The following is a 115,343-nucleotide window of genomic DNA, read 5'->3' as shown; positions in this document are numbered from 1 at the left end:
GTGGCAGATATGGGTCTTTCTGTGGCCCCGCCCGTTCCAATAACGATCAGCATCTTGACCAAGCGTTTGGCATGTGGAGAACATTCGCTCAGACTGCGGTGTCGTGGTCGTTCATCGTCGCTTGCGAGGGCCACATGGATGAGTCCGCCGACTATGTCATCGTTGGGGCCGGGAGTGCCGGATGTGTGCTGGCCAGACGGCTCGCCGACACCGGGGCCCGGGTCATTCTGCTGGAAGCAGGCGGATCCGACCGGTCGAGGCTGGTGCGCAAACCCGGGCTGATCGCCGTGTTCCACAACATCCCCGAGCTGAAGAAGCGGCTGGACTGGGGCTACTACAGCAGCCCGCAGGCCGCCGCGCTGGACCGCAGAATCCCGCAGACCCGTGGGCGGGTGCTCGGCGGCTCGGGGTCGATCAACGGGATGGTGTTCGTACGCGGCCACCGCCGGAACTACGACGACTGGGCGGCCGAGGGCTGCCAGGGCTGGAGTTACGCCGACGTCCTGCCGAGCTTCAAGCGGATGGAGAACTGGGAGGACGGCGGTACCGACCTACGCGGATCCGGCGGCCCGATCCAGGTGACCCGCGCCAAGGACATCACCCCGGCCGCGCAGGCCTTCATCGAGGCCCTCGCCGACACCGCGGGCGTCACGAAGAACGACGACTACAACGGCGAGTACCAGGAAGGCGCCTCGCTCTTCCAGCAAAGCGCCCACCGCGGGCTGCGTTACAGCTCGTCGGTCGGGTACCTGGACGGCCACGGCCTGCCGAACCTCAAGATCGAGACAGGCTGCCTGGTGACTCGCGTCGTGCTCAGGGACGGCCGGGCCACCGGGGTGGACGTGATCACCAAGGAGGGGCACCGGACGATCCGGGCCACCCGGGAGGTGATACTCGCGGCCGGCACGTTCGGCTCGGCGCAACTCCTCATGCTCTCAGGCGTCGGCCCCGCCGCGCACCTGCGCGAGCACGGCATCGAGGTCGTCGCCGACCTGCCGGTCGGGGACAACCTGCACGACCACATGTTCGTCCCGATGACGTATCTCATGAAGTCGGCCCGCAACAGCGGCACCGCGCGGTACTTCGCCGCAGGGCTGATCAAGGAGACGCTGCGCGGCGGCACCACCTGGGTAAGCCGCAGCGTCTTCGAGGCCGTCGGCTTCGTCCGCAGCTCCATGGCCTCCGGCGATGTCCCCGACATCCAGATCCACGCGCTTCCATGGGGATACCCCGGCCCCAACCAGGACGCGCCCATCCGGCACAAGGTCGACCCGCGCCCGTCCCTCACCCTCCTGGCCACACTGATCTACCCCAAGAGCCGGGGCACCCTCCGGCTCTCCTCCGCCGACCCCACGGCCGCGCCGGTCATCGACCCCGCCTACCTCGCCGAGCCGGACGACCGCAGACTGCTCCTGGACGGGATGGATCTCGTCCGCGACGTGATGGCCAATAAGATCATCTCTGCCGACGTGACCGGCGAGCTCGCCCCCGGCCCCGCCTACCCGGACCGGGCCGCCCTGGCCGCCGAGGTGCCGAACCGCGCCACGACGGTGTACCACCCGGTCGGCACGTGCCGGATGGGCGTCGACGAGCGGGCGGTGGTCGATCCGGAACTTCGGGTGCGCGGCATCGAGGGCCTGCGTGTCGCCGACGCCTCGATCATGCCGTCCATCACGGGAGGCAACACCAACGCCCCCGCGATGATGATCGCCGAACACTGCGCGTCCCTCATGCTCCAGCCCTGAGTTTCGTGGGCCGCCGCATCCCAGGACCTGAAGATGATCCGCGCGTTTCGTCGAACGGGCTCGTGAGTCTGGACCGCCTTCGACGCCGAGTTACACCTCGATGGCGCGCGGAGGCGTTCGACGACATCGAGCCTGCTCTGCGGTACCGCCCACGTATGAGCGGTCAGAGCTCGATGGGGAGGTGGCGGGGTCCGCGCAGCATTGCGCTGCGCCGGTAGGGGGGCGGATCCTGCACCAGGGTCGTGGTGCCAAGGCGGGGGATCAGCGCGGCGAGCGCGATCTGGGCTTCGATACGGGCGAGCGGTCCGCCGTAGCAGAGGTGGATTCCGCTGCCGAAGCCGAGGTGCTGGTTGTCTGGCCGGGTGGGGTCGAAGCGCTCGGGGTCGCGGAACCGGTTGGGGTCACGGTTGCCTGAAGCCAGCATGAGCACCAGGGGCACGCCCTTGGGGACTGTGGTGCCCGCGACGTCGATGTTGGCGAGAGGAGTGCGCTGTCGCATGTGGACCGGGGGCTCGTAGCGCAGTAGTTCCTCAACCGCGTTGGGTAGCAGTTCGGGTTCACGGCGCAGCCGGTCCAGTTGGTCGGGATGGCGCAGGAGCGTGAGCACCCCGTTGGTGATCAGGTTGACCGTGGTCTCGTGTCCGGCGACGAGCAGTAGTACGGCGGTGGCCGCCAGCTCCTCCCGGGTGAGCAGTCCGGCCGGGTCCGGCTCGTTGACGAACGCGGAGAGCATGTCGTCACGGGGGTGGCCGCGGCGTTGCTCGGCGAGGTCAACGAGGTACCGGCCCATCTCCACCCGTGCCCGGCCGCCGACTCGCTGGCGCTCGGTGGGATCCTCGCCGGGCTTGATGTCGGCGGAATCGATGATCGTGGCGGACCACTCGCGGAAGACGGGCTCGTCCTCGCGCGGTACGCCGAGCAGTCGACAGATGACGGAGACGGGCAGCGGATAGGCGAAGTCATCGACGATGTCGACCCGGGCGCGGCCGTCGAACGCCTCGATCAGTTCCTCGGCGAGCTGGGCGATCTCGCCACGCATCGCGTCCAGACGGCCTGGGCTGTGCGGCGGCCCGAACGGCCGCATGGCCAGGCCGCGCAGCCGGTGGTGCTCGGGGTCATCGAGAATGATGAGGGAGATTTGCTCCTCTTCCTGGGGCAGGCCGCGGTACGGGGCAGCGAGGTTGCGGCGGTCCGCGCTGATGCGCGGGTCGTGCAGCAGGGCCATGATGTCGTGGTACGTGCCGATCAGGTAGCTTCCGTCCGTCTGCCGCGCCACCCCCGCCTCGCGGAGTTCCGCGTACAGCGGGTAGGGGTCGGGCCGGTTGGCGTAGTCATTGACCCGTTCCAGCAGAGTGTCGATGGCCATGCAGGGCTCCTCGTAGCTGGGAAGAGACACAAGGGGTCAGTCGGCGGGCCGTACCACGGTCAGCCGGCGGTCGGGCAGGTGACCGGTGAGCGCGACGGTGGGACCGTGGAAGAGCCCCTTGGGGTCCGGCACGTTGGAGGGGACCGGGAACGCGGCGACCAGCGGGCGACCGTCGGCCGCGCCGGGCCCAGGCGGGAAAGGAGCGGCGGTCTCGATCAGGCCCTGGTAGTACTCGAGCCACTTGGCCATGTCCACGGTGACCGCGGCGGTGATGCGGCCCCGGTAGCCGTAGACCGCAACCAGCCGGCGTTCGTCGAGCGAGCCTTGGGCGATGACTACCTGGTCGGAGAATGTGGGGACGCCCACGGACTTGATGTTGAGCCCGAACTGGCTCGACCAGAAGACCGGGACCGCGAGGTGCGGGCGCCGCGCCGGCTCCGGACTGACCATGTTGTGCGCCGCGACCTCGGCCTGCGTGACCGCGTTGCCCCAGTGCTCCAAGGAGAGCATCTGGTACTCGAACAACGGGTGCGGGAAGCGGGCGGCATCGCCCGCCACGAAGACGTCGTCGGTGACGATCCCGTACATGTTGAAAGCCCGGCACCCTGCGTCGCAGGCGACCCCGCGCGGGCCCGCGGCCAGCCCTGCTTCCGCCAGCCACTCGGTATTGCGGACCGCCCCCATGGCGACGACGCACACGTCCGCGTCGATGCGGCTGCCGTCGGACAGGTCCGCACCGGTGAACCGGCCATTCCCACGCAGCGCGGTGACCGTCACTCCGCAGCGTAGGTCCACGCCGTGTGCCCGCTGCAGACCGGCCGCCAGCATCGAGAGCGTGCCGCCGAGCGCGCCCACCAGCGGTCCGGGGCCGCGTTCGGCGAGTGTGACCTCGATGCCCCGCTCCCGGCAGGCCGAAGCGATCTCGGAGCCGGTGAAGCCCCCACCGATCACCAGCACCCGGCGCGGCCCGGCAGCCAGCCGCTTGGTCAGGCGCCCGGCGTCGTCGCGGGTGCGCAGGGTGAACACTCCGTCGAGGGCGGCCTCGTCGGCGTTGGGCCAGGGTCGCGCCCGGGTCCCGGTGGCGATCAGCAGCCGGTCGTAGGTCACCGACTCGCCGTCGGCCAGCAGCACCTGCTTCCCAACCGGGTCCAGCCCGGTGGCGCGCACCCCGAGGCGCCACTCCGCGTCGGGGTCACGGCGCATCGGCAGTGCGGCCGAGTCCGCCGCCATCCTCCCGAGCAGCACCTGTTTGGACAGCGGCGGGCGGTCGTAGGGCGGATGGGGCTCATCTCCGATCACGGTCAGTGAACCGGTGAAGCCTTCCTCCCGCAGCGTCTCGGCGGCCCGCAGCCCGGCCAGCGACGCGCCGACGATGACGATGCGGCCCTCCCGAAGATCATCGGGCACCGGCGCTCACCTCCTTACCCAGGAGGATGGCTTGGACCGGGCACGCCGTCGCGGCCTGGCGGACGCGGTCGAGCTGGTCATCGGGGACGGCCGGGTTGTATAGCAACGCCTCCTCCCCGTGCAGCTCGAACACCTCCGGCGCGAGGAACACGCACTGCGCATAGCCTTGGCAGCGAGTGAGATCTACGACGATCTGCATCCCAAGCCACCCCTCCCTCGCCTCAGCTCCCGGTTTCTTTCCAGGTTCGGGAAGGATCAGGCGCTCGCACCGCTACTCCGCCAGGGGTTTGCCCATGTCCTCACCTTGCGGATACGCCCATTGGCGCAGCCCAGACGGTTCGTTGGGCTGAACGAGTGAATGCGTGCACGCCCGGAGTGACGGGCTAATGGAGTGTTGGGGTGCCCGGGATGGCGCGAATGACGGGCGTGATCAGCACCAAGCAGGCAGGTTCCGCAGCGGGGGCGCTACCGGTCACAACCGCTGTAGGAGGGCGGTGTTACGTCCGAGCGGACTACTGTTCTGCCAGTGTTGTCGCTCGGTGATCAACCAGCCCGCCGAATCGCGGAAGCATCTCCCTCCACCACCGTCACCCCGGTTTCATCGTCCGGGTTCTTCGAGCTCGCCGGGCTGTCCGCTCGGGCCGGTAGGAGCAGGGCGGTGACGACCACACCCAAGGACAGCACCGCGCCGATGATGAAGGCCAGTCGCATGCCGTCGAGGTTGGCGAGCACCTCTGCGGCTCCCGCGGATCTCAGGACATCGGCTCGCGCGCTCATCACGGTGATCACGAGCGCGGTGCCGAAGGCCGCGGCGACTTGCTGCAGCGTGCTCAGGATGGAGCTGCCGTGGGAGTAGAGCTGCGGGGGAACCGCTCCGAGCCCGAGAGTGAATACCGGGGTAAAGGTCGCGGCCAGACTCACCATCAGCAGCGCGTGCAGACCGAGGAGTAGCCAGAACGGCATGGTCATCGTGACCTGTGTGAAGCCGGCGAGCGCGAGCGTGATTCCGATCGCGCCGGGAATGACCAGAACCCGGCCGCCGAACCGGTCGAACAGGCGACCGACGGTCGGACCGAGCAGCCCCATCGCGAGGCCGCCCGGCATCACGAGTAGTCCAGTCTCCAGGGGGCTGAGCTCGCGGACGTTCTGCAGGTACAGCGGCAGCAAAATCATCGAACCGAGCATCGCCATGAAGGCCACCGACATCAGAATCAGCGCGACCGTGTAGGTGCGGTGACGCAGGGTACGCAGGTCCATCAGCGGCACGCCGCGCCTCTGCAGCGAAAGCTGGCGGACGACGAAGACAGCGATGGAGACCAGGCCGGCCGCCACGATCGCGGCGGCAACGCTGACGTCACCGCTCTGGAACCGGCTGAGCCCGTAGACCAGGCCGCCGAAGCCGGCGGCGGCGGTCGCCACGCTCAACCAGTCGATCGCACTGAACTGGGGCTCTCCGACGTTCTTCAGCTGCTTCAGGCCGCGCCATGTGATCACCGCGGCGATGGGGAGCACCACGGCGAACAGCAGCCGCCAGGACCCGAATTGGAGGATCATCCCCGAGACCGCCGGGCCCATTGCGGGCGCGACCGAGATGGCCAGGGTGACGTTACCCATCACGCGGCCCCGGTCTGCCTCCGGCACCACCTGCATCAATGTGGTCATCAGCAGCGGCATCATCACGGCCGTCCCGGATGCCTGGATGATGCGGGCGCCCAGCAGCACCGCGAACGACGGCGCGACGGCGGCCAACGCCGTGCCGAGCATGAACAAGCCCATCGCAGTGGCGTACGCGTGACGGGTGGACACCCGCTGCAGGAACCACCCGGTGATCGGGATGACAGCGGCCATGGTCAGCATGAAAGCGGTCGAGAGCCACTGCGCGGTCTGCTCGGTGATGTGCAGAGCGCCCATCAGCCGCGGGATCGCATTGATCATGATCGTCTCGTTCAGGATGACCACGAACGTGGCGAGCACCAGCAGCCTGATCACGTCCGGGGTGCGCCCTGAAACGGCCGTCGCGGATTTGGCAGGTGAGTCAAGCTGTGGCATGGACACGGCACCTCCATCGGGGTTGCCGGGCATGACGTGGTCATGGCCGGCGTCCCAGCCTTGGGTCTCACAAGTAGGTGTGGTCATGCAAAGACTGACCGGCGCCACCGACAAAACTCATCGCCCGTGCCCAGCATCCCGGCAAGTGATGCGAAATGTCATGACGGGCGCGCACCAGTGATAACCAGGCCCGCGCCGACCGCCGGTGACAGCGCTCTGATCGCCGCAGTACATGGGTGACGAAAGTGTGATCAGCGTGCTCCGGTCCGGTCAACGCCGCGCCGCTGTGATCAGATGAAACGCCGGCGTTGATTTCCGTGGGCGTTTTCTGTGTGGCCTCACTCGGGAACCATGGGATGGCAGCCTTCAGGAGGCTTCTCGGGGGAATGCTGGGGGATTAATGCGTCATCTCATCATGTGTTGCGACGGCACCTGGAACACGCCAGAGGACGAGTCGGTCACCAATGTGCGCCGGCTGTACAACGCCCTCGCGGAGAGAGGCGAAGACGGAATCCCCCAATTGGCTTACTACCAGCCTGGGGTAGGAACTCTGCGGAACAGGCTGCTGGGAGGTGGAGTAGGGCTTGGTCTGTCCCGCAATGTCATGGACGCCTACCTCTGGCTGACTGCTCGGTACCAGCCAGGGGACCGCATCGCGCTGTTCGGCTTCAGCCGTGGGGCCTACACCGCTCGCAGTCTCGCCGGAATGATCTCCGCGTGCGGGCTGATTGACATTACGAAAACGGACGAGGCCGCGCTCTGGCCTCAGATCAATGATCTGTACAACCGCGGATACCGGCAAAGAAAGCGCGATCCCCACTGGCGTGACGGGCTCACCTTCCGCTGGGACACGGAAGATCGTGAGCATATTCCGGTGCATTTCATCGGGGTGTGGGACACCGTCGGCGCGCTCGGCATACCCGACTACATGGGCTGGTTCAATCTCCTGGACCCGCTTCGCCAACACAACTTCCACGACCTACGGCTCAATCCGCACATCAAGTACGCCCGCCACGCCGTGGCCATGGATGAGCGCCGCAGCCCGTACACACCTGCCCTGTGGTCTGAGCCGTATGCGCCAGGACAGGACGTCAAGCAGGTGTGGTTCCCCGGCAGCCACAAAGACGTTGGCGGCGGCCACCTTCAGAAGGGGCTGAGCGACGGCGCACTGCGGTGGATGATCGACGAAGCGCGCGATGCGGTCAAGATCGGCTTCCACATGACGACCGTGGAGGACCAGATCGAGCCCAATCCGCTCGACGTCATGCATGACGACGAGCGCGGCGTGGTCGGCGTGCTTGAGCCGCTGGTCGACTCGGCGCTCAAGCCGATGTTGGAGCCCATCATTCAGCCGCGGCCGCGTGCTGTGCCCCGGATCGACCCCAACGCGCCGAGCCGCCTTCTCCACAATTCGGTGTACGTGCGCTACGAGAACCCGCCCATCACCAGCGGGCCGTACCGCCCCACCCGGGTGCTCGCTCCAGGGCAGAGCAAGACGATCGAGGTGTTCGCCCACCAGTCGTGGAACGAGACAGGGCTCTACCTTGAACCCGGCGACTACCGCTTCACCGCTGAGGGCCAATGGCGGGACGCCGACATCCTGTCAGGTCCCGCCGGTACGACAGGTCTGCGTCGTTTCAACCCCTTGGTCGAGAAGGTCCGCCTCGTGGGCACGCTGCTGGGTCAAGGCCAGGACCTGTTCCGGATGGTGACCGGGAACAAGGTTGCGGATTTCATCGGTGCCCGCCGCGAAGAGGACATGCCGTGGATGTCGCTTGTCGGCGTCGTGGCCAACGATGCGATATCCGTCGACGGTGAGTTCAGGGCTCACGAGCGCATCGCCATCGGTTCCGGCACGTGCTGCCGGGTGGCGAAGAGCGGGTATTTCTACGCGTTCGCCAACGACGCATGGGGTTTCTACGGAAACAACCGAGGCGGCGTGCAACTCACCGTGACAAGGATGTCCGGCGAGGAGCCGCGAACCGTTCCCGCACGTACGAGGCGGCGAGGCGGTCAGGCAGCTGTACCCTCCGCTGAGGAGGTCGCAGGTGAAGCTTCTCGGCCCGACGCTGCGCCTACTCCAGCTCGCCGGAGGCGTCAGCCGGTCTCCGCCGAGAACGTCGTCTAGCGCAGGTCGAGGATTCGCTCGCGCAACCACCTCGTCGGCTAGGCCACTGGCTCGAGGCTGACCGATCACCACGGCCGCCTCCCCGCTTATCCCGCCAGCTGTGCTTCAGCGAGGGAGCGTACCGATACGTCTAACGTTCCGCGCTGAACGGTGAGCAGCTCACCGTTCTCCAAGGAGCGCCAGCCGGCTCCCCACCCGCTCGAGGAGATGACGACACCCTCCCGGGTAACGCGATAGCGAAGCTGGTAATAGTCCGGTTCATCCTCCATCGCCTGGGCGACCGGATCGTAGCGGCAGACGGCGATGAGCTGCTCAGGCGTTGCGATCAACGCGTTCAGGCCGCTGAACTGGAGCGAGTACGCAATGCGGTCGACCGTGTCGGCGAGCGCCTCGGCGGGGTCGGCGTCCTCGGCGCCGGCGAGCGTCGCCAGGAAGTACCGCTCGCTGTCGGTGGTTCCCAGGCGCCTCGCCTGCAGGTCTGCGGGGATGAGCGCGTCGAGCGACGAAGGTGGCCGGATCGAGCCGTTGTGCGCGAAGGCGATTGTGCCGTCCGTGAAGGGGTGCGTGTTCTCCTGCACTACGCTGAGCCCGAGCGTCGCCCATCGAAGATGGACAAGACCGAGGTCTGTGGTGTGCTCGTGCGCGTGCCGTGCGAACGCCTGGCTCTCGCGAGCTGCGTCCGGCGACTTGCGCACTTCCACGCCGTCCGCAGTCGCCCATGCGAATCCCCAACCGTCGCCGTGCTTGCACGAGAGCTCCGTGAACTCGTGAAGCTCCGCCTCACCCAGCAGTTGGGCCAACGTAGTAGGCGTCCGTGTGACGTAGCCCAGTAGCCGACACATATTTTGTTTCGTTCCTCACAGGTTGGTGCATGAGATGCCGCCGTCGAGGACGGTGAGCGGCCAGTGATCCATGAGGCCGCGTCGGAGGGCGAGGAAACACGCAAGCGCCGCTGCTTCCGCGGGTTAGCTGACGGGTTCGGGCAGGAAATGCATGGGGCGCAACCGGCTGGGGGGCGAGCGCTCCGATTCACCCCGGAAGAGGTGGGGCCCCGGCTCCACGAAGTGCGGACTCGACGACCGAGCGCTCCAGACGGGACGAGCCCCGCCCGAGACGCACGGTCCGGGCAACGAACCGGCAACGAATACGAAACGGGAGGCCATCGCCACGTGTGCCATTAGTGCGAATGGTACACAGATCACCATAATAGTGCAAATAGGACAAATATTTAGCCAGGCCAGGTACATCCGCACGCGGGAGGCGTAGGTGCGGCGGCCAGCGGCACCTGCTGCAGCGCGGCGGTGTATTCGGTGAGCAGCTGCTCGTAGCGGCCGGGCAGCGGGGTTGGCTGGGCGCCGCGCCGCTTCGGCTTCAGGTGCGCCCCGCGGCGGGGGCTAGGCTGACGGCTTCTCATACGAGAAGACGGGATGGACGAAGACGGATGACGGCCGCCGCCCTCGATGGCATCGACGACATCGACTGGGCCTCCCTCGGTCACGCGTACGGCTCGGCCGCGGACGTGCCGCAGACGTTGCGGGACGCCGTCGGCCAGGACGAGGAGCTGGCAGGGGAGGCCACCGAGCATCTGTTCGGCAGCATCTACCACCAGGGCACGCTGTATTCGGCGACCCCGTGGGCCGTGCCCTTCGTCGCCCGGCTTGCCGCCGACCCCGGCACCCCGAGGCGCGCGGGTCTGGTGTTCCTACTCGGTTCGATCGCCGCGACCGGTGACGCCGATCCACACGTGCTCGCGGACGTGAGCACGGCCCTGGCCCGGGAGACCCGGGGGTTGCTGCCGCTGCTGGACGACCCGGATGTGGAGATCCGGCACGTCGCCACCTACCTGCTCGGGAACCTTCCGCCTGAGTCCGCGGCCGAGGTCGTGCCCGCACTGCGAGCACGGCGCGGACGCGAGAGGTCGTCGCGCGTGCTGGCAGGCCTGCTGGCAGCGGCCGGCCGCCTCGACCCGTCGAACACGGCCGCGTGGCTGGCCGCGGAGCTGGAACCGGGCCGGCGGGCCGCCGTCCGGGCCGGTGCGCTGTGGGCGATCGCCGACGCCGCGCTCCCGTGGTCGGACGCGGCCACCGAGGCGGTCGTCGACTGCTGGCTGAACGGCAAGCCGCTGACGAACTGGATCTGGTCGGACGACCCCTTCAGGGACGTCGTCTCGCGAATCGGCAACGCGCCGTTCTCCGAGTTGTGCCACGCGCTTTTCGAGCGGGGAACGGCCGAAGCCGCCCGGGCGGCGATCGACGCGACCTACGAGCGGTGTGTGCGGTCGCGCTCCGCCCGCGCGGAGTCGGCGCCCCTGCTGGCCGCGGGGATCGACCACCCCGACATTCCCGTACGTGTCGCCGCCGCCACAGCGATACAGGACGTGCCCGCGGCTGCTCCGGCGGCCGCCGACGCCCTCGCGGCCTATGTCGCCGACCCGCCACCTGCGGCCGTCGAGGACGTGAAATCGAACGAGGCACGGCTGTTCGGAGCGGGCCTGGAGATCCTCATTGCCCTCGGCGATCCGCGCTGGCGCGAGCCGTTCACGACCGCGCTCACCGCGGGCCGGATCGCCCCCGACGTCCTGGGGCTGCTCATCGACACCGGCGTCGCCTGCGATCCCGACCTGCTCACGGCGGTGCGACGACGTCTGGCGGCGCTGCCTCTGGAGCGGCCGGAGCACTCAGGGGGCTACGACGCGCTGCTCGCCAGGAACCGGTGGCACAACGAGGGGAACGCCCTGACCCGGATGCTGCGCCACTGGGGTCCGGATGCGGCCGACGCGGTGCCCGAACTCATCCCGCTCATCCCGTACGACCACTGGTGGACCGTCCAGGCACTCGCCGCGATCGGCTCCGCGTCCGCGGAGGCGGTGCCCGCGCTGACCCGGGTCCGCGACGACTCGGAGGCGTCCTGGTGGCGTCGCCTCCAATGCGCCGAGGCTGTCGCCGCGGTCACCGGGGACATCGGCCAGATGAGCGCCTGCGTCGCCGAGGCCGCCGCCGGCGGAGAACCCGTGGCGGCGGCACGCGCCGCGCTGCGTCACGGACTACCCCTGGACGCTTTTCTTCCTGCGTTGCGCGATATCGCCTCCGCCGGAGGGGACGACACGTCCGCCATCCAGATCCGGATCGAGGCGGGCCGGCTGCTGCTGGACGCCGGGGAGACGCACGCGCCGCTCCGTGCCGCCGCCGACGCTCTCGACAGCGGCAGACACGTGGCGGACGCGGCCGAACTCGCCGGCCTGATCGGACCTGCCGCCGCGGATCTCGTTCCGCGGCTGCGGGACCTCCTCGACGACCGTCACCACTTCGCCGCCGCCGCGCTGGCGATCCGCCGCGTGACCGGCGAGGCCGCACCGCTCGTCGACGCCGTACGGCGGCGCCTCGCGCGGATGGGAGCCGGGAAATGGCTTGTCGAGTCGCTACGGGAACTGGGGGCTGACGCCGCCCCACTGCTGCCCGAGCTACGTGAACTGGCGCACGGAGATGCCGCGATACAAGGCACCGGCGTCTACGGTCGGCAGGCCCGCCGGGACGATGAGGAGCGCCGTCAGCTCCTTGCCGTGTTGGCCGAACTCGGGAACTGACACGGGCGCCGGGGTCGGTGCCTACCAGGCGGGGTGACCAATCCCTGACGGATACCTCGCGATCGTCCGCCAAGGCGGCTGTTTCGAGGTGCGGGGCCGGCCGTCGGCAAGGCTCAGCGGGCATATCCCGGAACGGCCTGTTGGCCAGGCGTAAGGATGAAGTCCTGGTTCACGGGTGTGGCTGGGCTGAGCAGTAGGCGTGAGGCGGCCGGCTGCCGGCCGGGGGCGCCGGCGACGACGATGGCGAACCCGTCGTGGAAGCCGGTGGCTGCGTACTCGCCGTTCTGGTCCGTATGGGTGCGGACGAGTTGGCGGCCGTGCGGGTCGGTGACCGTGATCGTCGCCGGCAGTGGTTCTCCGGCAAGACCGCTCACTCTCCCGGTCAGTATCGGTAGTTGCTCGCCGAAATGGTGCCGGTGCGGGGGGAGAGCGACCGGCTCGGGGAGCTCCACGGTGGGATCCTCCGCGGGAGGCGCGGGGACATATCCCGTCATGCCTGCCTGTGCCTCGCGCACGAGCTGTCGTAGTTGCTTGAGGTACCCGAGCACGATGAGAGCTGCGCCTGTCGCGATCCAGGCGCAGAGCACTGCGGTAGGTCGGCCCAGTTGCCGGCCGTCGAAGTAGTCGACGAGGCGAAGGGCATCGGCGGCATTGCCCATAGGCAGGAGGGGGTGGAGGAAGCGGAAAAAGCCATTGAGTAGGTCGACGGGGACGGTGCCGCCACTGGAAGGCACGCCGAGCAGGACAAACAGCGTGACGGCGGCCCCTGGGAAGAACGGGCCGAGAAAGGGCACGAACCCGTACGAGGTCAGTGACACGGCCTGCGTCAGCAGGAACAGGTACAGCAGCGCGAGCGGATGTTGCGGGATCGCATCCATCCCGTAGGCGCCCGTGAGGTAACAGGCGAGGGCAGCGACGGCGCCGCCTCCGACCATCGTGGCCACATGCGCTCGACGGCTGAAGCCCACCGCGCGCTGCATGGCGACCACCAGGAAGTAGGCGGGCAGAGTGCAGCCCATCAGAAGGTACAGCGGGCTGATGCCCAGGCTGTCTCCCGGCCTTGTCGAGACCAGCTCGTGAAAGGCGAGGGTGGCGCCGGGCTTCTGAGCTGCGGAGGTGAAGACCTCGCGAATGATCGATTCCATGGCGGCGCCGTCTGCCTTGGCGCCGTACAGCTGGGGATGGTGCGTAGCCGGCACGAATGCCGCCACCGCGTCGTGGTTCAGGACGGCCGAGCGCGCCTCGGCCGCGGAATCGACCGGCTGGAGGGTGAAGCCGCCCGGGATGGCCGTGTCGAGTTGGGACTGCAGCTGCGCCGTCGTGGCCGGTGGGGCGGCGACTGCGACTTCGATGTGGTGCGGCGTCGGGTTGTGGAAGGCCAACAGGAAGGAGAAGAGCAGCCCGGCCAGGAAGATCGCGGGGAGCCAGAGCCCCATTGCGAGTGTCCGCATGATCTCACCAGGGCGTTTCTTCTTTGCGTGCGCAGATGCCATGCTGCTCAGGCTAGCGATTCTTGCACTCGTGCAACACTGCACCCGTGCAAACATCTATGGTGAGTACGCTGGCCCTCGCCGGTTGTGAGAGGACTTGATCGACATGCAGGGCGCAGTTCCAGGACTCCGTGAACGCAAGAAGGCCGAGACTCGTGAGGCCCTGCGCGCTGCCGCGATCCGGCTCTTCCTGGAGCAGGACCCCTCGACGGTCACGGTGAACGACATCTGCGAAGCCGCCCAAGTCTCCCGCCGGACCTTCTTCAACTACTTCGAGAGCAAGGAGGCAGCACTCTTCGCCTGGGACCAGCGCCTCACCGACGAACTCGCCTCCAAGCTCACCGCGCGGCCATCGCACGAACCACCGCTCACGGCCCTGCGTCGGGCGATGGACGACACCATGCCCAGCTTCGCCGCACAGACCGGTTGGCATGCACGCAAGGAGTTGTTCAGCGCGTCTCCCGAACTGAGGACGAAGACCTTGCACGCGGTCTTCCGTCTTGAGGACAGGCTCGTCGACGTCCTCACCGACCGCATCGGATGCCCTCCGGGCAGCCTCTATCCGCGGCTGCTTGCGGCAGCAATCGGGTCGGTCTTCCGCGGGGCCTTCATAACGTGGAATCCGGAAACGGGAATCAAGGGCCTGCAAGCGCTCATCGACCAAGCGTTCGACCACCTCGCCGCCGGCCTCGTCGTCCCCGCCTCCTGACCGCTGCGCTTGCTGGACACTGGGCGTCGCCTGGAAGGACCCTGTGGTTTCAAGGCCCGAAGAGCTCTAGGCGGACGGGCTGGAGCGTCAGTCCATGGCCAGTCCGCCATTGACCGGCGCGGTGGTGCCCGTGATGAATCCGCTGTCGTCACCCGCATAGAAGGCGACGGCCCGGGCCACGTCATCAGGGGTGGCGATGCGGCCCAGTGCCGTCTGGGCCGCGTGGCGCTGCTTGAATTCCTGACCGAAGACATCGGTGATGGTGGTCTCCACCGGCCCCGGGGCCACCACGTTGACGGTGATCCCGCGAGGACCCAACTCCTGCGCGACGAAGCGGGCGAACTGGCTCAGGGCAGCCTTCGAGGTTCCCAGCGCGATCATGCCTGCACGCGGCCGCCGGCTCAACACGGTGCCGAGGTAGACGATCCGTCCGTAACCGCGCGTTGTCATGCCCGGGACGACGGCCTTCGTCATCAGGAAAGCCGCTCGCATCTCCTGTTCCAGCTTGCCGCCCAGTTCGTCCCACGTGATTTCGTCGAACGACTTGATGGCGTACGGGATCAGGGCGTTGTGGACCAGGACCTCCACCTCGCCCATGGCGCCCCGGATCTGCTCGACCATGCCGAGTACGGCGGGCTCGTCGCGCACGTCGGCCTGCGCGGCCATCGCCCGGCCGCCGGCGGACCTGATCGACGCGACCACGTCGTCCGCCTCGTCGCGGCTGCTGCGGTAGTTGACGACGACCCGCATGCCCCGGGATGCCAGCAACCGGGCCACGGCCGCGCCGATCCCCCTGCTCGCGCCCGTGACGAGGGCGACCCTGCCGCCCTGTTGAACGTTCGTCATGCCGGCCTCCGGGGAGTTTTGGACATGCCCGGCGCAGACGACCGGTCACCCGGTCCGGACGTCGCGCCGTCGGGGACCAACGTCCCGCGCCGCACCACGTCGACGCGGCCCGCTTCGACAAGGGTAGGAAACCGCAGGTCAAACGGCGGCCAAGGGCCCAGAGTGGCGGTCGGGGCTGTAACTGGCCCTGGCGTGCACCCTCAAGGACATCGATCCTTTCCCGGGAGGATGTCCCCGTTCCGCGCGGAGACACAGAAGGAGCCCCCTGCCACGAGCGTCATAGTCGACTCGGATCTTTGGCCGTATTACTCACTCTATGAGCGATTTTGCTGGAAGCACCCCCGTACATGTGCGACGGAATCCAGGGAAAACCACATAAATTGACAAAACTCGCCAGCCGATCGCACTGAGCCCTCATGGAGCTTGAAGTTCTCGTGTCGCCGCCCGTCCTGGGGATCTTGATCACAGGACTTTTCCCAGCGTCGGCAGGGTGAGATGCTGGATGTATATGCAGCAGACCGGTGCGGGCCGGGGCCGTGGCTCCGGTTCACCGCAACGTATAAAGCCGGGAGTTCCTGGCAGTCTGTGGAGCCTGGCCGTCTGCGGGGGAGCGGACGATGGTTGGCACGAAGACCCGTTTCACAGGTGAGAAGGCGCCGTGCGGGAAGACCGTGGACGGCGAGCACTACCTGGACGACGACGAACAGGGCCTGGTCATCAGGGATGAGTACTTCTCCTGCGGCTGCCGCAGGAGCCGTCACGAATATCACGACGGCAGCATCGAGGTGACAACCGTCCGGCACGACGGGAAGGTCGCCCGCGACGAGGTCGGTGCGAACCACGGCTCCTGACGGGTGAACCCGCAGCCGGGGCACGGAGCTGAAGGCGACATCCCATGAGTTGATTGCGAGGCCATGACGCTTTCGCATGACGTCCTGATCGTGGGCGGCGGTGGCGCAGGACTGCGCGCGGCGATCGCCGTCGCGGAGGACGATCCGCGGCTGACTGTGGCGATCGTCTCCAAGGTGTATCCGATGCGCAGCCACACGGTCTCGGCCGAGGGTGGTGCTGCGGCGGTCATCCGGCCCGATGACAGCCTCGACGAGCATGCCTACGACACGATCTCGGGAGGGGACTGGTTGTGCGCTCAGGACGCCGTCGAGGTCTTCGTCAAGGAGGCACCCGAGGAACTGCTCCGGCTGGAGCATTGGGGCTGCCCGTGGAGCCGCGAGCCCGACGGACGCGTGGCCGTACGACCGTTCGGCGGAATGAAGAGGATGCGCACGTGGTTCGCCGCCGACAAGACGGGCTTCCACCTGCTCCACACCCTGTTCCAGACCTCCCTCCGCTATGAACGCATCGCTCGCTACGACGAGTGGTACGTGACGAGGTTGCTCGTCGACGACGGCCGCGTGGCCGGCGTCGTCGCCGTTGAGTTGATGTCGGGCCGGATCGAGGCCATCACCGCCAAGGCGGTCATCCTGTGCACGGGCGGATGCGGCCAGATCTACCCCTTCACCACCAACGCCGCCATAAAGACCGGCGACGGCATGGGACTGGCCTATCGGGCGGGTGCCCCGCTCAAGGACATGGAGTTCGTCCAGTACCACCCGACCGGACTGCCCTTCACAGGCATCCTCATCACGGAGGCGGCCAGGGCCGAGGGCGGTTGGTTGATCAACAAGGACGGCTACCGCTACCTGCAGGACTACGACCTCGGCACACCCTCGCCCACGCCCGTACTGCGCAGCATGGAGTTGGGGCCGCGTGACCGCCTGTCGCAGGCGTTCGTCCAGGAGGTCGAGAAGGGCCGGACCGTCGACACGCCCTACGGGCCCATCGTGCACCTGGACCTGCGCCACCTCGGAGAGACGGTCATCGACGCCAGGCTTCCCTTCGTACGGGAGCTCTGCCGGAGCTACGAGAACATCGATCCGGTCCGCGAACTGATCCCGGTGCGGCCGGTCGTGCACTACATGATGGGCGGAGTCCACACCGACATTTACGGCTCCACTCCACTGGAGGGGTTGTTCGCCGCCGGCGAGGTCGCCTGCGTCAGCATCAACGGCGCGAACCGTCTCGGTTCCAATTCGCTGCCCGAACTGCTCGTGTTCGGTGCCCGTGCCGGGCGGGCCGCCGCCTCGTTCGCCTCGGGCGTGCAAGGCGCGGGCACTTCCGTACGGCCGGCCGTGCGGGCGCAGGTGGAGGACGAGCGGCGGCGGCTGGAACGCGACCTGCTCCAGCGTGACGGCGGGAAGGAACCGATCTCCGCCATCCGCGAGGAGATGCGGGCGACCATGGAGGAAGGCGCGGGGATCTACCGTTCGGGGAGCTCACTGGCCAAGGCCGCCGACAGGCTCAGCGTCCTGCAGGAGCGGTTCCGCTCCGTCCGCCTCGAGGACCGCAGCCGGACCTTCAACACCGAGCTGCTCGCCGCTCTCGAGCTGTCGTTCATGCTGGACGTGGCCGAAAGCATCGTTCACTGTGCGTTGCGGCGCGAGGAGTCGCGTGGAGCACACCAGCGCGTCGACTTCCCGGCCCGCGACGACCACAGGTTCCTCGCCAACTCGCTTGTCTACCGCGACGCCGACGGGTCACGGCGGGTGGAGTATCCGCCGGTGACGATCACCAGGTGGCCCCCGGGGGAGCGGGTGTACGGGAGGTGACGCTCATGGCGGATCGCATCATCCTGCGGGTAACCCGCTACCGGCCGGAGAGCGACACCGAGCCGACGACGCAGGAGCACGAGATACCGCTGCGCAAAGAGTGGTCGGTCCTCGACGGCCTGAACCACATCAAGGACCACCTGGACGGCACGCTCTCCTACCGCTGGTCCTGCAGGATGGGCGTCTGCGGGAGCTGCGGCATGACCGTGAACGGCGAGCCGAAGCTGACGTGTGCCACCTTCTTGGGCGACTATGCGCCCGGTCCCGTACGCGTCGAGCCGCTGTCCAACTTCCCCGTCGTGCGCGATCTCGTTGTGGACATCGGTGACTTCATGCGCAAGCTGCCGCGGGTCAAGCCCTGGCTCATCCGATCGGAGCAGGAACCTCCGGCCGCCGGAGAGTATCCCCAGTTGCCGGCGGAGCGTGAGGAGTACGAGCAGTTCAGCATGTGCATCAACTGCATGCTCTGTTACGCGGCCTGCCCCGTTTACGCGCTCGACGAGGAGTTCCTCGGCCCGGCGGCCATCGCTCTCGCCCAGCGCTACAACCTCGACTCGCGTGACCAGGGCGCCTCGGAGCGGACGGACGTCCTCTCGGCGGCCGAAGGCATCTGGGCCTGCACTTTCGTGGGCGAGTGCAGCGCGGTCTGCCCGAAGGACGTCGATCCGGCAGGTGCCATTCAGCGGTACAAGTTCACGGCGGCCATGGACTCCCTCAAGGCATTGCTTCTGCCACGGGGGGCGCGATGAAGACCGAGCACACGCCATTTCACCCTCGGTGGTACCGGCCGCGCGTACCGGTCTTCTGGTGGCTGCGACGCCGCTCATATCTGCTGTTCGTGCTCCGCGAGCTGAGTAGTGTTTTCGTGGCGTGGTTCGTGGTGTTCCTGTTGCTGCTGGTGAACGCGGTCGCTCAGGGGCCGGAGGACTACCGGCGGTTCCTGGACTGGAGCGCCACACCGGGGATGCTCCTGCTGAACGTGGTCGCGTTGTGCTTCATCCTGCTCCACGCCGTCACCTGGCTGTTCACGCTCTCGCCGCACGCGATGGTCGTACGGCTGCGCGGCAGGCGCCTGCCGCCGGCCGCGATCGGCGCGGGCAACCTTGTTGCCTGGATGCTCGCATCAGCGCTCGCGGCCTTTCTGATTTTGGGGTGAACGATGGCCAGGCGTCCGATGGAACCGTTCCTGTGGTTGCTGTTCAGCGCCGGCGGCGTGCTGTCGGCCCTGCTGATCCCAGTACTGCTGTTCCTCTTCGGCCTCGCGTTCCCGCTGGGCTGGGTGTCGCCGCCCGACCATGCGCACCTGTCCGCCGTGCTGGGCCACCCCGTCACGCGCGTCGCTCTCTTCGGCTTCTGCGTGCTGGCGCTCTTCCATTGGGCGCACCGCTTCCGCTACGCCCTGTATGACGGGCTGCAGCTCAAGCACCTCGAAAGGGCGATCAATCTGTTCTGCTACGGCGGAGCATTGGCCGGATCGGCAGTGGCCGGCTATCTCCTGCTGGCAGTCCTGTGAGATCGGCGAGTTGGATGCGTACGAGGCCTACGGTCATTTCCCAGTTATGGCCGCTGGACGAGGTACGGCCGCTGGACGAGGCCGAGAAAGCCCTCCGAAAGCGCGAACGGGAGAGCATCGCGAACCAATCCGCGTGCAGGCGATTCGATCGGCGATATCCGACGGCCTTGTGCATCGGGAGCGGATGACGGGAATCGAACCCGAGTAGCCAGTTTGGAAGGCTTCGGACAACGCCCCTGCGTGCGCGGGTTCCGCTGGACGCCGCCGTGTTCCGCCGTACCGCTCAGGGCACAGGCTCTGCGGCGCGATTCCCGTGACGCTTTCCACATTTCGCTAAGCTGCCCCCACGCGGCATGTGACGGCGTAGGAGGAGTGGGCTGGTGTTGAGGCGATTATTTCCGTTAGCGGCCATCGCCGTGCTGCTCACGGCCTGCAGCGGCGGCTCGATCGACGAATCGGGCGCCCAGTTGGCCAAGGACGGGCAGCAGGTCATGGCGTGGGAGAAGTGGGTCGAGCCGAAAATCACCAGCCCGGCGACGGAGAACGTCGCTTGCGGTGACGGGACCTTCAAGCGGGTCTTCACGGCCACCGCGACATTGAGCTCCAACAACCCCGACGCCGACGACACGCTCGACAATGCCGAACGCACCATCGGCGCGCGGTTCTCCGAAGCGGGTTACGAGACCGCGACGGGCGGCCCCGACCAGTCCGACAAGACCGACTCGCGCCAGGTGAAAGAGGTCAAACAGGAGCCCGAGATCACCTTCACCTACACGATGACCCTGCCGCAGGAGGACACCGTGGCGGTCACGGTCGAGGGCCAGACGGCCTGCGCGTGACCGCCTAATCCTTCTTCTCGTACTCCTTCGCGACCGTCTCCGGCTCCTTGCTGGTGACCGCGTCGTTGCCCTCCTCGACCTTCTGGTCGAACGTGGAACCCTCGCCGTCTATGTCGGTTTTGTCCATCCAGTCGTCGAAGGCCTTCAGCTTGTTCTTGTCCTTGATCATCTCGTCGACGGACAGTGGCTTGCCGTCCTTGGTGAGCTCCTGGGGGAACGGCGGGTTCGCCGGGTAGCCGGCCTCCAGCAGGATCGAGGCCATCTCGTAGCGCTGGGCGGCCACCCAGGCGTCGGTCGCGTTGTCGAATTTGCCGACTCGGGTGTTGTTCTCGTCACCACCGGCCCAGTTGTCCAGGCCCTTGCCGACCATGAACTTGGTGGCCTCCCAGCCGAACGTCTTGACCGCGCCGGACATGGGGATGCGGTCGATCAGGCCGACCGTAACGATGTCCTTCATCAGGCTGCGCATCTGCGCATCGAACTCGTCCTGGTCGCCCCGCACCTTGACGATCGCCGCGTACTCCAGCCCGGCCAGGTCGCCCAGCGCGCTGGCGGCGCGCTGGAAGTTGTGCGGGTCCTTGCCGCTCTTCAGGGCCTCCGCGTCGATCTTGGCGGCGTTCACGAGCAGGTCGTGCCTGAAGGCGCCCATCTCCTGGTCGAAGGACTGGGTGGCCTGCTCGTGGTCGGCGAACGTCTTGATGAAGTTGTAGGTGTCCTTAGGGCTCAGATAGAAGGACGGGGTGAGACCCGGGATGGCGGAGAAGTCCGGCGGCGCGCCCATGCCGGATTCGCGGTTCCTGGCGTCGTCGATCCGGGCACCGGTCGTCAGCTCGTGCTTGTAGGAGGAGGCCAGGCTGGCGTTGGAGTCCTTGAGTGACCAGTTGACGTCCTTGCCCTTGGCGCCGGCCGCGAGAATCCACTCGAAGGCGAACTGGGAGGCCCCTGGGCTGTGCTTGCCGGGCTCCTCGGTGTGCACGCCGCCGCCCGCCTCGATCGCCAGGCCCAGCGCGTCCCCGACGTCGTCACGCATCCGCGAGTAGTTCAGAAGCTGGGTGAAGGTCTTGCGGTAGTCGCCTGGATGCATGTTCCACAACACGTCACGCGCCGCGACGTCGTCCTTGCCGAGCATATTGAGCGCCAGCGCGACGTTGTCCTCCGACACCGCCCCGTTGTAGGCGCGCGAGCTGGCGAAGCCGCCGCGGAAATCCTGGTCGGGGTCCTTCGCGAAGTCGTCCAGCGCCAGATTCTTGGCGGCCAGCTTGACGAAGTCGGTCGGGAACTTGCCGTACTGCAACAGCGCCAGCTTGTCCCAATTCGTGCCCGGTATCCCGCCCGACGTGGTCAGCGCCTGCTTGACCTTGTCCATGCCCGGCGTGGTCAGGTTCTCCGCGCTGATCGCCACGCCCAGTGCCTTGGAGAACACCTCCAGGTCCTGGGAGGCGGTCTTGCTCCCGCACGCGTACATCAGGCTCGGCAACGACGTGAGCCGGTTCGGGGGCTGCACGCCGGTGAAGAACGCGGCCAGCACCTCGGGGTCGTCCTGGTACGCCTTCAACTCCTCGGCGATCCTGTGGATCTCCTCGGCGCTGGCGCCGTCGGTGCTGTTGAGCGCGTTGAGCCGGTCGGCCAGCTCCTTGCCCTTGGCGCGGGCGTCGGCCACGGACATCGGAGGCTCGGCCACGTAGGTCGTGGCGTCTGTGTTCTTCAGCCACGGGTCCTTGCGGCGTTCGAGCGCGACGCCCAGGTCCAGTCGCCGCCTGGCCTCGGGCAGCATGCCCTCGATCTCGCCGCCGATCCTGCCCAGCTCGTTCAGGCTCGCGGTGTCGACGCCCAATTCAGAAAAGTTCTTGGTGAACCTGCTCTTGGCATCCTTGAGCACGGTCGCGCCGTCCGACATGCTCTTGACGGTCATCTTGAACTGGCCGACCTTCATGCCGCTGAACCCGGTCATCCGAGCCTCCCCGCGCGCATTCGGCGGTAGTTCCTGGCCTCGTTCTCGGAAACCTCTTCCGGCTGCCCCTTGATGGCCGCGTCGATGGCATCGAGCACGTCGTCGACGAGCCTGTGCACGCGGTCCTTGCGTCCGGTGATCTCCGGTGCCTGCTTGTCGCGCCAGGCCCCGCTGATGACCTCGCCGCCGCCGAAGTCCTTCGCGGGCCGGTCGATCGCGGTCTTGACCTCCTCGTATTCGGCGGCCCAGTCTGCGCGTAATTTCTTCAAATCCGCCAGCTGCGGATTGGGCACCTTATCCCCCATCGGTCCTCCCCGTCTCGACGCACCCAGAAATACTAGGAATGCACCAGAAGTCATATGACTCGCGTTTGCATATCGTGACAATCTCCTGTTTCGACGAGTCTGTCCCCCACTCCACGGGCGATGGTTTCGATGTTCCGCACGCTCACGGCACCGTCCTACGGGCGTGTTGACGTCGGCGTCCCGGTGGGCCCGTCGGCGTACGACGTCGATGACGTACGCCCTGCCGTCCCTCGTCCCCCCGCTCGTCAAGGGACTTCCGAGCAGGCCGGATGATGAGAATCTTCGCGACCTCTTTGACGCACTCACCGCTGAGTTCGACGAGGAACGTCCCGAACTCGTCGAAGCACTGACCTACTGCGACATGACCACCGGTCCAGACGGAACGCATCTCGACGTCGCCGAACGATTGGCGGAGATTCATTCCCGCTACGGTCCCAAGCACCTCGTCAGCCGCTCAATAACTGCCTCGACACCATGCATTTTGGCGGCGGTGCGGGCAGTGGAGCGCGCGCTCGCTTCATCTGGGACATGACCAACTGAGCGCGAGATTCAGCATGGTGAGGTCATGTGTCTCCCCGCGACTACGACCCCCGGCCGACGAACATAGAGAGCCCGACGACCACGAATGGCCGTCGACCGGCGGAGTCTTCTGGGGTAGCAGGGTCTAACGCAGTGTTGTGGGCGAATATCACAGGGTCACAGGTATGGTGGGCATCCCTCACAGCCCGGGCAGAGAAATTCCGGACGTGACCGCGAGAACGGATGACAGCATGGTCAGGCCGGGACTGCGCATTGCTGTGTTCGGTGCCGGCTACATCGGTCTGGTGACCGGTGCCTGCCTCGCCGAACTCGGCCATCGTGTGGTGGTACGGGACATCGATCCGGAGAAAGTTCGGCTCCTCCGGTCTGGTGATGTGCCTATCTACGAGCCTGGGCTCGGCGACATGATCGCCCGGAACAAGGAGCGGCTGACCTTCACCCTGGACGTACAGGAGACCCTGAACGGCGCCGAGGTCGTCTATGTGTGTGTCGACACGCCGCCGTCGGCGTCCGGTGACGCGGACCTGTCCCGAGTCTGGTCGGTGGTTCGGTCGCTCGAGGCCGCATCGCACCTGAGAGCCGTGGTGGTGAAGTCGACCGTGCCCGTCGGGACCGGCGCTCGGGTGCGGGCCGCGCTGGACGCCGCGGGGCTCGGACATGTCGGGTATGCGGCCAACCCGGAGTTCACCGCCGAGGGACGCGCGGTCGAGGATTTCCTGCATCCCGACCGGGTCGTCATCGGCGCCGACGACGATGCGACGGCGGCGCTCATCTCGGAACTGCACACGGGTGTGGACGGGCCGGTCGTCGTAATGGACGTGCGCTCCGCCGAAATGGCCAAACTCGCCTCGAACGCCCTGCTCGCCACGAAGATCAGCTTCATCAACGAGATCGCCACTCTTTGCGAGAAGACCGGCGCCGACGTTGAGGACGTGGCTCGCGCGGTCGGCATGGACCACCGCCTGGGCCACCACTTTTTGCGGCCCGGCATCGGGTGGGGCGGATCGTGCTTTCCCAAGGACTCCGAGGCGCTGCGGCAGTTGGCGTCCAACACCGGCTACCACCTGCAGATGTTGTCGGCGGTGATCGAGGTCAACAATCTGCAGAAGCGGCGGGCGATACAGCGTCTCAAAGACGAGCTCGGCACGCTGGCGGGCGCGCGGGTGGCGCTCCTCGGGATGACGTTCAAGCCCGGTACGGATGACATGCGGGAAGCTCCGAGCACGGTACTTGCGGGCCGGTTGCTGGCCGAAGGCGCGGAGGTGCGTTGCTGGGACCCGATGGCGCGACCGGCCGAGGCCGAGCCGTGGACGTGGACGACCCGCCACGAAAGTCCCCGGTCGGCCGTTGAGGGCGCGGACGCGGCGATCCTGGTCACCGATTGGCCGCAGCTCAAGGAGGTCGACTGGGCGCAGGCCGCCTCGGTGATGCGGAGGCCGGTGTTCTTCGACGGCCGAAATCTTCTGGACCCGGCGGTAATGCGGAGCCTGGGCTTCACCTATATCAGCGTCGGACGGCCGTAGCCCAAACCCGTTCATGGTGGTCCCGGGGCCGATACGAGGCCCGAGTCACGTGCTGCCCCGTCCGGATGGCCGATGCGCCGTCGCCGAGGGCGGCCTGCGTATGCCGGCAGTCGGCTGTCTCGGACGGGTGAACAGTTCCTCGCGTCACAGTTTCTCCCTGGCCGGAAGGCGGACGGAGGAGGGTCAGGTCGTCGAGCAGCGTGTCCATCTCCGTGAGATGTCCGAGCATGCATGCGGCGGCCTCATGCCGGAGGAGCCAGAACTCGTCGAGATCGGCCTGGAGTAGGCCTGGCTTCGAGTAGTGCTGCTTGACCCCGTAGAGGCTGCGTATGAGTTGGAGCGGCGCCACCCGGCCGCAGGCGCGGATGTCGATGTCTGAGACGGCGGGATTGGCTGCGATGTAGGCCGTGACGTCCGTTGCGGGTCTCCGGTGACCGTGTTGGGGTAGAACGCCATCCGCCCCAGGTCGTAGGCCAGCAGGAACGGGTCCGGCGGGCTGAAGTTGATCACCGCCGCGAGTTCGTCGCCGACCCACAACAGGTTCACCGGGCTGTAGTCGCCATGCAGGAGCTGTACGGCGAGATTGCCAGGAAGATCCGCGAGAAGCTCCGGGATCCGGGGAAGCATCTGGCGCCGTTCGAGAAGGGTGCGTTCCGCGACGGTGTCGAAGGCGTCCAAGATGCCCTCGGTCCTTCTCGATGTGATGATTCCGAGTAGGGCGTCCACGGTCGCGGCCAGATCGTCGAGATCGATGTCACGCCACTCATCCACTTTTCGGTTGGACGTCGAGTTCACCGGGAGCTTCACGAAAAGCGCGTGGAGGCGTCCGAGTGCGTCACCGGCCTGCTCGTACTGAGATGTGTTGAGCTCCGTGACGACACGGCCAGGTACCCACTGCCAGATCGACACGGGTAGAGACGTTGTTGCGTCGATGGTCTGGCCGTCATGGTTGCGCAGAACGGCGGTCGAGGGAATGCGGTTACGGCGGGCGAGCTCGGACAATTCGATCGCGCGTGCTTCCTGTTCGAGGTCGGTGCCGGGCGGGTAGCTCTTGACGAAGACCTCGCCGATTGCACAGTTGGCCCGGTAGTTCACGGTTCCCTGGCCGATGGGCAGTTGGACCAGGCTCTGTATCGCCAGGCCGTACCGCTCGGCCAGAAGGCGAGGCAGCTGGGTTGGACCCAGGTCATCCCGCATCCGGTGACCCTCCATATGGCAGCACCCAGTTGAGGAGGGAAAGAGTGCGTGTCGCCCCCGACCTGTTCGTACCCTGAGACGGTGTGCACTGGATCCCACGACACCAGGTTGATCGTTCTCCGCGGGAACTCCGGCTCTGGGAAGACCAGTGTCGCCCGTGCCGTGCGGGTGGCCTATGGACGTGGTCTGGCGTTGGTCGGCCAAGACGTCGTACGGCGGGACCTGCTGCGGGAGCGGGACGTGCATGGCGGAGTGAACATCGGTCTCATCGACACGATCGCACGGTACTCCCTTGATCACGGGTATCACGTTCTGCTCGAAGGCATCCTCACCGCCAGCCGGTATGGGGCGATGCTGGAGTCCCTGCGCCATGATCACGCCGGGATCAGTGCCTTCTTCTACCTGGACGTGTCCTTCGCGGAGACGCTTCGGCGGCATGACAGTCGTCCCCAGCGGTCGGAGTTCACCCCGGACCAGATGCGGGAGTGGTATCAGGAGCGCGATCTGCTGCCGGATGGCAGCGAGACGGTCATAGGTGAGGGACAGTCTTCTGGAGGCGTCGGTGCGGCAGTTGCTGCGCCAGGCGCGCCTGACTCCAGCGCAGGCCAGCCAGTGACAACTTCCCCCTCACGGCGAAGACCGCCTCTATCGGCGGTGATCACCAGCATCGCGGTCGGGCAGCGTGCACAGCACCTCGCTCCTGGCGGCTACATAAGGTGCGGTAGGCGGTTGACAACGTGCTTGGACAAGTGACCTTGGGCGCGGCCGTCGCTGATGCCCATCTCGCTGCGCTGGAGTTCGATGACGCCCGGGCTTGGTTGGAGCGCGCCCTTCACGGGCCGATGGAGCCGCTTGCAGCCGAGGTCTGGGTGACTGACCCCGCATTCAGGCACGTCCTGCTTATAAGGCATCGCTGGCGTGGGTGGGTGCCGCCAGGGGGCAAGGTTGAGCGAGATGAGACGCCGAGAGACGCCGCGGCCCGCGAGCTTCTTGAGGAGACGGGGCTGCGGGCTGAGCTATTGCCTGTTCCGGCGGCTGTATCTGTTCGTTCCTATCGTGCCGGTTGGTCGCGACGCTGGGATTGTCATACGCCGCGATCATCGATCGTGAGGTTCCACTGGTCGGGGAAAGCGGCCAGCCGCCGATGTGGTTCGATCTCAGGGATGAGTGGGAGAGCGTCTTCCCGGAGGACCGGGGCCGTATCCAGGCGCATCTGTACAGGCTGACGGCCGGACGCACGGATGATGTTTGCTGAGCCGGCCATCAGATGGCACATGTGATCGCAGAGCGTGTTGCCGGTGGAGCAGGAATGCAGAACCATCACCGCTTCTCGCCGGATCGCTGGGAACGACGATGAGTTACTCCGTTACCTGTGTGACCTGTTGCAGCGGCGGACGTGCAAGGTCAAACAGTGCCCCCGGCAGGATTCGAACCTGCGGCACCCGCTTTAGGAGAGCGCGGCCGGAACGGTCCGCTCACATAGTTTCACCTGCACAAACGCACTGCTAGGCACCCGTCCCTTGCTTGATCGTCCCGCACAGGTCCCGCGCCGAGTCGGTCACGAGTCACTCGTTGGCAAGAGGACCCGTACCGCAGGGCCGTCAGGCCCGAGGAACGGAAGCCGCGCGGCAGGAAGGCAACTATGCGCGTCCCAGAGTGTCCACGACTCCTTCGACGGATCCTCTGGTGGAACATATGTGGGGGTCACTGGGCTCTCAGCCTTGTCCTAGTAGCCGAGCGTCTCCTCCTGATCCTCGTCCAGTGGAGGGCAGGCCCAGCGCGACGGCATGAGCACTGAGATGAACAGGGCCACCCTTATTGCGAGACATAGAGGTTCCTGTGTCAGGTTGGGCAGAGAGTCGGGCGAGGAGTAGAACATCCGATTGCGACTCCTGTAGCTTGTCCGCTGTATTGGTCCTCGTGGGCCGGATGTTCTCGTTGTCGGATATCGAACCTAAGCGTTAGAAGGACAGGCTATGGAAGAAATAGAGGACTTGACTTTGGCGATTGCGCTTGCCGTTGTTGAACTGAAGAAAATGGCTGATCACTTTAGAGATGAGGGCGAAAGTGGGGCCGTTCATACCGTTATTGGGCAGGCTACGGGAATGATTCTGGCGCTCGGGATGATCGGGGCTATTGATGGAGGTAAAGAAGATGCGCTTGGGGCGGCCCGAAGGCCGGACATGAACTATGCAAAGCTGCGACTCGCGGTGGCGTCGATGGTGTCCGGCGATGAAAATAGCACTCTGGGCTTATTGGATGAATGGGATCTCGATAAGTCATTTCACATATTTAAAGCAATTTGATTGAGTGCCGCATTAGCGGCCTTGATCGAAAATCGGTCGGTTCGTGGGCAGGTGAGCGCACTGAGGGAAGGATCCCGTACGGCGTTCAACTCCAGCACCTGTGCCCGCAGGGCCTGTGTCAACCTTGAGTATCTCCAGCTCGCGACCGCGCTTAAAAACACGGCCGAGAGTCTCCAGCGAAAGCATCTGCGTTCACAGGTTCACAGCGAGATGCTCTCTTAGTCCGTTACTCAGCGTTGATAGTGCAGGCTCAGGTGATGGGATTACACGTGGCGGCGGAGACGTTGTCGAGCCGCGATTCCTAATTAACCGGGCGCTGATGGACAGTGCGAGGGTAGAAGATGCAGGTCTCAAGCCTCAAAGAGATCGAGATCCGTCATAACTCGAGCGTAGAGGAATGACCCTCCGCTTTTCAGGCGTACGATCGCTCTGTTGGCCGCCAGTGAGCTGGGGCATGGAGTGTGCTTTACGGTGCCGAGCGTAAGCCTATGGTGACCGACGTGCCGTCACTGTTGCCGTCACACCGCGTGGAACCAGTGGCCGAGGCTCGACGGAGGAGGGCCGCGTCAGCGATCGCCCAAGGCACCGGTCCGGAACGTGGGGTGAAACCGGCGCCTTGTGGTAGGTGCCACGGCCAAACCCTTCCTGGTTCGGGCTCCACGCCCCGAGGGGAGAGCCAGTGGATCAGAATGGCGGGGTGCCTGCGGTCCAGGTATTCGACCAGCTGGCGCGGATGCCAGCCGCAGAGAGGTCGCCGAAGTCGACGCTGGCGAAAGGGTCGGCGACGTACCGTACCTGGTCGCGCTCGGGGTCGGCCTTGCTGACGGTGACCAGGGCGAGTCGGTAGTGGGGGACGGCGTTTTTGCCGGTGATGATCTCGTTGTGGGTGACGTAGAAGTCTTCGGTTCCCTCGATGCGTGCCTTGACCTTGATGCGGATCGAGGGGCCGCCGTTGGCGGGGATGGACAGGACGTCGTAGCCGGGGTTGTTGAACGCCTGCTTCTGCGGCTCCCGGCCGAGCGCGCGCTCGGTGGCGAGTATCAGCTCGACGCCGCGCCGCTCGACGGCCTTGGTCTCCTTGGCCTGGATGGGGGCGTCCGCTGCGATCTCGGTCTCGACCATGGCCAGCGGCAGCACGAGGGCGGCGGTCATTATGCGGGGCGGCTTGGTGGCCAGTTGGGCCTGATGTTCCAGCAGCGCAAGACGGGTCTCCCGGCGGACCTGGAGGTCCTGTGCCTTGCGCATGAGGCTGTCGAAGCTCTCCTTCGGCTTGGTGCCGGTCTGCTCCTTTTCCTGAGCTGCGATTGCCTCGCCGATGAGCCGGTTCGACTCGTGGGCTAGCCGCTGGTCGACCCGCGTTCGAGTCCGTTCCACTTCCGCGAGTCGGCGAGGTGAGACCTCGGCGAGGTACTCCTTGAGCTGGTGGCCGATGATCCATGTTCGGGCTTTGGACTCGGCCTCACCAAGCCAGGCCTGTTTTGCGGCTGTAGCCACGGCGGGGGTGTTCGGGGCAGCCACGCAGTCGAGGTACGGTGCAGGGCCGGCGGGCGTGACCTGGCCGGAGGCGTCGACGTAGGCGTAGCCGAACCGTCGGGCGATCGACTCCCCGGTGCCGTCGACAACCTCCTCCACGACACCGACCAACAGGTTCGGCTCCTCGATCTCCGGGGAGACCAGGACGGTGCCGCGCTCGAGGGTGGGGCGGAGTTGGGTGATGGTGAGCTCGGCGACGGCGTCGTGGAGCGGATGCCCGGGGGCGAGCAGGTCGGCACGCGGCTTGTCGTCGACGTCGATGCGCTCGAGCTCGAACGCGACTCGCTCGTATCGGGTGGCGATGGGGCCGTGCTTGGTGACAGCGCGGACGGCCGCGGGAACGTGGGTGATTTCGTAGCGGCCGCGCTCACGTCTCGTGAGCCGGCCACCGAGGCGCTGGAAGGCGAGGCGGAAGGCCCACTCGATGTAGTGCGGCTGGAGTCGGCGGGCGCGGGCCTCCTCCATGAGCCGCTGCATCTGTGCCAGGTCGGCGTCCGACATGGCGTCGTGGCTGAGTGCGCGTTCCTCGAGGAGCTCCTTGAGACCGTGGGCGACCGAGTCGTCGATGACCTGTTCCATCTTGGCCCGGGTCTCGGGGAGGTCGCCGTACTGGATGGCCTTGATCAGCAGCTCGCGCAGCGGCGTTTCGTCGAAGGCCGATCCCAGGACGTCGAAGACCTTGCCGCCGTAGGCCTTGCGCTGCTCCTCGACCTTCTGCAGCAGTCGAGTGAACACTTCGCCCTCGCGGGTGTTGGCGGCTACGAGGTTCCACAGGCGGCACACCTCGGTCTGGCCGATGCGGTGGACGCGGCCGAAGCGCTGCTCGATGCGGTTGGGGTTCCACGGAAGGTCGTAGTTGACCATCAGGTGGGCGGCCTGGAGGTTGAGCCCCTCGCCGGCTGCGTCTGTGGCCAGGAGCACCTGGCAGGCCGGGTTCTTGGTGAACTCCTCGGTGATGGCACGTCGGTCGGCACGCCGGACACCGCCGTGGATGGCCTGCACCGTGTCGGGCTTGCCGAAGATCGAGCGGATCTTGCGGGCCAGGTAGTCGAGGGTGTCGCGGTGCTCGGTGAAGATGATCAGCTTGCGTGGCTTCTCTGCGCCTGGGTGGATGAGGTCGTTGTCCTCCAGGATCTTGCGCAGTTCGACCCACTTGCGGTCGGTGTCGAGGTTGCGGACCCGGCGGGCGACGTGGATGAGCTGGTCGAGGTCGGCCAGCTCGGTGTTGAGCTCCTCGATGGTGCGGGCCGCGGTGGCCGCGTCCAGCAGTTCCTCCTCGACCTGCTCGACCTCTTCGGCGCTGTGCTCCTCGTCGTCCCAGTCCGCCGGGTCGATCGGGGCGGGCTCGTCGGCGACACCGCGGCCGTGGATCAGGTCGTCGCGGCGGCGCTTGAGTCGTTCGGCGCGTCGGACCAGGGACTGGTAGATCGCCTCGGGGCTGGAGGCCAGGCGTCGCTGGAGCACCGTGAGCGCAAAGCCCACGGTGTTGCGGCGTTTGTCGTCCAGCCGTGCGGCCCGGTTCATCCCTTCGCGCACGTACTCGGTGACGCGCTCGTAGAGGTCCTGCTCGTCTTCGGTGAGCTCGTAGGGCACGGTCTGGGCGATGCGTTCAGGGAAGAGGGGCTTGCCTTCGAAGGTGAGCAGGTCCTCCTTGACCATGCGTCGCATTAGCCCGGTGCTGTCCGCGTGGTGTACGCCGGCCTTGAACTTGCCCTCGAAGCCGTCGCGCTCGAGCAGGGTGAGGAAGAGCTGGAAGTCCTCCTCCTTGCCCGCGTGCGGGGTGGCCGTCATTAGCAGCAGGTGGCGGGTGCGGTCGCGCAGGCTCTCGCCGAGCTGAAAGCGTCGGGTCTTGTTCAGCTTGCCGCCGAAGTAGTGTGCCCCCATCCGGTGGGCCTCGTCCACGATGACCAGGTCGAATGCGGCGTCGTCGAGCTGGGCAGCCAGGTCCTCGTTGCGCGCGAGTTGGTCCATCCGTGCGATGAGCAGCGGGTACTGCTCGAACACGTTCGTCCCGAACGCGGCGTCGACCATGGCCGGGGCAAGGATGTCGAAGCGCAGGCCGAACTTGAAGAAGAGCTCGTCCTGCCACTGGTCGACCAGTCCGCCGGGGGCCACGATCAGGCAGCGCTTCACGTCGTCGCGGAGCAGGAGCTCCTTGATGTACAGGCCAGCCATGATCGTCTTGCCTGCACCCGGGTCGTCGGCCAGGAGGAAACGCAGCGGTGTGCGGTCGAGCATCTCGCCGTACACAGCCCGGATCTGGTGGGGCAACGGCTGCACGTCGCTGGTGGCCACTGCCAGCATCGGGTCGAATAGTCCGGCTAAGGAGATCCGCTGCGCCTCGGCGACCAGCCGGAATCCCTCGGCATCGGCGTCGAACGGCCGGCTGCCCGCGTCGGAGAGACTCAGCTTGATCTCATCGGCCCGGAAGAGCACCTGCTGGCGCAGTCCCCCGTCGAAGGTCTTGTAGGTCAGCTCCAGAGCGTCGGAGCCGTGCCACTGTGCGGCGATCACCGAGACCGTCTCGCCGGACACCACGCCGGCTACTCGGACACCCGACGAGAGATCCTCAAGCCTCACCCGCTACCTCCAGCCTGCCTGCGGACCTTATCGACGAGCACAGACATTACTGACAAGCAAGGCATCGGTCTGGCTGCGTACTTGGAGATCCCATTCCCTGTCGCGGGCGGGTGCTTTACCATCTCCTACGCTAACCCATCGATCCCCCGTAGCGAGGCATGAACAAGACAGAGCGCGAACAGGTTCGTCGCCTCGTGGCGGACTTCACGCAGTGGGGTCAACAAGCCGCCTACGTGCAGGGTTGGCACCGTGCTGTCCAGGACGCCGCCAGCAGCAGTGAGCGAGATCTGCGCTCACGCAGCGTGGATATCACCCGGGCGGGCCAGGCCGCTTGGCGCGTGATTCCACTCGAGATGCGCGATGCAGACGTCGTCAGATACCTGTGGGAGCGCGCTACCCTCCCGGCGACGACGGCCGACGATCATGCGTTGCTGCGGCTGCTCATCGAGGATGTACCGCGTGCCATCGCCGACGTCGGTCCTTCGCTCAGTCTGCGTCGCTTCTTCGCCGGATCGGCGAAGAAGCAGTCGGCGGACGCCGCGGGTGAATTCCTGCGCCATCAGCATGCGGCGATCATCGGGGGTGGTGGACCCAGACGTCTGGAGCAGCTCGGCGTTGTTACTGCGCCCGTCGATCCGGCACGCCTTGGGTTTGAGGCGCTGCTCGATCCGGACCTTCTTTTCGACCTCGTCTCCCGGCGGACCGGCTCGGAGCCCGAGGTCGTGGACCGGACGGTCGTCGAGGGCCTGTCCGAGGCGCTGGCTGTCATCGACAAGGTCGTTGCAAGCGAAGCCTTGTACCGCTCGGCTGCGCGCGACGCAGGCGAGAAGGTGCGACGCGCGGAGGTCCAGCGCATCCTGCGGGAGATGCCTGTGGAGGCGTTGAAGACGGCCACTCGCGACCGCCTCCGAGTGGGTGCACTCTCCCAGGCGGGCATCCGCACGGTGCAGGAGGTGCTGAACCAGCGCTGGTCACTACAGATGCTTCCAGGCGTGGGGGAGACCTCGGCGTGGCGCATGCTCGGAGCCGCCCAGACGCTATGGCAGACGACGTACGACGAGATGCCGGTCCGCATTGATATCAATAGCCGGCTTCCGGAGACCACCCACCTCCTGCGCTGCCTCGCCGACTGGGATGCGTCCCGTCAGACCCGGGGCGCGTCAGGCGACCTTGAGCGTGCAGCCGAGCTGGCACCTTTGCGGACAGCTGTCAGGGACGAGACGAGTCACCTTCTCGTGATTCCGACCAGGATGCTCGCAGCTGCAGGGTTCCTGGAAAGCATCCAAATCGTCAAACGGCGAGCTGAGCTGCTCGGCGGGTCGTTCGCGTCCGGGCCGAATAGCGTTGGCGCGGATCCGTGGGATGACTTTCTCGCCCGACCCGCCGACTACTTCGCCATGCTCTCCGAGCTCGGTTTTATCACTGAGGACGAGAACAAGGTGCACGGGGATCTCCCAGAGGAGATCATCAAGGCGGTGCGTGACCAGGCGCTCAGCGGTGAACATCTGACGGCGTCGCTGCGCGGCTACCAGAGCTTCGCGGCCCGCTTCGCCCTCGTGCAGCGAAAGGTCATCATTGGGGACGAGATGGGCCTCGGCAAGACCGTCGAGGCCATTGCCGTCCTCGCCCATCTGCGCAGTCGGGGTGAGGCCCACTTCCTGGTGGTGTGTCCGGCCGCAGTGGTGACCAACTGGGTCCGCGAGGTGAGTAGCAAGTCGAAGCTCCGAGCGCACCGGGTCCACGGACCGGATCGCGACCGCGCAGCCCGCACATGGGTGCGCGATGGCGGGGTCGCCGTCACGACGTACGAGACCCTGGCGTGGTGGGAGCCAGCCCTAAAGGAACTCCGTGACCTGGCGTGCATCGTGGTCGACGAAGCCCACTACATCAAGAATCCGCAGGCACGGCGAACCATCAGGACCAACCAACTCATCGCGCGCTCAGAGCGTGCGATCCTCCTCACCGGCACGCCGCTGGAGAACAAGGTCGACGAGTTCCGCAATCTGGCGTCCTACGTGCGCTCCGACCTCGCCGTTGATGCCACGGAACTCTCCCCGAGGACCTTTCGGCGGCAGATCGCGCCGGCGTACCTCCGCCGGAACCAGGAAGACGTGCTAACTGAACTCCCAGAGCTGATCGAGATTGAGGAATGGCTGCCCATGTCCTCAGCCGACACTGCCCACTACCGGGCCGCAGTTGAGCGTGGCAACTTCATGGAGATGCGCCAGGCGGCCATGCTCCAGGGATCCAAGTCCGAGAAAGGGCAACGGCTGATCGAGATCGTCCGCGAGGCGCGGGAGAACGAGCGGCGGGTCATCGTGTTCTCTTACTTCAGAGACGTGCTGAGCCTGGTTGTTCGGTCGCTGCCGGGGCAGGTATTCGGGCCCCTGACGGGGTCGGTGCCAGCGAGTAAACGTCAGCAGATTGTGGACCAGTTCTCGTCGGCCAAGCACGGCGCCGTGCTTGTTTCCCAGATCATGGCCGGCGGCGTCGGGCTCAACATCCAGTCCGCCTCCGTCGTCGTCATCTGTGAACCTCAGCTCAAGCCCACCACCGAGGCCCAAGCCATTGCCCGCGCACACCGCATGGGTCAGGTGCAGTCAGTGCAGGTCCACCGATTGCTGTCCGAGGACAGTGTCGATCAACGGATCATCGAGTTGCTAGCCGGGAAGAAGCAGCTGTTTAACGATTTCGCCCGTGTTAGTGACATGGCTGACTCCACTCCCGAGGCGGTGGACCTGTCCGAGGCTGATCTCGCTCGAGAGGTCGTGGCCGCTGAGCGCCGACGCCTTGCCGAGCGTGCCTCTGTCGAGACTTGACCTTTGCGTGCGCCCGGCTGGCGTGGAGCGGTGCTCAGTGGGCTTGATCCGGTTTGGCTAACATCTGAGATCAGTGGTTCGGCCTCGGAGGGAGCAAGCCGGGCTCGACGGCGTGGAACTCTCGCCATCGAATGGCACGACCGACAGGTCTTCCGCGCACCCGCACGAGCCCCGATCACAGGAGCCACCTGACGCCTTGAAGCGGTTCAATCACCACGATCTCCTGACTGTCAACGGTCCGTCGTGTAACGCCCGGCGCATCCGCAGGTAATGACTGAGAGACATCCATTACAGGAGGGGGCTTCATGGATCGGGAGCAGCGCGAGGTCGTGTGCCGGGCCGCTCAGAAGGTCTTCAACCAAGGACTTCTGAGCGGTCAGTCATCGTTCGCTCCGGGTCTGAACATCTGGTCTCCCGCGGCGGCTACGGAGCTCTTCCATCGCTTCGTTGAGAACTGGGACGGTTCGTCCGACGAGTTCATGGTCAAGCTTGAGCGCCAGATAGCAACTGGCTCCGATGAGGCGATCGTGCTGGCCGCGGAGTTGCTGTACCTCAACGTGATGCCTCTAAGTCCTGCCACTGTCGGTGTAGAGCGGAAGTTCGAGATCATCAACACCGTGCTGTCCTGGGCATCACGCGCTGTGACGGTGCCAGAGGACCTAGCCGCGGCCGCATCACCTGGATACATGAAGGGCGGCCAAGCGTTCCTGAACTATCGCTGGGCGCAATTCGCGTTCCTTATCCGATTGACGGGCCTGCTGGTGACGCTCCCTCAGGGCGAACGCGAAGATGCGCTGAGAGACCCATGGACGTTCCGCAAGCTGGCTGAGTCGGTACTGGCTGACCATGATGGGAAGTTCCGGGCGCGAGCCCAATACCACGTACTGATCTTTTTGATCTTTCCCGATGTGTTCGTCCCTGTCTCGGTCGAACGCAACAAGAAGCTGATCCGCGACGCGTTCGTCGACCGCATCGCCAAGCCGTCCGACGATATAGATCGCGATATTTACGGCATTCGCTGCCAGATTGAGCAAGAAACCGGCGCGTTCAGCTTCTATGACGAGCCGTGGCTGTCACGCTGGCAACCGCCGGCACCACCCAGATCGCAGAAGGGCTGGCTGGTCCGGGGTGCGAACGTCGACGGCACCAATGCGATATCCCTGTGGCTCGGAGGAGGTTACTGCTCCATCTCCTTCAAGGATCTCGGTGAGATTCCGGGCGGAGCGTCCCGCCAGGAGATTAAGGGTGTGGTGGACGCAGCACTCCCGGACGCCAAACAAGGAGCCAAGGATGCTGCAGCAGGTCAGCTTTGGCGCTTCCTGAGCTACTTCCAGCTCGGCGACCTAGTGGCGACGGTCGATGGTGACGCCGTCTATGTCGGAACCATCGCAGGTGACGCCTATTACGATGACTCCGCCGGCCGGCACCTGGCACGCCGCCGTGCAGTGGAGTGGAACCCTCAGCCGCTGAGCCGAAAGAACCTGCCGGAAGAGACGCAGGCCAAGCTGAAGACCGCAATGACAATCGCCGAGCTCACTACGGTGATGGCGGAGCTGGCTACCGACGCCGGGCTGGGCGATGAGGTCACCGATGCAGTGCTGGTTCAAGATGAGACCCGCACGCTTGTGATTCCCCAAGTGACCCAAGAGCTAGCCGACAGGCTATTGATCCCGCTCACCTGGTTCCAGGAGACGGCAGACCTGCTTGCATCCAAACGGCAGCTAATCCTGTACGGCCCACCTGGCACCGGTAAGACCTTCCTCGCGACCCGGCTCAGTGAGGCGCTGGCGGGCCCAGATCGGACAAGCCTGGTCCAGTTTCACCCGTCCTACGGGTACGAGGACTTCATTCAGGGATTCCGCCCCCGGCAGGGTGATGGCGGCACAATTGGCTTCGATCTGGTCGATGGACCACTCTTGAAAGCCGTCGAGGCCGCGGTGCAGGAGCCCGACAAACCCTTCGTCCTGGTGATCGACGAGATCAACCGGGCCAACCTGGCGAAGGTGTTCGGCGAGCTGTACTTCCTCCTCGAATACCGCAACCACGAGATCACCCTGCAGTACTCGCCAGACGAGCCGTTCAAGCTCCCTAAGAATGTCTTCATCATCGGCACGATGAACACTGTCGACAGGTCCGTGGCTCTGGTTGATGCGGCCATGCGTCGTCGCTTCGCGTTCCGTTGCCTTGCCCCGGACCGAGCACCCGTTGACGGCCTGCTCCGTCGTTGGCTCACCCGCGAGAAGCTGCCTGACATCCCGGCGTTGCTGCTCGATGAGGTGAACCGGCGTCTGAATGATCCCGATCGCGCTGTGGGACCTTCCTATCTGATGACGCCTGACGCCGGCACGAGACGTGGCTTGGAGCGCATCTGGATCACCGAGATCCTTCCGCTGCTTGAGGATCAGCTCTACGGCAAAGTGGACAGCGTTGAGCAGGAGTACGGGCTTACGGTCCTGCTCTCTGCCATTCAGCGCGAACTGCCATGACCCTGTACCTCGAGCTCACCGAGGCCTCAGCTGCTGATTCACGCCCGCTCACACCCGCTCAAGTGGCAACGCTGGCCACGGTACCGAAGCTGGTCACGCTCACCCCGACAAGCTCCGGGCTGTGGCGCATCGCCGGTCGTCAGCGTGTGGGCACGGTACGGCTCGGCGTCGGCGACGGGGCAGTTGAGCTGCGGATCAACCCAAAGCTCACCGTGCGGCACCTGATGTACCTGCTCGGATACGACAAGGATCCGACTATCTGGAAGGATCAGCAGGTTAATGCTGCCAAAGCTGATGTGCTGGTCGCTGTAATCGCCGATATCTTCGCGCGGATCTTGGATCGAGTACTTCGAGGTGGCGTCTTGCACGGCTATGTCCATCGCGAAGACGCTCTCACTGTTGTACGCGGCCGGATACGAGCCGGTGCCCAGCTCAGCCGCCGCCTTGGAGTTCCTACCGCGATCGAGGTCGCCTACGACGACTACATTGCTGACATTCCTGAGAACCAGATCCTCCTCGGCGCGATCGAGCTGGTCCAATCCCTGCGCGGCGTCAGTAAGAACACCGCCTTGCTCCTGCGCCACCTCTCTGCCCGGCTGGTAGACATTACCTCGGTCCGCCCTGGTGCTCCGCTGCCCGCGTGGCGATCCACTCGGTTGAATGAGCGATACATCCCGGCGCTCCATCTGGCCGAGCTGATCCTGACTGGGGCTTCGCTTCAGCAGAACGGGCCGGTATCCATGCAGATCGATGGGTTCGTCATCAACATGGCCCAGATCTTTGAGCGTTTCCTCACAGCCCAGCTCACCGACGTTTTACGGCCGCACGGCCTCCGCTGCGCCGCCCAGCAGGGACATCGCCTCGACCAGGCCGGGCAAGTGCTATTTCAGCCAGACATCCTTGCTTACCGTAACGGGCGGCCTGCCGTGGTGATCGACGCGAAATACCGAACGCTCGAGAGCGCGCCGCCAACCAGCCACCTGTTCCAGCTCATCTCCTATTGCACTGCTCTCGGGATCCGCGAGGGCCACCTGGTGTACGCCGCGGGCACCGCATTGCCCATGCCCTACCGCGTTACCTACTCGGACATTTTGATTTGGGCCCATGTACTTGATCTGAATCAGACGCCGACAGCTCTACGCCAGACAACCGCACGCATCGCCGGCAAGATCCTTGATTAGTGTGAGCGCGCCTCTCTAAGACGTCGTGGGCTGCATCATCCAGGTCGAGGCCTCGAGTCATCAGGAAGTTACGACGATGCCGTTGCAGCCTGCTGGCCCGCCGCGCGAGCCTCGATGGTTCAGTCCCGCAGTACGAGTGCGGTGGCCGTACGGCTGACATTCGTGCTGTGAGCTGGGCGAACCGCTTACTCCGTTTGCAAGATCATCCCGCGCATGCCCCTCATCGCGAGATGGGGATCACCTTCGATAGGCAGGCGCTATACGCGGCTGTCGGCGAGTGCTGCCGGTCCCGGAGAGGTCGCGGGATGTGGTCGGCAGCAGGGCCAGACGGCCCGCACCGGCTTCTTCGCGTGAGAGGCCACAGTGGCCCACTCGCTTACGCCTCTGTCTCGAGCAGCGGCACGGTACCCGCTCGAAAGAGACCCTCGCCTTCCGCCACAGCTTCTTGCAGCTGCTCGACGAGTTGGCGCAGGCTCGCGTCGAGGTCGACCTGGTCTCTCGTCTCCGCGACGATCGCTTCACGCACATCGTCGACGAACGGCTGCCAGGCGTCGCGAGCGCGCTGCGTGCACTCAGTGACGACCTGTTGTCGATTCTCGGCCGCCCCCTTGTCCTGATTCAGGCGCGCGCGATCCGCTCCCTGCTCGTCGATGACTTTCGCCAGGTAGACGGCGAGGGGAAGCGCGGCTTCGGCGATGCCGATGTGCCGTCCCAGGTTCCCAGCTGCCTTCGCCGACTTGGCCTTCCTGCCGGCGATTGACCCGGGTGCGTTGTTCGCGGCCTTCAACATACCGATCAACATGGTCCCGACCGTCTCGACGTGTTCTGCGGCACCGCCGGGCCCTGCCGGGGTCGTGGAGGCTTCCTCCCCGGACCCGAGTGTCGTGACCAGCGAAGCAAAGCCGGCCCAGGAGGGTCGGGCGCGCTCTCGCTCCTTGGTCTTGCGGATCGACTGCCGCAGCCGTTGGAGGCGGACCTCGTGCTTGGTGAACCACTCGTCGAGCGTGCGCTGAATCTGGGCCTGAAGTTCATCGGCGCCGGAACTCGGCTCCCACGACCGCCGCATCACCTCCTCGACGAGACCGTCAAGGCTCGCGTGGGCGGCCCGATCGAGAGTGTCGAGTTCGCTCTCCCATACGTCGCGGCGAGCGACGCCACTGGCAGCTACTTCGGCACGTGCCGTGTAGTCCGACAGTTGCCTCCGCAGTTCGGTCACGGTTTCGTCCAGGACCGCTGTCCAGTACCGTTGCCCGGCCGTATGTCGCCATCCGGGCAGTGCCGACGGGGACACCGCCTCGAAAGCATCCGCAAGGTCCTTCATGCCGTCCCAGCCACGGAAGTCATCCCAGGTCTCTCGGCTGAGATCTGTGTCCGGCCCTGCCGTCTGGAACGGGTCCTGCGAGACAACGAATACCGGTGTCCTGTCGTCCAATTCGAACAGTTCCCGCAACTCGCGAACCTTGCGATCACTCAGGTCCCGGTACTCCGCGAGGTCGTACTCTGGGTCCACACCCGCCTCGTCGAACCGCGAGATGACGAACCACATCGTCCCCACCGGCCATCCCTGCGTGAACAGCTTCTGAAGCACGTCACGTTCGGCGGTCGCCAACTGCGGAGTCAGTACCGCGATGCCGACGTCCGTGAGTCCGACCGCCGCCATCGCTCGGCGCGAATTGTTCTGTGCACGAATGTCGGACGCACCGACCGCGAATCCGGGAGTATCGCGGATGATGCACCCGCCGACCTCGACATCGTTGACCTCGAAGGTTTCGTGACGTGCGCTGATCGTGAGCCAGCCGGGAACATCGCCGTCCGAATCGACGAGCAACCGGCGGAGCAGGGAACTCTTGCCGGTGTCGTAGGACCCGAAGAGGGTCACGACCGGTCTGTCCAGTTTCTCGAACACGTCCCAATCGTCGACATACTGCCCGACCAACGATCCGCCTGGAAGTCGCCCCAGCCAGTCCCGCACTGCATCGATGTCGACCACTGTTACTCGTTCCTCACTGGTGTGCCGATCAATTCGTCCGCGGCCGCGATCAAGGCCCCAACCACCTTGGCCCGCGCTTCCGCCGAGTCCATCCGTTGCCTGATCGACGATTCGAAATCGAGGTGCTCGTCGAGCAATATTTCGAGCTCCTTGGTCCGCTGTTCGAGATATCCGACGGGACCTTCTCCCTGCTCACCGTGCATGATCTGTTCGACGATCCCCGCAGCCGCTTCGTCGATCTTCTGCGACGCCAACTCCTGCTGGTGCTCGTGTTCCCCAGCCTTTCGGATGTCATTGGCCATCGCTGCGACATCCACGGCGGCGGCAACGGCCCCGAGGACGACCCCGAGCTTGGCAACGTTGGCGCCGCCCTTCACCGCACCCCAGGGCTTGAACTTGTGGCCTAACTGCTTGCCGATCGCGTAGACGGCGTCCCGATTTCCGAGGACTTTCGCCAGCCGCGCTGCGGCTCCTGCGACGTTGCCGGCACCCTCGGTCAGATCCTCGTGCCAGGCGTTTCCCTGGGCCTTGAATTCTGCCGCGAACTCGGGTGTCATTTGGAACTCAGCAGCGCGCATCTCACGTCCGATTGCCGATATGTGGTCGCTGTGCCACTCGTCCAGTTTGCGTGCCGCGTCGGCAAGGTACCGTTCGAGATCAGCTTCGAACTGCGGAGCCTTCCACCAGGAGTCGACGAGGTTCTCCAGCTTCTGGCTGTCCTTCCGATCGAGTTTCGCGACTGCGGACTTCGTCGCTACCACGTGGCGGTCCACCATACGGCGGGCGTCCTCTCGCAGTGAATCTTCGAGGACCACGGCGTCGTTAACTGCAGCCCGGAGGGTAGCGATCACCGGTTCCGAGCGACGCAGGTCTTCCGTGCCGTCGACCTGCACCTGGTGAAGTGTGTGCTGGTGACGCTTGAGGTCGGTGACCGCCGCATCGAAGGCGGCCGACGACGCCGCAGCGGACAACTGCTCGTCGGAGAGACTTGATATGGCGCTCGTCAATGCGGTCACGCCGTCCCACAGCCGATTCTCGTCGAAATCACCGGGTTCTGCCGTTGCATCGCCACCCACCAGGCCGAACGGATCGCCGGACAAGCAGTGGATCCTGTCGATCTCGACTTCGATGGAACGAGCGGCGAAGGCCGCACGCAGTTCCTCGCGTTTGCGGTTCTGCAGGTTGAGAAATGCCTCGGGTGCAGTCAGCGGATCCACGCCCAGTTCGTCGCACCGATTGACGAGGAACACCATCCGCCCGCCTTTTGCGGCAATCATCTCCGAGCCGCGCGAGAGCTCTTCCAGTATCGAGGTGTTGCCGACCAGCAGATTAATGTGGACGACGACGAACACGAGAGCAGCCTCGGCGATCGCCTCGAGCGCGGCGGTGTCGTGCTCGCCGTGTCCACTCTGCAAGCCCGGTGTGTCCACGAGATCCAACCGGGGGAGCTGGTAGCGGTCCGCGGCTGCAGTCGCGGGCAACGCCCGGATGTCGAACGCTGCGTGCGGTTGCCGGCCGCTGTCCACCATGATCCGACGGATCAACGACGACTTTCCCGAGTTGTAGTCACCGAGAACGGCAAGAGCTGGTCTTGCCCCGTCGACGCGCCAGAAGGTTCGTACAATATCGAACAGTGCCGGGTCGCGTCGGGCCGCGTCCTCGAGTTCGTCTCGCCACGAGTGGATGTTCGCCGTCGACGGTGCGCTCCACGCCGCAGCTATAACGCGCGTCAGCCGGCTGCGGTCCTCCTCCCGGCGACTCGAGTACGCCTCGTGGACGGCATGGTCGATCTGCGCCGGCTGCGGGTCGACGCCAGACTCGAGCCAGTCCTCGCCCAACAATGCCCGGGTCACCTCGGCCGGGGTTTCCCCCATCCGACGCTGCGCCCGCAGCAGGACGTCGGTCACAGCGGGTGCGGGCTTGATCGAACCGGCGTAGGTCTGCAGGCTATCGATCAACCGCACGATCCGGCTGCGCGCCATACGAAGCTCGATCGCAGCGCGGAGCGACTCGCCGACCGCAGGAGACAACAACGTCCACGCCGCTTCCCTGCTGTCGCGGACGAGGGCATCCTCGTAATCGACGAACGTCTGATCCACAGCGCGATGGACGTCTGCAATCGCCTGAGCCTTCGCTTCTCGTGCTCGCTCCGACGCTTGCTGGCTCATCTTCTTGCCGAGATGCTGCTGGAGCTGTCCTGCGATCCCGACGCCCACGGCAGCTGCGCCGAGTACCCAACCTACGGGATTCCAGACGAGGGCCAGCGCAGGTACCGCAAGGGCGCTCGCACCCACCGCGATGCCCGCCCCCCGGACGACATCACCCGCCACACCGCCACCCTCGTCGCCGAGGATCGTCGCGGCGTGCGATACCGCCTGCCCGTTGTCGATGGACTTATGGTCCACCGCGACTTCGAGCTCACGCTGCAGGAACGCCCGGCGATCGGCCCAAACGGCTTCCGCCGCAGCGGAAATGGCACCTTGATCGAACACAACCTCCGTGAACTTCGACTCGTCGATCGCTGTGTGCTCGTCGAATGCCTTCCGGATCAGATCATCCGCGTTGGCCTTCGCCTGTCGGCGGCATCCCGCAAGGTGCGAGGCAGCGAGGTGCCGGACGAAGCGGTCCAATGCCCCTTTGACCGGCGACGTGTACGGGCGGCCCCGCGCGTGCTCGGACACGTCGACCAGATCCGCGCTGAGAGCTGCATCGTGCAGCCACACGGAACGTTCGGCGTCTTCCGGATAGCCCAACACGGCGAACAGCGACTCGACCTCGCGTTCGAGGGATTCCGCTTCCTGCTCGATCTCGACCGCCAGGTCTTCGAGTTCGCCGACCCCTCGGCGGCACCGTGATCGGATGTCCTCGCGCAGCGCGGTCAACCGGAGATCGGCGCCGCCTTCCGCGATTGAGGTGGCTATCAGGCGCTCTAGCGTCCCGAAGTTCGACCAGCGATCGAGGTAGTCCTTACCGAACTCCTCCCGTTGTTGGTGGAAGGCCTTCTGGACTGGGTCTGGGCCGTGGAAGGGGGTCGTGGCGCGCGCGAACAAGGCCCGTTGGCTGTGGATCGCGACGACCGGTGTGTCGGGCAACCCAATCTGTACGAGCTGGGTCCGAATGTTGTCGGTGTGCTGGCGAACCGGTTCGGACAGATTCCTGCGGCGAGCCTCGGGAACTTTCGCGGGGTGGTGCCAGTGCGGGTTGCGGACGTTGAGGACAGCCACCACCGGCTTTCCGTGGTCGCGGATCCAGGCGGCGATCTTCTCGAACTCCATCTCCTGCTGAAACTGGTTGTCGAAGCACAGAAGCACGATGTCGGCGATCTCGACTGCCTCGCGGGCCTTGGCCTCGAGATCGTCGCGGCTCTCGGTCCGTCCCCAGCCGTTAATCCCGGGTGTGTCGAACAGCCGGCAATCCCGCCACTCGATGGGACGCACCTCGGTGGTCCAATCGCTTTCACCCGGTGAGACATACGCCCCGTCGAGCCGGCCGAACGCCGACAGCAGGGTGCTCTTTCCGACGCCGGTGCGTCCGAAGAACGCGATGTTGAACGACCCGAGCGACTCGCGCTCACGATCGAGGTGACGTCGCAGTTCCCCCGGAAACCCACGAGTGAAGTCGTCCAGTCGGGTGACCAAGCCAGACGAGGACGGCGCGACGCGATGCCCTTGCGCAAATGCGCCGACCAGGTCGTCCGTGATGTCATCCAGGCGCGTCAGCTCCGCGTGTCCCTGCTCGACGGCCAATCGAACGGCCTCCTCGAGCGACACCACCTCTGTCGTCAACTCGTCATCACTTTCCGCTGGCAGACCGGTCACGGCGCGAACGCACCGCCAACGGTCATGCGGCGAAACGTCAGACCCTTCATTTCGTGTCACTCCCTTTTGGCGAGGACTTGCCTTTGCTTCTCCTGCTCAAGCGATCACAGGCGGCGCATTCGTATCGGAGTTCTGGTTGTCCCCAACGTTGATCCTCGTAGCGGATCAACGTTCGCTGGCAACGTCCGCAGTCGTCGCCTGCTTGCCCGCTGCCCGGCGCCGCCCCGGGACGGCGTCGTTGTGCGCGACGTACCGCGTCGGCGAACACCCGGTCTTCGGTGCGGAGCACCACTCCCGGCATCGGCCCGAGAAGCGATGCGGACGAGGACCAAACGACATCGTCGATCACGGCGAGGGATTCCAGGATGGGCTGGCACGGGCGGATATTGATTCCTTCCCTCAGAGCCTGGAGGGCTGCAACGGGTAGGTGGCCGTCGGACTCCGGTTCGACCCAGATGGTCACCGCTTCTTTGTCGGTGTCGTCGTTAGGAAGGTGTCGCAACGCCGGCACAAGAGAGGGCAGACCCCTCAGCGGTGCTGCGGGCAGCCACATCTCAACCGTTTCCGCTCTGGCGATGTCGTCGTACAACCGCTCAACGATTCCGTTTTCCACGTGCTGGGTGGCGCCGGAAGAAAGGGCGATGGCTTCGTCCCACGACAGACGTTCTGCGCGATCAAGCAGGTGCGCAATGAATGTCGACACCGCGTTGCCCGAGGAGCGATGGCGGTGGAGCGCGTCGAAGGTGCCGACCACGACCAGATGGTCACGGGCGCGGCTCGCCGCGACGTTGAGTAGTCGTGCACCTTCACTTCCGCTGGCGCCGTCGGTGAACCACGGATGCAGTCGCGTGATGCCGTGGCCGGTGTCGACCGCGTCGTAGACGACGATGTCGCGTTCGCCTCCCTGGAACCGGTGAACGGTGGAGGCGGCCCACTCCTCCGAACGCGATTCGGGCAGTAGAGACTCGAGCAGGCGGGCCTGAGGGGCGAACGGACTGATCAAGGCGACGTCGTGGGCGTTGTTCGTCGCACTGCGGACCAGCGCGGCGACCAGTTGAGCGTGCATCAGGTTGTAACGCGAGAAGATGCCTTGCTTACGCGCTGTCCGTGCCCGCATGTCCGACGTGTCCACGACCATGAGCTGGCTGGTCGCCCATGGAGCCCGGCTCCTTGTCGCTCTGATTCCTACAGCCGACGCCGTGACGAGTGGGCTTTCGGGGTAGAAGGCGGTGCTGACGATGTCTCCGATGCGCTGGCGCATGCGGTACTGCTCGGTCAGGGCGGCCAGGCGGACAGGCGGATGTCCCTCTGCCACAGCAGTATCGATGCCCGCCTTCTCGAAGACGCTGCGCTTCAACCACTCGTGGGCGCGTGGGGTGTCGGCGACCGCGATGGGGGGCAACTGGCGGAAGTCCCCCGCGATGACAGTGTGCCCGCTCCCCATTCCGGCCACGAGCATGGCCAGCGCGGCGCTCGTCATGCTTGCCTCGTCGAGTACGACTACGTCGAAAGTGATGTGCTTGAGCGTGTCGAGGACGACCTGATGGGCGGTGGCCGCCACGACGGTGGCCTCTCGGCATACCTGACGTCGCACCTCCAGCAGTTTGCTGTCCAGTTCGCGCATCACGGCCTGGAGTTCGGCGATCTCCGTCTCCAGCTTGAGTCGCGTCGCTTCTTGATCAGGTGTGAGCCGGTCCTTGCGGCGCCGCAGGGCGGCAAGTCCTCTGCGGCAATCGCGGAGACGCCCACCCACCTCCACGCGGTGCTGCGCAAGGGGGGCGCCACGCTCGGCGGCGATCTCGTCCACGAGAACCCGGCCGACGGCGCGGTCGACCAGCGACGGGTCCGCAGGCTGCCCGAGGCGGACCACCCGGCCCCCGGCGACATCCGGCAGGCGCTTCAATACCGCCTGCACCACGACGTCCAGCGCCGCGTTCGTCGGGGCGGCGAGGAGAACGCGCCTTCCGCGCTTGAACAGCTTCGCCACAAGCGCGGAAACCGTTGTCGTCTTACCCGTTCCCGGAGGCCCCCACAACCAGGTGATTTCCGGCGCGAGTGCGAGCTCGACGGCGTTGCGCTGACCCTCGTTGAGCGTTTTGAAATCGGCGTAGGCCAGTCTCCTTCGCGCCGGAGACGCGCCGGCTCTCGGAGGTGTCACGACGGCGAGGGCTGCCTCGGCGTTGAAGCCGGGTCCGCCGTGAGTGAGCTCGTTCAGCCGCCGGCTTTGCGCGGTGAGCAGCCAGGACAGGTCGAGACGCAGGGCGGCCTCACGTACCGCTGGGGCATCCGTAGGCATCGAGAGGGTGACGACGTTGCCGAAGACGGAGATCACTTCGACGGCGAATTGCGCATCCTTGATGACGAGGGTGGCCGGTGTGCCTTCCGGGACGCCCAAATCGCCCTGCGCCTCGAACCGCATTAGCTTCCGCCGACTGTGCGCCCTGCCGGCTTCGGTTCCGTCAGACAGCGGCACGTCGGTCTGTGTCCGGCTCTTCGTGACCGCTTGGAGCTCGTCATGAAAAGCACGGGACGCGCTGGCCGCCACCTCCGCCCAGTGAGCGGGTACGGGGCCCACAGGTGGCATCGGCTCCACCGCAGGAAGGCCCACTTCCGCCGCCAGCCGCCTGACCTGAGCAACCGCCTGCTCGTGGATGGAACGTTCCGCTACCGTTCTTACGGGCGTCGACTGCGAGGGAGATTGCACGGCGACTCCACTAGAGGTGGGCGCGGCCCATCCTCGGGGGACCCACAGTTCGTCGTGAAGATCAGCGATTCCGTGGGTGACGCAGGTCTCCCAGAGCACACCGGCGTCGATCCGCCGCAGACCGGCGTCGTGCACTGCTGTGAGCAGGGCATCCCGCGGCACCGGACCGGCGGACAACGCTTCTTGAACGACCGTGATCAGCTTGCGCTCCCGACCGGCAGCCATCAGCGACTCCGATCACGGGAATGGGATGGGCAAACGGCAATGCAGGCGAGCATCGCTTTCCTTTGTCGATCACTCACGGTTGTGGTGATGCTAGTAACAGCCGATTCGAGGGGGAATGGACCGGTCTAAAACTGCAACCGGTATGTGATCTTCCACAAGCTGTGCATCTGGTCGATGGCATGAGATGGAAGATGGTGAAACGACGAGGCCGTGTGCCAGCACCGTGGGACCCGTTCGATCGCGTCGCACGTACGGCTCTGCTACGGACCTGGGGCAGCGGGGTCGCGGATTTGACGCGATCAGTTGGTTCGGGTGTTGGGAAGGTGGTCGCCGAGATAACCGACCCAGATTTTGCCGGTGACGCCGCCTGAGTCGTCGTGGAAGTACATCCGAGGCGCCGGATAACCCACAGGCCGGAGCTTGACGTGCGCCTCCATAAGCAGCTTGCCGCTCGGATCTACTTCGGTGGGGACGGCGAACCTCCGTGGGTCGCTGTACTTGGGCCGGTTGGCCACGGATTGAGACTCGCGCATCGAGAGCATTCCGGTCGGGATGGTGAGCCGACCGGAGCAGCCGGCAGTGCACCAGTCGTAGAAACCACCGGCGAACTGGCCGGAGGATCTGGCTCTGGCGAAGTCGTTGAGCGCTCGCAGCGCGTCCCACGCCTTGGCGGCCCAGGTGCGGCAGAGCGCGGGATGGTTGAGATCCAGCCGAGTCGCCGCGCTGTCGGTGTCGCCGATGACGACATGGGGCAACCGCTCACGCGCTTCGATCAAGGTGTCCATCAGGTTGGTCGGCTCGAAGAGGTCATCATCCAAGGCCACGCCGTATACCGGTTGGCCCGCCTCGGCGAGCTTACGTTCCAGACGGCGGACCTGCTCGGTCAGTCTCCGCACACTGGTGACGGCCTCCGCGTACTCCTCCAGGAGCAGACTGTGCTCCCCGCGAAGGCTGTCCATCTCGGCGGCGAGCCGGTCGCTCTCGTCCTCGGCCTCGACCAGTAGCTCATCGTTGCCGCGCCGTTCCGTCACAAGGTCACGCAGGCCGGCGACGTGGGCACCGAGCGTGCGGATCTGGCGCAGTAGTTCTCCTGACTCCTTGCCCGAGGCATCGGAGGAGGTGGAGCTGATGGCGAGCGACAGTGCCGCCTCCAGTTCTCCACGCAGTTCCTTGACCACGATGTCGGCCACGTTCTGGGCGAGCCCCGCCAACTCAACAGGTGCCGTCTCCGGCTCTGCGACTTCCGGCTGCTCAGGCTGCGACTGTGGCGTGGATTCTTCGTCGATGACGACGGGCGGCGTGGACCGTACGGTCTTGGCCATCATCCGGCGGCGCAGCTCTTCAAGGCCCGGATTGCCGACGGCTGGGCGGGCCGCGACGGCCTCCGCGATCTCGCGCTGCTCAGCCCGGCCGGCCAGCACGCGGTTGACGACGCGCAGGGTCTTCTGCACATCGTCGGGCAGTTTACGCCGCGCGGTCTCACCGATGAGACCGTCGATCGCGAGGTCGAGGGCATGATTGCCCTGGTTGCGGATCATCGATCCAGCCATCGGCCGGTGGCGGTACGGATAGCGTTCTTCCGCAGGGTCGAAGGGTGCCAAGTACGTACGGATGCCTCCGCCGAAGACACCGAGGTCTGCGCCCATGGCCTGGTTGAACCGATCCTGCGAACGCAGGTCGCCCAGCCGTGCCACCACGCCGGCGCCGGCTACCTCGGTGGCCAGGTAATCCGCACGTGAACGGGAGGCGCCGACGTCCTGCGCGTCGATGGAGACGACGACGACCGGCACCCGCCTTCGGTGCTCGGCCAGCGTGTGGACGAACCGCTGGACATCGTCCTCGTCGACGACGACGGGGCTGTCCTCCAGGTGCACGCCACCATCGGTGATCCTTGCGGTCCGCAGATAGCTTGGTACGAACCCTGGGGCATTCGCAGTCAGGGGATCGCGATCCCCATGCTGGTCGACAGTGATCACGACCCAGCCGGTCATGCCCGGAACCGACTCGGTGTAGGTGACCCTGGTGCGAACCAGTCCGCTTTCGCAGGGTTCGTCCAGTGTGTACCGTCCGGAGTCGCCACGCCGCTCCATGCAGAGCCGGGCCCCGTCTTTCTCGTGCTCCACTATCGCGCGTCCGGCGTCAGCGGGCGGGAATCCTTTTCCCACCAGCCATTCTGAAAAGGTGCGGCGCAGCCGGATCGAGATCGGCGCCGCCTGGTCGCGCAGGACGGCTTGATAAAGCCGCGTCACATTCGAGGGCATGGCTGCTCCAGAGTTCGGGGGAAGGCGCGCGCGACGGCTACGGAGAACCGCTGGTGGAGATCAGGACAGGTTGACCGTGACGCCGCCGGAGAACACCGAGTCGTGCAGCTGGATGGCCGTGAGCTTGGTGTTCTTGGGCACGTCGAACAGCACGAAGCCCTTGACCGTGTTGCCGGGGTTGATGTTCGTCAGGAAGGCGTTGGAGTCGTCGAGCAAGATGGCGGCGCCCGAGTCCGCGTCGTATTCGCGGCCCTTGTCGTCAATGAGCTTCTGCGCCGAGTCGGTGAACATCTGGGCCTCGTCGCCGATGTTCGTCACGGTCAGGTGGATCATGACGTACTGCCCCTGGGCCTTGGAAGCCGCGAAGCCCTGGCCGACCTTGGACAGCCCCTTCTCCATCTTGGTGACCTTGAAGGAGAACTTGCCGTCCTTCACGAGGTCGCCGACGCCGGCGGTCTTCGCCGGGTCCTCCTGCGACGTTTCCCTCTGGGGAGCGGAGGCCGAAGTCGACCCGACGCCACTGCCGGAGTCGCCCCCGCCCACTAGCACTGCGACGACGACAAGCACCACAAGTACGGCGGCGCCGATGAGCAGCGCCTTCAGGCAGCCGCCGCCCTTCTTCTGCACGATCACGGTCTGCGGGTACGGCTGCGCGTAGCCGTACGGGGCCTGGTTCTGGGGGTTGTCGTGCATGGGATCTCCAGATGCGAGGGATGAGCCGGTCACGTCCGTGTGCCCGGCGCGGATCTCGAGTCGGCGGAGTCAGCGCGACAGCGCGAGTCGCGACCGGCTCCGTGTAGACGTCCAGCATTAGAGCAGACTGTGAAGTCGGCGCACAAGTTATCTCTTGCTATGGACAATTTCCAGCAAAGTGCCGTAGATTCCGGGACGACCGTCCGAGCCTGGCTGCGGGCTGATTGACCTGAAACGTTCCCGGGTGCCTGCCAGACTGTTGCAGGCTGTCTGCTCTCTCCCGGGCAGAACGGGCGGCGACTGAGCCGGCCGAGGGGCCGTTGGCGAGGAGTAGGTGTGACGAGGACGACGGTGGACAGGCCGGAGATCGGCAACCTGGTTGCGGTTCGCGGACAGCGATGGGTCGTGGGCGAGGTCGAGCCCGCGCCGGGCAGCACCTTGGTGACCCTGCAGAGCGTGGAAGACGGCCGGTACGGCGACTCGCTCACCGTTGTATGGGAGGTGGAGCCGGGTCGCAGGGTGCTTCCCAGTGGATCGCTCCCAGATGTCACCTCGGGCGGGTTTGACTCGCCGGAGCGGCTGACGGCGTTCCTCGACGCCATCCGCTGGTCGGCCGTCACGAGCGCCGACGTCAAAACGCTCCAGGCGCCGTTCCGTTCCGGTGTCGCGATCGAGGACTACCAGCTCGAGCCCGTCGCCCGCGCGGTCGACGCCCCCCGCGTGAACCTGCTGCTCGCCGACGACGTCGGTCTCGGTAAGACGATCGAGGCCGGTCTGGTTGCGCAGGAGCTGCTGCTGCGAAATCGCGGCCGACGCATCATGATCGTCTGTCCGGCGGGCCTGACGCTCAAGTGGAAGGACGAGATGGCCGAGAAGTTCGGCCTCGACTTCACCATCATCGACACCGAGCGTTGCGCGATCGTCCGGCGCACCCACGGCAGCGCCGCCAACCCCTTCGAGGTCTACTCGCTGACGATCGTCAGCCTCCCGTGGTTACGCGGGCAGAAGGCACAGCGGCTGCTCGGCGAGGTGCTCGACCCGTCCAGTGACAGACGGGAGTTCGACCTGCTCATCCTCGACGAGGCCCATCACGTCGCCCCGGCCGCGCCGAAGCAGGTCTACGCGGTCGACTCCCAGCAGACCAAGCTGATCCGCATGCTGGCGCCGCATTTCACTCACCGGCTGTTCCTTTCCGCCACCCCGCACAACGGCTACCAGGCGTCCTTCACGGCGCTCCTGGAGACCCTCGACGACCAGCGCTTCGCCCGCGGCGTCGATCCGGACCCTGCCGCGGTCAAGGACACCGTCGTCCGCCGCCTCAAGCGCGACATCGTCAACGGCGACGGCTCCCGGCGGTTCATGGAGCGCAGCGCGAAGTCCATCGCCGTTCTCTATCCGCCGCAAGAGCGGGAGATCCACGACCTGCTGAAGGAGTTCGCCACCCTCCGCAAGAAGCGGCTGACGAAGAACAAGGGCCGCAAGGCGGCTGACCTCGTCACGCTGCTGCTGAAGAAGCGGCTCTTCTCCAGCCCGGCCGCCTTCCTTCACACGGTGGGCGTCTACCTCGAGACGGTGAACGCTAAGGTCGCCGCCGACGTGACCGACGAGATCCCCGAATGGCTAGAGGAATTCGACGACTACACGGCGACTCTCGATGACGAGTCGCTGGCGGAGGCCGAGGACGACGCAGTCAACCGGGCGCACCCCCTTCAAGAGGGCGCGACCGCGCAGGAGATCGAGTTGCTCGAGCGGATGCGGGCCTGGGCGCAGCGCCACTCCACCCGGCCAGATGCCAAGGCCCAGGAGCTCATCACTTACCTCACAGCGGCGACCAAGCCCGAAGGTCAGTGGACAAACGAGCGTGTCGTCGTCTTCACCGAATACCGCGACACCCAGACCTGGCTCGCCGAGCTGCTGCACCAGGAGGGGCTTGGCGGTGACCACATCGAACTCCTGCACGGCGGCCTGTCCGTCGAGGAGCGCGAGCACGTACGGCAGGCGTTCCAGAAGGACCCGGTCGACTACCCGGTCCGGATCCTGCTCGCCACCGACGCCGCCGGTGAGGGCATCGACCTGCAGAACCACTGCCATCGGCTCGTCAACTACGACATCCCGTTCAATCCCAACAAGCTGGAGCAGCGGATCGGCCGCATCGACCGGTACGGCCAGCAGCGCACTCCCGAGATCTTCCACTTCGTCGGTGTCTTCAAGGGTGAGACGGTCGACTCCTACGAGGCCGATCTGGAGTTTCTCGCCCGGATCGCGGAGAAGGTCGCCCAGCAGCAGAAGGACCTCGGCCCGGTCAACGCGGTCATCTCCGAACGTGTCCAGCGGCGCATGCTCGGGGAGAACGTCGGCCTCGACGACATCGACGAGAAGGCTCCCCCCGAGGACGTCCCCGTCGAGTCCAACGTCGGCGAACAGGTCAGAAGGCTGCGCACGAATCTCGACGGGACCGTCAGTGAGCTCGGTATCACCCCCCAGAACGTGAAGCGGGTCGTGGACACCGCGCTCGACCTGGCCCGGCAGCAACCGCTCAAGCCCTACCTGGAGGAGAAGCACCTCACTGAGGGCCTGTTCGAGGTACCGCCCCTGACCGGCTCCTGGGAGCGAGCGGGCGCCGGCCTGCTGGAGAAGATCACGAAAGACGGGGAGACGCCTCGTCAGCGGCCGATCACCTTCGACCCGCTGGTGGTCAAGGAGCTGGGCGACGACGTCGTGCTCGCGCACCTGAACCATCCGCTGGTCGCGATGTCGACCCGGCTGCTGCGGGCCGCAGTGTCCAATCCGGCCGTCGGTCTGCACCGGGTGACCGCCGTCGTGAGCGACGACCCGGCGCTGGAGACCACGCTGATCGGCGCGTACGCCCGATACGTCCTCGTGGGCGGCGACGGCGTCCGGCTCCATGAGGAAGTTCTGTACGCCGGAGGTTGGGCGCAGCAGAGCGGCCGGTTCCGCCGCCTCGATAATCTCAGCACCCTGGGCGGCATCATCGACCGGGCCCTCACCACCGGCCTGCCCGCCGCCCCTCACGTCCAGAGTCACTGCGCCGGCATCTGGCAGGCGATGCGGCAGAGCCTGTTCGATGCCATCCAGGCCCGGGCGAAGACCCGCGGTGAGTCCCTGGAAAACGCGCTCGCCAAGCGACAGGAGGCCGAGCGTCAGCGCATCAGCGCCAACCTCGACCAGTTCGCGGCCACGCTCCGCGCCAAGCTCGCCGAGAACGAGGACGACGACGCGCTCTTCAGTCTCATCGAGGCCACCAGGAACCCCGAGGAGCTGAAGCAGTACCGGCGCGACCGCGAATCGTGGCAGCGGCGCCTGCAGCGGCTTTCCGACGAGCGGGACCGCGAGCTTGAGGCCATCGCCGCCCGCTACCGCGACCCCCGTGAACACCTCTTCCCCGTAGCTGTGATCTTCGTTGTGCCGAAGCAGGAGGCCACCCGATGAGATACTCCAGGCAGCCCGACGCGAACCGCGTCCACCAGGACTGGCTGAGCCTCGTCGAGGTGTCCGGTCCGTTCCTCTCACTGCCGGTGCTCCGCCGTACGTGGCCGTCGCTAGACGCGCTTGACAAGGAGACCCGGGAGCGGCTCCGCCTCGAACACGGCAGCTGGCAGGCGGGGGGCCTGGTCGAGGACTGGGTTTTGTACGGCCTGCGTGACCTGCTCGGCTGGAAGGACGCGCTGCACCTCGACGGCCTCGACGCGCTGGCCGTCGACGTCCCGCAGCACGACGTTCAGCTGATTCCCGACTTCGCTCTGGTGCAGCCCGGTGAAGAGGTCAAGACGGACACCGTGCGGCTGATCGGCATGATCAGCGAGGATCGGCCGACGGCCCGCGTCAAGGGGGAGGACTGGGCTGCGACCCCGGTGGACCGCCTCGCGCAGCTCTGTCGCCACCACAACGTCGAGATCGGTCTGGTCACCGACGGCCGCTGGTGGACCCTGGTTTGGGCCCCCCGAGGTGGGGTCACCACGACCGCTGTCTTCGACGCGATCTCCTGGCCCGAGGCGGCCGAGCGGGACGTGGTCCGTGCGTTCGTGTCGTTGCTCAACCGCGCTCGCTTCTTCTCCGTGCCTGAAGAGGAGACGCTGCCCGCGCTGCTGAAGGCCAGCCTGGACAGCCAGGAGGACATCACCGAGGCCCTGGGCGTCCAGGTCCGCCAGGCGGTCGAGCTGCTCGTCGCCGCCATCGGCCGCGCCGACACCCGCGACCGCGCGGCAGGCAGCGAGGGAATCGGCGACGTCTCTGCGCACGACGTCTACCGGGGCGCGGTCACGGTCATGATGCGCATCGTGTTCCTGCTCTTCGCAGAGGAACGCGGCCTGCTGCCCGCCGACAACGAGCTCTACGCCACGGCCTACTCTGCCGGCGGTCTCTGCGCCGAGCTGGAGCAGATCGCTCTCGACGGCAGCGAGAACGACCTGGAGCAGACGCAGGCCGCCTGGCATCGGCTGCTCGCACTGTTCAACGCCGTCTACGCGGGTGTCGGCCACCCCCGACTGACGATGCACGCCCACGACGGCTCCATGTTCGACCCGGACGTCTACGCCTGGCTGCCGCTGTCAATCGACGACCGGACCGTGCTGCACATGCTCAAGGCAGTGCAGTACGTCCAGATCGGCTCCGGCAAGGCCCGCGAGCGCCGCAAGCTCAGCTTCCGCGCCCTCGACGTCGAGCAGATTGGCTACGTCTACGAGGGCCTGCTCTCCTTCGAGGGGCACCGCGCGACCGACACCGTCGTTGGCCTCGTCGGCAAGCCCGGCCTGGAAGAAGAGGTCGAGCTCTCCCACCTGGAACGGCTCGCCACGTCGACGGGCGACGGCTTCGCGGCGAAGCTGGCCGAGGACTACAAGCCGTCCGGCATCGGCACGGCTACCGCCCTCGCGAAGCGACTCGCTTCCATGGGCGAGGCCGAGAAGGTGGAGGCGCTCCGAAAGCTGCTGGCCGTGACCGGTGGCGACCGTGACCTGGCAGAAAGACTGCTCCCGTTCTACGGGATCATCCGCCATGACCTGCGCGAGCTCCCCACGGTCATTCTGCCCGGCGCTCTCTACGTCACCGAGTCGGCATTGCGCAAGAACACAGGAACGCACTACACCCCGCGATTCCTCGCCGAGCAGGTCGTCGAAGGCGCTCTGGAGCCGCTCGTCTACCGTGTCGGACCGCTCCAGACGGCCGACCGCTCCCAGTGGGTGCCCAAGTCGTCGGACGAGATCCTGGCATTGAAGGTCGCCGACATCGCGATGGGCTCGGCTGCGTTCCTGGTGGCCGCCGCCCGCTACCTCGCCGGTTATCTCGTCGAGGCGTGGTCCCGCGAGGGCGACGAGCGCGCGGTCGCCTACCTGACTGCTGATCAGTCTCAGGGGCATACGGCGGACGCAGACCTGGACCCCTTGGTCATCGAGGCCATGCGGCAGATCATCGAGCACTGCCTCTACGGCGCGGACATCAACCCGATGGCCGTCGAGATGGCCAAGCTGTCGCTCTGGCTGGTCTCGATGGACAAGGAGCGGCCGTTCACCTTCCTCGACGACCGTCTCGTCTCGGGCGACTCACTTCTCGGCATCGCGTCGCTCGACCAGCTCGAAGTGATGCACATGAACCCCAGGCGAGGCCGCGAGATCCACGAGGAGCGGGCACTGCGGAACTTCGCCGTTGGCGCGCGTGATGTGGTGCGTGAAGTCGCGGCCCAGCGTCGCGCGCTGTCTGAAATCAAGCTCTGGCCCGATCCGATGGCGGCCCTGGCGAAGAAGCGTAGCGTGCTGGCCGACGCCGACCTGAAGACGTCGCAGGCGAGGCTTTTCGCCGACCTCGCCGTGGGTGCGGCCCTGGCGTACGCCGGCAGGGGAGACGCGGGCCTGCGCGACGGCTCGATCAATGCCTCCGACTACGTCCGCCGCATCACCGAGGGCTCGGCCAGAGCTGAGGTGGAGGCCCGCGAACAGCGCAAGGAATGGCTGAACAAGGACCACGTGCCCGGCTCCTTCGACCGCCAGCCCATTCACTGGCCGCTCGTGTTGCCCGAGGTCTTCGAGGACGACAAGACCAAGCGCCCCAACGGCCCGGGTTTCGACGCCATCATCGGCAACCCGCCTTTTCTCGGCGGAAAGAAGATCAGCGGCACTGCGGGATCGGCGTACCGGGAGTATCTGGTCGACTCAATCGCCCGAGGCGCTAAGGGTAACGCGGACCTGGTCGCTTACTTCCTGCTGCGCGCCCATGACCTGCTGAATCCGGCGGGCCAGACGGGCCTGATCGCCACCAACACCCTTGCCCAGGGTGACACTCGTGAGGTTGGCCTCGATCAGCTGCTGGGGAATAGCGTGACGATTCGGCGGGCCGTGAAGAGCAAGCCGTGGCCCTCAAAGAGTGCGGTGCTGGAGTACTGCGCCGTATGGACAAGTCGAGAAAGCCTGAGCGGCAAGGCCGAGAGAATCGCAGATGGCATACCCGTTTTTGGCATTACTGCATCGCTTGATCCAGAGTCGCGAGTCACTGGCAATCCAGTGCGCCTTTCTGCGAACACTGGCGTCTCTTTTATCGGGTCATATGTACTCGGGATGGGTTTTGTGATGGAGCCAGAGGAAGCAGAGGCGATGATCGCGCGGGATTCGCGGAACGCCGAAGTAGTTTTCCCATACCTTAACGGACAGGATCTCAATTCCCGGCCAGATCTTTCCGGAAGCCGCTGGGTAGTAGATTTTCGCGAACGCTCAGCGAATGAGGCTCGAGGGTGGCCCGATGTTTGGGCTTGGGTTGAACGGTGCGTTAAGCCTGACCGAATGCAGAAGGATGCTGACAAGTATCCGCGAATGGTCGAGCAATGGTGGAAGCACTGGAATACGCGGGTCGCGTTGTACGACGCGATCGCGGGGCTGGAACGAGTTATTGCACTCGCGCGGATTAGTAAGACGGCGATGCCGGTGATGGTGCCGACCCGGCAGGTGATGAATGAAAAGGTAGTTGTCTTCGCCTCAGATGACCTGGCGATGCTGGCGCTGCTGTCCAGCGCGCCGCATCTATGGTGGGCGATTAAGCACTCGGCCACCCTAAAGGCTGATCTTCAATATGCGCCATCGGACGTGTTTGAGACGCTGCCGTTGCCGGAACTCACGCAGGAGATGCGCGAACTGGGTGACCAGCTGGACACGTTCCGGCGGGATCTTATGCTCGCAAGGGACGCTGGACTCACCGCGACCTACAACATGGTCAACGATCCCACCAACAACGACGAGGACATCGTCGAACTGCGTCGCATCCACAGGGCGATTGACGCGGCGGTCTGCCGGGCCTATGGCTGGGACGACCTGATCAACAAGCTCGACCACGGCCACCACCCCGTCGCTCGCGAGACCCGCCACACGGTTGGCCCCGCCGTGCAACGCGAGTTGGTCGACCGTCTCCTGGAGCTCAACCACGCCCGCTACGCCGAAGAAGTTGCCAAGGGCCTCCACACCAAGAAGTCCAAGAAGGCCCCCGTTCAGGGAGGCCTGTTCTGATGAGCCGAGGAACCGGTTCTGCCTTGGTCGTTCCCGGTGAGGTCAAAGGCGACCTGGACGCGGGCTCAGCTGAAATCCTCCGGGTGCCGCGCGAGGAAATGCCGGTCATCGGCTTCCCCGCGGACCTGTCACAGGCCTCCGGGGAACGGCTGTCGCCCGCCGCCGGTCAGGTGGTTTGGGCCGAGGTGCGCGGCCAGCCGTCCACGGCCGATTGCCGTACGCCATGTCCGCGAGCCTGGCCTGTTGACCGGGAGAGCATGAGGAGAGTTGGCCGCCCATGATGAATGATCAGGAGGACCTGTTTCCCCAACTGGGGGACAGGCAGCAGGCTCTCGAGCTGACCGAGACGGGGTCTGCGCCGACGGACACCGCGCCGGTCACGCAAGAAGTCGCGCCGCTGGATGTGCCGCAGGAGTTCGCGGATGCCTCGTCGTACGAGGTGCGGGACGAGTTTCAGGAGCTCGTCACCCTTGACCTCCTCGGGCCGTGGGGTGGTGATTTCGAGGAGTTCTCTCCGCGGGCGATGGGGCCGCGCGAGCGCTACCTGGTCGGCATGCTCGGTCCGAAGCACACGCCGACCTCCTCGCGTGACCAGGCCGACGAGGTGCCTGACACCGAGACCGGTGTCGAGGGCGACGGCGCGGAGGCCGATCTGCCCGACGTGCTCACCTCACAGAACCTCGGCCGGCTCTGGGCGTCCTCCGCGGGTCTGTCCTTCGCCGTCCCCTCCGACGTCAACGTCATCGCGGTGACGGCTTCCTGGGGGCGATACTCCAAGACCGAGATCGAGACCGACGAGGGCAAGAAGGTCAGGACGTGGGCCCGGGAGCCGGTCAAGCACGAGAAAGAGATCCGGCTCGACGGGGAGTCGACCTTCCGGGTTCCGCTCACCGGAGTCAGTGCGGATAATCCCGGGGTATCGCTCGCGGTAGCCGTACGGCCGCGGGACGGACGCCGGGTGGTGGAGCTGTCGTTGATCAACACCCAGCAGGAGCCAGCCAGCAACAAGGACACGGCGTGGCTCTTCCAGGCGGAGCTCAAGGTCAGAGCGCTCGACGGTGATGCCGCGATCTTCCTGCCCATCGACGATCCGCTTGATGGAGGCATGCCCGGACACGACGATGAGGATGCCCACCTGCGGCTCCTCTATAGAGGCGAGCGGCGTTACGCCTCCGGGCGCAATGTCGCCGTGCATGCCTCGATACGTGACGGCGAGCGCTCCGCGCATGAGCTACGGACGACCTGGCTGCCCGTTTACAACGTGCCCGCGACCATCGCACCGACCAGCGGACTCGGCGATGTAGAGCTGTCGATGGACGCCCTCGCCTCCAGCGACGTGGAGACGCTTCGCAGCGGCCTCGCACCGCTCGCCGACGGCTACTCCGCCTGGCTGGACGAACGCGCGGCCGAGATCCCGAGCCTGCCGGAGGCGCTGCGGCCCGCGGCCGAGAACGCGGTGTTCAAGGCGCGCCGGGCGGCCGAGCGAGTCCGCGCCGGGATCGAGCTACTGGGCTCGAACGATCAGGCCCTCAAGGCCTTCCGGTTCGCCAACGAGACGATGGCCATGCAGAGGCGTCACACCGCGATCGCCAAACTCCGGCAGGAGGGAGGCCTGACGTTCGAAGAGGCCTCCGCTCTCGTGGAAGAGGAAGGCGCGAAGGCCGCCTCCTGGCGTCCGTTCCAGCTCGCCTTCGTCCTGCTCAACCTGCCGTCGCTGACTGATCCCGCGCATCCTGAGCGCGCGGCCGCGCACACCGCGACCGTCGACCTGCTGTTCTTCCCTACCGGTGGTGGCAAGACCGAGGCATATCTGGGCCTGACCGCGTACACCTTCGCGATCAGGCGGCTCCAGAAGGTGGTGGGGGTGGCCGAGCAGGCCCGAAGCGGGCTCGACGGCGTGGCTGTCCTCATGCGCTACACGCTGCGGCTGCTCACCGCCCAGCAGTTCCAGCGGGCCGCCTCGCTGGTGTGCGCCGCCGAGATGCTGCGCCGCCGCGACGAGCCGACCTGGGGAGCGACGCCGTTCCGCATCGGCCTGTGGGTCGGCGGCACCGTCTCTCCGAACTGGTTCGAGGGCGCGGCCAAGGAGGTGAGTGACGCGCGGGCGGCTCCCGAAAGCAAGCGCCCGAACGTCCTGCAGACCCTCTCGTGCCCGTGGTGTGGTGAGGCGCTGCGCGGCCACGAGGATCTGCACATCGACGACGACCGTCGGCGTGTGCTGCTGTACTGCTCCAACGGTGAGGGGCAGAACGCCTGCCCGTTCTCCCGGCGAATGGCGCCGGGAGAGGGTCTGCCGATCCTCACCGTCGACGAGGAGATCTATCGGTTAACCCCGAGCCTGGTCATCGCCACCGTCGACAAGCTTGCCCAGCTTTCATGGCGCGGCTTCGCCGGCCACCTGTTCGGCCGGGTCCGCGAATGGTGCCCGCGGCACGGCTACCGGCACGAGGACCTCAACGCCAAGACAGGGTGCACGCCCAAGCACAACGCCAAGGGCACGCTTCCGGCCACCCAGACGCAACCGGTCACCCGGCTACGTCCACCGGACCTGATCATCCAAGACGAGCTGCACCTGATCTCCGGTGCTCTCGGCACGACCGTCGGGCTCTTCGAGGCGGCCGTCGACGAGCTATGCACCTGGGGCTCCGGATACGGCCCGAAGATCGTCGCCTCCACCGCCACGACGAAGCGGGCCGACGCGCAGGTGCTGGGCGTCTTCGCCCGTGAGCTCGCCATCTTCCCGCCGCAGGTCATCGATGTCGCCGACACCTTCTTCTCCCGCCAGGTGCCGATCACGCCGAAGACGCCCGGGCGACGCTACCTGGGGGTATGCGCCCATGGCGTACGCCTCAAGTCCGCAGAGATCCGGCTGGCGGAGATCCTGCTCATCGCCGGGCAGACCGTTTTCGACCGCTACGGCAGGCCTGCCGATCCGTACATGACGCTCGTCGGCTACTTCAACGCCACCCGTGAGCTGGCCGGCATGCGCCGGTATGTCGACGACCAGGTGACCACGCGCGTGCGCAGCCACGGAAAGCGGAAGGGCTTGTCCAACCGGCTGGCCACCCGCACCGCGATGCTTGCCGTACAGGAACTGACGTCCCGGATCTCTTCCACTGACATCAGCGAGGTGCTCAGAAACCTCGAGGTCGGCTTTGATCCCGAATTCGACACCTCGCGCCGGAAGTTCGATCTGAGCTCCGGGCGGGCCGCCGCTATCCGAGAGAAGCGGCAAGCCCATTCGCTCGTCGACAAGTGGCTCGCCAGGAACAGGCTGCCATCCGACGTCGTGCTGGCCACCTCGATGCTGCAGGTGGGTGTCGACGTGTCGAGGTTCGGGTTGATGGTGGTCACCGGGCAGCCGAAGAACACGGCCGAGTACATCCAGGCCTCCTCCCGTGTCGGACGTGATTCCGAACGTCCCGGCCTGGTGGTGACGCTCTACAACTGGTCCCGTCCGCGCGACCTCGCCCATTTCGAAGACTTCGAGCACTACCACGCCACCTTTTACCGGCAGGTGGAGGCGCTGTCCGTCACGCCGTACACGCGACGAGCGCTGGATCGGGGCGTCACGGCCGCCTTCGTCGCCGCCCTCCGCAATGCGGAGGAGAGCTACTCCCGCAACACCGACGCTCACGATGTGCCGCTCGACGGTTCGGTGGCCGGACGGATCCGAGTGCGCTTCCTGTCCAGAGCAGAGGCGGTCGCGGGCGAGCGTGGCCGTGACTACCTGCGTGAGCGCCTCGATGTGGTCACCGACAGGTGGAACAAGGAGCGGACCGGGCAGATCAGGCTGGGTTATCAGGCGAGTTCCTCCTCCAAGCAGCCGCTGATGGGGCTGTTGCATCAGGCCGGAGAGGGTCCCTGGGACACCATGACGGTCGGCCAGTCGATGCGTGAGACCGAGAACGAGATCAACCTGCTCGTGCCCCGTATCGAGGAGATGTTCGCCCCCGCGTACGGCGCGCCCGAATGGGCTTTCACCTCAAGAGATGTGGATGACGACGATGGCGACGCCCCCGAAGGGGACGAGCTGGGCGAAACCGCGCTGAACGGGAAGGGGCAGTGATGGCCGCCAAGCCAGAAGGTCACCGGCGTCGGGTCGGCGCGGTCCGCCCCAGCCACCTGATGTTCACCGGCGGCGTAGGCGCCCTGGTGGACTTGCCGAACTTCTCCGTGCTGGTCAAGGGCCTCGACGACTGGCGTTACGACATGATTCCCGACTGGGAGCCGCTGGCCGAGCCGCGACTCCTGGCCGCTGTCCAGACGCTGCTCGGCAAGACCGTGGAGCAGTTGCGTCCCGCACCCTGGATGCCGGACCGGGATCAGAGCGGCATGGCCGCACGCGTGGGCGTTCCCACGACGCCCTTCCCTGCGTGGATGAGGTGCACCGCCTGCAACATGCTGGCCCCCATCGACTCGCAGGTGGTTTTCGGGTTCGAGAACCCGAAGCAGCACGCGCCGCACGAGGCCCGTTTCTTCCACAAGAACTGTCCCCGCAAGAAGTCGGGTCGCCGGCCGCTGGCGGTGGCGGCCCGCTTCGTGCTCGCGTGTACAGGAGGTCATCTCGACGACTTCCCCTACGTGCGGTTCGTGCACCGCGGGGGCACGTGCGAGGTGGACTTCCCGCCCCTGAGCATGGACGACCGGGGCGGCAACATGGGCGCCAACGTGGAGATCAAGTGTGATCGCTGCGGGATGCGCCGCAACATCACTGAAGCGATGGGCCGGCGGGGCGAGGAGAACTTGCCGGAATGCCGGGGCCGTCATCCGCACCTGTCCACGTTCGAGTCATGCAAGCGCCCGGTGCGCGTTCTGGTTGTCGGCGCCTCCAACCAGTGGTTCGCCCAGACGTTGTCGTCGCTGTGGGTGCCTGAGACGGGCGGCAGCGTGCTGGACGCCAAGGTGGTGCAGCACTGGGCATCGCTCTACGGCATCCCCGGCCCGAACATGCTCCCCTTCATGCGTGGAGCCGTACCGGCGCTGAGAGAGTTCGAGAAATGGGACGACCAGGCGGTGTGGGACGCGATCGAGCGGCACCGGGCCCAACTCGACGGCGTGGACGACACCAAAGTCGAGGGCTATCCCGATCTGCGGACGGCCGAATGGGAGGTGCTGTCGGCGCCGGAGCTGCCAGAGCCTGACGACGACTTCACCCTGCGTCGGGATCCAGAGGGAGTTCCCGATCCGCTGACCGGTGTCTTCGCCGACGTGGTTCAGGCGGAACGCCTCAGGGAGGTCCGGGCGCTGATCGGCTTCACACGGTTGGACGCGCCTGACCCGGAGGATCCTGAGCTGGTCACTCGAGCACCCTTAGCTCGGGATAGGGCGACATGGGTGCCGGCCAGCGAAGTGCGGGGGGAGGGCATCTTCCTCAAGCTGCCCGAGGAATTGCTGTCCGACTGGGAGAAACGCGTCGAGAGCTCTCTGGCGCTGCGTGAGCACAAGGAAGCCTACGGACGTTTCCGGACTCACCGGTACAGCGACCGTATCCACGGGGCGTTCGACGAGATGCTGCACTGGCCAGGTGCCCGCTTCTATGCCCTGCACACGCTGTCGCACCTGTTGATCCGTACGATCGCACTGGAATGCGGCTACAGCTCCGCCAGCCTCTCCGAGCGGATCTATGCCGGAACCGACGACGACCCGCGTAGCGGCATCCTCATCTACACGGCAGTGCCGGACGCCGAAGGAACCCTCGGCGGTCTCGTATCGTTGGCCGAGCCCGCGAATCTGGTACGGCTGACACGCCGGGCACTGCATGACTCGATGCACTGCTCGTCGGATCCGCTGTGCTCGGAACGCCTCCCGCAGGCACCGGCCGACTTCCTCCACGGGGCCGCCTGCCACGTCTGCCTCTTCGTCTCGGAAACGACCTGTGAGCGGGGCAACCGGTTCCTCGACCGCCGGTTCGTGGTGCCCATCGACGACCCCGACCTCGCCCTCTATCCCGAGCTGCCATGAGATCGCGCTCGCGCTTAGATCGGGCGGTAGCGGATGCCGCCGCCCAGCTCGGCCCTTCCCGGCTCCACACCCTCGCCGATCGGATCGGCGAGGGATGGCCGCGAGGCTCCATTCCTTCCACGGTGCCCGTGCCGGGTTTCGCCGAGGCCGCTCAGGCGATACTCGACGCGCAGGAAGCGGAGTCGGTGCCTGACCGCGAGGCGGTCGCATATCTGCGTGGAGTGGCCGATGGATATGCTCAACATGCGGGTGCGATTCGGGTCGAATCCGTCTGGAGTGGGCCGAGCACCCACGCCGTGCCCGTCCGGGCGACCAGTCAGGTGCTGGTGGATCTTGTTGCCGAGGCGGCCCACGAACTGGTGTTGATGACCTATTCGGCCAAGCCGTATAGCCCACTGCTTGACGCACTCGGAGCAGCGATCACGCGCGGCGTCTCGGTGATGGCGGTGGTGGAGACTCTCCAGGGGGCGGGTTCCGCCATGGGTGGCTCCGAACCGGCGGCGGCGTTCGCATCGGTGCCCGGAGTCGAGTTATGGCATTGGCCTCCCGGTAAGAGGACTGAACAGGGCGCGAAGATGCACGCCAAGCTCGCGGTTGCCGACCGGCGGTTGCTGTTGATGTCCAGCGCTAACCTGACCCAGTCAGGAGTGGTCAGGAACATCGAGGCCGGTCTGCTCGTGCATGGGGGAGCGGCTCCGCAACGGGCGGCGGAACACATTGCCGAATTGCGCTCCAAGGGATTGTTGGAACGTCTGCGCTAGCTGGTATCAGCCGGGAATCGGAAAGAGGTGTGTGATGCACGACGACGCCACGGTGGCGGCTGGCGACATCGCCCGGCTGGCCAGAGTGGGTCGGGCGGCCGTCAGCAACTGGCGCCGCAGATTTTCGGATTTTCCCGAACCGGTCGGTGGGACGTCGTCGAACCCGCTGTTCTCTCTCTCCGAAGTCGAAGCATGGCTGCGCGGTCAGGGGAAGCTGGAGGAACTGCCTGAGGACGAGCGGGTGTGGCAGCGCATCCGCAACTCCGCGGATGATCTTCAATTGGCTTCGGTGGTGAGTTCCGTGGCGGCGTTCCTTGTCCGGCCGGATCGGGAGCAGGCGCTGAAGCAACCCGCAGCCACGGGCGTGGACGTTCCCGTCCCGCTGTTGGAGGCCGCCACCGGTCTGGCCGCCGAACGCGGCACGGGCGACACCGTAGATTTCCTCTTCCGCCGCTACGTGGAGACGCACTCGCGTCGCGTTCAGATTGTCGCTCCTGACGTTGCGACCTTGATGGCGAGGCTGCTCGGCCGGTGCGAGACGGTCCTTGACCCCCTTTGCGGCTTCGGAGCTCTGCTGCTGGCGGCGGCCCCGCCTGACGGTCCGCGGCCACGTCGGGTGCTCGGGCAGGAACGCGATGCCGCCATGGCCGGCTTCGCCGCGGCCCGACTTGCCGCGCAAGGGGTCGACGCCGACATACGCGCCGGTGACGCTCTTGTCGACGATGCCTTTCCCGACGTAGAGGTGGATGGTGCGTTGTGCATCCCCCCTTTCAACGAGCGCGGCTGGGGATACGGCGCGCTGACCAACGATCCACGCTGGCAGTACGGGTTGCCGCCGCGTGGGGAGTCGGAACTGGCCTGGGTGCAGCACTGCCTGGCCCGGGTGCGGCCCGACGGACACGTTGTGGTGCTGATGCCTCCGGCCGCGGCGAATCGGCGTTCGGGGCGACGGATCCGGTCGCAACTGCTGAGGACGGGGACCGTGCAGGCCGTGATCGGCCTCCCCGCAGGGGCGGCTCCGCAGTCGACGTTGCCACCGCATCTGTGGCTATTGCGGCGCCCGGAAGACAAGGACGTCGTCCCGACTCATGTCCTGATGGCCGACGGCCCGGTCGAGGCGTTCCAAGATGGTCTGGAAGGGGTCGGCCGTGCCGTACCGATCATGGATCTACTGGACGACGAGGTAGACCTCACCCCTTCCCGCTACCTTCCCAAGGCGGCAGCCGTACGCATGGGAGACCTGGAGAAGTCCCGCGATGACCTGCACGAGCTGGCCTCCGGCCTGACTCGACTGCTGCCGGGCGTACGGCGCGAAACCCGGGAACTGACCATGACCACCCTCGGGGAACTGGCACGGGCGGGCACCGTCCAACTGGAGCAGACCCCGATGCGCATGCAGACCGAGTCGGGCGAGGTGCCGCTGCTCACCGCCAAGGACGTCGCGATGGGCCGCGGACCGACGGGCCGCGGAGAGGCAAGGCCGGAGGCGGTCGTCGCCCGGGCCGGCGACATCGTGATCCCGGCGGTCACTCATGCAGTGAGCGCGCGTGTGATGACCGAAGAGGTGCTGCTCGGCCCACATCTGTACCTGATCCGGGTAGATGAGGAGATCCTTGACCCGCACTTCGTCGCGGGCTTCCTGCGTGTATCAGCCGAGAGGGCCGCGACCACGCTGTCCGGGACATACCGGGTGGACGTGAGGCGTGCCCAACTGCCGCGTCTGCCGATCGCCGAGCAGCGACGGTACGGTGAGGTCTTCCGCCAGGTGGAGGACTTCGAGAATGCCGTGCGGAGGACCACTGAACTGGGCGGCCTGCTCGCCTCAAACACCCTCCAGGGCCTTATCGAAGGCAACCTGCAGCCCGGGGCTTAACGGGCGATGGCCAGCATGAGTTGCGCGGCGGTCGGTCGACCCTGCGGATCCTTGTTCAGGCAGGCTGCCATAGGCTCACGCAGCGATGGCGGCAGCGCGTGCAGATCAGGCTGATGGTGGACGACCGCCTGGAAGACCTGGAACGCCGTCACGCCGTTGAAGGCCAACTGGCCGGTCGCTCCGTAGAACATGGTCGAGGCCCAGCTGAAGATGTCGGACTGGGGGCCGACGGGTAGGCCAGAGACCTGTTCCGGAGACATGAACGCGGGGGTTCCCTTGACCCCGCCTGAGGTCATGGTGACCCGATCCAGCGCCTTGGCGATACCGAAGTCGATGACCCGGGGCCCGTCCGATCCGATCAGCACGTTCGCGGGTTTGAAATCGCGGTGGACGATCTCGGCGGAGTGGATGGCGTTGAGCGCCGCCGACGTCGCGATCGCCAAGCGAACCAGAGCGTCGCTACCAAGCGGGCCCTCCTCGCGGACCAGCCGATCCAGGGAACGACCCTCGACGTATTCGCTCACGATGTAGGCGGTGTCGCCTTCGACCCCCACATCGATGATCCGGGCCGTGGAGAACGGTGGCACCCGTTGCGCAGCGGCCACCTCGCCCATGAAAGTGTCACGTTCCACCGTCCTACCGCGGAACCTTTCGTGGAGCACCTTGATCGCGACCTGGCGGCCGTCCGGTGCCGTTCCGAAGTGCACCTCGCCCTGCCCGCCCTCGCCGAGTTTGTGGAGGAGGGTATAGGCGCCGAGCCTCTGCGGCTGACCGCTGTCATGTGAAACGGCGGAGGCCGGCGTCCCCCAGGGATCCCAGGAAGAAGACGCGATCCTCATGGAGGGAGCTGCCGACGGCAATGGTGCTGTTCTGAACGGTGCAGGGCCCGGAGAGGGAACGGTGCCCGCCCACATCGGAGATGACGGAGCGGTCGCACGACGCTCGAACACTCGTCTCCGCAGGATGAACGCGTGGGCGGTCCCGCCCACGCAGGGCACGAGAAACCACGTCCACGCCGCAACCGTGTCCTGCCAACTGCCGGGGGTGAGCACGCCCGCCCCAACCAAGGGCACGAGGGCCGCGAACATGGCGAAGTAGGCGCCGGCCGCGATGCCCTGCGGCCCGCTCCTCAACCTGATCGCGGCCGATCCGATGACGGCCGAGGTGAGTATGCCTAAAGAGACGAGTGAAACAAGCGCCCAGACGATGCTCAAGGCGAAGATGACAGGGCGCCTGCCGGTGGAGACATGCCGCTGAGCGTCGTGACGCCGGGCGTTGATCACATCCTCTGGAGGCATGATCCGAATTCTAGGGATGTGCACGTTTCGGAGGTACCAGTCTGCTTGTTGCTGATCCTGCTAATTTCTCAAGTGCACACGTGAAGGTTCACGGAAGGTGGCCGGGTTGAGCAGGCGGACCATCGACGGTCGTTACGAGCTGGATCCGCTGTCCCGGCGCGGGGGCGGAATGGGAGAGGTCTGGTTCGGTTACGACAAGCGCCTCGACCGGCCGATCGCGATCAAGTTCATCCGGATCGATCGCCTGCCCGATGGCAAGCCGAACAAGGAGCTCACACAGCGCTTCGTCCGAGAGTCGAGGATCACAGCGCGTCTCGAACACCCGGGCATCCCCGCCGTCTATGACTGCGGCACGCATGGGGAAGAGCTCTACCTGGTCATGCAGCAGATCACCGGTTGCTCGGTCGCCGATCTTCTCGACGAGACTGAGATTCCGGTCGCCTGGGCCGCGGCGATCGCCGCTCAGGTCTGCTCCGTGCTGGCCGTGGCGCACGCAAACTCCCTGGTCCACCGGGACCTGAAGCCCAGCAATCTCATGCTGACCCCTGACGGGTCGGTGAAAGTGCTGGACTTCGGTATCGCCGCCGCGCTCTCGTCGGCGGCGACCCGGCTCACCCGCACAGGTGTCGCGGTCGGCACGCCTGAGTACATGTCCCCTGAACAGGCGATGGCAGGCTCGGCAAGCCCGCAAAGCGACCTGTACGCCCTCGGCGTCGTCCTGGACGAGATGCTCTCGGGCGAGAACCAGTTCTCCGGGCCCACGCCCCTGGCATCCATGCACAACCACATGGGCCGGACCCCACGGCCGCTCCGGCACCGGCGGCGCGATGTGCCGGAAGGGCTGGAACGGCTGGTCCTGTGGCTGCTGGAGAAGACGCCCGACAAGCGGCCGTCGTCGGCCATGGTGGTCTATGAGCGTCTGCTTGATTTCTGCCGCGATCTGCCCTCGTTCACCGGGTACGTGGACACCACCTCGCCCCACCCGGTCCGGATGTACGCAGGCGTTGTCGGCCGTATCGATGCGCCGCCCAAGGGGACGAGCCCGACTGAGCCCGTGTTGTCCATGCCCGCCCGGCCTGTCGCGACGCATGAGCCCTTCAGACCGAGTGACATCGCGCTCGCCCGCAAGGACGCCCAGGTGCTCAGGGCCGAGTCCCGGTTCACTCAGGCCGCCGAGGTGCTCGCCGGGACCGTCGAGCCCGCGGCCAGGACGCTCGGCGCCGGCAACGCCGATGTGATCGCATTGCGCATCGAGCTGGCGGACGTACTGTTCCTGGCCGGGGATTACCGCCGGGCAGCCCCTGAGTTCGCCGGGCTCGCCGCCGACCTGAGCGAACGGGACGGGCCTGACAACGATCTCGTCCTGCGCTTCCGGCTAATGGAAGCGAACTGCCATGCTGCCGCCGGTGAGACCACCCTCGCGCTAACACAACTCGGCCAGCTGTTGGAGGACGAGAGGCGGTTCGGCGTGGATGAGGATCGGGTGCTGGAATTGCGGCGCCAGATCGGGCTGCTCGAGCTCGGCGCAGGGGATCAGACCCATGCGAAAAAGACTCTGATGGACCTCTTACCTGATCTCGAGCATCGATACGGCCCTCGTCACCCGACCGCGCTGAAGGTTCGGGAGATCTTGGGCGGCCTGGACGGTGAGCGCTGAGATGGCGAAGCTTGGGATCGACAAGGACTTCCTCCGCGACTTCGGCGAACTGGAACGGTCCGTCCAGGAACGCGTCACCGAGGTCTTCGCCAAGTTCGAAGACGCCACGCATGCCGGGCTGCATCTGGAGAAGCTGACCCACGCTCGCGATGGTCGCTTCCGAACCATCCGCATCGACAAGTTCTGGCGTGGTGTCGTCCTCGCGCCCGAGACGGGCGACTCCTACACGCTGCTGAAGGTGTTGCCGCACGATGACGCCTACGCGTGGGCTGCGAGGCGGCGTGCCTCTGTCAACGCAGCCACAGGCCGGTTCGAGATATCGGATGTCGCGGCGGTCGAAGCCACGATGCCCGAGCTGGCCAGGATGGCCGACCGCGCGCCTAAGCGCCTGTTCGATGGCGTTGGAGACGCAGATCTGGTTCGGCTCGGACTCGATGTCGAAACGCTGGCGTTCGCCCGTGTGCTGACCGACGTCGTGCAGTTGGAAGCGTCGAGGACGTTTCTGCCCCAGAACCAGTGGGACGCGTTGTACGGCCTGGCCGCCGGCCTCACCCCCGAGGAGGTGTGGGCCGAGCTCGGGGTGGCGCCGGGGCAGGAGCCGTACGACACGGGCGATCTCACTGCGGCGGTTGAGCGCACGCCCGAGCGGGTCGTGCTGGTGGAGGGCCCCGACGAACTCATGGAGGTGTTCCGGCACCCCTTCGCGCTGTGGCGGATCTATCTCCACCCGACACAACACCAGGTGGCCCAGGCGACGTTCAGCGGGTCGGCACGAGTCACCGGCGGACCAGGAACCGGCAAGACGGTCGTGGCGCTGCATCGGGCACATCACCTCGCACGGCTGGGCGCGGGGCCGGTGCTGGTGACCACGTTCACCTCCACGTTGTCGGCTTCCCTGGAGGCCGGGCTGCGGTTGCTGGCGGACTCGGCCGGGGTCCGCGATCTCGTCGAGGTCCGGCACGTGGACCAGCTGTCCTACCAGATCTTCTCCGAGCGGCACGGCCGAGCCGCGATCCTCCGGGACAAGGAGGAGAAGGACATCTGGCGGAAGATCGTCAAACGACTGGAGCTTCCCTTCACCGAGACGTTCCTGGCGGAAGAGTGGCGGCAGGTGGTGTTGGCGCAGCAGGTGACCAACGCGGCCGAGTATCTGGCCGCCAAGCGCGCAGGACGGGGCCGTCGTCTGGGAACCCGCCAGAAGGCCCAGCTCTGGCAGGCGATCTGGGAGTTCGAGGAAGAGCTCAAACGGCGCAAGGTGTGGACCTACGAGACGATCTGCGTGGAAGCCACACGTCTACTCGCCGAACGGACGGAGAAGCCGTACCGGCACGTCATCGTGGATGAGGCGCAGGACCTCCACCCCGTTCAGTGGCGGTTGTTGCGCGCGGCCGTCTGTGAGAGCCCGGACGACATGTTCATCGCCGGAGACACTCATCAGCGGATCTACAACAACCGGGTCTCCCTGCGGGAGATCGGCATCAAGGTCGCGGGACGCTCCGCACGGCTGACCATCAACTACCGGACAACGGCCGAGATACTCGCATGGAGCCTCGGCATGCTCCGCGGCGAGCCGATCGACGACATGGACGGCAGCCTCGACACGGTGGCCGGATACCGCTCGCAGGTGCACGGTCTGCCACCGGAGCTGCGTGGCTTCCGGGTGCAGAAGGACGAACTGGAGGCGCTGGCCGGCCAGGTACGCCAATGGCTCGACGCGGGGGTGAAGCCCCCTGAGATCGGCATCGCCGCCCGCTCCAACATGCTGGCCGACTCGGTGCTCACGGTGCTGGAACGTGCCGGAATCCCAGGACGGTCGCTGGCCAAGGCTCAGGACTCTGACGACGCGGTGCGGGTCGGGACCATGCACCGGATGAAGGGGCTGGAGTTCCGGTGCGTCGCGGTCGTCGGCGTGGGAGAGCATCAGGTCCCGCCGGCGAACGCAATCACTCCCGTCGAGGAGGACGAGTTGACCCACGCGCACGACCTGCAACGCGAGCGCTGTCTGCTCTTCGTCGCCTGCACGCGCCCGCGAGAACAGCTCTACGTGTCATGGCACGGCGCTCCGAGCGCCTTCCTGTCCGGCTTCGCCGGATGACCCCCTTACGGCCGCACGCGCGAGTCGTACAGTAGTGCCCCTGATCACCGGATATCCCCAAACCAGAGGCGGACGATGGCCACTCTTTCGGTGCTCCTCCACCAGATCGACAACGGCACGGTGCTGCTGCCGGAGTTCCAGCGCGGTTACGTCTGGAACCGCGATCAGGTGCGCGGGCTGATGCGTTCGCTCTACAAGGGATACCCGGTGGGCGGCCTGCTGCTCTGGGAAACCGAACCCGACATGGCGTCGGTGCGCGGCGGCACTCCCGACGGCGGTGTCCGCCTGCTGCTGCTCGACGGGCAGCAGCGCATCACCTCGCTGTACGGCGTGATCCGCGGCAGGGCTCCCGCGTTCTTCGAGGGCGACGCGTCGGCCTTCACCGGGCTGCGGTTCAACGTCGAGGATGAGACGTTCGAGTTCTACGGCCCCGCCAAGATGCGGGACGACGTGCGCTGGGTGGATGTGACCCGGTTGTTCACCGAGGGACTCGAGCCGTTCATCAAGGAGTTCAGCCAGTTCTCCGACAGGTTCTCGCTCTACCTGGAGCGTTTGAACAGGCTGAAGAACCTGGAGAACCGGGAATTTCACGAAGAGAAGATCACCGGACCGGACAAGGACGTCGACGTCGTCGTCGACATCTTCAACCGGGTGAACTCCGGTGGCACCGCGCTGTCCAAGGGTGACCTCGCCCTCGCCAAAATCTGCGCCCAATGGTCGCCCGCTCGGCAGGTGATGCGCGACCACCTGAACCGCTGGCACGAGGCCGGGCTGGACTTCTCCCTCGACTGGCTGCTGCGTAACTCCACCGCGGTGGCGACCGGCCGCGCGGTCTTCACCGCACTGGACTCGGTGTCGGCCGGAGACTTCGAGACGGCGCTGGGAAAGTCCGCGGGCTACATCGGCAACTTCCTTGACGCGGCATCCGGACGGCTCGGCCTCGACCACGACCAGGTGCTCATGGGCCGGTACGCCGTCCCCGTCATCTCCCGGCTTCTCCACCTCAGCCCTGGTGGCCGATTCACCGACGCAACTCATCGTGATCGTGTCCTGTTCTGGTACGTGCATTCGGCGTTGTGGGGCCGTTTCGCCGGCTCGACCGAGACTGCGCTCGCTCAGGACTACGAGACCGCGGAACGTTCCGGTATCGATGGGTTGGTCGCCTCTCTCGAGCGGTGGCGCGGCGGCAACCTGGAGATCCAGCCACACGATTTCGAGGGATCAACGCGTGGATCGCGGTTCTACCCCCTGCTCTACCTGCTCACCCGGGTGAACGGTGCACGCGACCTCGGGAGCGGCTTGGAGCTCAGAGCCGAGATGCTAGGCAGGTTGACCTCTCTACAGGTCCACCACATCTTTCCGAAGGCCCTGCTTTACCAGGCGGGATACGAGAGGACCAAAGTCAACGCCCTAGCCAACTTCTGCTTCCTGACCCAGGACACCAATCTCGTCATCGGGAAGCGGTCGCCGCAGGACTACTTCGCCGAAGCGGAGGAAAAACATCCAGGGGTGCTCGCCTCCCAGTGGATCCCGACCGACCCTGAGCTCTGGCGTCCCGATCGGTATCTGGACTTCCTCGCCGCCCGTCGCGAGCTGCTCGCACAGGCGGCTCAGTCCTTTCTGACCGAGCTTCGTGACGGCGCCTCAGCGGCTGCCGCAGAGGAGCTGCGGCCGGTGAACGTCGTGGCCGACGAGTCCGATGACGTCCGTGTCGCCCAGATCAAGGGCATGGTCGAGCAGTTGGTGCGACTGGGCTACGCCGAGCCTTCGCTCGACAGTGAGATCGCCGATCCGGTCACCGGCCGGGCATTGGCAGTCGCCGAGGCGTTCTGGTCTGACGGCCTGCAACTTGGGCAGGGCAAGCCGGTGGTGCTGGAGCTGGATCCCGATGTGGCCGACCTGCCGCGGTTGGAGGAGCTCGGGTACGAGGTCTTCACCTCCGTCGACGCCCTGCTCGGGTTCGCGGCGCGGCGCAACGAAACAGCCGCCGGGGAGGAGCCTGTTGCTGACGCCGCGGCTCCCACCCCGTCCGGATCGATGGGCGCGGCATTGGACGGGGCGATGCGGCAGATCTACGACCGATCCCGTAGCGAGGCGAACTACCACGCCACGTACTTCCTGAGCATGCTCGCCGAGCACGGCAGCCTTGCGACCGCGCGCAAGCTTCTACACGCGCCGGCGGTATCCGATGGATTCGCCGCGTTGTGGGAGCGCGGGCGGCTTGACCTCACGGTGGAGGCGCTCGTCGTCCAGCCGGAGTTCGCGGATCTCTTCACGCCCGCGGAGATCGACGTTGCGCGGCACCGGCTCGCCCAGTTCGGATACGTCAGTTGATCGACGTGCTCGGCCAGATCCATGGCTGGGATCGCAATAACGCAGCATGCACTCGATGTGAGGTTGCCTCCCACGGGGCTGCCTTGCCGTCGTGGAAGGGATGGCAGGATCAATATTCGATACGGTGCCGATCGTGAGCTCGTACCTGTTGATCCTCGGTGAACGCGAGGCCGTTGCCTGGGTGCTGCGTGAGTCGCGGATGGCCTTCCCGCCGACGAGCCGCAGTGAGGTTAACCGGCTCAAGGTTGGAGATGACCTGTTCGTGCTCACGACCCGGGGCTGCTGGCACAACCCGACGCGGGACCGCACGCGAGCGATCGGCATCGCCAAAGTCACCTCGGATGTCGTCGCGTATGCCGAGCCCGTCACGATCGCGGGGCGTGACTTCACACGGGGCTGCCAGCTCAGCCTGGAGGCGCTTGCGCCCTACCTGACCGGCGTTGACCTTGTACCGCTCGTGCCGCTGCTGGACGCCTTCCCGGACAAGCGGCCCGGCGCGTGGCCGATCCGCCTTCGGCGGCCATTGCTGCAGATCACCGAGTCCGACGCGGACCTTCTGCGCCAGAATTTGGCTGCTGTCGCCGCCATCCCCTCTGAGGTCGTCCCGGGCTATCTGGCGAACATCCGGCCAGTACGGAAGATCCCACACCGAGAGCAGGCATGACTGTCGAACCATCCAATCACGGGATGAGTGGCCGTCGGCCGCGCTGAAGATGGAGATTGGTCGGATAGCGGACGCTCAGGAAGCGTATAGGCCATGATCAAACTTCAGCTCAGGGTTGACGTGCTGAGCGGCGGCTTCGGGAGTGGCATCAGGCCGGCGTGGGAGAAGCTGCACCTGGTGCTGCCGCCGAATGGTCCAAGGCGGTGGTCGGACATCCCCACATCCGGGCGCTCAAAGGCGGCCCAGAACTAAGTCCGAGACCATTCGACCGCGCCAAGGCGGAATCGTGGGATCATCGACTGCAACGACATCCCGCTGGCCGTCCATCCTCAGCGGCGGCAACCGCAACGGCATCCTCCAGCTGAGGCCTCCTGGTCGAGGCGATCCCGATCCCACCCGTCGTGGGGCGCTTCAGTCCCTGCCGACGTCGCGCTCTGGCTCGACCAGGCTCAGCCGCAAAACCTGGGAGTCCGTGCCCGTGCTGACCCTTCAGCCAGCCTGCGGTCCTAGTGATCTACGCCTCTTTGCGTCCTGGCTCTCACACCTATAGGTCTTGTACTTGATGATGATGCTCCCGATGCTCACCAGGGTGGGTCACAACCTGGAACGAGCGGGAAGCCGTGGCAACGAACAACTCGGCCACAGCGTTGGCCCCCGTCTCTGCGGTCCTGCCGGACGGATTGAGAAACCGTGGGCTATCGCTGCCGGGATGGCAGGCACGAGACGACAAGCTTGATGTTCCGCCCACGATGGCTATCGACCACCGGCACGGATACCGGGGCGCGAAGGTCCCCAATGCATGGGGAGTTGGTGGGTCGAGCTCGCACTGATCCATCGGCATGGATGGCGTGCCGGATGCGAAGAAAGGTGTACGTACGGTTCAGACGTCGTGCCGGCCCGCCTGCTCACGTAAACGCTTAGGGACCTCGACCTGGACGCGGTGGTCGACTGGGTCTCAACTGATCGTGCGCTCACTCCGTAGAGCGGGAGCTACGAAGGACGGCCTCGGCGTAGGCGTCCCTGAACAGTTCGAGGATCTCCTGGTTCACCGGGTTGGTCAGGTAGTTGTTCCGGCGGACCTCGTTCGGAAACCGTTCGTCCAGGCGGACCAGCGTTTGGGGCGCCTCTGCCTCTACGACCGACCTCTGTGGGCTGAGGAAAGCTCCGCGGTCATTCCATATAGTGACCATTCCTCGATCCTGGCCTGGAAGCCGGAGGTTCAGCACCCAACGTCCCTTGCCCACGGTGGTGTACAACGTCGCTAGCCCTGCGCTCTCCAATTGGCGCGCCCACGAACATAGGCGCCGAAGCTGTTCGCGATGGGCTGGATCCGCACTGTCGATACTGCCGGTGAACAGGGCTGATCCCGCTATCGGCTTGGCATCCCTACCGGAGCTCGGCGGTTGGACGAGGGGGCGCGCGGATATTCGCTCAGGCTCAACCAACTGGGGCACCAGAACCTGGCCATCCCCCACCCGGTATGCCGACACGGTCACCAGGTCGATGTCGAGTCGCTCGTTGGTAACAGCCTGCAGATATCCTGCGAGGTCGATCAGATCGGGCGAGGCGGTATCGAGTACAACCACGCATCGAATCTGGCCCTCCTCAAGAGCCGCAGTCATGCTGTCTCGGAAAACTTCCAGATCAACCGAGCCATCGGCGATCTCTGCGACGACCGCCTCGCCTATCGATGCGCTCGCACGCCTTGCCAGGTAAGGGCGCACGAGTTCCTCGAACGCCTCAAGTGGCATCCGGAAGAGGTGCGACGCATAGCCGAGAACCTGGGTGAAGACCGACCTTCGGTCGGAGTTGGCCGCGAGCTTCACCTCAATGATCACAGGCTGACCGGTGTCGGCGTCCATTGCAACCAAATCAGCGTACCCAGTGCCGAGAGGGACCTCCCGCCCCAAGACCACTAGCCTCGGCTGCCCGCGCAGCGGCAGCATGGCGGGAGCCCGCTCGATGCTGTCGTGAAGATCCTTCTCGCGGAGGAAGGGCTGTGTGCGCAGCGGGACCAGCCCGTCCGCGGTGTCTTGCCAGATTCCCGTCATGGGTTCCTGCTCCCGCAAACTTCCGATGGCCGCCAGAGTTTCACTCGGTGGCGGTCACCGTCCACGCGGAGAGCGAGATTGATACTGACCCGCGACTGGCAGATGAAGGAACCCCCCGCTTGGACCTAACCTCGAAGCTCCCCAAATTGTGTCTGTTCGTATTTCGATGTCCGCCTCTGACAGACCCCCAAGTTGAGGAAGCGGGCTCTGAGCTGGACATCAAGTCCCTCAAGGCTCTCGCCACAACGCAGCGGTCTCCCGCAAAAAGCGACTCCTTTATAGTCGGCCGAAGTGGTGCGCATCCTTCGGCGGAATCCAAGTAAATCGTGCCATCACGCGTATTAAGCTCGCGCGAGGGATTGCCGCGGGTGCGGTGTCGGCCGACATAGCTAGGGGATGTGCGTGGGCTTCGAGGTTGGCCAGCTGGTGATGCTGCGCGTGGACCCGGCGAGGATGGGCCCCGTTATCGCCGTCCTGCCCGCTGTAGACGGCCGTGCCCGCTACCGGGTGTTCCACGGCCCTGGCGCCAGCCGGGACTACGCCGAGGACCAACTCGTCACCGCGGCCGAGGCCACTGGCGGTGACGGTGCCGACAGGTTGAGGCCAGATGAGTTCCGGGCACAGTTGACTGCTGCAAGGCTGCGCCACCCGCTCACGGACCACATTTACGCCCTACGAGCAGCCAGAATCCGGTTTGTTCCCTTTCAGTTTCGGCCCTTGTTGCGGCTGGCCCGCGCCGACGAACCACGGCTGCTAATCGCCGACAATGTGGGCGTAGGTAAGACGATCGAAGCCGGGCTCATCATGAAGGAGCTGGCAGCCCGGCAGCCGCTCGACACCGTTTTGATCGTCTGCCCGAAGGCGCTGACCGTGAAGTGGCGCGAGGAGATGCGCCGTTTCGACGAAGACTTCCGCATCCTCGACGCGAGCGCGTTGCGGTACTGCTTGAACGAGGCTCATCTGGAGGGCCGATGGCCGCACGAGTACCGGCGGTCAATTGTCCATTATGAATTGCTGCGTCTGGATCCTTACCTCCAGGGCGAGCACGAAGGGCGAAGGAACACAGTCGGGCTGTTCGAGCTTGATCCCCCTCCGCATTTTGATCTCGTCATCGCCGACGAAGCCCATCACGCCCGTACACCCGGCACCAACGCGCATCAGGTGGCGAAGTATCTCAGCGAGATCAGCACGGCGATGGTGCTGCTGTCGGCGACGCCGATCCAGACCAGTTCGCAAGACCTTTTTACGCTCTTGCAGCTGCTGCGACCGGATCTGTTCCCGGAGCCGCAAGCGCTGGTCGACATGCTGGAACCGAACCGGTACCTAACCGCCGCTGTACGGGCACTGCGCGAGGCGTCAAACCAAGCCCCCGACATTGCCATAGCACAACTGGCACGGGCAGCCGCGACCCCCTGGGGGCGCAGGACCATCGCGATCGACCCGCGATACCAGGCCACGCTGCGACGACTCGGCGGGGAATCGCTTACTGCAGAGGACCGGGTCCGCTGCGTCACCGACATCGAAGAGCTGAATACCCTGGCACCGCTGGTCAACCGTACCCGGCGACGCGACATCGGCCCGTTCACCCTCCGAGAGCCACATACAATCGCAGTGGGCTTCACCCCCGCGCAGCAGGAGTTCTACGATCGACTCCTCCAAGCGAGGCGAGACGAACTCCTCCGCCGCTACGATCCGACGATCGTCGCCCTGATCCTGGTAACGCTTGAACGGCAGGCAGCGAGTTGCCTGCCCGCGCTTGCCAGCAGGATCGCCATGTCGGACACCTTCTCAACCGCCGGCCTAACCGATGCACCGGAGTCGGAGGGGGACGAGCCGATGAGGGGCACATCCGCACTTCCCGTTGATTCGGACCTTCGCGACCTGGCGCGCGCATTACCGCCCGACGATCCGAAGCTCGAGCAGCTAGTGCAGCTCGTCCGTGACGCACAGGCGGCACCCGGCTCCGGCAAGATCCTGCTTTTCTCCTACTTCTTGCACACGCTGGACTATCTCGCCGAGCGGCTAGCGGCGGCCGGTGTACGTGTCGGAATTGTCACCGGACGCACTGACGAGCTCGACCGGCAACATTTGCGGGACCGGTTCCGGGCCGAACGCAGCCTACCCGAGGCGCTGGATGTCCTGCTGTCCAGCGAGGTCGGCTGCGAGGGTCTCGACTATGAGTTCTGCGATCGCCTGGTGAACTACGACATCCCGTGGAACCCTATGCGGGTCGAACAGCGCATAGGCCGTATTGACCGGTTCGGCCAACGCAGCCCCAAGGTTCTCGTGTTCAACTTCGTCACGCCGGGCACGGTGGAGGAGCGTGTTTTCCACCGGTGTTGGGAACGCCTCGGCCTGTTTAGCGACACGCTGGGCGACCTCGAAGGCGTTCTCGGTGAGATCGTGCAGGACCTCAATGACTTAGTCACCAGCACCGACTTGACCGGGGCTCAGGTCGACGAACGTGCGCGCCAATTGGCCGATAATGCCGTGCGGCTGGCCGAGGAGACTCGCAGTCTCGGAGAGGCGAGCGCAGATTTGCTCGGCCTGGACGAGAGCTTGACCCGCGACCTCGACGCGCTTGTTGAGGAGGGTCGCGCGGTCACCGAGCAGCAGTTGGAGGAACTACTTCGCGAGTTCCTAGCAGCCCCTTCGTTGTCGGGGACGATCGAGAGCTCACCGGGTGGGGCACTGCGCATGCGGCTATCTCGGTCGGCGCGCACTGCACTTACCGCGATGCTCGATGCGCAAGCGGCCCTGGCAGCCACCCGGCCAGGCCAACAGCTGCGACGGTGGCTGTCTAGTAACGAACCTGGGTTCGCGATCACCTTCTCTGTCGACGCCGCTACCGCTGACCGTTCTCTTGCCTTCCTGACCCCAACCCACCCACTGGTCCGCCTCGCCGTAAACGCACTTGCGCCGCCCGATGGACACCAACTGTCTGCTCGCCTGCATATCAGTGACGAGGGTGTCCCTGAAGGCAACTATCTCTTCGCTGTTGACACCTGGGAGACCATCGCCGCCAGGCCGGAGTTCCGCGCCGTCGGATTTGCAGTCGACTTGTCCACATTCGAACCCGCGCCGACCATCGAGCGGAGGCTCTTGGCTTTGCTCGCAGAGGCGGGCACGGCGGATATCACCACGGCCACAGATTCCGTCGAGAAAGCCCGATACGTGCTGGACGCCCATGCCGAACAACGGAGGCGAGCGGCCGTCGCGGTTGCGACCGAGATCAGCGACGTGCTCGTAGCTCGTCGTCTAGCTAGCCTCGAAGCCCATCATGACCGGGTTGCTCAACGCCTCGCGGAGCAGCTCGCCGTAGCGGTCGAACCTCGCATCGCACGCATGCGTGCCTCTGAGCGCGAACGTGCCAAAGCCCACTACCAGCAGCAGCGGCGCGCACTAGAGGAACGCCGGGGTGCCGACATTGTCAGTCACCGGACCGCCCAAGGAGTTCTGACGGTGACCCATGACTAGTAATTATGAGCGCATCCGCCGGGACAACATTCGTGAATACGGTGAAGGCACCCGCCATCTGGACTTCCTGCAACGCCTTTACGCCGATCGAACGCACTTCATCTTCGAACTGCTGCAAAACGCCGAAGACGCCCACGCAACCCAGGTGACATTCGTTCTCGACAGGCACCAACTCGTCGTCCAGCATGACGGACGGCCCTTCGACGAGGCCGACGTGCGAGGAATCTGCGGGGTCAGCGCCTCCACCAAAGACGACGAGCTGACCGCTATCGGCAAGTTCGGCATTGGGTTCAAATCCGTCTATGCCTACACCACCCTGCCGGAGGTCCACTCAGGCGAGGAGAACTTCCGCATCCGTCACTATGTACGCCCCGAACCCGCAGCCTGGCACGGGGATCCGCTCGACGGCCAGACTCTTTTTCTGTTTCCCTTTGACCGCGACGACCTGACCTCCGAGCTCGCCTACGCTGAGATCGCCGACGGCCTACTGGAGCTCGATCCGATCACGTTACTCTTCCTACAGCACGTCCGAGATGTCATCTTCGAATCGGAGTCGGGGACGGTCCATCTGACGCGTATCTGCAGCGACACTGACCCGACCAATGTGGAACTGGTCCGCCGTACCGGTGGAGAAGTGATGCTGCATCAGCATTGGTGGAAGTTTGGTCGATCCCTCGATCACATTGGTTATCTCAACAAGCGTGTCGAGATCGCGTTCAAACGTGCCAGCCTCGAGCCGGACGCGCCCGTCGAACGGCTGCCGCGGTCTCCGCTCGTCGCCTACTTCCCCACAGACAAGGAAACCCGGCTCGGGTTCCTCCTACAGGCGCCGCTGCGCACCACGCCAGCACGCGACAACGTTCCGGAAAACGATCCAGATAACGTTGCGCTGGTTGATCAGGCTACCCGTCTGCTCCTCGACACCCTCGAACTGCTACGGGATAGCGGGCGGCTAGGCCTCGACGTGTTTGAAGCGTTACCCATCGACGCCGAGGCGTTTCGCTGGAGCCCCTTGCTGCGTCCCCTCTTCGAGGGGGTGCGCCTTGCGCTGCGTACGCGCGCTCTTCTCCCAACAGCTGGCGGCGTGGGCCATGTGGCCGCCAGCGAGATCAGGCTGGCCCGCGGAGGTGGCATTCGCGAGCTTCTGTCCCCCACACAACTGGGCGAGTTGGCCGGGGTCACTGGCCCACTGCACTGGCAGCCGGCGCAGCTGACAAGGGAGCGCACTCGGTTGCTCTGGGACTATCTACGCCAGGAGGTCGGTGTCGAAGAGATCACCCCTGAATGGGTCGTCGGCCACCTCAAAGCAGATTTCCTGCACGAGGCCGACGAAGCATGGCTGATCCGGCTCTACGCCTTCCTCGAGCAAAGCCCCGCCCTATGGCGCGCCGCCCGCTATGACTCCCGAGGACCGGCGAGGACGGTGCCGCTGATCCGGTTGGAGGACGGCAGCCAGGTGATTCCGTTCGACGCGAACGGCAAGGCAAACGCCTACTTACCAGGGCCGGTCCCCTCTGACTATCCCACCGTCCGCCGTACGATCGCCACACACCGACAAGCACGTTCCTTCTTGACCGGCCTTGGTCTGCAGGAGCCAGACATAGTCGATGAAGTAATCGATAGAATCCTGCCCCGATACCAGGCGAACAGCTCGGTCGCGAAGGCGGATCAACACCGCCGTGACCTCGTTGTGATTAGCCGGGCAATGCGTGACGCTTCCGGGCAGCGCCGCGCCTCCCTTGTCGATCGTCTGCGCTCGACGGCGTTCCTGTTCGCCCGAACCGCGGACCACTCGACTGCCGGGATCCGCACCCCGGCCGAATGCTACTGGCCTGACGACGAACTCGAATACTACTTTTACCCGAGCCAGGATGCCTGGTTCCTTGCGCCGGAATACGAAGAATACCGCCGGGTTCTTACCGAACTCGGCGTGGCCGACCGCGTCCGCGTCGAAGCCCGCGCCGCCAACTTCTCGGGTCACGTAGTGCTGCGCGCCTGGCATGGCGATCACAGTCGCGGTCTGAACAGCTTCGACCCCGAACTACATATCCCTGGACTTGATGCGGCGCTGGCCAACCCGGACCGGCGACGCTCCGCATACGTGTGGAACCTGCTGTTGGCCCCCCGCACTGACCAGTTGCGAGGTACCGTGGAGTTCGCCAGCCGACAGGACTACACCAACAGCCGTCGCAGGGAGCAAGATACTGAGCCCTACCGACTTGCAAGCAGCCGGGCCTGGCTACCCCGCCTTGATGGTGGATACGCAATACCGCGCGAGCTGGCCCCCGACGATCTCCCCCTCGACTTCGTCCGCCATAACGGTCTCGCCGACACTCTGGGCATGATCACCCCGCTGCTTCAGCAAGCCAGCACCCAACTCGGCATTCGCGTCGACATCCTGCGTTACCTCGCCGAGAACCCCGATGCCCTGGCTGCCGTCAGTCGGGAAGCGGAGAAGGCGCTGAGGTCAGCCACCGCGCCTCCGTCGCAATCGGTGGAGATTACGATCTCTCCGTTCGACTTCACCTCGAAGCTCCAGGACGCTTTTGCCAGGCCCGCTGGCAGCAACCACTTGAGCGACGATGGTGGTGGTGACCGCTTCCACGACAACGGCCATGTCAGTGCTCCTGCAATGCGGCGCGAGCGCACCGCAGCAACCATAGAGCAGGCACGGACAGCCGAGCCTTCTCCCCAAGATCGATTTCGATTCCTGCCCCGCAAGGTGTGGGACGGCAGGAACCCGATCATCCGGCAGTTCCTGGTCGAACAGTACGCCGGACATTGTCAAATTTGCGACGCCACCTTCCTTAAACGCGACGGAGAACCTTACTTCGAGGTCGTGTACTTGGTGTCCCACACCAGCGCCGCATGGATTGACAGACCCGGCAACGTCCTCTCCCTGTGCCCCACCTGCACGGCGAAGTTCCAACACGGGGAGGTTCAGGCCAGCGACATCCTCGGTCAGATCCAGTCATGGCGGACCAGAACCGAGGCAGGCGAGACGGCCGCCTTGCGCCTGACACTCTGCAGCGAACCTCACACAATCAACTACACCGAGAAGCACCTACTCGACTTGCAAACCATGGTGACCCAAACAGCCCAGTCGGACCTGACCTGACGGGTCTGACCCGAAAATCTCACCTTGGCCGGGTCTGTCCAGTGAACGGCTCTGTCGCAGATTCGGTGGTGACGAAAGGTCCGGCTGCGTCACAGTGAGTCATGATTGATCTTGATGAGCTTGTGGGCGTCGTGTTTTCGGGGTTGTCGCCGCTGGTGGTGAAGGACGTCGTGGACGACGGCGAGCGGATCCGCGTGCGGGCGCGAACTCCGGACGGGTCGGTCGCCTGCTCGGGGTGCGGGGCTGAGACAGCGCGGGTGCACGGCTATCACGACCGGACCGTCGCCGATGTCCCGGTCGATGCGCGCCGTGTGCTGGTGGTGGTAAGAATTCGCCGCCTGGTCTGCCCGACCCGCGGCTGCCGTCAGACCTTCCGCGAACAGCTGCCCGGTGTACTGGAGCGCTACCAGCGGCGCACCACTCGTCTGACCTCGCAGATCGGTGCGGTGGTCCGCGAACTGGCTGGACGTGCCGGCGTGCGTGCCTTATCCGCACTGGCTGTCGGCCTGTCCCGGCACACCGCGCTGCGCCTTTTGCTGCGCGTGCCGTCGCCCCAGCCTCGGGTGCCCCGTGTGCTCGGCGTCGATGACTTCGCGCTGCGCCGGCGTCACCACTACGCCACCGTTCTGATCGACGCCCAAACACGCGAACGCATCGACGTTTTGCCCGGCCGCACCGCCGATGTCCTGGAAGCCTGGCTTCGTGCTCATCCCGGCGTGCAGATCGTGTGCCGGGACGGCTCAGGCGCCTACGCCGAAGCCGTGCGCCGCGCACTGCCGGACGCCGTCCAGGTCACCGACCGCTGGCACCTGTGGCACAACCTCGGCGAGGCCGTTCTGAAAGAAGTAGCCGGACACAGTGCCTGCTGGGCCAAGGCCGGGCCGCCCCTGCAGGACGGCAAACGCGCGCAGACCACCCGCGAGCGCTGGCATCAGGTCCACGATCTGCTCGGCAAGGGCGTCGGCCTGCTGGAATGCGCCCGCCGGCTGAACGTGTCCCTCAACACCGTCAAGCGCTACGCCCGCGTGGGCGAACCCGAACGCCTGCAACGCGCCCCGCAATACCGGCCTACCCTTGTCGACCCCTACCGCGACCATCTTCGCCGCCGCCGGTCCGACGACCCCGCCGTCCCCGTTCTGCATCTGTTCAACGAGATCAAAGCCCTCGGCTATCAGGGCAGCTTCAACCTTCTCTACCGCTACATCACCCAAGGCCGGGTCGAGGCCGACCGTCTGCCCATCTCTCCTCGCCGCTTTGCTCGGCTCCTGCTCACCCGGCCCGACAGCCTGACGGACGAGCACCGCCGCTTGCTGGACGACCTCACCACCGCCTGCCCGCAGATGATCGACCTGGCCGAGCTCGTGCGCGGCTTCGCCGACCTGCTGCGGCCACACGAGGGCAACGCCGAGCGTCTCGACGCGTGGATCGCCACCGCCCGGACCTGCGATCTGCCTCACCTGCATGCCTTCATCCGCGGCCTCGACCAGGACCGCGATGCCGTCCGCGCGGCCGTCACCTTGCCCTTCCATAACGGCGGCACCGAAGGCGTCAACACGAAGACGAAGCGCATCATGCGCCAGATGCACGGCCGGGCCAGCTTCGCGTTGCTCCGCCACCGCATTCTCTTGGCCTAACGCTCCGTCACCACCGAAAGAGAGACAGAGCCCAGTGAACGGTGTAACTCGATCTTGATTGGTTCTATCGGGGGTTCGGGGACAGGCGGCCTTCGAAGGTGATGGCGAAGGCGTTGAGGGCGGCTTTCCACCGGGTGACCCAGCGTTTGCGGCCCTGCCCTGTCGGGTCCAGGCTCATGATCGCCATGTAGACGCATTTGAGCGCGGCCTGCTCGTTCGGGAAGTGGCCTCGGGCTTTGACCGCCCGGCGGATGCGGGCGTTGACCGACTCAATTGCGTTGGTCGAGCAGATGACCCGGCGGATCTCGGTGTCGAAGTTGAGGAACGGGACGAATTCGGCCCAGGCGTCCTGCCACAGTTTGACGATCGCTGGGTACTTGCCGCCCCAGGCGTCGGCGAACTCCACGAACCGTTCGAGGGCTGCGGCTTCGGTCGGTGCGGTGTAGACGGGCCGTAGCGCTTTGGCGATGGCGTCCCAGTGCTGGCGGGCGGCGTATCGGAAGCTAGCGCGCAGCAGGTGCACCACGCAGGTCTGCACGACCGCCAGGGGCCAGGCCTGCTCGATCGCCTGCGGCAACCCTTTCAGGCCATCGCAGACGACCATCAGCACATCACCGACGCCCCGGTTCTTGATCTCGGTCAGGACGTGCAGCCAGAACTTGGCGCCCTCACCGCCGTCGCCGGCCCACAACCCGAGGATGTCGCGCTCGCCGTCGACGGTGACCGCCATCGCCACGTAGATGGGCCGGTTGGCGACCTGCCCGTCACGGATCTTCACGTGGATCGCATCGACGAACACGACCGGGTAGACGGGGTCGAGCGGTCGGTTCTGCCACTCGGTCATCCCGTCGATGACTTTGTCGGTGATGGTGGAGATGGTCTGCTTGGACACCTGCGCGCCGTAGACCTCGGCCAGGTGCGCGGAGATCTCCCCGGTGGTCAGCCCTTTGGCGGCCAGCGAGATGACCATCTCATCGACCCCCGACAGGCGCCGCTGCCGTTTGCGCACGATCTTCGGCTCGAAGCTGGCGTCCCGATCCCGCGGAACAGTGATCTCCACCGGACCCACGTCAGCGATGACGGTCTTGGTGCGGGTGCCGTTGCGGGTATTGCCGCTGCCCCGGCCGACCGGATCGTGTTTGTCGTAGCCGAGGTGGTCGGTGATCTCGCCTTCCAGCGCCGACTCCAACACGAGTTTGGTCAGCCGGCCCAGCAGCCCGTTCTCACCGACCAACTCCAGTCCCTCGGAGCGGGCCTGGTCGACCAGCTTGGCCACCAGCTCACGGTCTGAGGCTTCGTCCTTCCGCGCCACCGCGGCGTCCTCCAGGTCGATCTCCGTCGATGCCTGGATCACAGTACTCATCAGGTGCGTCTCCTTGATCAGGAGTTACACCGTTCGTCTTACAGTCCCGATCGAGGATGTTGATGCGACGGCGTTCCGGCCCCTCATAGCGATCAAGGAAGGCCTCGGTCGAAGTGAAGACGTCCGAAGCCGGTCCACTTGCTTCGTTGCGGTATTGCTCCGGGCTCGACCAGCCGTGGGTGCCAGTCCACGCGCAGGTCCGCGGATCGCGGTCTCGTCGACGGCGTGTGCGATACCGAGGTCCAGGACCCGTGGGCCGGCCGGGGAAAGGATGACGTTGCCGGGCTCGAGGTCCCGATGCACGATGCCTGCACTGTGGATCGCCGCCAGCGCAGCCGCTGTACCCGCCGCCAGAGCGTGGAGTCGAATCCCGGACAGAGGTCCGTGGGCGGAGACGTGCGCGTTGAGGGTCGGTCCGGGGACGTACGCTGTGGCAAGCCAGGGTTGTTGCGCACGCGTGTCGGCGTCCAGGAGCGGGACGAGGCAGGGCCCTGACCCTGCGCATGTGTCAACCTCTCGGGCGAAGCGCGCACGGAAATTAGGGTCGTTCGCATAGTCTGCCCGGATCGCCTTAACGGCAACACGTGTCCCATCCGATGCAAGCCCTGCGTGAACGATCCCCATGCGGCCGACACCGAGACGGCCGATGATGCGGAACGGACCTATCCGGTCCGGATCTCCCGCCACCGCAGACGGCAGAGGTCCGTTCGCCACGTGGAGCATCCTTTCCGCAAGCGGGACACCGTCGGGAGCAAACGGCATATTATCGACATCGCGGGTGCCCAGGGCGGTGATTCAGTCTCTAGCTGACCCACATCACCCATACGAGTGGCGTGGCAGCGGAGAACCAAGGGGCATAAGTGGCGCGTGGAGGAGCTCGACGCCAGGTACGCGGAAGTTATGGCAGACCTTGATCTAAGGTCGCTAGTCTTGCCCTCTATGTCCCCCTCTGTGGAGCGCACCGTAGATGCGATCACCAATGCGTCCTCATGGAACGCGCGGGTTAACCTAGTTCGCCAGATTCCTGAGAGGTTTGGCCGCGCTGACTGGCGCAAGGTCTTTGCCAAGCTGGCCAAAGATTTATATGTCCCTAATCTTACGCCGGACTTCGCATATGTTGATCTACGGGAAGATTTCGAGCTTCCTGTTATTCAGGCTGCCTACGATGCAGCCATGGAGTTGACGGAGGGCTTCGCCAACGTCTCCAGTGCAGATCTTGAGCGCTGCCTCGCTATTAAGCCTGAAACGCTTCGGATCTTCCGTCTTCTTTTGGGCTATATACCTAAGGAGCTCGCGGCCGCCACGAAGGTTGTTGCCGCAACACTTCAGGCAGACGCGGGGGAACGCTACAAAAGCAATCAGTTGCCTATGTCGACCGACCATCTTGATATTGCCGCAGAGCCCGTATCGGAAAGTCGAATTAAGTCGATGGAGCAAGGCCGAGAGTCCTCAAAGGCTGTCATACCGCGAGTGTTGGCAGAGACAATTTCTAGAGGTATAACGAAAACACTCTTCCCCGAAGCGGCAGCTGGCCTCCGAACCAAGCAAGATCGCCCCGATCTGGTTCATGGCTGGAATAGCGTGCGCCAATATTCCACTGAGGGAGTTCCTTATCCCGTCTTCCTTCATCAGCGCCACTATGGAGGTTCCTTTCTGCAAGTGCTCAACTCGGGTAGCACGCAGCGAGGCGACAGAATCGAAGATGCCGTTCAGGAGCTCTTTGAGCGGCACGGCATCCCTTTTGTGCGAACAGGAAATACAAACCAGGCGGAAATTGCTTCCAGATTTAATCTCACCGTGCAACCTGCGCCCGATTTTGTCGTTCATGACGCAAACGGCACTCTGCGGGGCATGCTGGAATGCAAGACTACGAACGACGGGGGGACAGCTCGTGATAAGGCTGCAAGATTCAGAGGCCTTCGCGTCGAGGCTAACCGCCTTGGCGGTATACCGGTCTTCGCCGTTCTGGGTGGATTGGGATGGACTAGAACAGCGGACGCGCTGGGGCCGGTAGTGCAGGAATGCGACGGACGCGTCTTCACGCTAGCGACCCTCGATGAGATGGTTACGGTCGATCCAATGCCCCATCTATTCGGACTCGCCTGAGTTCGACGGATGGAGTGGCGGTGTTTCCTGTGTGTTCCACTCGTGACCCAACATCACCCGGTGACAAGCCGACCAGAACACAGGGCGGTCAAAGTCGCGAGCATCCGAAGCGACGCGCAGCATCTACGCCCTCGAGTTGGCCGTGTCGATGCCGGCCGCCATCAGGCGGGCGGTGCGAGGTGTACTGTCAAGCCCATTGCCGCTGCGGCTACTGTGATATGACATGTCGAAAGGGGATCACGTGGAACTCGCAGAAGCGGAGTCCTATTTACGTCGGACGACAAGGCGTCATTCTACTCGCGACGCACTGAAGTGGGTGCAAGAAGGTCGGATGATGCCCTCCGGGACTCGTACCCGTGAGCTCCTCTCAGCGCTGGCCATTCTTTCCCGTGAAGCCCAGGGCGAGATCGCGGACTTGGGAAACCAGGCGTTACAGTCTGCACGGAAGATGTACCTGAAATCGGAGATGGATCCTTCGTCGGAGTTGCTGGACATCGACACCGTGACTCCCCCGGTCTTCTACCGGAAGGCGCTGGAGAGACTTGCTACATTCACCCATTCGGGAACGCTCCAGGACGTCAACGAGACAGCCGTCTACCAGGCCCAGACGCAAGATCCGTGGGTAATACAGACATTATGTGCTGTCGCGGGGATGACGTACAAGGAGTTGCGAGACCGAGCGGATGGGCAACTGCCCAATGATCCGGGGCGCGCGTGGTCCGTAACCCAAATCTCGGCGGCCTTTAATGTGATCGACCGGGTGGTACGCGGGACGGTAAAACCGCGGAACCCGACCGCCGTCGCCCGGCGTCCGGTGGAAATGTTGTTCGCCGATGAGATTGCCCCACGCGGGTGGGACCTCATCGAGCAGCTGCGAGCCGAGGGTGCCCCTTATGAGACACTCCTTGCCCAGCGCGTTGTTGGGACCTCTTGGGGAGCGCATCGTAATAGCACATCATCGAAAGTGCAGGCCCAGGTCACAGACGAGCTCTGTCGGCTGCTTGAGGAGCACGAGGTGCCCTACCGTCGGCTGAAGAGGGACAAGGCCGCGCGTGAGGCGCTGGCGGCACTGGCTGTGGCCCGGGACCAGGTGTTGAAGGAAAGCCTCAATGACACGGAGAGCGTATCCGCACAGGTCACAGTTCTGGCGGAGCCAGCGGGGCACACTCATGCGATCGCTGTCTCTGTGGCTACGGATGGAGGTACGGCGAACAAGAGCGGGGGCAAGCTCCTGCAGTTGCCACCGAAGTTCCGCGTGCCCGTTGCGGTGGTGCTGATCGGTCCTGGATGGGCGAAGCGGACGGAGTCTGCCGAATTGGTGCATGCCTTCGACGGCCGAACCTACACAGAGTTGACGCTCGATCAGCTTGTAAGGGACATGCTCCCAGACGATGTCGCGTAGATGCGTCGGAATTGTCGTAGCCCAAGTGCATTCTTGGCTCTGTCTGGTCGACTCATGCACTGGGCACGCAACAACGTGGGAGACGAATAATGATCAGCCGCCACGCACGTAGCAACCTCATCGAGGAGACGGTCAACGCCGTTGGCGGGGACCACCCGGAGCGGCGCCCTCTGCGGTGGCGTGGGGAGGATGTGCCTTGGCCAGTGGTGCAGGTACCAGTTACGCACGCACTGCTGAACCCTTACAGCCACCGGATCAAGGCTCAAGTCAACTCCCTAGGAGGTCGCGGTCAGGTCATTGCTGACGACCCGTTCGGGGAGGAGGCGCAGCACCTGATCGCGGAAATCATTCGCGAGACGTCCGGGTACTCAAGGATCAAGGCGACCCTGGCGCGCGACAAGCAGCAGGACCCGGGCGTAATTACGCGTGAAGGCGTCTTAGTCAACGCCAACACCCGGCTCGTTGCGCTATGCGAACTCGGCGTGCAGTACATCAAGGTGCAGGTACTTCCGGCCGACGCTACCCAGGCAGAGTTGACGGAACTCGAGCTGGGCTTTCAGATGAGCCCGGATGTCCGCCAGGATTACTCGTTCACCAATGAGCTGATCTTCATCAAGGATCTACTCGATGCCGGTTGGAGTCCCGAGCGGATCGGTCTGGAGATGGACCGCGCACTGGACAGGAACAAGGAGGCTCATCGTAAACAAGCGGCCCAGCATGTGGAAACGAACGCCCGCCTGCTACAACTCATCGAGACGATCATGGCAACCAGTGCCGGGAAGCTTACGTACGACTACTTCGATGACGAGATCCAGAATATCAAGGACATCGACAGCGCCTACGAAAGTCACCGTAAGAAAGATCCTCAAGGTGCGCTGCGCGTGCGGGACGCGAAGGTCGCTGGGATGCTCGCAGGTCTGGACTACCGGAAGGTACGCCAGATCGATGAGACGCTGCTCAACAACTATGTAGTCCAGGCACTTGAGGAGGAAGAAGCCCTCAAGGCGATCGCGGTGGAGCTAGCGACAGGATCGATCGGCAACATTGACGATGAGGATCTAGATGGTCTCGACATCCTCGACGATGTCGGCGATGAAGTCGCTGGCACCAGCCAGGTGACGCTGCTACCGATCTACCGCGTCCTCGCCACCACCAACGATGACGACGCCGTCGTCTTGCCCGCCGGTGTGGACGACTCTCCTGTCTCCATGCCCAAGCGGGTCTTTGTGGCGGCTGTGAATACGGCGTTGACTGTTGCGATTGCCGTTAAGGATCAGGACAACAAAGGCAAAGATGAACTTCGTTCCCCCATGCGGCATCTGGAGAATGCGCGCGACTCCTGCGACCGAGCCCGTGATGCCTTGACGGCCGTTGCACGGCATCAATCGTTCAGTATCAACAAACTACAGACAGTCTACGAGGACTACATGCGCTCACACGATGAGCTGATGATGGTCCTGCAGGATGCCGGCATTCGGATGATCGAAGATGGCGGTAGCTGATGACTGCTGTATCTGTCGTCACGCTTCGGCTGGGACCTGGGAACCCTCCAACGATCATCGCCGAGCGCGGCGACGGAGTGCCAGATGTTTTTTGGGGGCAGCTTCGAGTTGAGTGGGGTTATGACGGCGACCCAGGTCAGGCGGTTCATGTCCCGCTGTCCCGCTTTCGAGGGAACCTCGGATGGCTTAAGCCTGCTTGTGCCGCCTATCGGGTGAAGCTGGAGTGGGATCCGCGGGTCCGGGAGATCATTAGCCAGATTGGTAGCGATCGTCGCCAGCTCGACTCAGTCATGGCGAGCAATTCGGCCTTGACCGAGGACGAGGTGCGAGCACGTCTCGCAGAGAGCCGGTTCCGGCGGGATCTCAAGCCTTTCCAACTCCGGGATGTAAGCCGTCTACTCGCTCTTCCTCACGGGGCCAATTTTTCTGTTCCCGGGGCTGGGAAAACCACTGTCGCCTACGCGGTGTACGAAGCTGAGCGGGCTGCCGGACGCATTAGTCGGATGCTCGTGGTAGCGCCCCTGTCTGCCTTCGATGCGTGGAAGAGCGAGGCCGAAGAATGTTTCGCCCCTGGCGAGCGCCCTCGTATCGAGATCTACAACGAGTACGCGTCCAGTGATGTAGAGGTGCTGCTGGTGAACTACCACAGGCTCGCATCAAACTACGATGAGTTAGCGACTTGGGTATCGAAGGTGCCTACACTCGTCTTGCTCGACGAGGCGCACCGGATTAAGGCAGGACGGAGCGGAACCCATGGTAGCGCGTGCCTCGACCTGGCATTCAGCGCCGATCGCCGCGATGTTCTCACCGGTACCCCTGCTCCGCAGGCTTCCGGTGACTTCGTAGCCCTTCTTGATTTTCTCTGGCCCGGGCAGGCGCGACGCATCCTGCCGCAGCCTGCGCTAACGAGGCGCCCCGCGCCCGAGGTCACCCACGACGTCGCCGCTGCAATCCGGCCGCTGTTCGTGCGGACTCGCAAGGAAGAGCTGGGATTAACCGCTCCGAACCTGCGTATCGAACATGTGACCCTTGAGGGCCTACACCGAGACATCTACATGGCGCTTCGCGACCGCTATGCCGGATTGCTGGCAGTTAGCATGAACGATCGTGCTGAGCTTAGCAAGATGGGCACGATTGTCATGTACCTACTTGAGGCAGCTACCAACCCTCACCTACTCGCAGCAGGCTCGAGTGACGTCGACCCGCCGATTTTCCGGCACCCTCCACTTCCGGTCGAGCCAGGCAGTCGACTGTGGGATCTGATCCAGCGTTACAACCAATACGAGACACCTGCGAAGTTCCAGCAGCTTGCCCGTCTTGTCAGCCGCAACGCGGAGGATGGCCGGAAAACTCTTATATGGTCGAACTTTGTCCGCAACCTTCATGCTCTGCATCGCATGTTCAACCGGTACGAGCCGGCTCTCATCTACGGTGGTGTCCCATCCGAGACGAGTAGTCCAACCGCGCAGCTCACTCGAGAGTCGGAGCTCCAGCGGTTCCGCGAAGATCCCAGCTGCATGATCTTGCTCGCTAACCCGGCCGCAATGAGCGAGGGCGTCAGTCTCCACCAGGTGTGTCATGATGCGATCTATCTTGACCGCACCTTCAATGCTGGACAGTACCTCCAGAGCATCGACCGAATTCACCGGCTTGGCCTGCCGCCGAGGGTCGAGACCAATCTAACTTTCCTCGTTACTTCCGGAACCATCGACGACGTCGTTGATGAACGAATTCGAATCAAAGCGACAGCTCTCGGTAATATGCTGAACGACCCAGACCTCGTGACTATGGCCCTGCCGCAAGAAGACGAGGAAGGATACGGGTATGCCGTCGACGACACCCAGGATTTGCAAGCCCTGTTCGCGCATCTCCGGGGTGAGCCATAGTGGCGACCGACAGCAGCAGGGTAACTATGGCTCGACGGTTACCGACCATGTTGCAGATGCAGGCAGCCTTTTGGGTCACACGTTGCGTAGGTGATGTCGGTAGCTCAGCCGAAGATCTCGGTCGAAGCTATCTTCACGTTCCGACTGGAGGCTTGCACGATCGTTCCTCCCTGGTGGCTGGACAACGCCTACTAACTGAACTTGGCCTCCTGGTCGAGCATGAGGAGTTGGTAAGGCCTCACCGCGACCTAGTTGCACTTCGCTCGTTGCCGTCGGACGCTTTCGTTGAAGCACTCCTCGAACGGGTGCTGAGCCAACGCCATGACATGTGGCTCTCCGCGTTCGCATCCGGTGATGAGGTGTATTGGGAACGGGTGCCAGCAGACGCAGCCCACCTCCTGCAAGCTGTTTTCGCAGACCCCAATCGTCGTACAGCATTCGTCTTGTCCACCGCTCGGAAAATTGACGTCGCGCTCTTGGCCGAAATCGGTGCTGAGGGGGAGGAAGCCGTCGTTGCCGCATGCCGCAAGTACTTGCTAGCCAAGGATCGAGCGGACCTTGCTGATCATGTGGCCCGACTAAGCCTTGAAGATGACACGCTCGGCTACGACGTCACGAGTCCCGACTGCCGGGGCCGTAGACACCACCTCGAAGTGAAAGCCACCAGGTCAATTGGCACTCGTATCGATTTCTACCTCAGCCGCAATGAAGCGACCATTGGGGCCAATGACCCATCCTGGGCCATAGTCATAGCTCGACAAGAGATCAGCGGTCCGAATGGCGAGCTGGCCATGCGCGTCATTGGCTGGCTCACCTATTGGGATATTGCTTCTGCACTTCCGATCGATACAACTCCAGCGAATGACTTAATGGGTCGGTGGGCCAACGCCCGAATGACGATTCCAGATAGTCAGCTTCGCCCTGGTCTCCCTCTTGACCGGAACTAAACCAATAGTTATATCGATCGCTCACAACAGCGGTTGATCAGCAACTATGATCGACCGGCCAGTTGTTTTGGCCAGTGTAATAACGCGACGCGAGCCTCTTGCTAGCGTAGCGTCAAGCTCAACGCCTGACGGTAAGGCAAGATGAGGAGAATGACCATGACGGTCGTGGCCCAATCGGACGCGGGAGTCGCTCACGTCCAGCCGCATTCCGCGACCAGCGCTGCCCTACTACGCAGCCCACTTCGCCACCTCCATGCGAAAGCCGTCAGCGCACAGGCTCGGGCTGAGAGCCGTAACCGCGAAGTGCATCTCCCTCCGATCAGTACCTACCGCTGGTGGGCGCGCCGTACTGAGGCTGTCAATGGTGCGATCATCGACGCCGCCGCACGCGATCAATCCGGCAGGATGCTCATCGCCGATGTCTTCGCAGGTGGAGGCGTCATCCCATTGGCAGCCGCCACGCGTGGTCACAAGATCTATGCGCAGGACCTCAACCCTTGGGCCGCGACGGGGCTGGCCGCTATGCTCGGGCTCCCTGCACCGGAGAAGCTCAGAGAGGCGCAGGCAACGCTCGCACATCGAGTGAACGCTGAAGTACACGCCGCGTACGGCACCACTCTGTCCGACGGCAGTCGCGGGTTGGTCTCTCATACCTTCCGGGTGGCAACCGGTGAATGTACAGCATGCGGGAAACGGACTCGAATGTTCCCGTATGCCCTTGTCACGTTGCTCTCGCGTCGTGAGCGAGGTCGCCCCGAAGCCTTCCTCGCATGCCCAAATGGTCACCTTTTTCAGGGACTATCAACGACACCCGCGCCCTGTCCGCATTGCCGGGTCCTCACAGACCCAGGTGCTAATTACACAGCTAGACGCAAAATTCAATGCCCCTGCGGCCACATTGACCGCCTCGACGACCGGGCCGAGACTTGGCAATGGGAAGTCGTCCTCGTCGAACGCAGCCGTCCAGGCCGTCGAGAAATCGAAGTGCCTACCGAAGGTGAACTGGAAGCAGCAAACTTCGCTCATGAAGCGCCACAGAGGACGCTAGGGACGATACCTGTAGGCCAAGAGACGAGAGTTCTCATTCGCCACGGCTTCACGCGGTGGGAGCAGCTTTATCCTATTCGCCAACGGATCCTCCTTGAGCGGCTGCTCGCGGTTGCCAAGGAGTGCTCCTCGGATCCAGCAGTCGTGCGTGCTGTCGAGATTGCGATCATCGGATCCGCAGAAATGGCGGGACATCTATCTCGCTGGGATCGGTACTATCTCAAGAGCTATGAATCGATGGCTGGGCATCGATTTAACCTCACAACACTGGCTGTTGAACCAAACGTTTGGGGGACGGTCAACAGCGGTCGAGGTACGGTGTTGCGCCGGCTCACCCAACTTGTGAAAGCCGCAACTTGGCTTCACGCAAAGACCGAAAAACAACTTGTAGTCGAGGGGCCTCTGCTTACGAACGTGGACAGAGATGATGCGCTGTTCGACGCCGACGTAAGAGTGGTTGAAGGCTCATCAGAACAACTCCTGCTTCCCGATCGCTGCGTACACCTCGCACTGACCGATCCCCCATACCACGACGATGTTCAGTACTCCGAGCTTTCCCTCCCATTTCGCGCATGGGCACAGCTGACTGACGGTCCATTGCTAGGTGAGGCTGTCGTAAATGCGGCCGTTGGTCAGCTAACACATAATGGCGCATACGAAGACCTACTTCTTCGAATCTTCAAGGAGACGCGACGAATCCTGAGACCAGACGGCCACCTTATCTTCAGCTACGCTAACCGTAGCCCTAAGGCGTGGACGGCGCTTTTCTCTGCCTTGCAGTCCGCGGGGTTTCGAGCCGCAGGCTGTGAGATCGTACACAGCGAAAACGAGACTGACCACGCCAAGCGCGGGGTGCGGGCATGCACGCTCGACCTGCTTCTCGATGTTGTTCCACAAGGTACTCTTCCGGTTGAGCCTCATCGCCCTGAACCCGGACACGACGACGAGTCAACCTTCTTGAGCATTGTAGCCGAAGTGTTTTTGAAGATCGGATCATTCAGTGGCGATTGGCAAGAGAGCGTGCATCGCGGCCTTGCCGATACCGCCTTTCTCAGGCCGGAAGTAAAAGAAGCGGAAACAAAACCATCCGACGAGGCTCAGGTGCCTCAAAATGGATAGGTCATATATCGACGGGCGCCTTCGAGAGCGCCGCGCGCGCAGGGGCAGAGCCTCGTACGGGTTCTAGGTTTGCCATGGGCTCCTAGGTAAGTTGGTCTCGTTCGCTCCGGTCGCGGCGGTCATGAACCGTCCGGCGTTCCCCGGATGCTCTAAGCGCACGGGGCGGCGCCGGCCGGGATCGGCCGAAGAGCCGCAGCCCGGTCGGCTGGCCGACCGGCGCGTGAGCGGGCCGCCGCAGGCGGTCCGCCTTGATAGACGTGAAGATAGGTTGCTTTCTCGATCACTTAATTGGCTCTGCCAGACTCCTGGCGTGGCGATAACGCAGCAGCTTGTCCGAGTGCCCGAGACGGTGCTCGTTGCCTGCCGCCGGTCGGTCCGCGAGTTGCACCGGTTGTGCTCCTTCAAGCTTGCCCCTGACGGTGATCACCTTGATTTGGACTGGGCGCCCTCAAGCCTGATCCAGATCTCTGAACTCTCAGGGGCCGCCCCGCACGCCGTCGCAGCCCTGCGACGTGCTCTCCGTGGTGACGCCGAAGTCAACCCGGCCTACCGAGACCATCCCGACACCATTTGGGAGCATCCCGTCACGGCCCTTGATGCTGACGCCGTTGGCGAGGTCGCGACGGTCTTCCGCAATCTCCCTAACGCTGTGTCTGCCCTCGTGCCACCGGAAGACCATGCAGCTTGGTCGGCCCCCGACAAAGCCCCGCCGGGCTCTGATGGCCCTCGCGGCTATCTGACCATGCACTTAGCAGCATTGCTCAGGTTCTACGAAGAAGCCACTCGTCGTGGGCTGGCCGTCGTCGTGTGGTGGGACTGATCGACAGAGATCTCATCCGCACTGGTCCAGACACGTTCGAATCTGGGCTTCGTTCACAGCGACCCTGACCGGCTGGTTCAGGCGTGTAGCGCCACGCCGTACGGCACGGGCGCATGCGCCCGTCGTGACCGGTCTGCTTCTGCAAACCCCTAGCAATCCTTGGTCACTTGCGCTGCACCTGTTGACTGAGAGTGCTCGGAGACGTGCCGATGGTAGGCCACGTGTCGGGGATCCGGCGTGTGTCCGTCGGCGAGCTGGATTGGGGTGATCGGCTGGCGGGTCGGGACATCGATGGCTACGAGCTCGTCGTTGATCGTGATCGTTCCGCCATCGAACAGGACGTGGTGGTTGGGGCACAGGCAGAGGAGGTTGCCCGGCTCGTCGGGGCCGTTGTGGGGCGTGCCGAGCGGGCGGATGTGGGCGCCTTCGGCGTAGGGACCTCGCCTGGTCGTGAGACGAATGCCGCAGATCTGGCACTGATGGTTGTGCACGAGTTTGACCTGCTCCGCGAGCGCGGAGTCACGGATCACGCGGTTGGTCGTGACCGTGCGGCGGCTTGGTGTTGGTGTCCCGTCGGGGAGAGGTGTGGCCTCGCCCTGGGCCGGCGGAATGGCGTTGGGTTCAGGGGCAAGCCGGGTGGCCGTGAGTAACTCGTCGCGGTCGACGTCGCGGACGTATTCGTCGAGGAGTCGCAGGACGATCTGAGCGCGTACGGCCGGATGATCTGTCACGAGGTCGTGTACCCATGAGCGTAAACCGCTGAGCGGCTGGTTCTGCCGCATCCAGCGCTGCGCCGCACTGCCGCTGGCCCTTGGAACGTCGTTTCGACCAGGGAGGTCCCAGAGCCCGTGGTGATACAGACGGAGTACGGGAAACTCGGCATGTAGGCCGTCGCCGGCATGGCCGAACTCCCGCAGGAGCGATTCGAGTGCGGGAGAGGCATCTCTCCACGGCACCAGGCGATCGTAGCCCCGGGCCGCTCCGCCAAGGGCCCAGAGAAGGGTCAAAGGCTGGTGCCGCTTCTGCGCGCCAGGCGTGGCCGATGCGGCCGTTTTGAGTGTGAGGATCTTCTCGAGCAGGCTCTCCAGCGAATGCCCCTCGATGATGTCGCCTGGACGGGTGACCTCGAAGCCGAGGTCCCTCAGCGCGCGTGCGACGGTGGCATTGCCGCCGGAGAAGTCCTCGGCTCGCAAGGGCCAGCCGTCCACGTCGCGATGTGCCACGCCGACGATGGCCTTGGAGTCGTACCGCTTGCCGTCGTATAGGAGGAAGTAGCCGCGCGCCGGGCCGTATCCGTAGGTCTCGAGAAACGCGTCCCTTCCCAGCTTGTCGTACTCCTCTATAGCGGACAGAACCATCTCACGACGGAGATCGGAAAGCGCCATAGGGGAATGATACGAACAGCTATTGCACTAAATGCTAAACCTGATAGCGATAGCATCCAATAGGTGTGATTTGACCGTTAATTCGCCCAATGCGAGGGTCTGACCGCATGATAGCGGTAGGTTGCCCGTGTGCTGGGCACCTCATTCACGTCATGCGCAAGCGAGACGCAATAGGCGTGCCACCTCACCGCGATCGAACACGACCGCCGGCGGGTTGTCGCGATGTTGATCTATATGCTCTTCAGGACCGTCGCATCTGGTTACGACGGTGATGCCAAGCAGACTCGCTGCTCGCTGGCGGCTTGTATGCGAGAGCTGGAGATGGCCAAGGAGGCCGTCCCGGCGGTTCTACCGCGCCGAGCGTGTCGACGACCTGCTCGCCACGCCCTTGGTCGGACGGCCGAGCAAGCTGGACCCCTACAAGGCTCATCGGTACCAGCGCTGGAACGAGGGCTGCACCAACGTGCTGGACATGCACCGGGAGATCGCCGGCCTCGGCTACCGCGGCAGCTACAGCTCCGTGCGCGACCACCTGGCGCCCTCCCGGGACCGTCTCGGCGAACGCCTGCATGTGAGCGCGTCCAGGTGTGGGCTGCAGGCCAGCACGTTCTGGCTTCCTTGCTTTCCGAGGGTCCGCCCCCAGGGCCGAGATCAACTCGTTATGCCATTGACGTCCAGGTCAGACGCGCATCCGTTTCGCTCCGTCTCACAAGGCGAGAACGACGGGGCACTGCGAATACAGCATGTCTTTGTTGCTCCGCAAGGCGCGTGCATCCAGACTCACGATATGGCCCGAATGATCTCCACGATCACCGAAATCCAACACTGGAATCCACGCCTGTTCACGAACTCATCCACGGACGGTGCACAGGGCAGGTGCAGCGCGCACGGCAAGAGTACGTGCGCCCTCCCAGCTGTGGCATATGTCGCTCTCTCCGACGCAGGAACAGATCGGAAGGAGTGGGGCGCTTGCTCCGAATGGCTCGCTACCAACGAGGACGCTGTGGAGTACCTGGCAGCGCATCCGCTGGAATGAAGACGCCTGCGTCCAGAACTCCGTCAAGTGGCGTCCTCAAGGTAACGGAAGCCGTCCGAACTCAACGCCTTGAGTGCCGTTTGGGCTCGTCGCCAAACGTAGGGGCGGAGTAGCTGGGCGGCCTGGTGGTCGTCCTGGAACCTGAATCCCACTAGCTCGTCATCAACGAGATGGACGCTCGCGGCTTGCTGGCTCGATAGGACTCCGCCGTCGAAAATGAGCATCAGGGAGTCGTCCCACGGGCCGTGAGGGGAGACCCAGTCCACGACGAGCAGGCGGCCGATCTCAAGGTCGAGCCCGAGTTCTTCCTTGATCTCACGTTGTGCGGCGGCGGCGGGGGACTCGTTGGCTTCGACCATGCCTCCCGGTAGGTCCCAGTCCGGCTTGTATTTCGGGTCGACCAAAAGGATCCGGCCCTGCTCGTCGCGGATTAGGACGTCGGCACCAACACGCTTACGGGCCTGCTTGGCGTTGCCCTCGGCAAGGTGAACCTTCCAGGCCACAGGATCGCGCTCATAGAGCGGGGCTTCCCGGTCCACGATCAGATCCTCCCCACTGGTACAGCCAGCGCCGCTCCGCTAGGGCCTCATCCAGAGCCATCTGGAACTCGGCAATGATCTCCTCCCCACGGTACGCCTCCAGGAGCCCGCCGAGATCTGCCAATTGACGGGTGACGACGAACGAGCTCAGGGATCGCGTGTCGTCGATGACACTCATTGCGACTCGGCACGCTTCTTCGGGGCGGTCCTCCGCCAGCAGCACCTTGGCAAGGACGAGCTGTCCCAACGCCCGGCTACGAGTCTGATCTCCGGAACGTAGGGCGACAGCACGATGAGACTGCCGACGCGCCTCCCCGAGTTGGCCGAGCGCGAGCATGGAACGCGCCGCGTCGAGCGCCAGCGAACCTTCGTCGAACGGGCCGATCCACGGCGACGGGTCACTCGTCTGTTCGCGTTCAAGGGTCCGTTCCGCTCGGAGCAGCAGGCCGGTGCACTCTGTCGAATTCCCGAGCGAGGCGAAGCTGCGGGCGGCCATGATGAGCAGCCGCGCCTCCATCGCCGGGGCAGACGTACGAGTGCCCGTCAGCATCTCCGTTCCGCGGCGCGCCAGCCGTACGGCGTCGGCCGCCCGCCCGCGGTGCTGGGCGAGGTGGCTCATGCTGCCGAGGATGTGGGCTTCGAGTTGACGGTCACCTCCGACGCCCGCAAGGTCGAGGGCGCGGGAGAAGTGCTGGCCTGCGGCGTCGTCCCGGCCGTCATCGTGCGCCATCCATCCGGCCATCTCGGTCAAGGCCGCAGCCGCGACGAAGGCCGTCGGCCCGTCGGCACCTCCGAACAGGCGCGGTGCTACATCCCGTTCCAGGTAGCCAACTACCGCGGCGTAGAGGTGACCGCCGCCTACCCGCCGGTCCGCGCCACGAAAGGCCGTCATCGCGCTCAGGTCATGCCGGGCTGTAGGCGGATAACCAGTCGGATCACCGGAAACCCTTGAATCACTGGACACGTGTTGTGAATGGCCCGGATCCGCATCTGCGAAGAGAGCGTCCTCGTCCACCCCCATCGCCCGGCAGAACAGCAGCCGGTACCGCTCGCTCAGAACGCTGATCCGCCCCGACTCCCAGCGACGGATGGACCGCACCAGAGCCTCGTGGTCGGGAAGGTCGCGGCGGTCGTCGCCGGCGGTATCACGCAGACGCCGCGCCATGGCGTGGACGTCCCACAGCCGAGCCTTGCGCTCCGCGCGGATCCGCATGGCCCATCGGGGGGGATCGGCCATGTTCACCTCCGCACTCATCCGAACACGGGTCGTGTCCGCTGATGCTCCTCATTGTCATCCTCCGTTCGCCCGGACGCAGGTCCTCTACTGGGACTGATCCGATTTCCGGTAAACGTGAGGGCACCCACATGGATGAGAACGCGAAACAGGCCGTGCGACTGCTCGCGGCGCGCCTCCCGTCCTGGACCGTCTGGTACGGCCAGCACACCGGCCACTTCTGGGCCATGCCCAGAACGCGCGACCTCGCCGTTGCGCCGCACATCGAGTCGCGGACGCCAGCGCAACTGGAGCGCCAGGCTCAGGAGATCGAGCGAAACTTCGGACCTCGTGGAGGTCTCGAAGGGCTTCCGATTATCAGGCCCGTTGCGGGGCGCCGTACAGCGGAGGGGCGGTCATGATCCAAGATGAGGCGCTCGCGAACCTCCGGCGCGAACTGGATGCCCTTGGAGTCCCGACCGAGGATCGCGATGTCCTGTGCCTAGGCGAAGGTGACCCGGCGCTCAGTCTCGCTCCGGCACTCGTTGTCTGGGTGACTCTCCGGCACGGCTTTCGCTGGGTGGGCCGGGCCTGGTCATGGGAGTCGCATCCGCTCGATGACGCGCCCGGCGCCGCCCGGTTGATTGTGCCGCTTCGCCGGGAACGTATTCGCGACGTCGGCCAGTGCACTCCAACCGAAAGCCACCCGGAAACTCTCCCGAGAGCCTGCGGAGGGGTGACCTGACGAGGAGTAGCACTCTGGTTCCCTCGGGCGGGCGCTCCGCAGTTCTACAAGCGCTCTTTGAACCGAGTTGCATTGTTTTCGTGGGACAAAAATCTCTAATTGATTGGCGAAGTAGCTCCTTCTCGGAGAAGGCCGCATATATGCATTCGCCCAGCTCACGTGATAGGCGGCTAGTAATAGACCTGTAACTTGAAAGATAGGTGACCAGTCCAGAGGGCCGACCTAATCTGACAACCTCGCGTAGCTAGTTGCTTCCTCTGAGTAAGGGTTGCTGGTCGGTGAGGATTGTTTCGCCATGCCCAAAATGGGTGTTGCGTCGGGTGGGGGCGCTCTCCGCCGCGGTTATCGCTGTGACCGCCTGCCAGGCGGGTGACCACGCAACCGAGCCGGGCCGTACGGCGGCGCCTTCTGTCGCACCTATGCAAACGCCGTCTCGCTCCATGAGCGAGGACGCGGTCGTGGCCGTATACCGCGATCTCTATCCCGCCGGCCAGCGCGCCGAACAGACCCCGCCCGAGGAACGCAGAGCGATCCTGGAGGATGTCGCCACCCAGCCACTGCTGGACCGGATGCTCCGAGGGATCGCGGCACTTCGCGTGACTAGACGCGTCACCTGGGGCACACCCGTCATCCATGCCTTCGACGTGGAGATCAAGGATGACCGGGCGACTCTCCACGACTGCCAGGACGGCACCAAGTCTGGCCAGGCGGACGACAAGACGGGAGAGCGTCTCACCCATGGCAAGAGTGGCACTCACCTGATCGCCACGCTTCAGACGGGCGAGGACGGAGTCTGGCGGGTCTCGAAAGTGGAACAGGTGAAAGCGCCTTGCTCGCCCGTGGCCTGAGCTCCGTTTTCGTAGTCGCGCTGACCGCCGCTCCACTTGGGGACGGAGATGGGGTCGAGGTATCAACCCAATCTGCGGGTTACATCATTTCGGGGACGCAGGTGCCCCGGCCCGGCGCGACAGCCTCCGCTGGAAAACGATCCGGGGTGACGTGCGCCTACACGCCCTGGGCGGTTGACGGGCAGAAGAATGGCGGTCTCGAATTCGTCGACCCCGGCAGTAATCCCAACGATAAGCCGTCCGGCAAAGGTGCCTACTACCTGGTCGAATGCTCCGACGGGTACCGGGATGTCGTCTGGATCCCGAAAAAGCTCGACCCGGCGGCCACGCCTGAGCAGCTCGCTCGCCAAGCGTTCAAGCTGATCCCGATCAAGCCGCCGAAAGTGCTCACCGCGCCACCTCGCGGCAACGATGGTCTCGTCGGCCTTCCGCACTGGTTCTACCTGGCCCGAGGTGAGTGGATGGCCAGGTCAAAGCGGCTGCGAGCAGGTGCCGTCTGGGCAGAGGCCACCGCGACACCGCAGAGGATGACCGTCAGTCCCGGCGACGGGCAGACGATCACCTGCGATGGCCCCGGCAACACGTATAACCCCGCCAAGCCCGCCGACGAGCAGCATTCCACCTGCTCTTACCGATATCTCCATCCGGGGAGTGCCTACCAGGCGACCGTGACCGTGACCTGGGGCGGCACCTGGCGCGGCTCCGGTGGAACGGGAGGCACGCTGCCGCCCATCACCCGATCGGTCACGTTCCCGATTCGCGTCGTCGAAGCGCAGACCCTCGTCACGAAGGAGTAGTTCCATGCTCCACCGGCTTACGCCGAACCTGGAACAGGGTCACGTCTCGCACGTACGCCCGCTCCCAGGAAGACGCCGCCCGATGATGCTCGTGGCGAGCGTCGCGTTGACAGCTCTCGGCGCGCTCATCGCCTGGGAGGTGTACGGCGTCGCCGGTCACCAGACGCCCGTGCTCGTCATGGCCCGCGACGTCCCCATCGGGCAGCAGCTCCAGGCGCAGGACCTGAGAACCGTGGCCATGGGCATGGACCCCGCGGTCCACTCGTTGAACGCCGCCGACAAGAACACGGTGATCGGCAAACAGGCCGCTGTGGATCTCAAAGCCGGGAGCCTCCTCGCACCCGACCAGGTCGCCGAAACTCTCACTCCGGCACCGAACCAGGTCGTCGTGCCCCTCGCGCTGAAGGCGAGCCAGCTTCCGGCCAGGGGTATCCAGCCCGGCGACCGCGTGGTGGCCACCGCCGTGCTTCCCAGTGCGCAGGAAGGGCAGAGCGGCCGGTTCTCCGTGGACCACCTCGCCCAGGTCGATCGTGTCGGCCAGCCAGACGCCGATGGGCTCATCGTGGTGGATCTCGTCGTCCCGGCAGCGGACGGTACAGCTCTCGCTCGCCAGGCGGCCATGGGGAAGATCGCGATCGTGCTCCAGTCCAGGGCGGAGTGACGCGATGCTGATCGTGCTCTGCTCGGGCGGGCACAGCCCAGGAGCGACGACGACCGGGCTCGCGTTGACCCTCGCCTGGCCACGAGAGGTCCTGTTCGCCGAATGTGATCCCGCGGGCGGCAGCCTGCTGTCCGGGTATCTGCTTGGTCAGCCTCGAGAGCGCGGGCTGGGCGAATGGGCGGTCCAGCTCCGGCGTGGAGCCGATCCCGAAAGGGCGCTCGGTGAGCAGGTCCACCATCTGGCCGGTCCCGAGAGCCGGCGGATCCTTCCTGGCCTCGCCGAGCCGGCCCAGGTGACGTCGGTCCAGCCGCTGTGGCCCGGCATCGCCGATACCTTCACCGCGATTCCCGGTGATGTCATCGTGGACATCGGAAGGGCCGGCGGATCCGATACGCCCACGCCGTTGCTGACTCGCGCCGACCAAGTGCTCGTCGTAGCACGGCCCACCCTCATGGACCTGTCGGCGGTGGCGCCACGTCTTCAGGAGATCAAGGCGTTGCGTGGTCCCCGACCTGATCCACGCGTGCTGCTCGTGGGCGCGGGGCCGTACAGCCGGAAGGAAGTAGCCAAAGCGCTCGACACGGAGGTAGCCGATCACCTCCCGCATGATCCGCGAGCGGCCACGGTTCTGTCCCACGGCGTCGGCAACGAGCGGCACGTTCCGCGTTCCCTGCTGCTGAGGGCTGCCCGCTCGCTCGCCGAGGACCTACGAGCCCAAGTGGTACAGGACGAGGTGACAGCGCGATGAGCTTCGATCCCGTGAGCGCGGTCCGGGAGATCCTGCCCAGGGTGACCGAGGCACTGGACGGCGCAGGCATGACCGGTGACGACGCCATACGCGAATACGCGAAGGCGGCCATCACCGAGCTGGTCCGTGAGTATGTGGACAGCCATGCGTTGGCGGGCAAGCGTGTGCCTAGCTTGGTGGAGGAACGACTTCTCACTCAGGCCGTCTACGACGAGATCTTCGAGCTGGGACGCCTGCAGCCGTTCGTCAACGATCCCGACGTAGAGAACATCGACGTCAACGGCTGCGACCAGGTGTGGATCACCTATTCCGACGGCCGCAAGGTTCTCGGCCCGCCGTGTGCCGACAGCGATGAGGAACTTGTGGAGAACGTCCGCAGGTGGGCCGCCTATCAGGGGCAGACCGCCCGGGACTTCTCCATAGCCAGGCCCCGCCTCCACCTGTCGGTCGGACATCGGACCCGCATGGCGGCCCTGATGGGCGTCACGCCTCGTCCCTCACTGTCGATCCGCCGGCATGGAATGCTCGACGCCGACCTTGACGACCTGGTCTTGAACGGCACCGTGGACAAGGGGCTCCGCGCGTTTCTCGGAGCCGCGGTACGTGCCCACAAAGACATTGTGATCACCGGTGGTATGGGGGACGGCAAGACCACCTTCGCCCGCGCCCTCGCCGGTGAGATAGACCCAGACGAACGCATCGCCACCGTGGAGAAGGAGTACGAACTCTTCCTCCACCTCCAGCCCGACCGCCACCGCGACGTGCTCGCCCTGGAGGCCCGCGAGGGCAACACCGAGGGTCTGGGTGAGATCACAATGCACCAGCTCATCGAGGATGCGCTCCGGTTCAACGCCCGCCGCATCATCGTCGGCGAGGTGCGCGGCGACGAGATGGTGCCGATGTTGGAGGCGATGAACACCGGCGGCAACGGTTCCATCTGCACCATGCACGCCGACTCGGCCGACCAGGTGTTCGCCCGGATGCTCATTCTCGCTGGATCGGGCGGTCTGGCCATCGCCCCAGACACGCTGTTTTGCACGATCGGCATGGCCGTGGACTTTGTGATCCACCTGCGACACGAGCTGCGCCACGACATGGAGGGGCTGATCAACCGACGCTATGTCGCCGAGGTCAATGAAGTGCTGCCGCCTGGCGACGGTATAGAGCCCGCCGTCAACCATGTCTACGTCCCCGGACTGGACGGGCGTGCCGTACCCAACACGATCCCGCAGTGCGTGGACGAGCTGGTGGCTGCGGGATTCGACCCGGACATGTTCGTGCCCCGCGCCTGGAGCGGAGGCTTGCCATGATGCAGTGGCTTGCCGCGTTGGCTGGGGCGACGCTGGTCGCAGGGCCGCTGCTTGCCGTCGCTGGAGCACGCCGAGCGCCGGTACGGTCCCCGCGCCCGTCGCGTCGACGGCTACCACGGATTCCGGTCGTCCCAACGGTCTCGGCTCTGGGCGCGTTCGCCCTGACGTTGTGGCTGACCAGCTGGCCGGTCGCTGCGGTCGGGGCCGCGGTAGGCGCCGTGGTGTTGCCGCGCATGCTGACCAACCGCGAGACCACCCGCAGCATCGAGCGGCTCGAAGCGCTGGAGGCATGGACTCGCCACCTCGCCGACGTACTCGGAGGCAGCGCAGGCATTGAGGAGGCATTGCAGTCGAGCGCGGAGAAGCCACCGCAGGCCATCTCGGCCGAGGTTCGAGCGCTGGCGCGGCGGCTCGCGTTCCGCACTCCGACCGAGCAGGCCCTCCGGGCGTTCGCCGATGATCTGAACGATCCGACCGGAGACGTGATCGCCGCCGCGCTGATCCTGGCCAGTCGAGCACGAGGCCGGGGGATACGCGAGGTCCTGCAAGGACTGGCGCGTACGGTCGCCAAGGACGTGGCGGCGCGGCGAGAGATCGACGCCGAGCGCGCCACCCACCGCACCACCGCACGGTGGGTCATCGGCGCGCTGCTCGGCTACACCGCTTTCGCGCTGCTCAATCGAACCTACGTCGCGCCGTTCGGCACCGTCAGCGGACAGCTCGTGCTCGCCATCGTGATCTCCCTGTACGCGGGCGCCTTCGCGTGGTTGTACCGCCTGGCCAGGCCACCGAAGGGGCATCGTTTCCTCAACCCGTCGGGAGATCAGTCGTGATCGGGCTCGTGCTGGCTTCTGGCGCTCTCATCGGTCTCGGTGCGTCGCTCGCGGTCGCCGTGTTGCTTCCTGCTCCTCCCGCGCTCGCACCTGCGATGGAACGGCTCAGGCCGGGCGCGAGCCGTGCGAAGCCGGACGCAGACTGGCGCGCCACCCTGGCCAGGAAGCTCGGTGGAACGGTGGTCGATGCGCGCGTCCCGCGCGCGGATCTGGCGCTGCTGGGCAAGACGGCCGACGACTACCTCGCCCAGAAAGTCATGATGCTCGTGCTCGGGGCGGCCGGCCCGACCGTGTTCTGGGCCTGGTGCGCGCTGCTTGGTGTCACCCTGCCCTGGGCGGTTTCCTGGGGGGCCTGCCTGGCCTTCGCCGTAGCGGTGTTCTTTGCTCCTGACGCATCGGTTCGCGGCCAGGCCGCTGAGGCGCGCAAGGCATTCAGACAGGCGATCGTCGCTTATCTGGATCTAGTGGCCCTTGCCCGCGCCGCTGGAGCGGGACCCGCTGACGCGCTGGAATCTGCGGCGAAGGTCGGTGACGGGTGGACGTTTAGGCGGCTCGGTCTAGCCCTGGATCCGGCACGACGGGCCACCGGCAGTGCGTGGGATGAACTCGCCCGGCTTTCACACGAGATCGATGTTCCCGAGCTTGCTGAGCTGGCAGCGATCGCCGGGCTTGCGGGCACCCGGGGAGCCGGCATCCTCGACACCCTCATGGCCAAGGCCCAGTCCTTGCGCGAGGTGGAGTTGTCGGCCGAAGTCTCCAAAGCCAGATCCCGCACCGAGACGATGACCGTCCCGATGGCCCTGTCAGTCATCGGGTTTCTGCTGCTGCTCGGCTATCCCGCCTTCGCGCGTATGGCCGGGGGCTGACTTCCGGGGGTAATCATGATGATCAATCGACGCGTGCTCGCCATGTGGGTTCGGCTCGGGGAGTGCATGTCCCTTCCCGAGCGGCATGCCGTCCGGCGCGGTCTGAACTCCGACCGGGGAGCTTCCACGCTGGAGTGGGTGATCATCGCCGCCGTCGTGTTTCTCCTCGCCATCGCTGCCGGAGCGAAGATCACAGGGGTGGTCAACGAACAGTTGGACAAGATCGGATGACTGGGCGCGAGCGTGGGTCGGCGACGCTGGAGGCCGTGGTGGTCTATCCGGTGGTGCTTCTGTTGATCATGCTCGCGGTGAACACCGCGCTGTGGTTCCACGCCAGGAACATCGCCCTTTCGGCGGCGCAGGAAGGGCTGCGAGTCGCCCGCGCACACGGCTCCAGCTTGTCGGCAGGGCAGGTGACGGCGGAACGTTTCGCCCGGCAGGTCGGCGGATCGTTCCTCCTGTCGCCGGCGGTGAACGTCGGCCGCACCGAAGACACGGTGGTGGTGACGGTTCGGGGACAGGCGGTCAGCCTGGTTCCGTTGCTCGATCTCACAGTCGACCAGGTCGCCCGAGCCCCCATGGAGAAGTGGACGTCCGAATGACGCTGTATTCCGATCGCGGCTCCGTGGCACTGGAGACGGCGATCATCGCGCCCGCCATGCTGGCCATGCTGGTGATGATGATCGCGCTAGGGCGCATCGCCATCGCGCACGGTGCCATCGACGCCGCCTCCAGGGACGCGGCCCGGCAGGCATCCATCGCCCGCAACCCGGATTCGGCGCGCTCAGCCGCGCTATCGAGCGCGCAGGCGGCCCTCATGCGCGAGGGGCTGGCTTGCTCTCCCTCCGTGGACGTCGACACCAGAGCCTTCTCCGAACCCGTCGGCAAACCCGCCGCCGTAACGGCCACTGTGACCTGCGAGATCGACCTGGCCGACATCGCGCTACCAGGAATGCCGGGCTCCAAAACACTGACCAGCAGCTTCGCCAGCCCGATCGACCCCTTCCGCGCGAGAGGCGATCAATCGTGAACCTGTCCGACGATCGGGGTTCCGTCACGGCCTTCGCGGTGGTGTTCGCTCTCGCACTGCTGATCTGCGCCGGACTCGTCGTGGACGGCGGGGCGAAGATCCAGGCATACCGCGAGGCATACGCGGTCGCAGAGGAAACCGCGCGTGCAGGAGCGGGACAGATCGACCTCGACCGTGCCTACGCGCAAGGCGGCCGATTCGAGATCGACACCTCCAAGGCGTTGGCTGCCGCGCGAGACTACCTCGGCTCCGGCGGCCACTCCGGCAGCGTCACGATGGTCGGGGGCCGGACGGTGCACGTCAGCGTCACCGTCTCCAAGCCGACGAAGCTCGTGTCCCTGGTCGGCATCGGCAGCGTTACCGCGACGGCGAAGGCGTCCGCGCGAATGTTCCAGGGCATCGAGCAAGGAAGACCATGACGATGAACGGGCTGCGCCATCCAATCCTCAGCAAGGTCGCGGCGGTCACAGTGCTCGCGGCACTGTTGGTCGGCATGCCCACTGTCCTGCTTGTCTTCTTCTGGCCGGTGGACGTGCCCACCGTCGACGACATCGTCACTCCCGCCGAACCCGTTGTCATCAAGGCGCTGTTGCTTGGGATCGTGTGGACCTGCTGGGCGCTGTTCGCCTGCGCAGTCCTCGTGGAGTTGGTCGGCACGTTGCGCGCGACGCAAAGCCGAGTGCGCATGCCGTTCCAACGGTTCGCGGCGCATCTGATCACCACGATCACCTTGGCCGCTACAACCCCCGTTGCCGCCACACGCGGAGTTGTTCCGGCCGGGCCGGTCTCCATCACACCTGCAGTGATGCCTGAGCACTCATTGGCCGCGGCGGAACCGAACATCGCCGAGACAGCGAAGCCGTACAAGACCTATGTGGTCAAGCCCCGGGACACCCTCTGGGAGATCGCCAGAAAGCATCTCGGTGAGCCGATGCGTTATCAAGAGATCATCGTGCTGAACCAGGGACGCGTCATGGACGACGGCCAGACCTTCACCAGAGGGGACTGGCTGAGACCTGGATGGACTCTGAGACTGCCCATTGACGCCGCCACTCTGAACACGGAACACAAGACATCTGAGCGAATTCAGACCGTCGGACCTGGCGAAACTCTGTGGGGAATCGCCGAGGAGCGCCTCGGAGACGGCCAGCGGTACCGAGAGATCTTCAAGCTGAACGAGGGCCGCGTACAGCCCGGCGGAGTGCGGCTCACTGACCCGGATGTGCTCGAAGCTGGCTGGCGCCTGATCCTTCCCGAACGCGAACAGGATGCGCGGAAGCCCGTATCGCACCGTCCGGCCGTTTCTCACCGTCCAGACCTTTCGCCCCGGCCTATGGAGCCCATGCCGCGTGCCGAGGAGCCTGCCGCACCGGCATCATCGGACGTGGTCGCGCTGCCTGGAGGCGGGATGGTGGCGCTGTCCTTCGCCACGGGGGTCGCAGTCGCACTGGCCTCAGCCAGACTTCGTCTGCGGCGGCGGGTGACTGTTCGCGATGTCGACGAGCCCGTCAGCGTGCTCGCACCGGAACCAGAAGTGCCAGCCGTACGGGCACTGGAGCGGGCGCACCAACGAAGCTATGCCGAATCCGACGAGATGCCGCCCGACGACTTCGAACTGGTCACGTCATCCTTCTCGATCGTTCCGCCCATCTTGCTGAAGGTCGGAACTTGCGGAGAAGTTCCGGTGTCGCTGGAGCTGTCCGGCTTGAATCTGGCACTGGTAGGGCCGGGAGCCGACGCCTGCGTCAGGGCCCTCGTTCTCGATCTCCTGACCCAGGCGGACCAGCACCGCTCTGAGATCGTCGTGCCTCGTGAGGATGCTGTCCGGTGGTTCGGTGAGTCCCTCACGGCATTGACGGGCCACCTACCTGGGCTTCGGCTGGTACCTGCGCTGGACAATGCGATCGATCATCTGGAAGCCCAGTTTGTGGCCCGGCGCCGCATCCTGCGTGACTCCGACGCAGGAGACATACCCGAACTGCGTGATTCAGAGCTCGACGAGCCGTTGCCCGCGCTACTGCTGACCGCCTGCTCCCAGGACGGCAACGCTTACTTGGACACGCTCATGGGGCTCGCGTCCAGTTTTGGCATCGGAACCCTGCTGGTCGGACGATCCACGTCAGGAACGACCTGCGAGGTCGGCCCGGACTACCGCGTGACGGAAGCGACCGGTGCGCTGGCGAAAGAACTCGATGACGCCACACTGTTCCACCTGCCTGAGGAAGCAGCGAGCGCGGTGCTCCACAAGCTCGCGTCCGGGAACGGCATGGCCACGGAAGAGCCCACCAGGAACGCTGACCTTGTCGATCCCCCACCTGGTACGGCAGAGCAGCGAGTGCGGCTCAGCATCGTCGGAGAGCCCGTCATCGAGATCGACGGCCGCGTTCTGGACATCGCCGGGCGCACCAAAGCTCTGGAACTCTTCGTGCTGCTCGCCCTGCATCCAAACGGTCTGGACCGCGAGGAGATCTGCGAATACCTGTGGCCGGACGTTGAAGAGACGCTGGCCAGTTACCGCTTCCACAGCGCACTGAAGGATCTACGCGTAGCCCTACGCGAGTCCACAGGCATGGGCGACAAGGATGCGAATTTCGTCGAACGGAGCGGCAAGTCCTACCGCATCGAGGCTCGACACGTTGAGGTCGACCTGTGGACCTTCCACCGGGCGCTCGCCGACGCACGTACGGCTACCGACGAGGACGCCAAGGTGGTCGCGTTGGAGGCGGTCGCCGGCCTGTGCCGGGGACGGCTGGGGCAAGGGCTCAAGTACGACTGGCTTGACCAGGACCACCGGTGGCCGCTCACAGTGGCAAGCGTCAAGTCGCTCCTTCAGCTCGGGACGCTGCACGAACGAGCAGGCCGGAGCGAGCGGGCACTGGAAGTCTTCGACCAGGCGTGCGCGCTCGACCCGGACATGGAAAGTGCGGTGGCGGCGACCGTCCGCCTCCTGTTCCAACTCGGCCGCATTGACGAGGCCCGGTTGCGTGTACGGCACTTCAAGAGCCGACTCGATGCCCTAGGTGTCGCTGCTTCTCCCCAGACCCAAGCAATCTTCGACAAAGTGATTCGTCGGGCTCAACAGTGAGCGGTTCATCAGTTCGCGGTCATGTGTTTCACACCCACAAAGTGATGGGGCGGCCGTGAGCCTGTGGAAGGTGAAACGACCGTCGGCGTGCGCGAAGCCTTTGCGTCGCTCGGGGTCGCTGGCGGGCTGGATCTCGAAGCGCGCGGCTCGTTGCCGACAGTGCCGTCCCAGAGGCGGACCGCTCTTGTCATCCGGTCAATCAGTTCCGTAGGCGAGATTGTGCTGGTCAACGACAGCCGCATCGTGTCCTTGTGGTCGTCCAGTGTCGAGTCCGCGACATGCCCCTGCAGATTGCCGACTCAGCGGTCAAGTTGGCGGTGCCCTGCGATCCGAACCGCACCCGCCGACCAGAGCCTGCGCCGCCGCGCACATGCAGCACTAGCGATCGCCTGGCCAGCCTTGGTGCCGAGTTGGGGCGATCATCGGGCCTGGACTTTGTTTCTCAGCCGAGGCCTACGGGCCGACCACGTTCATCGCGCCGACGGTGACGGTTGGGTGTCAACGCGATCGTCTGGCTGTTCGTGTTGTCGTTGATGTGCGAATCTCCGGTCGCGGGTGAGGAGGCGAGCATGAACAACAGCAAGTGGCAGGAACGTCGTGTACTGATCAGTGTGGTTGGCTTGGCCGCTCTAGGGGCGACTGCGGCGGTTTTGACGGCGTTCAAAGTGACCGATCCGTGGGCGATCAGCGTGGCCGCCGTCGGAGTGGCTGTGGTGACAGTGCTGTCCGGGCTAGTTCAGGAGCATTACAAGAGACTGGCAGCCCGCCGCGACGATAACGCGCTGAGAGTGCAAGACGGGTGCCTGGTTATGCCGAATGGGCGTCTGCCCAAGGTGGTGCAGATTGACGATCCAGTACGGCTGGGAGTACATCCCGCCCTCGTGCTTTCGTCCTTTCCTGACGAGCGACCGCCGGTGTATGTCCCGCGTGATGTAGATGAGATGGTGCGGGAACGGCTGGCCGACGGGGGGTTCGTACTGCTGGTCGGGGACTCCACCGCGGGCAAGTCCCGCACTGCCTTTGAAGCCATGCGCGCCACCCTGCCTAACCATCTCCTGATCGCACCGCACGACCGCACTGCGCTGCCTACCGCTATCGAGCACGCCGCACGCGCCGATAGCTGCGTGCTGTGGTTATCGGATTTGGAACACTACTTGGGCACTGGAGGGCTAACCCGCGAGCACATCGCACGCTTGACCAGCGGCAAAGGTCACCGGATCATCCTGGCCACGTTGCGCAGCGCGGAGCAAACGCGCCTTACCAGCCCTTCGACCGACAACGACCAAGTCGCGCGATCAACCTCACGCGAAATCCAAGAGACTCTGGAACAGGCCGTTCCCGTACGCCTCGCCCGTATGTTCAGCCCTGACGAGCTGGACCGTGCCCGATCACGCACGTGGGACCCTCGGATAGCGTCCGCCGTACGCAAGGCCGACGAGTTTGGCATCGCCGAGTACCTGGCCTCCGGTCCGGAGCTGCAACGGGATTTGGATGATGCGTGGGATGTGGGCGTCAACCCTCGGGGCGCGGCGTTAGTCGCCGCAGCCATCGACTGCCGCCGCGCTGGGTACAGCAGCCCAGCCTCCCGACAACTGCTAGAGAGACTGCACAAGACCTATCTCGACGCTAAAGGCGGTCATCGACTAAGACCTGAATCGCCGGAGCAAGCATGGGAGTGGGCCACTCGTCCCCGTCGGGCCACCACCGCCTTACTGACGCCCATGCCCAGTCCCGAAAGCGACCGTGTGGCGGTATTTGACTACCTCGTTGACCTGATGCAGCAGCGGGAAGGACCGCTCGCTAAAGTGCCCGAGGCGCTGATCCGCTGCGCTCTTGAACATGTCGAACAGACTGAGGACGCGGACCAGATCGCTTTGATCGCCGAACGTCAAGGCCGCTACCAGCTCGCTGAAGAGGCATGGCGGACGTCTCTCACCCTGCGTCGTGGGGAACTAGGTGAGGAACATCCCCACACGTTGATCAGCCGGGGCAATCTGGCAAGCGTCCTCGGGAAGCTAGGGCGATTTGAGGAGGCCGAAGCTGAGCACCGCGCCGTCCTGGCCATACTCCGTCGGGTGCTGGGTGAAGAGCACTCTCTCACGTTAAACAGTCGCAATAACCGGGCGAGTGTGCTGGGGAAGATGGGGCGGTTGCAAGACGCTGAGGCTGAGCACCGCGCCGAGTTGGCCATCTGCCGCCGAGTGTTAGGTGAAGAGCACTCCCACACGTTGACCAGCCGGGACAACCTCGCGCTGACGTTGAGGGATCTCGGGCGGTTGGAGGAGGCCGAGGCTGAGCATCGCGCCGTGCTGACGATACGCCGCCGGGTACTGGGTGAGGAGCACGTGGACACGTTGGCGAGCCGCAACAATTTGGCGCTCTCGCTAGGGGGTCTGGGGCGGCTGGAGGACGCTGAGGCTGAGTTCCGCATCGTGGTGGATCTCTGCCGCCGAGTACTGGGTGAAGAGCACCCGGAGATGCTGAACATCCGCAACAACCTGGCGAGTGTGCTGGGCGATCTTGGGCGACTGCAAGAGGCGGAGGCCGAGTACCGCGCCGTGTTGGACGTCTGCCGGCGACTACTTGGTGAAGAGCACCCCCATACGTTGAACAGTCGAGGCAATTTGGCCAGCGTGCTGGGCGATCTGGGGCGGTTGAAGGAGGCCGAGGCGGAGTACCGCATCGTGGTGAACCTCTACCAACGGGTGCTTGGTCAGGAGCATCTGCACACATTGATCAACCGGGGCAACTTCGCGCGCGTGCTGAGGAAGCTGGGGCGGCTGAAGGAGGCCGAGGCGGAAAACCTATCCGTGCTGGCGATACGACGCCGGACACTGGGTGAGGAGCACCCTGATACGTTGAACAGCCGCAACAACCTTGCTCACGTGCTGGAGGATCTGGGGCGGTTGGAGGAGGCGGAGGCTGAGTTCCGCATCGTGGTGGATCTCTGTCGGCGGGTGTTGGGTGAGGAGCACCCCCACACGTTGACGAGCCGGGGCAACTTCGCGCGCGTACTGAGGAAGCGAGGGCGGTTGGAAGAGGCCGAGGCTTAGTGGTCTCGTCTGGAAGTCTTTCGGGGGTTGACGGACTGAGACCGGTCGTGCTCAGTACGTGGTTCGCTGCGGCGACCCTGCCCTGTCCGCCGAAGATGCCGAAGATGCCGAAGATACT

74 protein-coding genes and 1 pseudogene are annotated in these 115,343 nt (G+C 65.2%); 51 read left to right on the top strand and 24 right to left on the bottom strand.

Features of this window, described 5'->3' with window-relative positions:
- The first annotated feature begins 134 nt into the window (after positions 1-134).
- On the top strand, positions 135-1,745 hold the full coding sequence (locus Pka01_RS15735; protein WP_203883499.1) for a GMC family oxidoreductase: 1,611 nt from the start codon (positions 135-137) through the stop codon (positions 1,743-1,745).
- A gap of 163 nt (positions 1,746-1,908) precedes the next feature.
- Here Pka01_RS15735 and Pka01_RS15730 read toward each other — a convergent pair whose 3' ends face one another.
- The 4 genes from Pka01_RS15730 to Pka01_RS15715 all read right to left on the bottom strand — a co-directional run bounded on the left by Pka01_RS15730 (position 1,909) and on the right by Pka01_RS15715 (position 6,567).
- The gene (locus Pka01_RS15730) at positions 1,909-3,111 is read right to left on the bottom strand and encodes a cytochrome P450 (RefSeq protein ID WP_203883498.1); all 1,203 of its coding nucleotides are present in this window, start codon (positions 3,109-3,111) and stop codon (positions 1,909-1,911) included.
- A 36-nt stretch (positions 3,112-3,147) separates the two neighbouring features.
- The gene (locus tag Pka01_RS15725) at positions 3,148-4,518 is read right to left on the bottom strand and encodes an NAD(P)/FAD-dependent oxidoreductase (RefSeq protein ID WP_203883497.1); all 1,371 of its coding nucleotides are present in this window, start codon (positions 4,516-4,518) and stop codon (positions 3,148-3,150) included.
- Entirely contained in the window at positions 4,508-4,717 is a 210-nt protein-coding gene (locus Pka01_RS15720) for a ferredoxin (protein ID WP_203883496.1), read from the bottom strand. The genes Pka01_RS15725 and Pka01_RS15720 overlap by 11 nt, the downstream gene beginning before the upstream one ends.
- Before the next feature lie 344 nt (positions 4,718-5,061).
- Positions 5,062-6,567, bottom strand: a complete 1,506-nt coding sequence (locus tag Pka01_RS15715) for an MDR family MFS transporter (protein WP_239115020.1) — start codon at positions 6,565-6,567, stop codon at positions 5,062-5,064.
- A gap of 400 nt (positions 6,568-6,967) precedes the next feature.
- Here Pka01_RS15715 and Pka01_RS15710 point away from each other — a divergent pair, with 400 nt between their 5' ends.
- The gene (locus tag Pka01_RS15710; protein ID WP_203883495.1) at positions 6,968-8,695 is read left to right on the top strand and encodes a phospholipase effector Tle1 domain-containing protein; all 1,728 of its coding nucleotides are present in this window, start codon (positions 6,968-6,970) and stop codon (positions 8,693-8,695) included.
- A gap of 86 nt (positions 8,696-8,781) precedes the next feature.
- On the opposite strand, the gene Pka01_RS15705 is transcribed toward Pka01_RS15710, so the two are convergent.
- Positions 8,782-9,537: a class II glutamine amidotransferase gene (locus tag Pka01_RS15705; RefSeq protein ID WP_203883494.1), complete on the bottom strand. Its 756-nt coding sequence runs from the start codon at positions 9,535-9,537 to the stop codon at positions 8,782-8,784.
- A gap of 599 nt (positions 9,538-10,136) precedes the next feature.
- Between Pka01_RS15705 and Pka01_RS15700 the strand changes: the two genes are divergently transcribed.
- Entirely contained in the window at positions 10,137-12,278 is a 2,142-nt protein-coding gene (locus tag Pka01_RS15700; RefSeq protein WP_203883493.1) for a hypothetical protein, read from the top strand.
- Between the two features lie 113 nt (positions 12,279-12,391).
- Here Pka01_RS15700 and Pka01_RS15695 read toward each other — a convergent pair whose 3' ends face one another.
- Positions 12,392-13,771: a DUF3533 domain-containing protein gene (locus Pka01_RS15695; RefSeq protein WP_203883492.1), complete on the bottom strand. Its 1,380-nt coding sequence runs from the start codon at positions 13,769-13,771 to the stop codon at positions 12,392-12,394.
- Positions 13,772-13,874: 103 nt separating this feature from the next.
- Here Pka01_RS15695 and Pka01_RS15690 point away from each other — a divergent pair, with 103 nt between their 5' ends.
- Positions 13,875-14,477 (top strand): TetR/AcrR family transcriptional regulator, encoded by a 603-nt coding sequence (locus tag Pka01_RS15690; protein WP_203883491.1) that lies wholly within the window; start codon positions 13,875-13,877, stop codon positions 14,475-14,477.
- 87 nt (positions 14,478-14,564) lie between these two features.
- Here Pka01_RS15690 and Pka01_RS15685 read toward each other — a convergent pair whose 3' ends face one another.
- The gene (locus Pka01_RS15685; protein WP_203883490.1) at positions 14,565-15,323 is read right to left on the bottom strand and encodes an SDR family NAD(P)-dependent oxidoreductase; all 759 of its coding nucleotides are present in this window, start codon (positions 15,321-15,323) and stop codon (positions 14,565-14,567) included.
- 617 nt (positions 15,324-15,940) lie between these two features.
- Between Pka01_RS15685 and Pka01_RS15680 the strand changes: the two genes are divergently transcribed.
- From Pka01_RS15680 to Pka01_RS15655, 6 genes are all read left to right on the top strand, one after another.
- Entirely contained in the window at positions 15,941-16,174 is a 234-nt protein-coding gene (locus Pka01_RS15680; RefSeq protein WP_203883489.1) for a hypothetical protein, read from the top strand.
- Between the two features lie 63 nt (positions 16,175-16,237).
- Positions 16,238-17,989, top strand: a complete 1,752-nt coding sequence (gene frdA, locus Pka01_RS15675; protein WP_203883488.1) for a fumarate reductase (quinol) flavoprotein subunit — start codon at positions 16,238-16,240, stop codon at positions 17,987-17,989.
- 5 nt (positions 17,990-17,994) lie between these two features.
- Positions 17,995-18,738 carry a succinate dehydrogenase/fumarate reductase iron-sulfur subunit gene (locus Pka01_RS15670; protein WP_203883487.1) on the top strand — a complete coding sequence of 248 codons (744 nt, stop codon included), beginning with the start codon at positions 17,995-17,997 and terminating at the stop codon, positions 18,736-18,738.
- A complete protein-coding gene (locus Pka01_RS15665) occupies positions 18,735-19,145 on the top strand; it encodes a fumarate reductase subunit C (RefSeq protein ID WP_203883486.1) in 411 nt (136 codons plus the stop codon). Before Pka01_RS15670 ends, Pka01_RS15665 begins: the two co-directional genes overlap by 4 nt.
- An 18-nt stretch (positions 19,146-19,163) precedes the next feature.
- Positions 19,164-19,502, top strand: a complete 339-nt coding sequence (locus Pka01_RS15660; protein ID WP_203883485.1) for a fumarate reductase subunit D — start codon at positions 19,164-19,166, stop codon at positions 19,500-19,502.
- Positions 19,503-19,882: 380 nt separating this feature from the next.
- Positions 19,883-20,341, top strand: coding sequence for a hypothetical protein (locus tag Pka01_RS15655; RefSeq protein WP_203883484.1), 459 nt, complete (start codon positions 19,883-19,885; stop codon positions 20,339-20,341).
- Positions 20,342-20,345: 4 nt separating this feature from the next.
- On the opposite strand, the gene Pka01_RS15650 is transcribed toward Pka01_RS15655, so the two are convergent.
- Both Pka01_RS15650 and Pka01_RS15645 read right to left on the bottom strand, forming a co-directional pair.
- On the bottom strand, positions 20,346-22,292 hold the full coding sequence (locus tag Pka01_RS15650; protein WP_203883483.1) for a hypothetical protein: 1,947 nt from the start codon (positions 22,290-22,292) through the stop codon (positions 20,346-20,348).
- Entirely contained in the window at positions 22,289-22,597 is a 309-nt protein-coding gene (locus Pka01_RS15645) for a hypothetical protein (RefSeq protein ID WP_203883482.1), read from the bottom strand. The genes Pka01_RS15650 and Pka01_RS15645 overlap by 4 nt, the downstream gene beginning before the upstream one ends.
- Positions 22,598-22,805: 208 nt before the next feature.
- Between Pka01_RS15645 and Pka01_RS15640 the strand changes: the two genes are divergently transcribed.
- The gene (locus Pka01_RS15640; protein WP_203883481.1) at positions 22,806-23,129 is read left to right on the top strand and encodes a hypothetical protein; all 324 of its coding nucleotides are present in this window, start codon (positions 22,806-22,808) and stop codon (positions 23,127-23,129) included.
- Positions 23,130-23,343: 214 nt separating this feature from the next.
- Complete coding sequence (locus Pka01_RS15635; protein ID WP_239115011.1) at positions 23,344-24,660, top strand: UDP-glucose dehydrogenase family protein; 1,317 nt, start codon at positions 23,344-23,346, stop codon at positions 24,658-24,660.
- 183 nt (positions 24,661-24,843) lie between these two features.
- Here the strand turns inward: Pka01_RS15635 and Pka01_RS15630 are convergent, their stop codons facing one another.
- The gene (locus Pka01_RS15630; protein WP_203883480.1) at positions 24,844-25,755 is read right to left on the bottom strand and encodes a phosphotransferase; all 912 of its coding nucleotides are present in this window, start codon (positions 25,753-25,755) and stop codon (positions 24,844-24,846) included.
- Positions 25,756-25,938: 183 nt separating this feature from the next.
- Between Pka01_RS15630 and Pka01_RS15625 the strand changes: the two genes are divergently transcribed.
- A complete protein-coding gene (locus tag Pka01_RS15625) occupies positions 25,939-26,610 on the top strand; it encodes a P-loop NTPase family protein (protein ID WP_203883479.1) in 672 nt (223 codons plus the stop codon).
- A gap of 89 nt (positions 26,611-26,699) precedes the next feature.
- Positions 26,700-26,873 (top strand): annotated as a pseudogene (locus Pka01_RS40785) (NUDIX domain-containing protein); the annotation flags it as partial.
- Between the two features lie 68 nt (positions 26,874-26,941).
- Here Pka01_RS40785 and Pka01_RS40780 read toward each other — a convergent pair.
- Positions 26,942-27,178 carry a hypothetical protein gene (locus tag Pka01_RS40780; protein WP_239115021.1) on the bottom strand — a complete coding sequence of 79 codons (237 nt, stop codon included), beginning with the start codon at positions 27,176-27,178 and terminating at the stop codon, positions 26,942-26,944.
- Positions 27,179-27,833: 655 nt separating this feature from the next.
- On the opposite strand from Pka01_RS40780, the gene Pka01_RS15615 reads away from it, so the two are divergent.
- On the top strand, positions 27,834-28,163 hold the full coding sequence (locus tag Pka01_RS15615; RefSeq protein WP_203883478.1) for a hypothetical protein: 330 nt from the start codon (positions 27,834-27,836) through the stop codon (positions 28,161-28,163).
- Positions 28,164-28,847: 684 nt separating this feature from the next.
- On the opposite strand, the gene Pka01_RS15610 is transcribed toward Pka01_RS15615, so the two are convergent.
- Positions 28,848-32,276 carry a helicase-related protein gene (locus Pka01_RS15610; protein WP_203883477.1) on the bottom strand — a complete coding sequence of 1,143 codons (3,429 nt, stop codon included), beginning with the start codon at positions 32,274-32,276 and terminating at the stop codon, positions 28,848-28,850.
- A 158-nt stretch (positions 32,277-32,434) separates the two neighbouring features.
- Between Pka01_RS15610 and Pka01_RS15605 the strand changes: the two genes are divergently transcribed.
- The 3 genes from Pka01_RS15605 (at position 32,435) to Pka01_RS15595 (ending at position 38,762) form a co-directional block, all read left to right on the top strand.
- Positions 32,435-35,095 carry a DEAD/DEAH box helicase gene (locus Pka01_RS15605; protein ID WP_203883476.1) on the top strand — a complete coding sequence of 887 codons (2,661 nt, stop codon included), beginning with the start codon at positions 32,435-32,437 and terminating at the stop codon, positions 35,093-35,095.
- Between the two features lie 305 nt (positions 35,096-35,400).
- Complete coding sequence (locus Pka01_RS15600) at positions 35,401-37,581, top strand: McrB family protein (protein ID WP_203883475.1); 2,181 nt, start codon at positions 35,401-35,403, stop codon at positions 37,579-37,581.
- Positions 37,578-38,762, top strand: coding sequence for an McrC family protein (locus tag Pka01_RS15595; protein ID WP_203883474.1), 1,185 nt, complete (start codon positions 37,578-37,580; stop codon positions 38,760-38,762). Before Pka01_RS15600 ends, Pka01_RS15595 begins: the two co-directional genes overlap by 4 nt.
- A 376-nt stretch (positions 38,763-39,138) precedes the next feature.
- Here the strand turns inward: Pka01_RS15595 and Pka01_RS15590 are convergent, their stop codons facing one another.
- The 5 genes from Pka01_RS15590 to Pka01_RS15570 form a co-directional block, all read right to left on the bottom strand.
- Complete coding sequence (locus Pka01_RS15590; protein ID WP_203883473.1) at positions 39,139-40,752, bottom strand: GTPase domain-containing protein; 1,614 nt, start codon at positions 40,750-40,752, stop codon at positions 39,139-39,141.
- Positions 40,753-40,754: 2 nt separating this feature from the next.
- Positions 40,755-44,570: a GTPase gene (locus Pka01_RS15585; protein WP_203883472.1), complete on the bottom strand. Its 3,816-nt coding sequence runs from the start codon at positions 44,568-44,570 to the stop codon at positions 40,755-40,757.
- A gap of 46 nt (positions 44,571-44,616) precedes the next feature.
- A complete protein-coding gene (locus Pka01_RS15580; RefSeq protein ID WP_203883471.1) occupies positions 44,617-47,499 on the bottom strand; it encodes a DEAD/DEAH box helicase in 2,883 nt (960 codons plus the stop codon).
- A gap of 299 nt (positions 47,500-47,798) precedes the next feature.
- Positions 47,799-49,760 (bottom strand): hypothetical protein, encoded by a 1,962-nt coding sequence (locus tag Pka01_RS15575; protein ID WP_203883470.1) that lies wholly within the window; start codon positions 49,758-49,760, stop codon positions 47,799-47,801.
- 60 nt (positions 49,761-49,820) lie between these two features.
- Positions 49,821-50,453, bottom strand: coding sequence for a DUF4352 domain-containing protein (locus tag Pka01_RS15570; protein ID WP_203883469.1), 633 nt, complete (start codon positions 50,451-50,453; stop codon positions 49,821-49,823).
- Between the two features lie 336 nt (positions 50,454-50,789).
- Here Pka01_RS15570 and drmD point away from each other — a divergent pair, with 336 nt between their 5' ends.
- From drmD to Pka01_RS15540, 6 genes are all read left to right on the top strand, one after another.
- On the top strand, positions 50,790-53,903 hold the full coding sequence (drmD, locus tag Pka01_RS15565) for a DISARM system SNF2-like helicase DrmD (RefSeq protein ID WP_203883468.1): 3,114 nt from the start codon (positions 50,790-50,792) through the stop codon (positions 53,901-53,903).
- On the top strand, positions 53,900-57,958 hold the full coding sequence (locus Pka01_RS15560) for an Eco57I restriction-modification methylase domain-containing protein (protein ID WP_203883467.1): 4,059 nt from the start codon (positions 53,900-53,902) through the stop codon (positions 57,956-57,958). Before drmD ends, Pka01_RS15560 begins: the two co-directional genes overlap by 4 nt.
- A 277-nt stretch (positions 57,959-58,235) precedes the next feature.
- Positions 58,236-62,027, top strand: a complete 3,792-nt coding sequence (drmA, locus tag Pka01_RS15555) for a DISARM system helicase DrmA (RefSeq protein WP_239115010.1) — start codon at positions 58,236-58,238, stop codon at positions 62,025-62,027.
- Complete coding sequence (gene drmB, locus Pka01_RS15550; RefSeq protein WP_203883466.1) at positions 62,027-63,922, top strand: MrfA Zn-binding domain-containing protein; 1,896 nt, start codon at positions 62,027-62,029, stop codon at positions 63,920-63,922. The genes drmA and drmB overlap by 1 nt, the downstream gene beginning before the upstream one ends.
- On the top strand, positions 63,919-64,683 hold the full coding sequence (gene drmC / locus Pka01_RS15545) for a DISARM system phospholipase D-like protein DrmC (RefSeq protein WP_203883465.1): 765 nt from the start codon (positions 63,919-63,921) through the stop codon (positions 64,681-64,683). The genes drmB and drmC overlap by 4 nt, the downstream gene beginning before the upstream one ends.
- Before the next feature lie 34 nt (positions 64,684-64,717).
- Positions 64,718-66,556, top strand: coding sequence for an N-6 DNA methylase (locus tag Pka01_RS15540; protein ID WP_203883464.1), 1,839 nt, complete (start codon positions 64,718-64,720; stop codon positions 66,554-66,556).
- On the opposite strand, the gene Pka01_RS15535 is transcribed toward Pka01_RS15540, so the two are convergent.
- On the bottom strand, positions 66,553-67,839 hold the full coding sequence (locus Pka01_RS15535) for a serine/threonine-protein kinase (protein WP_203883463.1): 1,287 nt from the start codon (positions 67,837-67,839) through the stop codon (positions 66,553-66,555). The genes Pka01_RS15540 and Pka01_RS15535 overlap by 4 nt on opposite strands.
- A gap of 184 nt (positions 67,840-68,023) precedes the next feature.
- Between Pka01_RS15535 and Pka01_RS15530 the strand changes: the two genes are divergently transcribed.
- The 4 genes from Pka01_RS15530 to Pka01_RS15515 all read left to right on the top strand — a co-directional run bounded on the left by Pka01_RS15530 (position 68,024) and on the right by Pka01_RS15515 (position 74,604).
- Positions 68,024-69,511 carry a serine/threonine-protein kinase gene (locus Pka01_RS15530; protein WP_203883462.1) on the top strand — a complete coding sequence of 496 codons (1,488 nt, stop codon included), beginning with the start codon at positions 68,024-68,026 and terminating at the stop codon, positions 69,509-69,511.
- Between the two features lies 1 nt (position 69,512).
- On the top strand, positions 69,513-71,606 hold the full coding sequence (locus tag Pka01_RS15525) for a UvrD-helicase domain-containing protein (protein ID WP_203883461.1): 2,094 nt from the start codon (positions 69,513-69,515) through the stop codon (positions 71,604-71,606).
- Between the two features lie 75 nt (positions 71,607-71,681).
- Entirely contained in the window at positions 71,682-73,940 is a 2,259-nt protein-coding gene (locus Pka01_RS15520) for a GmrSD restriction endonuclease domain-containing protein (RefSeq protein ID WP_203883460.1), read from the top strand.
- Between the two features lie 133 nt (positions 73,941-74,073).
- Positions 74,074-74,604 carry a hypothetical protein gene (locus Pka01_RS15515; protein ID WP_239115009.1) on the top strand — a complete coding sequence of 177 codons (531 nt, stop codon included), beginning with the start codon at positions 74,074-74,076 and terminating at the stop codon, positions 74,602-74,604.
- A gap of 971 nt (positions 74,605-75,575) precedes the next feature.
- Here the strand turns inward: Pka01_RS15515 and Pka01_RS15510 are convergent.
- Positions 75,576-76,655 carry a PDDEXK family nuclease gene (locus Pka01_RS15510; protein ID WP_203883459.1) on the bottom strand — a complete coding sequence of 360 codons (1,080 nt, stop codon included), beginning with the start codon at positions 76,653-76,655 and terminating at the stop codon, positions 75,576-75,578.
- Between the two features lie 402 nt (positions 76,656-77,057).
- Between Pka01_RS15510 and Pka01_RS15505 the strand changes: the two genes are divergently transcribed.
- The 3 genes from Pka01_RS15505 to Pka01_RS15495 all read left to right on the top strand — a co-directional run bounded on the left by Pka01_RS15505 (position 77,058) and on the right by Pka01_RS15495 (position 84,884).
- Positions 77,058-80,132: a DEAD/DEAH box helicase gene (locus tag Pka01_RS15505; protein WP_203883458.1), complete on the top strand. Its 3,075-nt coding sequence runs from the start codon at positions 77,058-77,060 to the stop codon at positions 80,130-80,132.
- Positions 80,125-83,250: a sacsin N-terminal ATP-binding-like domain-containing protein gene (locus Pka01_RS15500; RefSeq protein WP_203883457.1), complete on the top strand. Its 3,126-nt coding sequence runs from the start codon at positions 80,125-80,127 to the stop codon at positions 83,248-83,250. Before Pka01_RS15505 ends, Pka01_RS15500 begins: the two co-directional genes overlap by 8 nt.
- 101 nt (positions 83,251-83,351) lie before the next feature.
- Positions 83,352-84,884, top strand: a complete 1,533-nt coding sequence (locus tag Pka01_RS15495; RefSeq protein WP_203883456.1) for an ISL3 family transposase — start codon at positions 83,352-83,354, stop codon at positions 84,882-84,884.
- A 64-nt stretch (positions 84,885-84,948) separates the two neighbouring features.
- On the opposite strand, the gene Pka01_RS15490 is transcribed toward Pka01_RS15495, so the two are convergent.
- Both Pka01_RS15490 and Pka01_RS15485 read right to left on the bottom strand, forming a co-directional pair.
- Positions 84,949-86,235, bottom strand: coding sequence for an IS256 family transposase (locus Pka01_RS15490; protein ID WP_373318151.1), 1,287 nt, complete (start codon positions 86,233-86,235; stop codon positions 84,949-84,951).
- A gap of 36 nt (positions 86,236-86,271) precedes the next feature.
- The gene (locus Pka01_RS15485) at positions 86,272-86,970 is read right to left on the bottom strand and encodes a protein kinase domain-containing protein (RefSeq protein WP_373318150.1); all 699 of its coding nucleotides are present in this window, start codon (positions 86,968-86,970) and stop codon (positions 86,272-86,274) included.
- Positions 86,971-87,186: 216 nt separating this feature from the next.
- Between Pka01_RS15485 and Pka01_RS15480 the strand changes: the two genes are divergently transcribed.
- The 7 genes from Pka01_RS15480 to Pka01_RS15450 all read left to right on the top strand — a co-directional run bounded on the left by Pka01_RS15480 (position 87,187) and on the right by Pka01_RS15450 (position 97,076).
- Positions 87,187-88,353, top strand: coding sequence for a hypothetical protein (locus Pka01_RS15480; RefSeq protein WP_203883454.1), 1,167 nt, complete (start codon positions 87,187-87,189; stop codon positions 88,351-88,353).
- A gap of 331 nt (positions 88,354-88,684) precedes the next feature.
- Positions 88,685-89,755 carry a hypothetical protein gene (locus Pka01_RS15475; protein WP_203883453.1) on the top strand — a complete coding sequence of 357 codons (1,071 nt, stop codon included), beginning with the start codon at positions 88,685-88,687 and terminating at the stop codon, positions 89,753-89,755.
- Positions 89,756-89,844: 89 nt separating this feature from the next.
- Positions 89,845-91,257, top strand: a complete 1,413-nt coding sequence (locus tag Pka01_RS15470; RefSeq protein WP_203883452.1) for a hypothetical protein — start codon at positions 89,845-89,847, stop codon at positions 91,255-91,257.
- Complete coding sequence (locus tag Pka01_RS15465; RefSeq protein WP_203883451.1) at positions 91,257-93,143, top strand: DEAD/DEAH box helicase; 1,887 nt, start codon at positions 91,257-91,259, stop codon at positions 93,141-93,143. Before Pka01_RS15470 ends, Pka01_RS15465 begins: the two co-directional genes overlap by 1 nt.
- A 47-nt stretch (positions 93,144-93,190) precedes the next feature.
- Positions 93,191-94,090 (top strand): protein NO VEIN domain-containing protein, encoded by a 900-nt coding sequence (locus Pka01_RS15460; protein WP_203883450.1) that lies wholly within the window; start codon positions 93,191-93,193, stop codon positions 94,088-94,090.
- Positions 94,091-94,246: 156 nt separating this feature from the next.
- Positions 94,247-96,256 (top strand): hypothetical protein, encoded by a 2,010-nt coding sequence (locus Pka01_RS15455; protein ID WP_203883449.1) that lies wholly within the window; start codon positions 94,247-94,249, stop codon positions 96,254-96,256.
- A 337-nt stretch (positions 96,257-96,593) separates the two neighbouring features.
- Positions 96,594-97,076: a hypothetical protein gene (locus Pka01_RS15450; protein WP_203883448.1), complete on the top strand. Its 483-nt coding sequence runs from the start codon at positions 96,594-96,596 to the stop codon at positions 97,074-97,076.
- Between the two features lie 149 nt (positions 97,077-97,225).
- Here the strand turns inward: Pka01_RS15450 and Pka01_RS15445 are convergent, their stop codons facing one another.
- The 3 genes from Pka01_RS15445 to Pka01_RS15435 all read right to left on the bottom strand — a co-directional run bounded on the left by Pka01_RS15445 (position 97,226) and on the right by Pka01_RS15435 (position 101,273).
- Positions 97,226-98,461, bottom strand: coding sequence for an HNH endonuclease (locus Pka01_RS15445; RefSeq protein WP_203883447.1), 1,236 nt, complete (start codon positions 98,459-98,461; stop codon positions 97,226-97,228).
- A gap of 1,059 nt (positions 98,462-99,520) precedes the next feature.
- Positions 99,521-100,036, bottom strand: a complete 516-nt coding sequence (locus tag Pka01_RS15440) for an NUDIX domain-containing protein (protein ID WP_239115008.1) — start codon at positions 100,034-100,036, stop codon at positions 99,521-99,523.
- Positions 100,011-101,273 carry an NsdA family TPR-like regulatory protein gene (locus tag Pka01_RS15435; protein ID WP_203883446.1) on the bottom strand — a complete coding sequence of 421 codons (1,263 nt, stop codon included), beginning with the start codon at positions 101,271-101,273 and terminating at the stop codon, positions 100,011-100,013. The genes Pka01_RS15440 and Pka01_RS15435 overlap by 26 nt, the downstream gene beginning before the upstream one ends.
- 1,161 nt (positions 101,274-102,434) lie before the next feature.
- Between Pka01_RS15435 and Pka01_RS15430 the strand changes: the two genes are divergently transcribed.
- The 13 genes from Pka01_RS15430 to Pka01_RS15370 all read left to right on the top strand — a co-directional run bounded on the left by Pka01_RS15430 (position 102,435) and on the right by Pka01_RS15370 (position 115,225).
- Positions 102,435-102,842 (top strand): hypothetical protein, encoded by a 408-nt coding sequence (locus tag Pka01_RS15430; RefSeq protein ID WP_203883445.1) that lies wholly within the window; start codon positions 102,435-102,437, stop codon positions 102,840-102,842.
- A 146-nt stretch (positions 102,843-102,988) separates the two neighbouring features.
- A complete protein-coding gene (locus Pka01_RS15425; RefSeq protein ID WP_203883444.1) occupies positions 102,989-103,639 on the top strand; it encodes a hypothetical protein in 651 nt (216 codons plus the stop codon).
- A gap of 4 nt (positions 103,640-103,643) precedes the next feature.
- Positions 103,644-104,300, top strand: a complete 657-nt coding sequence (locus Pka01_RS15420) for an SAF domain-containing protein (protein ID WP_203883443.1) — start codon at positions 103,644-103,646, stop codon at positions 104,298-104,300.
- A gap of 4 nt (positions 104,301-104,304) precedes the next feature.
- A complete protein-coding gene (locus tag Pka01_RS15415; protein ID WP_203883442.1) occupies positions 104,305-105,048 on the top strand; it encodes a MinD/ParA family ATP-binding protein in 744 nt (247 codons plus the stop codon).
- A complete protein-coding gene (locus Pka01_RS15410; protein WP_203883441.1) occupies positions 105,045-106,358 on the top strand; it encodes a TadA family conjugal transfer-associated ATPase in 1,314 nt (437 codons plus the stop codon). The genes Pka01_RS15415 and Pka01_RS15410 overlap by 4 nt, the downstream gene beginning before the upstream one ends.
- A gap of 233 nt (positions 106,359-106,591) precedes the next feature.
- Entirely contained in the window at positions 106,592-107,191 is a 600-nt protein-coding gene (locus tag Pka01_RS15405) for a type II secretion system F family protein (protein ID WP_203883440.1), read from the top strand.
- The gene (locus Pka01_RS15400; protein WP_203883439.1) at positions 107,188-108,057 is read left to right on the top strand and encodes a type II secretion system F family protein; all 870 of its coding nucleotides are present in this window, start codon (positions 107,188-107,190) and stop codon (positions 108,055-108,057) included. Before Pka01_RS15405 ends, Pka01_RS15400 begins: the two co-directional genes overlap by 4 nt.
- A gap of 15 nt (positions 108,058-108,072) precedes the next feature.
- Positions 108,073-108,288, top strand: a complete 216-nt coding sequence (locus Pka01_RS15395; RefSeq protein ID WP_203883438.1) for a Flp family type IVb pilin — start codon at positions 108,073-108,075, stop codon at positions 108,286-108,288.
- Complete coding sequence (locus Pka01_RS15390) at positions 108,285-108,659, top strand: TadE/TadG family type IV pilus assembly protein (RefSeq protein WP_203883437.1); 375 nt, start codon at positions 108,285-108,287, stop codon at positions 108,657-108,659. The genes Pka01_RS15395 and Pka01_RS15390 overlap by 4 nt, the downstream gene beginning before the upstream one ends.
- The gene (locus Pka01_RS15385; protein ID WP_203883436.1) at positions 108,656-109,087 is read left to right on the top strand and encodes a TadE/TadG family type IV pilus assembly protein; all 432 of its coding nucleotides are present in this window, start codon (positions 108,656-108,658) and stop codon (positions 109,085-109,087) included. The genes Pka01_RS15390 and Pka01_RS15385 overlap by 4 nt, the downstream gene beginning before the upstream one ends.
- Entirely contained in the window at positions 109,084-109,506 is a 423-nt protein-coding gene (locus Pka01_RS15380) for a pilus assembly protein TadG-related protein (RefSeq protein WP_203883435.1), read from the top strand. The genes Pka01_RS15385 and Pka01_RS15380 overlap by 4 nt, the downstream gene beginning before the upstream one ends.
- Entirely contained in the window at positions 109,503-112,172 is a 2,670-nt protein-coding gene (locus Pka01_RS15375) for a LysM peptidoglycan-binding domain-containing protein (protein ID WP_203883434.1), read from the top strand. Before Pka01_RS15380 ends, Pka01_RS15375 begins: the two co-directional genes overlap by 4 nt.
- A 569-nt stretch (positions 112,173-112,741) precedes the next feature.
- The gene (locus Pka01_RS15370) at positions 112,742-115,225 is read left to right on the top strand and encodes a tetratricopeptide repeat protein (protein ID WP_203883433.1); all 2,484 of its coding nucleotides are present in this window, start codon (positions 112,742-112,744) and stop codon (positions 115,223-115,225) included.
- Positions 115,226-115,343 lie beyond the last annotated feature (118 nt).

This window comes from Planotetraspora kaengkrachanensis, assembly GCF_016862895.1.
In the GTDB taxonomy this organism is placed as follows: domain Bacteria; phylum Actinomycetota; class Actinomycetes; order Streptosporangiales; family Streptosporangiaceae; genus Planotetraspora; species Planotetraspora kaengkrachanensis.
Note: the sequence above shows the minus strand (reverse complement) of the source record. Positions and strands in the feature narration are given on the sequence as shown.

Bases quoted from the DNA above. Each gene is read 5' to 3' on its own strand.
- Pka01_RS15605 (WP_203883476.1), top strand. From the start codon at position 32,435: ATGAACAAGACAGAGCGCGAACAGGTTCGTCGCCTCGTGGCGGACTTC.
- Pka01_RS15480 (WP_203883454.1), top strand. From the start codon at position 87,187: ATGTCCCCCTCTGTGGAGCGCACCGTAGATGCGATCACCAATGCGTCC.
- Pka01_RS15615 (WP_203883478.1), top strand. From the start codon at position 27,834: ATGGAAGAAATAGAGGACTTGACTTTGGCGATTGCGCTTGCCGTTGTT.
- Pka01_RS15690 (WP_203883491.1), top strand. From the start codon at position 13,875: ATGCAGGGCGCAGTTCCAGGACTCCGTGAACGCAAGAAGGCCGAGACT.
- Pka01_RS15645 (WP_203883482.1), bottom strand. From the start codon at position 22,597: ATGGGGGATAAGGTGCCCAATCCGCAGCTGGCGGATTTGAAGAAATTA.
- Pka01_RS15570 (WP_203883469.1), bottom strand. From the start codon at position 50,453: ATGCACGACAACCCCCAGAACCAGGCCCCGTACGGCTACGCGCAGCCG.
- Pka01_RS15595 (WP_203883474.1), top strand. From the start codon at position 37,578: ATGACCCTGTACCTCGAGCTCACCGAGGCCTCAGCTGCTGATTCACGC.
- Pka01_RS15465 (WP_203883451.1), top strand. From the start codon at position 91,257: ATGACTGCTGTATCTGTCGTCACGCTTCGGCTGGGACCTGGGAACCCT.
- drmC (WP_203883465.1), top strand. From the start codon at position 63,919: ATGAGATCGCGCTCGCGCTTAGATCGGGCGGTAGCGGATGCCGCCGCC.
- Pka01_RS15670 (WP_203883487.1), top strand. From the start codon at position 17,995: ATGGCGGATCGCATCATCCTGCGGGTAACCCGCTACCGGCCGGAGAGC.
- Pka01_RS15730 (WP_203883498.1), bottom strand. From the start codon at position 3,111: ATGGCCATCGACACTCTGCTGGAACGGGTCAATGACTACGCCAACCGG.
- Pka01_RS15485 (WP_373318150.1), bottom strand. From the start codon at position 86,970: ATGCTCCACGTGGCGAACGGACCTCTGCCGTCTGCGGTGGCGGGAGAT.
- Pka01_RS15560 (WP_203883467.1), top strand. From the start codon at position 53,900: ATGAGATACTCCAGGCAGCCCGACGCGAACCGCGTCCACCAGGACTGG.
- drmA (WP_239115010.1), top strand. From the start codon at position 58,236: ATGATGAATGATCAGGAGGACCTGTTTCCCCAACTGGGGGACAGGCAG.
- Pka01_RS15510 (WP_203883459.1), bottom strand. From the start codon at position 76,655: ATGACGGGAATCTGGCAAGACACCGCGGACGGGCTGGTCCCGCTGCGC.
- Pka01_RS15720 (WP_203883496.1), bottom strand. From the start codon at position 4,717: ATGCAGATCGTCGTAGATCTCACTCGCTGCCAAGGCTATGCGCAGTGC.
- Pka01_RS15405 (WP_203883440.1), top strand. From the start codon at position 106,592: ATGCTGACCAACCGCGAGACCACCCGCAGCATCGAGCGGCTCGAAGCG.
- Pka01_RS15390 (WP_203883437.1), top strand. From the start codon at position 108,285: ATGACTGGGCGCGAGCGTGGGTCGGCGACGCTGGAGGCCGTGGTGGTC.
- Pka01_RS15410 (WP_203883441.1), top strand. From the start codon at position 105,045: ATGAGCTTCGATCCCGTGAGCGCGGTCCGGGAGATCCTGCCCAGGGTG.
- Pka01_RS15700 (WP_203883493.1), top strand. From the start codon at position 10,137: ATGACGGCCGCCGCCCTCGATGGCATCGACGACATCGACTGGGCCTCC.
- Pka01_RS15665 (WP_203883486.1), top strand. From the start codon at position 18,735: ATGAAGACCGAGCACACGCCATTTCACCCTCGGTGGTACCGGCCGCGC.
- Pka01_RS15395 (WP_203883438.1), top strand. From the start codon at position 108,073: ATGATGATCAATCGACGCGTGCTCGCCATGTGGGTTCGGCTCGGGGAG.
- Pka01_RS15540 (WP_203883464.1), top strand. From the start codon at position 64,718: ATGCACGACGACGCCACGGTGGCGGCTGGCGACATCGCCCGGCTGGCC.
- Pka01_RS15575 (WP_203883470.1), bottom strand. From the start codon at position 49,760: ATGCCCTCGAATGTGACGCGGCTTTATCAAGCCGTCCTGCGCGACCAG.
- Pka01_RS15705 (WP_203883494.1), bottom strand. From the start codon at position 9,537: ATGTGTCGGCTACTGGGCTACGTCACACGGACGCCTACTACGTTGGCC.
- drmB (WP_203883466.1), top strand. From the start codon at position 62,027: ATGGCCGCCAAGCCAGAAGGTCACCGGCGTCGGGTCGGCGCGGTCCGC.
- Pka01_RS15735 (WP_203883499.1), top strand. From the start codon at position 135: ATGGATGAGTCCGCCGACTATGTCATCGTTGGGGCCGGGAGTGCCGGA.
- Pka01_RS15385 (WP_203883436.1), top strand. From the start codon at position 108,656: ATGACGCTGTATTCCGATCGCGGCTCCGTGGCACTGGAGACGGCGATC.
- Pka01_RS15520 (WP_203883460.1), top strand. From the start codon at position 71,682: ATGGCCACTCTTTCGGTGCTCCTCCACCAGATCGACAACGGCACGGTG.
- Pka01_RS15500 (WP_203883457.1), top strand. From the start codon at position 80,125: ATGACTAGTAATTATGAGCGCATCCGCCGGGACAACATTCGTGAATAC.
- Pka01_RS15415 (WP_203883442.1), top strand. From the start codon at position 104,305: ATGCTGATCGTGCTCTGCTCGGGCGGGCACAGCCCAGGAGCGACGACG.
- Pka01_RS15435 (WP_203883446.1), bottom strand. From the start codon at position 101,273: ATGGCCGATCCCCCCCGATGGGCCATGCGGATCCGCGCGGAGCGCAAG.
- frdA (WP_203883488.1), top strand. From the start codon at position 16,238: ATGACGCTTTCGCATGACGTCCTGATCGTGGGCGGCGGTGGCGCAGGA.
- Pka01_RS15695 (WP_203883492.1), bottom strand. From the start codon at position 13,771: ATGGCATCTGCGCACGCAAAGAAGAAACGCCCTGGTGAGATCATGCGG.
- Pka01_RS40780 (WP_239115021.1), bottom strand. From the start codon at position 27,178: ATGGTTCTGCATTCCTGCTCCACCGGCAACACGCTCTGCGATCACATG.
- Pka01_RS15680 (WP_203883489.1), top strand. From the start codon at position 15,941: ATGGTTGGCACGAAGACCCGTTTCACAGGTGAGAAGGCGCCGTGCGGG.
- Pka01_RS15660 (WP_203883485.1), top strand. From the start codon at position 19,164: ATGGAACCGTTCCTGTGGTTGCTGTTCAGCGCCGGCGGCGTGCTGTCG.
- Pka01_RS15640 (WP_203883481.1), top strand. From the start codon at position 22,806: ATGACGTACGCCCTGCCGTCCCTCGTCCCCCCGCTCGTCAAGGGACTT.
- Pka01_RS15455 (WP_203883449.1), top strand. From the start codon at position 94,247: ATGACGGTCGTGGCCCAATCGGACGCGGGAGTCGCTCACGTCCAGCCG.
- Pka01_RS15430 (WP_203883445.1), top strand. From the start codon at position 102,435: ATGAGCGAGGACGCGGTCGTGGCCGTATACCGCGATCTCTATCCCGCC.
- Pka01_RS15685 (WP_203883490.1), bottom strand. From the start codon at position 15,323: ATGACGAACGTTCAACAGGGCGGCAGGGTCGCCCTCGTCACGGGCGCG.
- Pka01_RS15420 (WP_203883443.1), top strand. From the start codon at position 103,644: ATGCTCCACCGGCTTACGCCGAACCTGGAACAGGGTCACGTCTCGCAC.
- Pka01_RS15715 (WP_239115020.1), bottom strand. From the start codon at position 6,567: ATGCCACAGCTTGACTCACCTGCCAAATCCGCGACGGCCGTTTCAGGG.
- Pka01_RS15370 (WP_203883433.1), top strand. From the start codon at position 112,742: ATGAACAACAGCAAGTGGCAGGAACGTCGTGTACTGATCAGTGTGGTT.
- Pka01_RS15470 (WP_203883452.1), top strand. From the start codon at position 89,845: ATGATCAGCCGCCACGCACGTAGCAACCTCATCGAGGAGACGGTCAAC.
- Pka01_RS15650 (WP_203883483.1), bottom strand. From the start codon at position 22,292: ATGACCGGGTTCAGCGGCATGAAGGTCGGCCAGTTCAAGATGACCGTC.
- Pka01_RS15600 (WP_203883475.1), top strand. From the start codon at position 35,401: ATGGATCGGGAGCAGCGCGAGGTCGTGTGCCGGGCCGCTCAGAAGGTC.
- Pka01_RS15445 (WP_203883447.1), bottom strand. From the start codon at position 98,461: ATGGCGCTTTCCGATCTCCGTCGTGAGATGGTTCTGTCCGCTATAGAG.
- Pka01_RS15525 (WP_203883461.1), top strand. From the start codon at position 69,513: ATGGCGAAGCTTGGGATCGACAAGGACTTCCTCCGCGACTTCGGCGAA.
- Pka01_RS15710 (WP_203883495.1), top strand. From the start codon at position 6,968: ATGCGTCATCTCATCATGTGTTGCGACGGCACCTGGAACACGCCAGAG.
- Pka01_RS15475 (WP_203883453.1), top strand. From the start codon at position 88,685: ATGATGCCCTCCGGGACTCGTACCCGTGAGCTCCTCTCAGCGCTGGCC.
- Pka01_RS15580 (WP_203883471.1), bottom strand. From the start codon at position 47,499: ATGGCTGCCGGTCGGGAGCGCAAGCTGATCACGGTCGTTCAAGAAGCG.
- Pka01_RS15530 (WP_203883462.1), top strand. From the start codon at position 68,024: ATGGGAGAGGTCTGGTTCGGTTACGACAAGCGCCTCGACCGGCCGATC.
- Pka01_RS15460 (WP_203883450.1), top strand. From the start codon at position 93,191: ATGTTGCAGATGCAGGCAGCCTTTTGGGTCACACGTTGCGTAGGTGAT.
- Pka01_RS15375 (WP_203883434.1), top strand. From the start codon at position 109,503: ATGACGATGAACGGGCTGCGCCATCCAATCCTCAGCAAGGTCGCGGCG.
- Pka01_RS15495 (WP_203883456.1), top strand. From the start codon at position 83,352: ATGATTGATCTTGATGAGCTTGTGGGCGTCGTGTTTTCGGGGTTGTCG.